Raw genomic sequence first — 112,270 nt, forward strand, 5'->3', positions numbered from 1 at the left:
ACGCCGGTCTTCACCGCTGCTGGCTGATCGGAGACCTTGCGCAGTTCCATGCCCGCCGGCAGGTTGTTGGCGATACGGGCGAACTCGGCTTCCAGAGCCTTGCCCAGAACCAGGATGTCACCGCCCGCCTTCATCGATACCGCGAGTCCGATGGCGTCCTCGCCCATGAAGCGCATGCGCGGTGCGGGTGGATCGTTGAACCCGCGATGGACATCGGCCACGTCGCCGATGCGGAACGTGCGCTCGCCGACCCGGATAGGGAACTGCTCGATCTGCTCGACGCTGTCGAAACGCCCGGTGACCCGCAGTTGCAGGCGCTCGGTCGGGGTCTCGAAGAAGCCCGCGGTGCTCACCGCGTTCTGTTCTTCCAGGGCCTTTTGCACCGCCTCCAGCGGCAGCCCGAGGGTGGACAGCTTGGTGTTGGACAGCTCGATCCAGATCTTCTCGTCCTGCAGGCCCAGCAACTCGACCTTGCCCACGTCCTTGACCCGCTGCAGCTGGATCTGCACGCGGTCGGCGTAGTCCTTGAGCGTGGCGTAGTCGAAGCCTTTGCCGGTCAGGGCGTAGATATTGCCGAAGGTGGTGCCGAACTCGTCGTTGAAGAACGGTCCCTGGATACCCGGTGGCAGGGTGTGACGGATGTCCGCGGTTTTCTTGCGGATCTGGTACCACAGCTCGGGGATGTCCGCCGAATGCATGGAGTCGCGGGCCATGAAAGTGACCTGAGACTCACCGGGCCGCGAGAACGAGACGATCTTCTCGTACTCGCCGGTCTCCATCAGCTTCTTCTCGATGCGCTCGGTAACCTGGCGCGAGACTTCCTCGGCGCTGGCGCCGGGCCACAGGGTGCGGATGACCATGGCCTTGAAGGTGAAGGGCGGGTCCTCACTCTGTCCGAGCTTGGTATAGGACAAGGCCCCGACGATGGCCAGCAGGAGCATCAGGAACAGTACGATCGACCGGTTGCGCAAGGCCCAGGCGGAAAGGTTGAAACCCATCGGGACTTACTCCTTGGCCGCCAGATTCACCGTGCGATTGGACTGGTCCACCGGCCGCACCTGTTGTCCTTCGTGCAGCACGTGGCCACCGGCGGCGACCACCCAGTCCGAGGCACTGAGGCCTTCGAGCACCGGCACGCTGTCCTGGCCATAGGCACCGACCCGCACCGGGACGCGCTGCAGCGTGTTGTTGCCGTCGACGCGCCAGACATAGGTCTTGCCGTTCTCCGCACTGAGTGCCGAGAGCGGCACCGCCAGGGGAATCTGCTCGGCGTGCTGGATGAACACCCGCGCGCTCTGACCCAGTTCGGCCGGGACCTTGCCGGTGTTGAAGGCGATACGCGCGGCGAAGGTACGCGAGCGCGGGTCGGCGGCGGGCGACAGCTCGCGGATGCGTCCGTCGAAGCGCTGGCCCGGTTGCGACCAGAGTTCCACGGCGACCGGCTGGCCCACGGTGAAGCGGCCGAAATTCTGCTCTGGCAGGCTGATCAGTACCTCACGCTCGCCGTCGGCGGCGAGGGTGAACACGGTCTGTCCGGCGGCCACTACCTGGCCGACTTCCACCTGGCGCTTGGACACCACGCCGTCCTGAGAGGCACGCAGTACCGAATAACCCGCCTGGTTGCCGGCCACATCGAACTCGGCGCGCATCTGCTTGAGCCGCGCCTGGCCGGCGCGGTAGAGATTTTCCGCGTTGTCGTACTGGGAGTGGCTGACCATCTGCCGGTCCAGCAGCTTCTTGTAGCGATCACGCTCGGCCTGCACCAGGCTCAGGTTGGCCTCGGCAGCGGCGACCTGGGCGCGGGTGGCCTCCAGTTGCAGGCGCACGTCTTGCGGGTCCAGTTCGGCCAGCGGCTGGTCAGCCTTGACCCGCTGCCCCTCTTCCACCAGGCGCTTGCTCACCTTGCCGCCGATGCGAAACGCCAGCTCCGGCTCGAAGCGCGCACGCACCTCGCCGGGGTAGCTGTCCACTGCCGCCGAGGCCGGCTGCGGCTGCACCACCATGGCGGGGCGGATGACGGTGGGCGGGACGCTTTCCTGTCCGCAAGCGGACAACAGCGCGGCCAGGACGGCGGGCAGAGCGATGGGCAAGGCATGGCGCAACATGGGAAATGACCTTTCGCGAGGGTGCTTCGAATTTTTAGACTGGCGGGTATATTAAATCAGTGTGTTGCGTTGCGAAAGGTGGCGATTGGCACTTCGCCACAGCCTCTCGAAGAGAGATCAGGCGATTCATAGATGTATTGTTTTACGCATTACATTGCATATACTGCACCCCATGCGTCACCCGCCCGTGGTGACAGCCCGAGCAAACAAATTGAGGCAAAAGCCATGAGTGCACTTCTTGACCGTGCCGAGCAGGCGGTGTCTGCTACCGCGATGGTTCGCGGCTTCAGTGCGAAATTGAAGGAAGTTACCAGTGGGAAGGTCTCCCATCTGGTGATTTTCAAGGACAACGAGCCAGCGGCCGTATTGATGGGCGTCGCAGCATTCCAGGCACTCCAGGATGAACTCGACGACCTGCGCGCCGAGCGCAAGGCCATCGACCGGCTTTCCACACTGGACGAAGAGAAAACGGTGAGCCTCGAGGACATGGAGGCTCGCTTCAAGTAGGCGCGATGACGAAGTCTACAAGGCTGCCACGTGGCGCATCTGACTGACACCCGGCTCCGGCAGGGTGTTTAGTTTGAAGAACTACCCCTGCAACGACTCGAACACCCGCTGCCGGAACCAGCTCCGCAAGCGGTCCCCGTGGGTCCGCGCATGCCAGATCTGCATCACTTCCACCTGCGGCAGCTCCAGTGGCAACGGGTGCAGACTCAGGTCAGGATCCCGTGCCACCGCTTCCTCGGCCAACGAGCGCAGGCAGGTCAGCAGCAGATCGGTACCCCGCACCAGCCGGGTGGGTGCGATGAAGCTGGAAAGCCCCGCCACCACCCGACGCTCCAGCCCCCTCGCCTTCAATGCCCGGTCCACCAGGCCATCGAGATCACCGGTCAGCGTGGTGATCAGGTGTTCGCAGTCGATGAACGCCTGCAGATCCAGCCCCTTGGCCAGGCGAGGATTGCCCCCGGAGGCAAGCACGACGAAATCCTCGCCGAGCAACCGCTGCTGGTGAAACGTCTCCGGCAGGTCGGTGTAGAAACCGGCGATGGCCAGGTCGCAGGTGCCCTTTTCCAGCTCTTCCCGGGGCAGCGCGCCGCGAGTGTTGTGGGTGATCAGCACCAGGTTCGGCGCCTCCCTGCGCAGCACCGGCAACAGTCGCGGCAGCAGGATCTGCTCCATGTAGTCGGTGCTGTAGAGGTGCAGGCGCTCGGCACGGGCGAGGAAGTCCTGGCCGTCGCACAAGTCGTAGAAGGCTTCCAGGTCTCCCACCAGTTGCTGCACCCGCGGCGCCAGTTCATGGGCCCGGGGCGTCGGCGTCAGCCCGCGGGGTGCGCGGACGAACAGCGGATCGCCAAACTGATGGCGCAGCTTGTTCAGCTTGTGGCTCAGCGCGGGCTGGCTGAGGGACATGCGCTCGGCGGCGACCGAGGCATTGCGCTCCTGGTACAGCACATGGAAGACCAGCAGCAGGTTGAGATCTTTCCTGGCGATATTCATTTTTTGGAAGACTGTGATAAAGGCTTTCGAATTCCCGAATCATAGTGACTGTCGGAAGATGACGTCCATCGACCCTCGGGAGCCCTCTCATGAGCATCAGCATCTTCGCCAGCATCTACCCCCAAGCCGAACACCGTGACCAGGTGGAGCAAGCCCTGCGGACGATGGTCCGGCAGTCCCGCGCCGAACCGGGCAACCTGCGCTACGACCTGTTTATCCGCCAAGGCGAGGCCCTGGCATTCGACCTGTTCGAACTCTATGTCGATGACGCCGCCGTGGACGCCCATCGCCAGAGTGCCCACTACCAGCACTACCGGAGCACCACCGCCGCCTGGCTGGCCGCGCCCACCGAGGTTCGCCTCGCCCGTGCGCTGGACATTGCCCCGCTCAACTGATTTCAGGACCTTTCTCATGACCAAGACCACCCGACTGGCGATGGCAGTCGCCGGCGCCCTGCTTTCCGCGTCCGCCACCGCCGCGCCCAAGGGCGAAGTGCTGGTACTGCTGTCCAGCGAAAACCGCCTGCCGCTGAACGATGGCAAGCAATACGCCACCGGTTACTACCTCAACGAATTCGGCGTACCCGCCGACCATCTGCTCAAGGCCGGCTACAAGCTGGTGCTGGTGACGCCGAAGGGCAATGCGCCGAGCGTCGACGAGCGCTCGGTGGACCCGCAGTACTTCGCGGGTGACGCCACGGAGATGAAGCGCATCCAGAAACTGGTGGCGAGCCTGCCGGGCATCGACGACACCCTGTCGCTCAAGGAAGTGCTCGCCGGCGACCTGGATCACTACGCTGGCTTGCTGATCCCCGGCGGTCACGCACCGCTGATCGACCTTGCCAACAACCCGGAGGTCGGCGCCCTGCTGCGACACTTCCACCAGGCCGGCAAGCCGACCGCGGCGATCTGCCACGGCCCGATTTCCCTGCTTTCGGCCCAGGCCGATCCGGCGGCCTACCAGGCAGCGCTGGCGCGGGGCGAAAAGCCGGCCGCCAAGGACTGGATCTACCAGGGCTATCGCATGACCATCTTCGCCGACGCCGAAGAGCAGGTGTTCGAAAGCTCATTGAATGGCGATCGCATCCTGTTCTACCCGGCCAGGGCGATGGAGGGCGCAGGTGGCAACATGAGCTATGCCCAGGCCTGGAGTCCGAACGTGGTGGTGGATAGGGAACTGATTACCGGGCAGAACCCGTTTTCCGACCATGAACTGGGCAAGGCGTTGGTCAGCAAGCTGAGTGAAGCCAAGTCCCACTGACTTGGCGGAAACCTGTGGGAGCGGGCTCAAGCGCTCTCCCAGGCGCCCCTCTTCTCCATCAGGAAGTCGATGAACGCCCGCAGCCGCAGCGGCACGTGCCGGCCATGCGGGTACAGCAGGCTGAACGGCCGCGAGCGCCCGCCGAAGTCCTTCAGCACCTCCACCAGCGTCCCGTCCGCCAGTTCGCGCTCGACGATGAAGCGATAGGTCTGGAACAACCCCGCGCCACTCTTGGCCAGGGTCACGCCGCCAAGCACATCGTCGGAGCAGACATAGCCACCCTCGCCGAGAATCTCCCGCGGCTCGCCGTCCTCATGGAACAGCCAACTGATACGCCGCCCGCTGCTGGGCAGTTCGAACTGGATGCATTCGTGCCGCTCCAGCTCCGCCAGCGACACCGGCTCGCCAACCCGGGCCAGGTATTCGGGCGTTGCGATCACCACCAGCGCGGCGTCTTCCAGCAGCCGCGCGATCAGCGTCGAGTCCGGCTGCGCACGCACGCGGATGGCCGCGTCATAGCCTTCGCCGACGAAATCGATATTGCGATTGCTCAAGTGGATATCGACGCTGACCTTCGGATAGCGCCCACGAAACTCCGCCAGCAGCGGCAGGATGCGGTGATGACCGTAGGTGGTGGGCAGGCTGATGCGCAGGGTGCCCGTCGGCTCCAGTTGCCGCCCCATCACGCCGCGCTCGGCCTCGACCAGTTGAGTCAAGGCCTGCCGGCATTGCTCGTAGTAGCTGCGCCCGCCTTCGGTCAGGCGGATGCTGCGGGTGGTGCGGACGAACAGGCGCACGCCAAGACGCTCTTCCAGGCGGGCCACCGAGCGGCTCACCGCCGCCGGCGTCACCCCCGCGGACAGCGCCGCCGCCGTGAAGCTGCCTTCCTCCGCTGCCAGGCAGAACAGCTCGATGCTGCCCAGCAGCACATCGTCGAATTGTCGTTTCGCCATTGATTACACCATGTATCAACTGAAGTGCTCGAAGGTCTGTTTATCCCTTTCCACCGCAAAAATATAGTGGCTGCCACAGCGCGCTGATCACCCTTTCGAAACCTTTGCGGAGAAACATCATGAGCAAGCAGACCGTCGTGATCACTGGCACTTCCAGCGGTATCGGCCTGGGCCTGGCCCGGGCTTTCCTGGCGCGCGGCTACAACGTCGTGGGCAATGCCCGCAGCGAGGAACGGATGTGGCAGAGCAAGCTGGCGCTGGGCAACCCGGCGAACTACATCGGTGTCGCCGGTGACATCGCCCGGCCGGAGACCGCGGAACAGCTGTTCAAGGCAGCGATCGAAACCTTCGGCGCGGTCGACGTGCTGGTCAACAACGCCGGCTTCTTCCTGCCCAAGCCTTTCACCGACTACACCCCGGTGGAGCTGGAGAGCCTGCTGGAAACCAACCTCAAGGGCGTGGTCTACGCTTCGCAGGTCGCAGCGCGGCACATGATCGAGCGTCAGCAGGGCCATATCGTCAACATCACCGCGGCCGTGGCCTTGCAAGCCAACCTGGCGGTGCCGGCGGCGCTGCCGGTGCTGATCAAGGGCGGTCTCAACCAGATGACCCGTGCCCTGGCCCTGGAGCTGTCGCCGCACAACATCCAGGTCAACGCGGTAGCGCCCGGCATCATCGAGACGCCGATGCACGATCCGGCGATCCACGGCTTCCTCGCCGGCCTGCAACCCAGCGGCCGGATCGGGCGCATCGAAGACATCGTTGACGCAGTGCTGTACCTGGCGGATGCCGACTTCACCACCGGCGCGGTCCTACCGGTGGATGGCGGCATGAGCGCAGGCAAGTGGTAAGCGGACAACCCATCACACAGGAGCGCACGACATGCCTTTCGTAAGCCTTCGCATCACCCGCGACGGAGTGACCCGGGAACAGAAAGCCCAGGTCATCCGGGAATTCACCGAGACCCTGGAACGGGTCCTAGGCAAGCGGCCGGACCTGACCCATATCGTGATCGAGGAGGTGGACACCGATAACTGGGGGTACGCGGGGATGACCACCACGGAATATCGCAGCAAGGAGGGATAGCGGTCGGGGACCATCGCGGGCAATGCCCGCGATGGCGTCCACCCGGTAACGTTGTACTATCTACCGCTTCAAAACCTGTAAAAGTGCCCCATGCCCCAAGATCCCACCGTATCCAGCGGCCCAGGACGGCCCAAGGACCTGGCCAAGCGCCACGCCATTCTCGAAGCCGCCAAGGAGCTGTTTCTCACCAATGGCTATGCCAACACCAGCATGGATGCGGTCGCGACAGCGGCAGGTGTATCGAAACTGACGGTCTACAGTCACTTCAACGACAAGGAAAACCTGTTCACCGAGGCCATCCTCGCCACCTGCCAGGCGCAGTTGCCAGGGCTGATCTTCGAACTGCCCGAAGGCATGCCGCTGGAGCAGGTGCTGATGAATATCGGCCGGGGTTTCCAGGTGCTGATCAACAGCGATCACTCGATCAAGCTGCACCGCCTGATCATCACCCAGGGGCCGCAGGATCCGCAGTTGGGTCAGATCTTCTACGAAGCGGGGCCGCAGCGGATCCTCGGCGAGACGGAAGCGCTGCTGCGCCTGGCCAATGATCGCGGCATGCTGCGGATTGCAAATCCGTCTACGGCGGCAGAGCATTTCTTCTGCCTGCTCAAGGGCGGGGCGAATTTCCGGCTGTTGCTGGGGTGCGGGGAACCGTTGACGACGGAGGCCGCCGAGGTGCATGTGCGGGAGGTGGTGGAGTTGTTCCTGCGGGCGTACCGCGCCTGATTGAACGACGCGGAACCCATTGACTCAGCGGGGCCCCGCTCCCACAGCTTTGGATCAAGGCTTCAGGGCCTTCTTCGGATAGATGTCATACCGGCTGGATTTCCCCTCCAGGCTATGACTCGGCTTCGCCCCCTCGATGATCGGCGCCTTGCGCGGGCGCTTGACCACCACCCGATGCGTCGCCAGGGCCAGCGCGGCCTCCAGCAGCGCCGGCGCATCCAGGTCATCCCCCACCAGCGGGCGGAACACGCGCATTTCCTTCTTCACCAGGGCACTCTTGTCCCGGTGCGGGAACATCGGATCGAGATAGACCACCTGCGGCGGCTCACCCTGCCAGTTGCGCATGGTCTCGATGGAATTGCCGTGCAGCAACCGCATCCGCGCGACGATCGGCCCCACTTCGTCATCCCCGGCCGCCCGCGCCAATCCATCCTCCAGCAACGCCGCCACCAGCGGCTGGCGCTCGATCAACTGCATGTCGCAGCCCAGCGTGGCCAGCACGAACGCATCCTTGCCCAACCCCGCCGTGGCATCCAGCACCCGCGGGCGCACGCCCTGGGCAATGCCCACCGCCTTGGCGATCATCTGCCCGGCACCGCCGCCATACAGACGGCGATGGGCGGCACCGCCTTCGAGGAAGTCGACCCGCACCGGCCCCGGCGCCTGCGGGCCGAGCTGCTGGATCTGCAAGCCATCGGGGCCGACCTGCACGGCAAAGGCAGCCGTCTCGTCGTGCAGCGGCAAGCCCAGCCGCGCCGCCCATTCCTCGGCCCGCGCCTGATAGTCGGCGGTCAGTGCCTCGACCCGGATACCGCCTTCGACCTGCTGCTCCACACTCACCTTCCTGCTGCAAAAAAAGTTAAAGATCGACGCCCATGGCCCGATACACAAAGTACGCGCCATTTTGCCAGAGCTCTTCGACTCCGATGTCAGAGATTCTTCAACTTCCCTCAGGCTACCTGTCACCCGTCGGTGACTACAGCCGCCACAACACCCAGGCCCTGGGCGGCGTCAGCCACCTGTGGCAGGACTTCTTCGCCCGCGCCCTGGCCGCGCAGCAGGAAGAAGGCGTGGTGCGCGAGCCGCTGCCGGTTGAGGAAGTGGATGTCGAGACCGGCGAGCCGATCACCGGCAGCCAGACCCTGGCGCAGATCCAGAGCCAGCGCCTGTGCAATGTCACGGACACCGAAGTCGCACCGCCGGAGCCGCTGTTCCTGCCGATCGCCGAGTTCGAACTGGACCTGCTGGACAAACCCGCTCCACCCTTCAGCGCCGCCGAACTGATCGAGCAGCAGCGCCAGCTGGATATCAGCAACAGCTGGGTTCGCCCGGTAGTCATGAGCCAGGGGCATCCGCATCCCGAGCCGGGCCCGGCGCCAGCGTCCTATCCGCTGCACCTGCCGATCGCCGAACTGGAACGCAAGCTGCTGGATCCGGCAGCGGAGCCGTTCGACGAAGCCACCCTGGCCAAGCAGCAGCATGACCTGGACTTCGATATCCAGTGGGCGCGTCCGGTTGTACTGAATAACGTGCGTATCGCTGCCTAACGACAAACCCTCCAGCGACCCATGTCCAGGTGGAAGTGGTTATGGTGCGCCGCGTTGTAGTCCGGCCCCAATACCGTATTGAAGCTCTCGCAGGCGCCATCGCGCACCTGGCGGAGAAAGCGTGCCTTCGCGCCGTCGCCACTCCAGTCCCTTTGCAGTTCGATCCTCTGGCCATCCTTCAGGCGAAAACCGGCGATATCCAGCGCATTGGCCGTGGCGTGCTGGCTCAGGCGCCCGTCGGCACGGTTGTAGACGTTGCGACAGGCATAGCTGCCTAGATGGTCGACCTGCACCACGGGCTGTCCGAAGACTTGTTGCGCTGCGGGCTGCAGCGCATGCCGTTCGAACAGGGCGAAGGCCACGGCAACCGGGCAGGTGGCGAGAAAGCTGCTGCTAAGGCGCACCGCCGCGCCCTGCACCCGCACCACGTTGGTCAAGGGGCACCTGGCATCGGCGGGAGTATCGGCCTGCGGGCTGTAGCGCAGATCGGAGGTGGCCAGGGCAGCGGCGCACAACTGTGGGTCGTCGCGCAGCCGGCCAAGCTTCCATGAGGTCAGCAGGTTGGGCGGCTGGCGCACATCCAGCGGCGCCCAGGGATTCCACTGGTCCGGCAGGCGCCAGCCCTGCCGCCAGCCGAACAGCGCCACGCCGGCCAGCACCGTCAACAGCACCAGTCCGCCGTAGCGCATGGAGGCTCAGCGCCGGAACAGGGTGTTGAGCTGGTCGAACGACAGCGCCTTGTCCCCATGGTCGAAGCGCCCTTCCCCGCGAATCCGCGTGGCCGCCTCGAAGAAAGCGCCATAGGCGACCCGGGCCAGGGACGACCCCACGCTGATGCGCTTCACTCCCAGCGCCTCCAGGTCAGCAAAGCCCAGGTTCACCCCGGCCAGCCCCATCAACACGTTGACCGGCTTCGGCGCCACCGCCTTGACCACCCGCTGGATATCCTCCGCCGTGCGCAGGCCCGGGGCGTAGAGCACATCGGCGCCAGCCTCGGCGAAGGCCTGCAGGCGGGCGATGGTGTCGTCCAGGTCATTGCGCCCATGCAGCAGGTTTTCCGCGCGGGCACAGAGCATGAAGGGAAAGTCCAGGCTGCGGGCGGCAGCCACGGCGGCCTCGACCCGCTCCACGGCACGATGGAAGTTGTAGATCGGCTCCTCGCTGCGCCCCGTGGCGTCCTCGATGGAGCCACCCACCAGACCGGCCCGCGCCGCCTGCAGGATGGTTTCGTGGCAGCCGGCCGGGTCATCGCTGAAGCCGTTCTCCAGGTCCGCAGCCACCGGCAAGGCCGTGGCATCGACGATGGCGGCGGCATTGGCCAGGGTCTCGTCGCGACTGATGGCACCTTCGGCATCCGGCCGGCCAAGGGAAAACGCCAGGCCGGCGCTGCTGGTGGCCAGGGCCTCGAAGCCGAGGCTGGCGAGCATCTTCGCCGAGCCGGCATCCCAGGGATTGGGAATCACGAAGGTACCGGGGCGCTCATGTAGCGCTTTGAAGGCTTCGGCACGCAGGGTTTGCACATCCATGGTGGAACTCCCAGGGCAGACGGCGGGAAATCACAGCAGGCCGAGTTGTTCGACCTCCGGCCCCCGCTCGGGTTCATGCAGGGTCGGCAGCCCCGGCAGGCGTTCCATCAGGCCACGATGGAAACGCTGGGCCAGGGCTGCGGCCAGGCGGTTGTCGGCGGTATGCAGAAAAACATAGGGGCTGCGCCCTTCCTCGATCCAGGCGGCGACCTTGTCCAGCCACGGCAGGAGGAAAGGTTCATTGGCCTCGAGTTCGGGGTGACCGATGAAGCGCACCTGCGGGTTCTGGCTGAACGCCGTCGGCCGCGGTGGCACCCGGGGCTTCTTGGATTGGGCGTGCAGCACGCTGGCCTCGCGGGAAGTACAACTGAACAGTGCCCGCGGGTCGAGGCAGATGCGTTCTATACCGCGCTCATGCAGCAGGCGGTTGAGCTGGCGCTCCTCCTCGCCCTTGGCAAAGAAGGCGTCGTTGCGCACCTCGACCGCCACCGGCACGCCGATCTCGTCGACAAAGTGCAGCAGTTCGCCCAGGCGCGCCGGGCCGAAGCTCGCCGGCAGTTGCAGCCAGTACGGCGCTACCCGGCCGCCAAGGGGCTTGAGCAGTTGCACGAAGCTGCGGGCGGCTTCCAGCTGCGCGTGGAGGTCACCGCTATGGCTGATGTCACCGGGAAACTTGGCGGTGAAACGGAAGTGCGCCGGCATGATCTGCGCCCAACGCTCGACCGTGGCCGGCGCGGGCCGCGCATAGAAGGTGGTATTGCCTTCGACAGCATTGAAGACCTGGCAGTAGAGGCCAAGGAAGTCGGTGCTTTTCGCGTCGGCGGGATACAGGTAGTCGCGCCAGGCGTTTTCGCTCCAGGAGGGACAACCGAGGAAATAAGGCAGGGATAGTGAGCTCATTGGCTCAAATGTACAGATCCAGCCCCAGTACTTCCATCTCCCAATCGACGAAGCCGGCCGTGGTCAGGTAGCTGGCCAGGGCACCGGCGGTGCGCCGGTCGCGTGCACGGGGGAAGATCATGTCCTGCGGCCGGGCCGGCAGGTTGGGCGTGCTGCGTTGGGCGTTGCTGGCCGGTTGTGCCTCGACCTCGGCGACGATGTCGTCATCCGACTCTTCCACGCGCACCGGCCCCTTGCGCTGGGGACGCTTGAGCGGGTAACTCGATGAGGAAAAGCCGTCGATACGCATGCAGATGTACTCAGGGCCGATGATGGCAATTTAGCGGCACCTGAGTTCCCTTGCAAATGCGCTACTGATAACTGGACCACATATACACAATTTGGTTTACGGCAAACGGCGATAACCGACCGGAGGTCATCAGCCCTTCTTGGGCGTGGCCACCTTGTCGCGCAGGTAAACAGGCTGGGCCTGTTCCGCCGGCACACTTTCACCGCGATCCCAGGCGAATTTCGCCAGGGTCAGCAGGTCCAGCGCATCAGGCAGCATACTGGCATCCTGGGCATCCACCTTGACCGCCAGACGCTCCGCGTAGCCCCAGCCGGTACCGGCGCCAAACCATGGACCGCCCGCACCGGCGGGAAGCGCGACCTGCTCGGGCGGCAATACCGCTTCGGCACCCTGCAAACGCATCTCCCCTTCTACTTCCTCATAGCAGCCCCAATAGACTTCGTCCATTCGCGCATCGATGGCAGCCGCCACACGGTGCACGCCATGCTCACGCAAGGCACGCTGGGCCAGCACCGCCAGGTTGGACACCGGCAGCACCGGACGCTCAAGAGCGAAGGCCAGGCCCTGGACCACGCCGATGGCGATGCGCACGCCGGTGAAGGCGCCCGGTCCGCGACCAAAGGCGATGGCATCGACATCCCTCAGGGCAACACCGGCCTCGGCGAGCAGGACCTGGATCATCGGCAGCAGTTTCTGGGCATGCAGGCGCGGGGCCACCTCGTAGTGGCTCGTGATCTTGCCATCGTGCAGCAAGGCAACGGAGCAGGCTTCAGTGGCGGTATCCAGGGCCAGCAAGGTGGTCATCGGGGGTTCCAGGCGAGAGAAAAAAGAGCGGCATTATAACCGCAGTTTCAAGCTCCAAGCGGCAAGCCATGAGAAGAAGCCAGCCTGCGTAGGCGCTGCTTTTTCTTGCAGCTTGAGACTTATGGCTTGCAGCTGGAAATGACAACGGCCCGCAAGCGGGCCGTTGGCGATACGAGGCGGGGATCAGCTCAGGGCTGCCAGCACCTTGGCGGTGATGGCTTCGACCGAACCGACGCCAGGAATGTGGCTGACCTTCGGTTTGCCGTTGGCGGCTTCCAGCTTCTGGTAGAAGTCCACCAGCGGCTTGGTCTGCTCGTGGTAGACCTTCAGGCGGCCACGTACGGTTTCTTCGTTGTCGTCAGGACGCTGGATCAGGTCCTCACCGGTGACGTCGTCCTTGCCTTCAACCTTCGGCGGGTTGTAGACCACGTGGTAGACGCGACCGGAGTCCAGGTGCACGCGGCGACCGGCGATACGCTGGACGATCTCTTCGTCGTCGACAGCGATCTCGACCACGGCATCCAGCGAGACGCCAGCGGCAACCATGGCTTCAGCTTGAGGAATGGTGCGCGGGAAACCGTCGAACAGGAAACCGTTGGCGCAGTCTGGCTGAGCGATACGGTCCTTGACCAGGTTGATGATCAGGTCGTCGGAGACCAGTTTGCCAGCATCCATCACGGCCTTGGCTTCCAGGCCCAGCGGAGTGCCGGCCTTGACCGCGGCACGCAACATGTCGCCGGTCGAGATCTGCGGAATACCGAACTTCTCGGTGATGAACTTTGCCTGAGTACCTTTACCGGCCCCGGGAGCTCCCAGCAGAATTACGCGCATCTTGTGCTCCTCATTTTTTATAAGCAAATCAATGGATTCGCAGGATTGGCGAATCGCAGGAAATCGGGCGATGACCATAAATCGGTCAAAAGGCTGCCCAAGATACACAGCGCACCGGGACCATACAAGCGGTCGAAAGTCGGAAAAACCTGCGACACGAAGCCACGGTGTATACAGGTTGCGCCCAGCGCAACCGACTATTCAGACAGGCATTTCCTACGAGTTTTGGGGAGCCATCTGACTCCCCAAAACTATCCATCTGACACTCAGCCTGTGTTGCGCAAGCCTGCCGCGATACCCGCCACGGTGACCAGCAGGGCCTGCTCCAACGGGCTGTCCAGAGCGGCTTCGCGCTCCCGCGAGCGGGCCAGCAGTTCGGCCTGGAGCAGGTGCAGCGGGTCCAGGTAGGTGTTGCGCAGGCGAATGAACTCCAGGGTCGCCGGGCTGTGTGCCAGTAGCACCGGCTGGCCGGTCAGGCCCAGCACCACCTGGCACGCCTGCGACAATAGGTCGCGCAGATGTTCACCCAAAGGTCGCAGTTCCGGTTGCACCAGACGTTCGTCGTAGAAGCGGGCGATGTCCGCGTCGGCCTTGGCCAGCACCATCTCCAGCATGTCGATGCGGGTGCGGAAGAACGGCCACTCCTCGCGCATCTGTGCCAGCAGTGGCCCCTGGCCGCGGGCCAGGGCGTTGTTCAGCGCCGCTTCCCAGCCGAGCCAGGCCGGCAGCATCAGGCGGGTCTGGGTCCAGCCGAAGATCCACGGGATCGCCCGCAGGCTCTCGATACCGCCGGCGCGGCGCTTGGCCGGGCGGCTGCCCAGCGGCAGGCGGCCAAGCTCCTGCTCAGGGGTGGACTGGCGGAAATACTCGACGAAGTCCGGGTTCTCCCGCACCACGCCGCGGTAGGTCTTCACCCCGTCGGCGGCCAGTTGGTCCATCAGCTCGCGCCAGGCCGGCTGCGGCGGTGGCGGCGGCAGCAAGGTGGCTTCGAGCACGGCGGCCAGGTAGAGGTTGAGGTTCTGCTCGGCGATATCCGGCAGGCCGAACTTGAAGCGGATCATCTCGCCCTGTTCGGTGGTACGGAAACGCCCGGCCACCGAGCCCGGCGGCTGTGACAGGATCGCCGCATGGGCCGGACCACCGCCACGCCCGACGGTGCCACCGCGACCATGGAACAGCAGCAGCTCGACCTCCTGCTCGCGGCAGATCTGCACCAGGGTTTCCTGGGCCCGGTACTGCGCCCAGGCTGCGGCGGTGGTGCCGGCGTCCTTGGCCGAGTCGGAATAGCCGATCATCACTTCCTGCGGGCCGTGCAGACCGGCGCGATAGCCCGGCAGGCCGAGCAGACGCTGCATCACCGGGCCGGCGTTATCCAGGTCGGCAAGCGTCTCGAACAGCGGCACCACGCGCATCGGCCGCAGCAGGCCGGCTTCCTTGAGCAGCAGTTGTACCGCCAGTACATCGGAGGCGGCGCCAGCCATGGAGATCACGTAAGAACCCAGTGAGGCCGCTGGCGCTGCGGCAATCTCACGACAGGTGGCCAGCACCTCGGCGGTGTCGGCCTGCGGCTTGAAGTGCGCCGGCAGCAACGGCCTGCGGCTTTGCAGCTCACGCTGGAGGAAATCGATGCGGGTGTCTTCGCCCCACTCCCCGTAGCGGCCCAGGCCCAGGTAATCGGTGATTTCGCTGAGGGCGGCGCTGTGCCGGGACGAGTCCTGGCGCACATCGAGGCGGACCAGGAACAGGCCGAAGGTCACGGCGCGGCGCAGGCAGTCCAGCAACGGGCCATCGGCGATCACGCCCATGCCGCATTCATGCAGGGATTCGAAGCACAGGTGCAAGGGTTCGAACAGCTCGCGGTTGTCCTGCAACACCTGCGGGCCGGGCACCTGAGGCGTGGTCAGGGCGGCCTGGGCCCAGGCGCGGGTCTCGCGCAGGCGTTCGCGCAGCGGCTTGAGCACCGCGCGGTAAGGCTCGGCGCAGTCGCCGACCTTGGCCCGCAATGCAGGACTGGCCTGCTGCATCGACAATTCGGCGGCCAGGGAATGCACGTCGCGCAGGAACAGGTCGGCGGCCATCCAGCGCGCCAGCAACAGCACCTCGCGGGTTACAGCGGCGGTGACATTGGGGTTGCCATCACGGTCGCCGCCCATCCACGAGGCGAAGCGGATCGGCGCTGCTTCCAGCGGCAGGCGCAGGCCGGTGGCGGCATGCAGGGCCTGGTCCGCCTTGCGCAGATGGCTGGGGATGGCGTGCCAGAGAGAATGCTCGATCACGGCGAAGCCCCATTTTGCCTCGTCCACCGGGGTCGGTCGTGTACGGCGGATTTCCTCGGTGTGCCAGGCCTCGGCGATCAGCCTTTGCAAGCGTTCACGGACCTGCTCGCGCTCAGCGGGGGTCAGGTCGCGATGGTCCTGGGCGGCCAGTTGCGCAGCGATGGCGTCGTATTTCTGGATCAGGGTGCGCCGCGCCACTTCGGTGGGGTGAGCGGTCAACACCAGTTCGATATTCAGCTTGCCCAACTGGCGGGCCAGCGCGTCGTCACTGTGGCCAGCGGCCTTGAGGCGGGCCAGCAGTTCCGGCAGTACCCGGGCCTCGAACGGTTCGGGCTGCTCGGCATCGCGGCGACGGATCAACTGGTACTGCTCGGCGATGTTGGCCAGGTTAAGAAACTGATTGAAGGCCCGGGCCACTGGCAGCAACTCGTCGTCGGCGAGGTCTGCGAGGGTCGAGCTCAGCTGTTCCTCGCCGCCACTGCGATCGGCCTTGGCGCTGTGGCGAATCGCCTCGATCTTCTGCAGGAAGGCTTCGCCGTGCTGCTCGCGCACGGTATCTCCCAATAGCTCGCCCAACAGATGGACATCTTCCCGCAAGCGCACATCGATATCGGTCATCACCTTCTCCATACCCTGGAAAAACCGCTTTTCTTGCAGAGTGCCCCACTACCGGTGGTGCTTTCAAGGCACGGGCGCGAGCGAACTGGCTACGCTTTAACCAGTCCCAATGGATTTACGGAGGGCATCATGAAAATTCGTGAACTTGTGCAGTCCTGGGAACAGAACGCCAAAGGCCGCCTGAGCCCCACCGGACACACCTTGTACCTGGATGTCGAAGCGACGGCGCGCCTGGCCGCGCTGGCCGAGATGTACCCAAAACGCAGCCCTGAAGAGCTACTCGGCGAACTGCTCGGCGCAGCGCTGGAAGAGCTGGAGGCCAGCTTCCCCTACGTCCAGGGACAGCAGGTGATCGCCACCGACGAGGAAGGCGATCCGTTGTATGAAGATGTCGGCCCGACCCCGCGTTTCCTGGCGCTGTCGCGGCAGCATCTGCATGCGCTGAGCAGCGGCAAGAACGCACCAACTCATTGACGCATTGTCCCTCCTGTGGGAGCGGGTTCACCCGCGATGATGGTGGTGGATTCACTATCGCAATCGCGGGTAACACCCGCTCCCACAGGTTTTTTGCTAGCCTGGAAATCCCCGAATACCCCTCCATCACCGTAAAAGTTCCCGCTCTTCTCCACTGACCGATCAGTCAGAAAAAGTCGTCATCAAGCGGCACTTTTTCTGAACTTTTGCGAAAACGCGCGACTCCGAGCCATTAGCCACTACGGCAAAATCACCTCCCGGGCCCTGATCCGGTGAGGCGTGTCGATGGACTGTTACGGACCTCGTCGTTCATCAGGAGTGATCCAATGGAGTTGACCACCATGAAGACCCGCATCGAGAAATCCCCGTTCCAACTGCGCGGGATCAAACTGGCCGCCCTGGCCCTGGGCAGCAGCCTGGTTCTGGCCGGTTGCGCTGGCAAGCCACCTACCGAGCAGTACGCCGTGACCCAGTCGGCGGTGAACTCGGCCGTCAGCGCCGGTGGCACCGAATATGCCGCCGTGGAAATGAAAGCCGCGCAGGACAAGTTCAAGCAGGCCGAAATAGCCATGCATGACAAGAAGTATGACGAAGCGAAGATCCTCGCCGAACAGGCCGAGTGGGATGCCCGCGTCGCCGAGCGCAAGGCCCAGGCCATGAAAGCCCAGAAGGCCCTGCAAGATGCCCGCCAGGGCGTAGAGGACGTGCGCGAGGAAGGCATGCGCGCTGCCGACCCGATGCAGCCGCAGCCGTAAGCGCCGCCGCCCCGAGCATTCGTAATCGATCAAAGGATGAACATTATGCGTAATCACGTGATGATCCCCGCCCTCCTGGCCATGAGCATCGGCCTGGTGGCCTGTGCCACGCAGCCGAACCCGAACCTGGAGTCGGCCCGCACCAACTTCTCCGCCCTGCAGAGCGACCCGCAGGCGAGCAAGGTCGCGGCCCTTGAGACCAAGGACGCCCAGGACTGGCTGAACAAGGCCGACAAGGCCTACATGGACAAGGAAGACGCGAAGAAGGTCGACCAACTGGCTTACCTGACCAACCAGCGCGTCGAGGTGGCCAAGCAGACCATCGCCCTGCGCACTGCCGAAGCCAACCTGAAAAACGCCGCCGCTCAGCGCGCCCAGGCCCGCCTGGATGCCCGCGACGCGCAGATCAAGAAGCTGCAGGAGAGCCTCAACGCCAAGCAGACCGACCGCGGCACCCTGGTGACCTTCGGTGACGTGCTGTTCGACTACAACAAGGCCGAACTGAAAAGCAACGCCTACCCGAACATCACCAAGCTGGCCCAGTTCCTCCAGGAAAACCCTGACCGCAAGGTAATCGTGGAGGGCTATACCGACAGCACCGGCAGCGCCAGCTACAACCAGACCCTGTCCGAGCGCCGCGCCAACTCGGTGCGCATGGCTCTGGTCCGGGCTGGCGTCGACCCGACCCGCATCGTTGCCCAGGGTTATGGCAAGGAGTATCCGGTAGCTGACAACTCCAGCAACTCGGGCCGTGCGCAGAACCGTCGGGTGGAAGTGACCATTTCCAACGACAACCAGCCGGTGGCGCCGCGTAGCGTGAGCAGATTGCAGTAACGAACGCCCGCCGACGAAAAATCCCGCCGATTGGCGGGATTTTTTTGCCCGAAAGACGAATAAAGACACCTTTAAAAGCACCTTTAAAGATAGCTCATAATGAGCTAAGGTGCGCACCATGCCCCAGTCGCCTCGATCCAGATGTGGAAATGCGGATCCGGACTACCGACTTCTGAGCTCTCCCCCGACAGCAGTACCAATCAGGAAGTGTTGCCATGGCAATGACATTCGCGGTGCTGGCTGATGTAGCCGCATCAGTCACCGACCTTAAAAAAGATCCAATGGGCACCCTGCGCGAAGGTAAAGGCGAAACCGTGGTCATTCTCAACAGAAACGCGCCAGCGTTCTACGCGGTTCCACCGGACCGCTACGAAGCGATGATGGATCTGATCGACGATGTCCAATTGGCGGAGCTGGTACGTCAGCGTCGTGGCGAGCCCACCGTCAGGGTAGATATCGATGAGCTCATCGCCGACGCAGAGGGAAACGACAACTGACTATTTGCTGGAATTCAATGTGCGGGCGGGGAGCCGTATCAGGGCTGACAGGTGCTTGCCTTGGCAGGTGCAGCGCCCTTGAGATCGAGCGCCGCCCGCGCGGCGCTCGATCTCAAGGGCGCTGAAAGGCTAAAGACAAGCCCCTCGGTCACTTGACCTCCTGCGGCGTCTCCTGCCCCATGCAGCGCACCGCCTGCTTCTTGTTGTCCACCAACACCCCGGTCAGGCCTTTCTGCTGCATATCGAACAGCACCAGCACGCCATCGATGCACTGGGCCATCTGCGGCGCGGGGTTGATCGAGAGCTTGTAGTCCTCCCCCGGCACGGTCTTGAGCATGGTGAATTCCGAGAGCAGCAGCGCATCCTCCGGTTTGGCGAAATGCAGGTAGCCGTAGTACCACAGGGCGCAGACCGTGCCGACGATGCTGCAGACTCCGGTGATGATCAGGGGGATGGCGTTGCGTTCTTCACTCATTGCGACTTCTCGTCAGGGTAATTGGGGACTTCGGCCAGGCGGCGCAGGCCGTTGAAATGCTCGGGATCATCGAGGAAACGCAGCATCACCTGGCGCCAGGTCGGATCGCCGAAGGTCTGCACATGCCCGCCGCGTACCAGTTGCAGCACCCGCGGCGGCGGCGCGGCCTGGTACAGGCGGATGCCGTTGTCCATCGGCACCAGGGCATCGTCGATGCTGTGGAAAATCAGTTTCGGCGTTGTTTTCAATTGCGCGATGGAGCGAATCGCGCTGTCACCGTCGGGCACCAGCCACGACAGCGGCACCTGCAATGGCCAGGTCAGCCATGAAGTACTCAGGGCGAAGCGCCCCACGTCGCGGTAACTGGCCGGCACCCCATCGAACACCAGCGCCTTGAAGCGCGCCTGCTGTTCAGGATGCTGTGCCAGGTAATGGATCGCCATCGCCCCGCCCAGGCTCTGACCCAGCAGCACCTGCGGCTTGCCCTGCACCTCCGGGGCCTTGTCCAGCCAGTCGAACGCAGCGCCGATGTCCTGGTAGACCTCCGGCAAGGTCGGCTTGCCCGCAGACAGGCCATACCCCCGGTAATCGATCATCAGCACCTGGTACCCCTGCTCCGGCAGCCAGTAGCTGGCGCCGAGGTGCCAGGCCAGGTTGCCGCCGTTGCCGTGCAGGTGCAGCACGGTGCCATTCACCTCCACGCCTTCCTTGGCCGGCAGCCACCAGCCATGCAGGCGGGTGCCGTCGGCGGCGGTGAGGGTCACGTCGCGCCAGGCGATCTTCGCCTTCTCCGGGGTGAACGGCTGTCCGGGCTCGGGATAGAACAACAGCGAACTGCACCCGGACAGGCCCAGCAGCACCAGGCACAGGACCAGGGCCCCGCACCAGCGCTCAGAGAATGTTCGAGTAGTCGGCTTCAATCCGGTCCAGGCTCAGGTGGTTGAGGAAGTTGGAGAAACACATCCATGCCGACAGGGCGTTGAGGTCGCGGAACTGCTCCGGCAGGTACTTGGGCGGCTCCACCAACCCTTCGTCCACCAGTTGGCGCAGGGTGCGCATGTCTTCCAGGGTGGTCTTGCCGCAGAACAGCAGCGGGATCTGCTCCAGCTTGCCCTTTCTCACGGCCAACTGAATGTAGTTGTAAACCATGATGAAGCCCTTGAGGTAGGACAAGTCTTTGGTAAACGGCATGCCATTCGGTACCGAGCCACGGAACACCCGGCTGGCGTTGGAATAGCTTTCCGCCATCTCGAAGCCCTGGGCGCGGAAGAATTCGTAGACCTGCAGGAAATCGGCACCCTCCTCCACCATATGGATGGCGCGGGTACGGTTGGTCAGCTTGCGCAGGCGGCTCGGGTAGGAGGCGAAGGCGATCACCTCCATAAGGATCGCCAGGCCTTCCTGGGTCACCGTCGACGAGGGCGGGCCCTTGGCGAGGAAGGTACAGATCGGCTGGTTGAGGCCGTTGAGGGTGGTGCCGACGTGGACCAGCCCCTCGTGGACCTCCAGGGCGCGCACGTCACGGCTGTTGAACATGGCGTCGGCGCGGATCTTGATGTAGTCGGCGCCCGCCGCGGCATCGGCGACGATACCGTCGGACTCGAACACGCGAATGGTGCCCTCCGCCTCGCCGAAGGTCTTGTTCAGGCGCTGCTGGAGGATTTCCACGGCCTGCTTGGCATTGAGGTTCTTCGGCTCGTCCTTGAGGTCGCCGCGGCCGTCGATGTTGTTCAGGTAGTCGGAAAGCATCAGGCCGAGGTCGGCCAGGGTCGGATCGCCGGCGTGGAAGGCGTCGGACGCCGCGCCGTAGAGCTCCTGGGAAATCAGGCCGAAGTCCTCGGTACCGCGCGCTTCGAGCATGCGCACCACCATGCGGTATTCCTTGCACATGCGCCGCATGATCTGCCCGACCGGGTTGAACTGGCCCAACTGGCGGGTGATGTCACGCTCGATATTCTGGAATTCCAGCTTCAACGCTGCGGAATCGAAGGATAACGGCCGATTCAGGTAGTAGGCGCGGTCCACCGCCGGCGGTTCCTTGCCCTTGGCCTTGAGAAAGCCCTGACGGATGCTGTCATCCCACTTCACCGCGTCGAGCACGCGAATCGGCGTCTGTGCCTGGACTATGCGGTCGGACAGGGTCCGGATCGTCTGCTGGTACTCGTCCACGCTCACTCCTTTGTTCCTCGTTATTTGCCGGCCCGCTGGAACCGCGCCACTTCGACGAACAGGTCGGAGTTGGCCGGATCATCCAGGTATGCCAGCACACGCTCGGCCGGGCTGTCGATCAACACCCCGTCGCCATTCTCGTCGGGCACTTCGACGGTGCGTCCGCTCAGTTCTTTCTTGTCCAGGGCCTGGCTCACCTGCTCGACGTCGAGGTTGTAGACCACCAGTTCCTTGTTATCGATCACTTCAAAGCCACCGATGAGGAAATTGCCACCGAGTTTCTTCGGCACGCCAGCGGACAGGTACCAGCGGTTGCCATGGCGTGACACGGTGAAGGCGTATTCCTCGCGGGGCTTGCCCTTGGCCGTGGCCACCGCCTTGTAGGCGTTGCCGCCGGAACGGCTGATCTGCAAGGTCAGCGGCTCGCCCCAGGCGTCCTTGCTCGACCAGGTGCCGAGCAGCGTCTTGGGCGCCGCCTGGTTGCTGGGAATCGGCTCGTTGAAGGTCACCAGGCAGCCGTTCAACAGCAGGAAAGACAGGGCCAGGAGCACACGCCAGGCGTTCATCGAAATCTCCTTGAGGGCGCTCGCGACTTATTCCGCCGCCAGCACCAGATGCAGGTAACGGACAAGAATAGCGAGCATCTGCCCTTCAGCCTGCGGTTTTGCGGCATCGAGCAGGCCCTGATACTCCATCTGCTCGATGATTGCCGTCAATACAATGGCGTCTTGTTGCGGCTGCCGCGAACCCACGACCTGCAGCAACTGGCAGGTACCGCGCAAGAGAATCTGCTCGTGAGCCTTCACCAGTTCGGCCAGACGCGGGCACAGCAGGGCTTCCTGGCGGAAGGCCTGTTCGGCCATGAGGAAGTCGCGGCGGTTGTGCAACTGGCGCTGGACGTACTCGGCAGTCATCTTCGCCACCTCGTCGGCCAGCCGCGCGCGGGAGGCCGGGCTGCCGTCGCCCTGGGCGAGCAACTGGCGCAGGACCACCTCGGTGTTCTCCCACAGCTTGGCCAGGTAGGCGGCGCTGCGCTCGACGTACTGGGCGAAGGTGTCGCTGAGCAGGTCCTGGATATCGTTGAAGTAGTAGGTGGTGGCCGACAGCGGCACGCCTGCCTCCGCCGCCACGGCGCGATGACGCACACCACGCACGCCGTCGCGCACGACGATGCGCATGGCCGCGTCGAGGATCTGCTGGCGGCGCTGCTCGCTGCCCTGGCGACTGGCCTTGCGGCCCTGATACTGGACGCTTTCGGCGACGGCGGTGGCAACGCCGGCGGCGCCTTGTTGAGCCATTGCGGGGGTCACTGGGGTTACCTCATCACGATTCGGTAGTTTTCTGCGGGCATGAAAAAGCCGCCAGGGGCGGCTGATTCAGGGTGTCCTGAAGGGCCTCATCGCCGGCAAGCCAGCCCCCACAGGGTCCGGCATACACCGATCCTTGTGGGAGCTGGCTTGCCAGCGATGGGGACCTCAAGCCTGGCGAATTCAGGCCTGCGGACGCATGTGCGGGAACAGGATCACATCGCGGATCGACGGCGAGTTGGTCAGCAGCATCACCAGGCGGTCGATACCGATGCCTTCACCGGCCGTCGGCGGCATGCCGTATTCCAGGGCGCGGACGAAGTCGGCGTCGAAGTGCATGGCTTCGTCGTCACCGGCGTCTTTCTCGGCCACCTGGGCGAGGAAGCGCTCGGCCTGGTCTTCGGCGTCGTTCAGCTCGGAGTAGGCGTTGGCGATCTCACGGCCACCGATGAACAGCTCGAAACGGTCGGTCACGGCCGGGTTCTGGTCGTTGCGACGGGCCAGCGGCGAGACTTCGAACGGGTACTCGGTGATGAAGTGCGGCTGCTCCAGCTTGCTCTCCACCAGTTCTTCGAAAATCATCACCTGCAGCTTGCCCAGGCCTTCGTGGCCCAGCACCTTGGCGCCAGCCTTCTTGGCGATCGCACGAGCCTTGTCGACGTCCAGCAGGTCGGCTTCAGTCAGCTCCGGGTTGTACTTGAGGATCGAGTCGAACACCGACATCCGCGCGAACGGTTCGCCGAAGTGGAAGACCTTGTCGCCGTACGGCACGTCGGTAGTACCCAGCACAAGCTGCGCCAGCTCGCGGAACAGTTCCTCGGTGAGGTCCATGTTGTCGCGGTAGTCGGCGTAGGCCTGGTAGAACTCGAGCATGGTGAATTCAGGGTTGTGCCGGGTCGAGACGCCTTCGTTGCGGAAGTTGCGGTTGATCTCGAAGACCTTCTCGAAGCCACCGACCACCAGGCGCTTGAGGTACAGCTCCGGCGCAATACGCAGGAACATCGGCATGTCCAGGGCGTTGTGGTGGGTTTCGAACGGCTTGGCCGCGGCGCCGCCAGGGATGGTCTGCAGCATCGGCGTCTCGACTTCGAGGAAGTCGCGCTTGGCCAGGAAGCTGCGGATGTGCGAGATGACCAGGGAACGCACGCGGAAGGTCTCGCGGGTTTCCTCGTTGACGATCAGGTCGACATAGCGCTGGCGATAGCGCTGCTCGGTGTCGGTCAGGCCGTGGTGCTTGTCCGGCAGCGGGCGCAGCGACTTGGTCAGCAGACGCACGCTGGTCATCTCGACGTACAGGTCGCCCTTGCCGGAACGGGCCAGGGTGCCTTCGGCGGCGATGATGTCACCGAGGTCCCAGGTCTTCACCGCAGCCAGGGTTTCTTCCGGCAGGGTCTTGCGGTTGACGTAGACCTGGATGCGACCGGTCATGTCCTGGATGACCATGAACGAACCACGGTTGAGCATGATGCGGCCGGCAACCTTGACCGGGATCGCCGCTGCTTCCAGCTCTTCCTTGGTCTTGTCGACATACTGCTTCTGCAGGTCGTTGCAGTAGCTGTCGCGGCGGAAGTCGTTGGGGAAGGCCTGGCCCTTGGCGCGCTCTGCAGCAAGTTTTTCCTTGCGCAGGGCGATCAGGGCGTTTTCTTCCTGTTGCAGGTCTTGCGATTCGGTCTTCAGGTCGCTCATATCGTCATTCTTTCCATCAGGTATTCGTTGCCCGTTCCGGGCAGGGCGCGATGTCCCGGCGCAAGGCCGGGTCCCGCGGCAGTGGTGTACCGCTTACAGCCCCTGCTTGAGGCTCGCTTCCAGGTACTGGTCGAGGTCGCCGTCCAGGACCTTCTGGCAGTCGCTACGCTCGACGCCGGTCCGCAGGTCCTTGATGCGCGAGTCATCCAGCACATAGGAACGGATCTGGTGACCCCAGCCGATGTCCGACTTGCTGTCTTCCAGCGCCTGGGAGGCGGCGTTGCGCTTCTGCATTTCCAGCTCGTACAACTTGGCCCGCAGCATTTTCATGGCGGTGTCCTTGTTGGCGTGCTGGGAGCGTTCGTTCTGGCAGGCCACCACGGTGTTGGTCGGCACGTGGGTGATACGCACCGCCGAGTCGGTGGTGTTGACGTGCTGACCACCGGCACCGGAGGAGCGGTAGGTGTCGATGCGCAGGTCGGACGGGTTGATCTCGATTTCGACCTTGTCGTCGATCTCCGGCGAAACGAACACCGCCGAGAACGAAGTATGACGACGGGCGCCGGAGTCGAACGGGCTCTTGCGCACCAGGCGGTGCACGCCGATCTCGGTGCGCAGCCAGCCGAAGGCGTACTCGCCTTTGATGTGCACGGTGGCGCCCTTGATGCCGGCGACTTCGCCTTCGGACAGTTCGATGATGGTGGCGTCGAACCCGCGCTTGTCAGCCCAGCGCAGGTACATGCGCAACAGGATGTTGGCCCAGTCCTGTGCCTCGGTACCGCCGGAGCCGGCCTGGATGTCCAGGTAGGCGTTGTTCATGTCCATCTCGCCGCTGAACATGCGACGGAATTCGAGCTTGGCCAGGTGATCTTCGAGCTGCTGCAGCTCGGACACCACGTCCTGGACGGCGCCCTCGTCGTTCTCCTCGACGGCCATGTCGAGCAGGTCCTGGCAGTCGGCCAGGCCACCGGAGAGCTTGTCCAGGGTCTCGACGACCTGCGCCAGCATGGCGCGTTCGCGGCCCAGGGCCTGGGCGTATTCCGGCTTGTTCCAGACGTTCGGGTCTTCGAGCTCGCGGTTGACTTCGATCAGGCGGTCATGCTTGTGATCGTAGTCAAAGATACCCCCGAATGGACTCGGAACGCTCGGTGAGGTCCTTGATGGTATTCAGAATCGGGTTGATTTCCATGGGCGGGCAGCTCTCGTGCGTAATTCGGTGAAAAGCCGGAGAGTATAGCGCAGGCGGGGGGAGCAGCTACAAGCCTCAAGCTACAAGCGGCAAGTAAGAGCCACACGGTGTGCCCGCCTTTCTCCTGGAACTTGCATCTTGAAGCTTGCGCCTGCTTTTCAGGCCACGCCGACCCGGTTGCGGCCATTGTTCTTGGCCTGGTACAGCGCGTCATCCGCCGCCGAGATCAACTGCCGGCAATGGCTGCCGATCGCCGGGGTATGGGTCGCCAGACCGATGCTCACCGTCAGCCAGGAGTCCTCGGTCGGCTTGGTATGGGCAATGCGCGCCGCCTCGACGGTCTGGCGCAGCTTTTCCGCCACCAGCCGCGCGCCGCCCGGCGAGGTGTTGGGCAGGACCAGGGAGAATTCCTCGCCGCCATAGCGCGCCGGCAGGTCGCTGGGCCGCGCGCAGCACGAGCGGATCGCCTCGGCCACCTGGCGCAACGCTTCGTCCCCGGCGAGGTGGCCGAAGGTGTCGTTGAACGCCTTGAAGTAGTCGACGTCGACCATCAGCAGCGACAACTGCGACTGCTCACGCATCGCCCGGCGCCATTCCAGCTCCAGGTACTCGTCGAAGTGCCGGCGGTTGGACAGTCCGGTCAGGCCGTCGGAGTTCATCAGCCGCTGCAGCACCAGGTTGGTGTCGAGCAGTTGCTGCTGGCTGACCCGCAGGGCGCGATAGGCTTCGTCGCGCTGCAGCAGGGTCAGGTAGGAACGCGAGTGATAGCGGATCCGCGCCACCAGCTCGATAGTGTCCGGCAGCTTGACCAGGTAGTCGTTGGCCCCGGCGGCGAAGGCCGCACTCTTCACCAGCGGGTCTTCCTTGGTCGACAGGACGATGATCGGAATGTCCTGGGTCGCCGGGTTGGCGCGGTACTCGCGGACCAGGGTCAGGCCGTCGAGGCCCGGCATGATCAGGTCCTGAAGGATCACCGTCGGTTTGATGCGCATGGCCTGGGCCACCGCCTCGTGCGGATCGGCGCAGAAGTGGAAGTCGATATTGTCTTCCTGGGCCAGGCCCCGGCGCACGGCTTCGCCGATCATCGCCTGGTCGTCGACCAGCAGAACCATCGCCGAATTCTCGTCAGCGGTTAAAAAGCCGTCGATCGGTAGATCATTCATCCGTTGTCACCTGGGCACTGCCGGCACGCCGGCGTGACTCAATACATATCGTCATTTCGGGAAAATTTCCATTAGTCGTGGGGCGATCCGCTCCAGCGCACGTACCTCCACGGCTGCGTCGATGGCGACGGCCGCCTTGGGCATGCCGTACACCGCACTGCTCTGCTGGTCCTGGGCGATGGTCAGGAAGCCCTGCTCGCGCATGAGCTTGAGCCCCTGCGCACCATCCCGGCCCATGCCGGTGAGCAGCACGCCCACCGCATCGCCGCGCCAGAACCGCGCCACGCTTTCGAAGAACACGTCGATCGAGGGGCGGTAGATCTCGTTCACCGGCTCCGCCGTATACGCCAGGGTACAGTCCTTGAGCAGGCGGATATGGTGGTTGGTGCCGGCCAGCAGGACCCGGCCGGGTTGTGGCGGCTCGCCCTCGCGAGCCAGGCGCACGTCCTGCCCCGAAGTACTGCTGAGCCATTCGGCCATGCCCGCGGCGAACACCTGGTCGACGTGCTGGACCAGCACGATGGACGCCGGGAACGCCTTGGGCAGGCCCTTGAGCAAGACTTCCAGGGCCGCCGGCCCGCCAGCGGACGAACCGATGGCGACCAGGCCCTGACGCTGCGCAGCCTGGCGCAGCGGCGTGGAAACCGGACGCACGCTGCTGGCGCGCTGCTGCCCGATCAACCAGGAAATATTGAGGATCTTGCGCAGCAACGGTGCCGCCGCCTCCTTAGGGTCGCCGCCGCCGAGCACCGGGGTGTCGACCACGTCCAGGGCGCCGTGGCCCATGGCCTCGAACACCCGGTGCACGTTCTGCCGGCGATCCACGGTGACGATGACGATGGCACAGGGCGATTCAGCCATGATCCGCTTCGTCGCCTCCACACCGTCCATCTGCGGCATGATCAGGTCCATCAGCAGCAGGTCGGGGGTGTTCTCGGCGCAGCGCTGCACCGCTTCGAGGCCGTTGCTGGCGACCCAGATCACCTCGTGCGCCGGCTCGAAGGCCAGCGCACGGCGCAGTGCTTCCACGGCAAGCGGCATGTCATTGACGATGGCGATCTTCACCCCTGCGCTCCTCCGATCAACTCGACCACGGCATCCAGCAAGGCATCGTCATGGAAGCTGGCCTTGGCCAGATAATAGTCGGCGCCCGCGTCCAACCCCCGCCGCCGGTCTTCCTCGCGATCCTTGTACGACACCACCATCACCGGCAGCGATTGCAGACGACTGTCGCGGCGCAGCAGGGTGACCAGTTCGATGCCGTCCATGCGCGGCATGTCGATATCGGTGATCAGCAGGTCGAAATCCTCGCTGCGCAGGGCGTTCCAGCCGTCCATGCCGTCCACCGCCACGGCCACCTCATAGCCGCGATTGCTCAAGAGCTTGCGTTGCAGTTCGCGTACGGTGAGCGAGTCGTCCACCACCAGCACACGCTTGCGCGGTGCCTCGCGGGCCGTGCCGCGGCGTTCGATGCGCTCCAGGCGACCGGTGCTGAGGAGTTTTTCCACCGAGCGCAGCAGGTCCTCGACATCGACGATCAGCACCACCGAGCCGTCGTCCAGCAGCGCGCCGGCGGAAATGTCCTGGATCTTGCCCAGGCGCGCGTCCAGCGGCATCACCACCAGCACCCGCTCGCCCACCAGGCGGTCCACCGCCACGCCATAGAGGGTGTCGCGCTCGCGGATCACCACCACCTTGATGCTCTGCTCACCGTTCTGGCTCACCGGGCGGTTGAGCAACTGGCTGGCCGAGACCAGGCCGATGTGCCGGCCGTCATGCCAGAACTGCTGGCGCCCCTCGATCTGCACGATCGCTTCGGGCGGCAACTCCAGGGTGCGCTCGATATGGGCCAGAGGGAAGGCGTAGGCCTCGCCGCTGACCTCCACCACCAGGCTGCGTACCACCGACAGGGTCAGCGGCACTTCCAGGTGGAAGCGACTGCCCTGGCCGCCGCCCTGGGTCATCTCGATCTGCCCGCGCAACTGGCGGACCATATGCTGCACCGCGTCCAGGCCGACACCGCGCCCGGATACCTCGGTAACCTTGTCGCGCAGGCTGAAACCGGGCAGGAAGAGGAAGGTCAGCAGCTCCGCTTCGCTCATCTGTGCCACCGTTTCGGCGGGCGACAGATTGCGCTCGACGATACTGCGGCGCAGGCGGTCCAGGTCGACCCCACCGCCGTCGTCGCTCAGTTCGAGAATCAGCAATCCGGCCTGGTGCGACGCGCGCAGACGGATGGTGCCTTCAGCAGGCTTGCCCGCCAGCAGGCGCTGCTCGGGCATCTCGATGCCGTGGTCGACGGCGTTGCGCAGCAGGTGGGTCAGCGGTGCTTCGAGCTTTTCCAGGACGTCACGGTCGACCTGGGTTTTCTCACCCTCGATCTCCAGGCGCACCTGCTTGCCCAGCGAGCGACCGAGGTCACGGACCATGCGGCTCTGCCCGGTGAGCACATCGGCGAACGGCCGCATGCGGCAAGCCAGCGCCGTGTCATAAAGCAACTGTGCGCGCTGCCCGGCCTGCCAACCCAACTCGTCGAAATCGACCACCTGCTGCAACAGCATCTGTTGCGCCTCGCCCAGCAGTTGCTGGGTCAGGGCCAAGGCCTGACTGACCTCCTCGCCCTGCTCGCCCGCCTCGATCTGCACCTTGAGCCCGTCGAGGGCGCGCAGGCTTTGCCCCTGCACGCGCTTGAGACGTTGCAGGGTGGCGAGGAACGGCTTGAAGCGCTGCGTCTCCACCAGCGCCTTGCTGGACAGATCAAGCAGGCTGTTGAGGCGCTCGGCGGTGACCCGCAAGACCCGGTCACCGCCTTCGGTACTCTTGCCCTTGCGGGCCTGGCGCGGTTCGGGTTCAGGTTCGGGCTCCGCTTCGAGTTCAGGCTCGGCGACGACCGGCTCAGGCTCAGCCAGCACCGGCGGCAGGCTGGGTGCAGCCACAGGGGCCGGCGCCGCACCGGGTTGCAGCAGATTGGCCATCTGCACCAGGAACCCCTGCACCGCCGCCTCGGTGGAGGCATCCCCCGGCGTGGCGATGCGCATCAGCAGGTCGGTGCCTTGCAGCAATGCATCAATATGTTCGGGACGCAGGCGCAGGCGCCCCTCCTGGGCTTCCACCAGGCAATCTTCCATGACATGGGCAACGCTGACCCCGGCATCGATGCCAACGATCCGCGCCGCACCCTTGAGCGAGTGCGCGGCACGCATGCAGGCTTCCAGCTGGTCGGCCTGGGTCGGATTGCGCTCCAGCGCCAGCAGCCCGGCGCTGAGCACCTGGGTCTGGGCTTCGGCCTCAAGGCTGAACAATTCCAGCAGCGAGGCATCGCGCATTTGCTCTGGGGTCATGAAAGGCTCCGGTCAACGGCGGACAACACCTGGTCTTCATCCAGGATTCGCACGCTTCGCCCGCGCCATTGCAACACCTGGCGGGTAAAGCGGTTTTCATGGCCGGTCTCGCCGTTCAGGCGCTGGTCGAGGGCGTGGATACCATCGACCTCGTCCACCGGCAGCACCACTGCGCCCCTCTTGGCAGCGAGGATCAACATACGCGGCATGACCCGCGCCGACGTGGCCGCGGCCGGCGTCAACTCCAGCCCGAGCAGGTCACCGAGCGACAGGCAAGGCACCAGCGCGCCACGCACGTTGGCCACGCCCTGCAGCACTCGCGAACGCTGATGGGGCAGCGAATGCACCGGCTGCTGCGGCGCTACCTCGGCCAGGCTGCGCGTGGCAAGGGCCAGCCATTCCTCGCCAAGGCGGAACAGCAGCAGCGAAGGCCCCTGCTTAACCTCTTCCTCGACGCTCTCCCGGACATGGACATCCTGGGCCAGGGCATAACGGTCGAGCAGGCGCGTGGCGGCAGCGGCATACACCGCGCAGTTGCGGCAATGCACATGCTCGGCGAGCAGCGGACAGCTCTTGTCGCCGTGCACGCCGATACGGTTCCAGCAATCATCGACATGTTCGACATCGCCGGTCAGTACGTTGATTTCATCGATCATCGATCAGCCTCCCGCTCGCGACGTGCGGCGCGTTCCTGCAGGCGCCGGGCGCCCACGGTGTCGCCCTGGGAGGCCAACAGCGCTGCCAGGTGGGCCAGCGCCTCGGGGTGTTGCGGTTCCAGGTACAGCGCCTTGCGGTACTGGCTGATGGCGTCGGCACTGTCGCCAGCGGTATCGCTGAGCAGGCCCAGCCAGTAGAACACCTGAGACGACGGTTCGAACTGCTTCAGGTAGCGTTGACAGGCCGCACGCGCCTCGCTGCTGTTGCCGCCGTTGGCCAGCACGGCGATCTGCGCCAGCAGCTCGCCAGCCTGTTCGCCGCGGCCCTGGGCCAGGGTACGAGAGGCGGGCGGAGCGATCGGTGCAGTCATCCGCCTCGGCGCCGGGGCGGGTGGCGTGATTGTCGGACGGGGCGCCGGCGTCACCGGGGCCGCAGTCATCGGTACGGCCGGCCGGACTTCCGGCACCTGCCGCACGTAGGCGAACGACTGGGCGATACCCAACGGGCGCATGCCCATCCGTGCCAACAGGCTGCCCTCGGCCGGGCCGATGAACAACACACCATCGGTGTGGGTCAGGTTCTTCAAGACCTCGAACACCCGTTGCTGGGTCGGCAGGTCGAAGTAGATCAGCAGGTTGCGGCAGAACACGAAGTCATAGCTGCCCTCGCGCACCAGCAGCGCCGGGTCGAGGACATTGCCCACGGTGAACTGCACCTGCTTGCGCACCCGCGCGTCGAGATGGTGACCGCCCTCATCCTCGCTGAAATGCCGCTCGCGGAAGGCATGGTCGGTGCCACGGAACGAGTTGCGTCCGTAGAGCGCACGCTCGGCACGGCTGATGGAATTGGGGCTGATGTCCATCGCGTCGACGCGAAAAGCGTGAGGCAGCAAGCCAGCGTCGAGCAAGGCCATGGCAATGGAATAGGGTTCCTCGCCGGTGGAACACGGCAAGCTGAGGATTCGCAGCGGACGCACGCCGCCTAACTCGAACTGACGTTTGCGCGCCAGCTCCACCAGTGCGGTAAAGGACTCCGGATAGCGGAAGAACCAGGTCTCCGGAACGATCACCGCTTCGATCAGCGCCTGCTGTTCGGCGTGCGATTGCTGCAGGCGCAGCCAGTAGTCGTCGAGGTCAGCGGCCTCCACCGCCACGCAACGCTGGCGCAAGGCACGCTCGACCATCGGCTCGCCGACCGAGGCGACATCGAGGCCGATGCGCTCCTGAAGAAAACGGAAAAGTCGTCGCTCGATGGTCATGCCAGCACCTCCAGCGCACTGCCGTCAGCGGGGAACAGCAGGCCGCGGACCTCGTCGTCGAGCAGGTCCTGCACACCGATCCATTGCAACAGCCCCTGGGCATCTTCGCGCACCGGGCCGAGGTACGGCGCCTCGCGGTTGTCGACACCATACGGACGGAATTCCGCAGGATCGCAGCGCAAGGTGTCGCTGGCCTGTTCGAGGATCAGCCCGAGCAGCAGGTCCGGGCGCAGCGGATCGGCGCGGTAATGCACCAGCACCAGACGCGTGCTGGTGCGGCGTAGCGCCGGCGTGCCGAAACCGAGAGCGCTGACATCCACCACGGGCACCAGCGCTCCGCGATGGGCGAGCACCCCGGCGACCCAGGCCGGGGTACGGGCGATCGGTTTGAGCGGCAGATACGGCAGCACTTCAACGACGTCGCGGGTATCCAGGGCAAAGCGTTCGCCACCCACGCGGAACATCAGGAACAAGCGTCCCTGGCGAGCCGCGTCCTGCTGGCGGCGAGGCGTGAATTCGTTCATCGCCACGTCAGACTTTGAACCGCGACACACCGCCGCGCAGACCGACCGCGACCTGGCTCAACTCGTCGATGGCGAAACTGGCCTGGCGCAGCGACTCCACGGTCTGGCTGCTGGCATCGCTGAGCTGGGTCAAGGCGTGATTGATCTGCTCGGCACCGGTGGCCTGGGCCTGCATGCCTTCGTTGACCATCAGCACCCGCGGCGCCAGGGCCTGGACCTGATGGATGATCTGGGTCAGTTGCTCGCCGACCTGTTGCACCTCGAACATGCCGCGGCGCACTTCCTCGGAGAACTTGTCCATGCCCATCACTCCGGCAGACACCGCCGACTGGATCTCGCGGACCATCTGCTCGATGTCGTAGGTAGCGACTGCGGTCTGGTCGGCGAGGCGACGCACCTCAGTGGCGACCACGGCGAAGCCGCGACCGTATTCGCCGGCCTTCTCCGCCTCGATGGCGGCGTTGAGCGAAAGCAGGTTGGTCTGGTCGGCGACCTTGACGATGGTGACCACCACCTGGTTGATGTTGCCGGCCTTCTCGTTGAGGATCGCCAGCTTGTTGTTGACCAGGTCGGCGGCGCCCATCACCTGGTGCATGGTTTCTTCCATACGCGCCAGGCCCTGCTGGCCGGAACCGGCGAGCACCGAGGCCTGGTCGGCGGCTGAGGTCACTTCGGTCATGGTGCGCACCAGGTCACGGGAGGTCGCAGCGATTTCCCGCGAGGTGGCGCCGATCTCCGTAGTGGTGGCGGCCGTTTCAGTGGCAGTGGCCTGTTGCTGCTTGGAGGTGGCAGCGATCTCGGTCACCGAGGTGGTCACCTGCACCGAGGAGCGCTGGGCCTGGGACACCAGCCCGGTAAGTTCGCTGACCATCTCGTTGAAGCCGTTTTCCACGGCGCCGAATTCATCGTTGCGGTCCAGACTCATGCGTACGCTGAGGTCGCCGCCGCGCAAGGTTTCCAGGGCGCGGACGATGCGCTGCATCGGTTCGGTAATGACCCGCATCAGCAGCAGGCCGCAGACGGCGGCGGCAATGATCGCCAGGACCAGGGAAATGCCCATGCTGATTTTTGCGGCGGTGACGGCGGCCACGATGTTGTCGGTGGCCTTGTCGGCGTAGCGGCGATTCCAGTCGATCAGGCTGTTGAGGTGCTTGCGGCCCTCGGCCCAGGCCGGGGTCATGTCCGAGAGCAGCAGGCGCTGGGCCTCCGGATAGTCTTTCTTGCGATAGGCATTGAGCACCGAGGCCATCGTCGCCTGGTAGGTCTGCACCATGCCCTTGAAGGCTTCGAAGTTGGCCTTGTCCTCCTCGTCATCCATCGTCTGGCGGTAGTTGTCCATCTGCTGGTGCAGGCGGTCATCGAAGCTCTTGTACAGGGCCAGGTCGGCATCGGTGAGGTCGCGGTTGTTGCTCAGGCCCACCAGTTGCTGGGTGTGCACATAGCTGTCGACCCAGGCGCTGCGGATCATGGAGCTGTAGTAGACGCCGGGAATGCTGTCGGTGCGGACCGCCTGCTCGCTCTCTTCAATGGCCAGCAGGCGCGAGTACGCGGCGATGACCATCAACGACATGATGGCGATGATCACGGCGAAACTTGCCAGGATCCGTTGGCGCAATGTCCAGTTCTTCACAATCAGCCCTCGAGCGTTCTACGCGGCAAGAAAAATGGGCTGATTATAGCCCACGGCCTACGTATCGATGGGGCTGATCCTACAGGTTTGATTGGGCAAAATGACTACGTTTGTGGCCATTTGCCCATTTTATTGACTCAGGTCGTGTGCACCTGCCGCTCCAGTTCCAGCTTGAGTGCCGGGTCGAGCCGCAACTGGCGGGCCAGCTCGTCGAGATAGGCACGCTCCATGAAGTGCTGCTCGTCCACCAGCAGGACGCTGGCCAGGTACATTTCCGCGGCCATTTCCGGAGTCGCTGCGGCGCGGGCGACGTCGGCCGGGTCCAGCGGCTTGTTCAGCTCGGCGTGCAGCCAGTGCTGGAGGTCGCGGTCGTTGCCGGAGAGCTTGACGAATTCGCCCTCGATCAACTCACGCTCGCGCTCGTCGACATGGCCGTCGGCCTTGGCGGCAGCGACCAGAGCCTTGAGGATCGCCTCGCTGTGCTGCTCGACCTGGGCCGGTGGCAGACGGTCGAGGGTCTGCGGCTCGCCCTTGGGCGCAGCGGCCTGCTGGGCCTGCCAGTTGCCGTAGGCCTTGTAGGCCAGCACGCCGAGGGCCGCCAGGCCGCCGTAGGTCAATGCCTTGCCGCCATACTTGCGGGCTTTCTTGCTGCCCAGCAGCAGGCCCAGGGCACCGGCCGCCGCGGCGCCGCCACCGACGCCGGAGAGCAGGCCGCCAAGGCCGCCGCCATTCTTCGGCGCGCTGCCAGACTGTTTCTGCAGCAGGTCCTGGCCGGACTTGAGCAATTGATCGAGTAATCCGCGGGTGTTCATTGCAGCCCTCCGCAAGTGGCGTTTTCGGAAAGGTACCGATGAATATTCGTCAGCGCCTTATAGGAAGCGGATCGTAGCCGGAGGTTTTGGCGCAGCTGGATGAAAATATATTTCAGCACATGACAGCCCTGGCACCGGAACTAGGCTGAGAGAATGAAGCCTTTCCCGAGGTGCGCCATGTCCATCGAACTCCTGAAAGCCCTGCTGCTGCATTGCCTGGTCATCAACTACCTGGTGCTGCTGGTCTGGTTCCTGGTGTTCCGCGGTGCCCATGGCTGGCTGTATCGCCTGCACGAGCGCTGGTTCCGGATTTCAGAGGAGCGTTTCGATGCGCTGCACTATGGCGGGATGGCGGTGTACAAGATCGGGGTACTGCTGCTGAACCTCAGTCCGTGGCTGGCATTGCAACTTACGGCCTGAACAGTGAGGGAGCGAGCGCCATCACACGCCAGGATCCCCACAAGCCACCTGCCGATACTGCTTCGGCGTGAACCCGGTAAGCGTCTTGAACTGCCGGGTAAACGCGCTGTGGTCGCTGTACCCGCACTGCAACGCCACCTCGGTGATCGGCAGGTCGGTGTGTAGCAAGCGGTGCGCATGCTCCAGCCGCACCTTGTGGATCATCTGCCGCGGCGTCAGGTGGAACACCCGCTTGCAGTAGCGCTCCAGTTGCGCCACCGACACCCCCGCAATCTTCGTCAACTCACCCAGGGTCACCGGCCGGTGGAAATGCGCCCGGATGTACGCGTCTACCTGGGCCAGGCGCTGGAACGCCGGATGAGTGTCGCTGGCCGACTGCAGGTCCACGGAAATCCCCGCCAGGCCAATGATCTGCCCGCGGCGGTCGTACAGCGGCCGCTTGTGGGTCAGGCACCAACCCGGCTCTTTGGTCCCGTACAGATGCAGTTCCAGTTGATCCTCCAGCACCCGCCCCTCCTCCAGCACTCGCCGGTCCTGCTCGGTGTAACCGGGCCCCAGGTGCGAGGGAAAGACTTCGGCGCTGGTCTTGCCGAGCATCTGCCGCAAGTGCTTCTTGCCGCAGCGCTGGACCAACGCCTGGTTGGCCAACAGGTAGCGCGCCTGCAGGTCCTTGATGAACACCGTGGCATTGGGAATCGCATCGAACAGCGGCAGCAGGAATGCCAGCCCGGACAACAGTTCCTCGATGCTCTGCGGACGACATCGCGGGTCACCCTCGCAGAGGATGGCGAATGCGCTTGGGGACATGTGCCTGACTCCCGTTCCTGACCGACTGGTAAAAACTGCCACTACCGTGGCAAACGGCGGCCAGCTTGCCGCAGCCCCAGCGCGCTGTCGAGCTTCGCTGGACGCCTTATTGGGCGTGGCCTGCAAGGCTTCAGAAAATTTCCGAAGAGTCATAGGGAAATTTCCTAACTATGCCGATTTCGTCATCTTCCTTGAAGAAAACCATCAAGCGCCCGGGCGCCGATGAGTCCACTGTATTGCCCATCGGCCGGGTCGTCGGAAATTTCGGCGAGCGACGGGCGAAAGTGCGTTAAGGGTCGTGGGAGGTGTGTCCCGCGATCGCAAGACAATGACTCTTGAAGACGGACCTTAATAAAAATGCGCGGCTGCCCACAGCCGCAAGCACGGTCCCGGGTGATCCCCACGCCGTGCCGCAACGACATCCATTCTGCCTATCCAATAACCCACAAGAAGGCGACGCCCATGTCAGGCAAAGGCAAGTTCAAGAAACAACTTTCACTGATAGACCTCACCTTTATCGGACTGGGAGCCATCTTCGGCTCGGGCTGGCTGTTTGCCGCCAGTCATGTGTCCGCCATCGCCGGTCCCGCCGGGATCTTCTCCTGGCTGCTCGGCGGTTTCGCCGTCCTGCTGCTGGGCATCGTCTACTGCGAACTGGGCGCGGCCTTGCCCCGTGCCGGCGGCGTGGTGCGTTACCCGGTGTACTCCCACGGCCCGCTGCTGGGCTACCTGATGGGCTTCATCACCCTGATCGCCTTTTCCAGCCTGGTCGCCATCGAAGTGGTCGCCGCACGCCAGTACGCTGCAGCCTGGTTCCCGGACCTGACCAAGACCGGTTCCAGTGACCCGACCCTGCTCGGCTGGCTGGTGCAGTTCGGCCTGCTGTGCCTGTTCTTCGCTCTGAACTACAGCAGCGTGAAGACCTTCGCCAAGTCCAACAACCTGGTGAGCATCTTCAAGTTCATCGTTCCGCTGCTGGTGATCGGCGTGCTGTTCACCTTCTTCAAGCCGCAGAACTTCACCTCCCATGGCTTCGCTCCGTTCGGCCTCTCCGGCGTGGAAATGGCGGTCTCCGCCGGCGGCATCATCTTCGCCTACCTGGGGCTGACCCCGATCATCTCGGTGGCCTCGGAAGTGAAGAACCCGCAGCGCACCATCCCCATCGCCCTGATCCTTTCGGTCCTGCTCTCCACCGCGATCTACGCCCTGCTGCAGATCGCCTTCCTCGGCGGCGTGCCCACCGAGATGCTGGCCAACGGCTGGGCCGGCGTGACCAAGGAACTGGCCCTGCCCTATCGCGATATCGCCATCGCTCTCGGCGTCGGCTGGCTGGCCTGGCTGGTGGTGGCCGATGCGGTGATCTCGCCCAGCGGCTGCGGCAACATCTACATGAACGCCACCCCGCGCGTGGTCTACGGCTGGGCTCGCACCGGCACCTTCTTCAGCGTCTTCACCCGCATCGACGAGAAGTCCGGTATCCCGCGCCCGGCGCTGTGGCTGACCTTCGGTCTGTCGGTGTTCTGGACCCTGCCGTTCCCGTCCTGGGAAGCGCTGATCAACGTCGTCTCCGCCGCCCTGATCCTCAGCTACGCCGTGGCCCCGGTGACCGTCGCCGCACTGCGCCGCAACGCCCCTGAACTGGTGCGTCCGTTCCGCGTCCGGCACATGGGCGTGCTCGGCCCGCTGTCGTTCATCATCGCCGCGCTGATCGTCTACTGGTCCGGCTGGAAGACCGTGTCCTGGCTGCTCAGCCTGCAGATCCTGATGTTCGTCATCTACCTGCTGTGCGGTCGCTTCGTACCGACCATGCACTTGAGCCTGGGCCAGCAGGTGCGCTCCTCGGCGTGGCTGATCGGCTTCTACGCCGTGACCATCCTCCTGTCCTGGCTGGGCAGCTTCGGCGGCATGGGTGTCATCACCCATCCGTTCGACACCGTCGTCGTGGCGCTGTCTGCCCTCGGCATCTACTACTGGGGCGCGGCTACCGGCGTACCGGCCCACCTGGTGCGCCTGGATGCGGAAGACGCGGAAAGCGAGATCGAACCAGGCCAGGCCCCCCTCCCCAGCGGCGCACGCGCCCAACTGTCCTGATCCGCGGAGACCGAGCGATGAGCGACCGTATCAACCTCAGCCTGCAGCAGGTCCACGACCTGGCCCTGCGCGCCCTGACCGACAACGGCATGGCCGCGGACCATGCCGCAGCGATCGCCCGGGTGATCACCCAAGGCCAGCGCGACGAGTGCCACTCCCATGGCCTGTACCGGGTGCTGGTGTGCGTACGTTCGCTGCGCTCGGGCAAGGTCGACCCGGCCGCCCGGCCGAGCCTGAGCACGCCTGCACCATCGATCGTCAAGGTCGATGCCCATCATGGCTACTCGGTGCTGGCCTTCGAACAAGGGCTGCCGTTGCTCGTGGAGCGGGCGCGACAACAGGGCGTGGCGGCCCTGGTGATCCGCAACTGCTTCCATTTCTCGGCGCTGTGGCCGGAAGTCGAGGCCATCGCCAGCCACGGCCTGGCCGCCCTGGCGATGACCCCGAGCCACGCCTGGGTGGCGCCGGAAGGTGGCAGCCAGGGTGTGTTCGGCACCAACCCACTGGCCTTCGCCTGGCCGAGAGCGGGACAGGAGCCATTTGTCTTCGACTTCGCCACCAGCGCCATCGCCCGTGGCGACATCGAGCTGCATGCCCGCCAGGGCAAGGCCATTCCGCTGGGCTGGGGCATGGACGCTGACGGCCAGCCGAGCACCGACGCCCGCGCCGTGCTCGACGGCGCCATGCAGACCTTCGGCGGGCACAAGGGCTCAGCCCTGGCGGCGATGATCGAACTGCTGGCGGGGGCGCTGATCGGCGACCTCACCAGCGCCGATTCCCTGGCCTTCGATGGCGGTGCCGGCGCCACGCCGTGCCACGGCGAACTGCTGCTGGCCTTCGACCCGCAGCGTTTCGCCGGCGACGACCTGATCGCCAGCCAGCAACGCGCCGAGCGCCTGTTCGACGCCATCACCGGCCAGGGCGCACGGCTGCCCTCGCAACGCCGCTTCGCCGCGCGCAAGCGTTCCGAGGCCGAGGGCGTGTGGGTCGAGCAAAGCCTGCTGAACGATATCCACGGCCTGTTGGCCTGATCCACAACAACGAATTCACGAAGGGGACAGCTTCATGAAACAGATCCATGTCATCGATTCACACACCGGCGGCGAACCCACGCGCCTGGTGCTCAAGGGCTTCCCCGAAGTGGCCGGCGCGAGCATGGCGGAAAAACGCGATGCCCTGCGCCAGCACCATGACCAATGGCGCCGTGCCTGCCTGCTTGAACCTCGCGGCAACGACGTCCTGGTCGGCGCGCTGTACTGCGAGCCGGTCTCGCCGGACGCCACCTGCGGCGTGATCTTCTTCAACAATGCCGGCTACCTGGGCATGTGCGGCCACGGCACCATCGGCCTGGTCAACTCGCTGCAGCACCTGGGCCTGATCGCCCCCGGCGTGCACAGGATCGATACCCCGGTGGGCCAGGTCAGCGCCACCCTGCACGACGACGGCACGGTCACCGTGGGCAACGTGCCCTCGTACCGCTACCGCCAGCAGGTCGCTGTGGAAGTGCCGGGCTACGGGCGCTTCCTCGGCGATATCGCCTGGGGCGGCAACTGGTTCTTCCTGGTCTCCGAGCATGGCCAGGACCTGCGCCTGGACAACGTCGAACGGCTCACCGACCTGACCTGGAAGATGCTCCGTGCCCTGGAAGAACAAGGCATCACCGGCGAGAACGGCGGGCTGATCGACCATATCGAGCTGTTCGCCGACGACGCCGAGGCCGACAGCCGCAACTTCGTCATGTGCCCGGGCAAAGCCTATGACCGCTCGCCCTGCGGTACCGGGACCAGCGCCAAGCTGGCCTGCCTGGCCGCTGACGGCAAGCTTGCCGCCGGGGACACCTGGGTCCAGGCGAGCATCACCGGCAGCCGTTTCGAAGGCCGCTTCGAATGGGACGGCGAGCGGATTCGCCCGTTCATTACCGGCAAGGCCTACATGACCGCCGACAGCACCTTGCTGATCGATGAAACCGATGCGTTTGCCTGGGGCATCTGAGTCGCCCCCAATCGCTGGCAAGCCAGCGATGAATCCACCACCTGATTGAAACCAGAAGGAACACTGCAATGACCACCAACATCTTCACCGGCACCATCCCCGCCCTGATGACCCCGTGCACCGCGGACCGCAAGCCCGACTTCGACGCGCTGGTGCGCAAGGGCAAGGAACTGATCGAGATCGGCATGAGCGCCGTGGTCTACTGCGGCTCCATGGGCGACTGGCCGCTGCTGACCGAGGCCGAGCGCCAGGAAGGTGTGGCACGCCTGGTCGCCGCCGGCGTGCCGACCATCGTCGGCACCGGCGCGGTCAACAGCCGCGAAGCGGTGTCCCATGCCGCCCACGCCGCCAAGGTCGGCGCCCACGGCCTGATGGTCATCCCCCGCGTGCTGTCTCGCGGTGCCTCGCCGGCGGCCCAGGAAGCCCACTTCGCGGCCATTCTCGAAGCAGCGCCGAACCTGCCGGCGGTGATCTACAACAGCCCGTACTACGGTTTCGCCACCCGCGCCGAGCTGTTCTTCAAGCTGCGCCGCAAGTACGCCAACCTGATCGGTTTCAAGGAGTTCGGCGGCGCCGCCGACATGCGCTACGCCGCCGAGCACATCACCTCGCAGGACGATGACGTGATCCTCATGGCTGGCGTCGACACCCAGGTGGTGCACGGCTTCGTCAACTGCGGCGCGACCGGCGCCATCACCGGCATCGGTAACGCCCTGCCGCGCGAAGTGTTGCTGCTGGTGGACCTGAGCAAAAAGGCCGCGAAAGGCGACGCCGTGGCCCGCAGTCGCGCGCTGGAGTTGTCCGAGGCCCTGCAGGTGCTGTCGTCCTTCGACGAAGGCTGCGACCTGGTGCTGTACTACAAGTACCTGATGGTGCTCAACGGCGACCTGGAATACACCCTGCACTTCAATGAAACCGACGTGCTCAGCGACGCCCAGCGCAACTACGCGCAAACCCAGTACGCCCTGTTCCGCAGCTGGTACGCCAGCTGGTCGGCCCAGCACAACCTGGTCTGATCCCTTGCGGCGCGTTGCGCGCCGCTGGTTTTTTTGCCGGTCGCGCAGCCTTGTCTTAGCGCGCCCGGCGCCCAATTCCATTGAGGAGGCGCCATGCCCCTGACAGGCACCATGCTGATCGGCCAGCAAGCCGTTGCCGGCAGCCGCGAAGCCATCCGGGCGATCGATCCGGCCACCAACCTGACGCTGGAGCCGGCGTATCCGGGCGGCACCTTTGAACAGGTCGAACAGGCCTGCGCCCTGGCCTGGGCGGCCTTCGACAGCTTCCGCGAAACCTCGCTGGACGCCCGCGCCAGCTTTCTCGAATGCATCGCCGGGCAGATAGAAGCCCTCGGTGACGAACTGATCGACCGTGCCGTGCTGGAAAGCGGCCTGCCCCGTGCCCGCATTCAGGGCGAGCGCGGCCGTACCTGCGGCCAGTTGCGCACCTTCGCCCGCACCGTGCGCGCCGGTGAATGGCTGGACGTGCGAGTCGACAACGCTCAACCCGAGCGCCAACCGCTGCCCCGCGCCGACCTGCGCCAGCGCCAGGTGCCCCTGGGCCCGGTGGCGGTATTCGGCGCCAGCAACTTCCCCCTGGCCTTCTCCGTCGCCGGTGGCGATACCGCCTCGGCCCTGGCCGCCGGCTGCCCGGTGGTGGTCAAGGCCCACAGCGCCCACCCCGGCACCAGCGAGTTGGTCGGCCAGGCCGTGGCCCGCGCGGTGAAGCAGTGCAACCTGCCGCAAGGCGTGTTCTCCCTGCTCTACGGCTCTGGACGCGAAGTAGGCATCGCCCTGGTCTGCGACGACCGCATCAAGGCGGTCGGCTTCACCGGCTCGCGCGCCGGCGGCATCGCCCTGTGCCAGGCGGCACAGGCCCGTCGCGAACCGATTCCGGTGTACGCCGAGATGAGCTCGATCAACCCGGTGTTCCTCTTCCCGGCCGCCCTGCAGGCCCGTGGCGAAGCACTGGCCCAGGGTTTCGTGACGTCGCTGAACCAGGGTGCCGGGCAGTTCTGCACCAACCCCGGCCTGGTCATCGCCCGCCAGGGCGCGGACCTCGACCGTTTCATCGCCAACGCGGCCCAGCACATCTGGCAGAGCCCGGCGCAGACCATGCTCACTCCGGGCATCTTCAGTGCTTACCGCAGCGGCATCGAGGCGCTGGGCGCCAATCCCAACGCCGATATCGCCGCTGCTGGCAAACCGGATGACGGTCCGAACCAGTGCCAGACCCACCTGTTCGTCACCCGCGCCCAGGATTTCCTCGACGACCCGAGTCTGCAGGCCGAAGTGTTCGGTTCAGCGTCGCTGGTGGTCGCCTGTGCCGATGACGGGGAAGTCCGCCAGGTGGCCGAGCATCTGGAAGGCCAACTGACCGCCACCCTGCACCTGGACGACGCCGATCTCGACGATGCTCGCGCTCTGCTGCCGGTGCTGGAGCGCAAGGCCGGGCGTCTGCTGGTCAACGGCTGGCCGACCGGTGTCGAGGTCTGCGACGCGATGGTCCACGGCGGCCCGTTCCCGGCCACCTCCGACCCGCGCGGCACCTCCGTGGGCACCGCGGCAATCCAGCGCTTCCTGCGCCCGGTGTGCTACCAGGACTTCCCCGACAGCCTGCTGCCGGTGGCCCTGCAGTACGGCAACCCGCTGCACCTGCGGCGGCTGCTCGATGGCCAGCGGGAAGCGTGAAGCATGAGCACGACTTGCATGGCCAGTGATCTGGACATCGCCGTGGTCGGCGCCGGCATCGTCGGCGTCGCCTGCGCCCTGCAGCTGGCGCGCCACGGCAAGCGGGTGGTGCTGGTGGACCGACAGGCCCCGGGCATGGGGGCCTCGTTCGGCAATGCCGGGCACCTGGCCACCGAGCAGGTATTCCCCATTGCCGACCTGTCGATCCTCAAGCGCCTGCCGGCGATGCTCATGGACCCCATGGGCCCGCTGCGCCTGGACTGGAAGTACCTGCCCAGGGCCTTGCCGTGGTTCGCCCGGCTGTTGCTGAACCTGCGCTCGAAGCCGTTTCGCCGCAGCGTGGCCGGCATTCGTGCCTTGAACGAGGCCAGCCTGGCGGCCTGGCAGCGCCTGTTGGGGTCGGTGGGGCAGAGCGAGTTGTTGCGCGAGGATGGTTCGCTTCTGGTCTTCGAAAAGCCGGAGTCACGCGCCGCCATCGATGCCCTGCAAGCGCGCCTGCGCGAGCAGAACGTGGCGGTGGAACTGTGGCAGGCGAGCGCAGTGAAAGCTGCTGCGCCGCAGCTCAGCGAACACCTGCTGGGTGGTCTGTTCTTCCCCGCCACCGGGCATTTCCTCGATCCGCACCAGGCGGTGGACGCGCTGTACGAAGCGGCTCGCGCCGTGGGTGTGCGCTTTATCCAGCGCGAGGTGCGCGGTGGCCGGGTGACCGCCGATGGCGTGGCCCTGCTGACTGAGCAGGGTGAGTTGAGTGCGAAACAGGTGCTGGTCGCCTGCGGCGCGCATTCGGCGCCGCTCACCGAGGCACTGACCGGGACACGGGTGCCACTGGATACCGAGCGTGGCTATCACCTGATGCTGCCCAACGAGCACGGGCGCTTGCCATTCGCCGTCACCTCGCTGGAACGCAAGTTCATCATGACGCCGATGGCAGGCGGCCTGCGCCTGGCCGGGACGGTGGAGTTCGCCGGGTTACAGCGTCCACCGAACATGGCCAGGGCCTGGCAGTTGCAACGCCTCAGCCAGGGCTTGTTCAAGCGCGAGCTGGATGCCGCCGGGGCTACGCCCTGGATGGGCTTCAGGCCGTCGTTGCCGGATTCGCTGCCGGTGATCGACCGGGTCTGTGACGGCAAGGTGCTGCTGGCGTTCGGGCACCAGCACCTGGGGCTGACCCAGGCGGCGGTGACGGCGGAGATGGTGGCGGGGTTGGAGGGGGCCGAGGTGGCTGGGCTGCCGGGGTATGAGTGTTATCGATTGGGGAGGTTCTGAGCAGGATATCTGCTCTGTTCATACCGACCTCATCGCTGGCAAGCTAGCGATGAGGTCGGCACAGGCCCAAGCAATCCCCTGATCAGTGCGCCGAGTCCAGCAACACCTCCTCCCCCAATGCCCCGTTCACCGGCAACGGCTGGTTGGTGGAATTGCTCGCCCGCATCACCCGGACCGGCCGGGCGCCAGCGTCCCTTGCAGAGGTGATGTCGTTGTCGGAATCGCCGTAGTACAGCTTCAGCCCCCGGTCATGGATGAACCGGGTCTTGTCCGGCCCCGAGGTGAACACCACCGGCTGCATAGCCTTGATGGCGAAGGTCTCCCGCAGGATTTGCGTGAGCTGCTCACCCTCGGTCTGCGGCCGCGCGGTAATGAAGAACAGCGTGTCCCCCCGCCGCTGGTGCTCGGCGATCAACGTCCGCGCCACATCCTTGGGAATCGAATAGCGATCGCAGCCACCATTGGTTTCCGTCCAGAACGCCATATCCTTCAGGTACGCGTTGCTACCCGGCGAATACTTGCGTTGACCCTCGTAGAAGCACGGGCTGGAGAACAACACGGTGTCGTCGATATCGAAGCCCACCGCCATCGGCGCGGCCCTGGCGAAGCTGGCAGAGAGCTGCTCGACACTGATCCAGCGCACCTCGGGTTGCGGCGCCGGACGCGAACAGCCCAGCAGCGAGACGGCCAGCACGGCCGCCAGGGTGTAATGGGAAATACCCACGTAAACCTCACGGATTGAAAGTCGGAAACCTTCATACCTGACAGTAATGTCAATTATGTTTCAGCCACTGCCCCTTCGCTCACACCGTTGCAAACTCCCCTATTTATCGGAACAAAACAGGTGAACGACAACAAAACTATTTGCTCATTCACCACTTAATCAAAATGTAACGTTCCATCTCTAGGTTGTTCCTGACATCAGTGACAGCTTTCGGAAATTCCGTGACCGGGCTCTCACAAACCAGGAAATCGTGGAGCCTCCGCAATGCGCAGTTGGGAAGAACCGAAAAAGAAACGCCTGCACATCGAGATCATTCCGATGATCGACGTGATGATGTTCCTGCTGGTGTTTTTCGTGCTGATCAGCCTGAACGTGATTCCGGCCCTGGGCATCAAGACCCAGTTGCCCGGCGCCGCCCATGCCCAGCAGTTGAAGCCACAGAACAAGGCGGTGATCACCCTGGGCCTGAACGACCGATTGCAACTGGATGGCCAGGACCTGCATGAAGACGAACTGGTGCGCCAGCTCAAGTCGCTGGAGAACACCAACGAGAAGCTGGTGATCATCCTCAACAGCGACCAGGACGTGGAAGTGGGTCGTCTCGTGGCAGTGATGGACCTGCTCAAGAGCAACGGCTTCGCCTCCGTCTCCATCGCCACGCGAAAGCTGTAAGTCATGTCGGCCCTGTTCAAATCGCGAAAAGTCCTCGCGTGCCTGCCGGCGATCTGCCTGTTGGCGATAGCCGTGCAGAGCGCCTTGAAGGCGGACCTGAAGATCACCCCGAAGTACGACGAAAGCGCCGTGGAAGTGGCACTGATCGACCCGGCCGACTTGCAGCCGGAACCACCGCCGCCTCCACCGCCGGAACCGGAGCCGGAACCCGAGCCACTGCCCGAGCCCGATCCGGAACCGATCGTGGAAATACCGGAGCCGCCGCCCAAGCCCAAGCCACCTGAGCCCAAGCCGCAGCCGCCGAAACCGAAACCGCAAGTCGTGGCAAAACCGGCGCCGACCCCAGCGCCCCCCCAGCCGGTCACCCCACCGGCACCGAGCACTCCAGCCGCGGCGCCGGTCGCCGCCAGGCCCGCACCGCCACCACCTCCGGCGGCCCCCGCAGTCAACGTGGCCGCACTGGAAAATGGCTACATCGCCGCACTGCACGCGGAGCTGGAGAAGTACAAGCAATACCCGCGCGGCCGCGAGGCCTCGCTGCAACGCCCGGAAGGCAACGTCGTGGTCTGGCTGTTGATCGACCGGGGAGGAAAAGTGCTCGACTCAGGGATCGAGAAGAAGGCAGCGAACATGCTGCTGAACAAGGCCGCGCAAACCAGTCTGCGCCGGATAGAGCAAGTAAGGCCCTTTCCCGATGCGGTTTTCGAGGGCAGGGATAAGTACCGCTTCATCGCGACACTTGTTTACAACATAGAAAACTAGGTTTCACGCAACACCGTTCGCCGACGCCCTTTCCGGGCGCCGCGTGGGCGCCTGCGCGCGCAAAACCTGTCTTCGACAAAAACCACATTCATATATGGGAGGGAAGCTCGGTGAAACTCGATCGGCTGTTCGTCATGATGTTGGCTGTAGGTTGCGGCAGTTGGACTGCCTCGGCCCTGGCAGAAGAATCAGTGGATATCGGTAACGTGAACGTGACCGGCCAGACCGTCGGCAATGGCCAGATGGTCCAGGAAGAAGCGGCCAAGGCCCGCTCCACCGTAACCAAGCAAGCCCTGGAAAAGATGTCGCCGACCGGCAACGGCATCGACAAGTTGAAATACACCCCCGGCATCAACGTCTCCAGTGACGACAGCAGCGGTCTGTCCGGTTTCAACTTCACCATGCGCGGCATGAACTCCGACCAGATCGGCATGACCATGGACGGCGTACCGATCAACGACTCGGGCAACTATGCCGTTTACCCGAACCTGCTCGGCGACCCGGAAAACCTGCAAGAAGTCTTCCTCACCCAGGGCTCTTCCGAACTGGACGCCCCGCATATCGGTTCCAGTGGTGGCAACATCGGCCTGGTGTCGATGAGCCCGACCAAGGACGCTGGCGTGTTCTTCAAGCAGACCGTCGGCAGCAACAACCTGACCAAGACCTTCGTGCGCCTGAACACCGGCGAATACAACGGCCTGAGCAACTATATTTCCGCGTCGAAGACCAACAGCGACAAGTGGAAAGGCAAGGGTGACCTGGATGCCGAGAAGTTCGAACTGAACAGCCTGTTCAAGTTCGGCGAAGGCAACTCGATCAACGGCATCATCAAGTACCACAAGCAAGAGAACTACAACTACGTCTCCCCGAGCCTGGCGCAGTACAAGTCGGACCACGACTACGACTTCCCCAACGAGCCGACCTACAACCCGACCACCGGCAAGCTGACCACCGCCAGCTGGCGCACCAGCGTCAACCCGTTCGAGACCGTGACCGCCTCGGTGACCAGCCGCTGGCAACTGCGCGACGACCTGCAACTGACCGTCGCCCCGTACTACTACTGGGCCAACGGTGGCAGCTACCGCGCCTTCGGCTCGCCGGCCACGCTCAACCGCACCACCAACAGCTCCGGCAACTACGACTTCAGCAACCTGAAGACCAGCGCCCAGTACAACGCCGACGGCGATCCGGTCAGCGGCCGCTACTACCGTCCGTCCTGGACCGAGACCTGGCGTCCGGGTGTCAACACCAAGCTGAGCTGGGCGTTCAACGACGAGCACAGCATCGACGTCGGCTACTGGTACGAACGCGCTCGCCAGCGCCAGACCCAGCCGTTCGTGACCCTCAAGCCAGATGGCAGCCCGACCGACATCTGGGCCGACTACGAAGGTTCCAATCAGGCCCGCGATGCCAAGGGCAACGTGGTGCAAGGCCGCAACTACTTCACCATCACCCCGGTGCACAAGCTGTTCCTCCAGGACACCTGGAGCGCCACGCCCGACCTGACCCTGACCGCCGGCGTCGCCTACGAGCACTCCAAGCGTGACGGCGACATGAAGGCCAGCCTCTACGACAAGCCCGAGAAGCGCGAGAAGACCTACCACCAGTTCCTCCCGAGCTTCAGCGCGCGCTACCAGGTCAACGAAGAGAACCAGGCGTTCTACAACGTCACCCGCAACATGCGCACGCCGCCGAACTACGTGCTTTACAACACCGGCGACTCGATCAGCCTCAAGCCCGAGCTGAGCTGGAACCAGGAACTCGGCTGGCGCTACGCGACCGACGAAATGGCGCTGTCGGCTACCCTGTTCTACCTCAAGTTCAAAGACCGCCAGGTCTCGAGCCGCGACGAAGTCACCGGCGACTACCTGATGCTCAACGTCGGTGAAGTGGAAAACCGTGGAGTGGAACTGGAGTTCAGCGGCCTGCTGCCGCACAACTTCAACTACTACGCCTCGTACACCTACACCGAGGCCGAGCAGCAGAACGACACCCTGTACTACGGCGTGTACGTTCCGACCAAGGGCAAGCAGATCGCCGGCGTACCGAAGAACATGTTCAACCTGAGCCTGGGCTACGACGACGGTCGCTTCTACGGCAACGTCATCGGCAAGTTCGTCGACAGCCAGTACGGCGACCTGACCAACAACCAAAGCATTCCGCACTACACCACGGTTGACATGAACGTCGGCTACCGTCTGCCGGTGAACAAGAAGTTCGTCAAGGACGCCACCGTGCGCCTGTCGCTGAACAACGTGTTCAACCGCGAATACCTGTCCGGCGTGCAAACCACCGTCTTCAACTCGGTCCGCTACAACGGCAGCGGCAGCTCCTACGCCGGGGCCCAGACGCCTTACTACACCATCGGTGAAGAGCAGACCGTCGCGCTCTCCGTCGAAGCCAACTTCTGACCCCCGTCCGGGACCGGCACTCGCCGGTCCCGGCCATGCCCGAGGTAACCCCGCATGAACATGGACCTGCTCCACGACATCACCTTCTACATCATGTACGGCGCCGCCGCCCTGGCCGCCTTCGTGGTGGTGGAACGCGGCATCTTCTTCGCGTACAACCTGCGCAAGGCCCGCGGCCTGGAAAGCGCACTGCACAAGAAAGTCCGACACTTCGACGAACTCCCCGCCGAGCTGCGCCAGCGCGACAGCCTGCCCCTGGAACTGCTGCGCCAGCTGTTCGAAGGCCGTAGCCAGGTGCACTCGCACAACGAACTGGAAGACCTCGGCCAGGCCATCTACATCTCCATGCGCGGCAAGCTGTCCCACGGCCTGTGGATCCTCGAAGCCGTGGTCGCCGGCGCACCGCTGCTCGGCCTGCTGGGTACCATCCTCGGCATCATCGACACCTTCAAAGCCCTGGCCGAGGCCGGCGTTTCCGATCCCGGCGAAGTCTCCCGCGGCATCGGTACCGCGCTGTACGCCACTGCCCTGGGTATCGCCATCGCCCTGGTCGGACTGGTGTTCAACAACCACCTGCAGGACCGACTGGAACTGATCAACGACCACCTGAAGATGCTGTTGCTGCGTGCCGGCATGGGAACCCCGTTCGCCAGCAAGCCGGTCACCGCCGCCACCGCCACCAACCTGCAAACCGCCTGACAGGCCGGGGTTCTTCATGTCGTCTTCCGCTCCACGTCGTTTGTCCCTGCTGCTGGCCGCCATGCTCCTGGCCAGCGGCTGCCAGAAAGCTGCCGAGCCAGTGCAGGTGAATATCGCCGCCCTCAACGACTTCCACGGCAACCTGCTGGCCAGCCCCTTCCAGTACACGGATGCCGGCGCCACGGTGAAGCTCAAGGCCGGTGGCCTGGGCCCGCTCAGCGGCGCCCTGGCCGAACTGCGCCAGCAGGACCCGCAACTGCTGCTGATCGGCGCGGGCGACATGGTCGGGGGCAGCCCGCCGATTTCCTCGATGTGGGCCGACGAGCCCAGCCTGAAAGCCCTTAGCCTGCTCGGGCTGAGATTCTCCGTGGTCGGCAACCATGAACTGGACCACGGCAAGGGCGAACTGCTGCGCCAGGTCAACGGCGGCTGCCAGTCCGACCGCGCCGACAAGGCCTGCCAGTTCGACAAGGACTTCAAGGGCGCCGGCTTCCCCTACATTTCCGCCAACCTGATGGACAAGCAGAGCGGAAAGCCGGTGTTCGCCGGCTATCGCATCGAACAGGCGCACGGCGCGAAGATCGCCTTCGTCGGCGCCACCCTGCGCACGGTCAGCGCCTATGTCAGCGCGAAGAACATGGACGACCTCTACACCGTCGACGAAGCCGAGGCGATCAACGCCCTGCTGCCGGAACTGCGCCAGCAGAAGGTCGACGCCATCGTCGCGGTGATCCACCAGGGCGGCGCCACCCCGGAGCGTTTCGACCAGCAGGAGTGCAGCCAGTTGAGCGGCGACGTGGTGGAAGTGGCCAAGCGCCTCGACCCGCAGATCAAGGTCGTCGTCACCGCCCACACCCATGAAGGCTACCTGTGCCGCCTGGGCGACAAGCTGGTGACCCAGGGCGCCTCGTTCGGCCGCCTGCTGACCCGCCTGACCCTGACCGTCGACACCGACAAGCACCAGTTGCTCGACGTGAAGGCGCAGAACCTGGTGGTGGACGCCCAGCGCTACAGCGCCACCGCGCAGGTCGCCCCGCTGCTGGCCGAAGTGGAAAGCCGCAGCCAGGCGCAACTGGGCAAGCCGGTCGCGCGCCTGGCCGCCCGTGAAGTGCGGCGCACCGTCAACGACGCCGGCGAGTCGCCCATGGGCGACCTGATCGCCGACTCGCAACTGGCCGCCACCCGCGCCCTCGGCGCCCAGGTCGCGTTGATGAACCAGGGCGGCATGCGCATGGACATCAGCCTCGACGAAGGCCAGGACCAGGTGAACTACGGCCAGGTGGCCACGGTGCAGCCGTTCAACAACAGCCTGACCCTGCTCACCCTCAGCGGCGCGCAACTGAAGGAACTGCTGGAACAGCAATGGCAGGACGGCGGCATGGGCTTCTACCTGCTGCAGCCTTCGGCCTCGCTGACCTACCGCTATGACGACAGTCGGCCCAAGGGCCAGCGCGTGCTCGCCGACAGCCTGCTGGTCGATGGCCAGCCGGTGCAGGCAGAACAGGACTACCGCATCGCCATGAACAGCTTCCTCGCCGAGGGCGGCGACCACTTCGGCGTGCTCAAGCAGGCGCGGGATCGCCTCGACACCGGGATCAACGACCTCGAATCGATGATCAGCTACCTGCAGGAACGCGACCGTGCCGGCCAGCCAGTCGGTTTCGCCCAAGCCCAGCAGCGCATCCAGAAGGCCAGCGCCGAGGTCGCCAGCAATGCGCCCTGAAGACTGGCAAGCCCTGCACCATCGCCTGCTGCCCCACGCCATCGCCGCCTCCGACAGCGCCTGGTGCCCGCACTCGGAGTTCCCCGTGGGCGCCGCGCTGCTGACCTTCGATGGCGAGATCATCCGCGGCTGCAATGTCGAGAACGTGTCCTACGGACTGACCAACTGCGCCGAACGCAGCGCGTTGTTCAGCGCCATCAGCCAGGGCCTCGCCCCCGGCAGCTTCAAGGCGTTGGTGGTGTACGCGCCCAAGGTGCCGGTGATCTCGCCCTGCGGCGCCTGCCGCCAGGTGATGGTCGAACTGCTCGACAACGAATGCCCGGTGATCTGCGTGGGCCATGACCCCGCCGCCACCCGCAACTGGACCGTCGGGCAACTGCTGCCCGGCGCCTTCAGCGAGTTCTGACAATAAAAAACAATCGGCAGCAAGGGACGGCGGCCACTACTTGAATCCTCTGGGGAAACATCGATGGGTCTCATCGGTATCGTGGTGTTGTTGCTATTGGCCGTGGCGCTGTCCAGCAACCGCAAGGCCATTCGTTTGCGTACCGTCGGCGCGGCCTTCGCCGTGCAGGCCGGGCTGGGCGCCTTCGCCCTCTACGTGCCTTGGGGGCAGAGCACCCTGGCCGGGATTTCCGACTCGGTGGGCTCGCTGCAGGGCTATGCCAACCAGGGCATCGACTTCATCTTCGGCGGCCTGAGCAGCGGCAAGATGCTCGAAGTGTTCGGCAACGGCGGCTTCGTCTTCGCCATCCGCGTGCTGCCGCTGATCGTGTTCTTCAGCAGCTTTATCGCCGTGCTGTATTACCTGGGCGTGATGACCCTGGTCATCCGCGTGATCGGCGGCGGCCTGCAGCGGGTGCTGGGCACCAGCCGTACCGAGGCGATGTCGGCGACCGCGAATATCTTCGTCGGCCAGACCGAAGCGCCGATGGTCATCCGTCCCTTCGTCCGCCGCCTGACCCGATCCGAGCTGTTCGCGGTGATGGCTGGCGGCATGGCCTCGGTGGCCGGCTCCGTGCTGATCGGCTACGCCAGCCTCGGGATCGAGCTGAAGTACCTGATCGCCGCCAGCTTCATGGCCGCCCCCGGCGGCCTGCTGATGGCCAAGCTGATGGAACCGGAAACCGAAAAGGCCCACGACGACCCCGACGACCTGCCGGAGGAGCCGGGCAGCAAGCCGGCCAACGTCATCGACGCCGCCGCCCTTGGTGCCTCCGCCGGCCTGAGCCTGGCGCTCAACGTCGGCGCCATGCTGCTGACCTTCATCGCCCTGATCGCCCTGCTCAACGGCCTGCTCGGCTGGACCGGCGACTGCTTCGGCTTCCCGCAACTGAACCTGCAATTGCTCCTCGGTTATCTGCTGGCTCCGCTAGCCTTCGTACTGGGCGTGCCCTGGCATGAGGCGATTACCGCCGGCGGGCTGATCGGCGAAAAGATCGTGCTCAACGAATTCGTCGCCTATGTCGACCTGGCCAGCCACCTTGACACGGCGCAGGCCGCCGCCAAGGGCGTGGCAGTACTGTCGGCGCAGACCCAGGCGATCGTCACCTTCGCCCTGTGCGGCTTCGCCAACCTCGCCTCCATCGGCATCCAGCTCGGCGGCCTGGGGGTGATGGCGCCGGAGCGGCGTGCCGATATCGCCCGCCTCGGCCTCAAGGCGGTGGTGGCGGGCACCTTGTCCAACCTGATGAGCGCGGCAATCGCCGGGGTCTTCCTGGCGCTGTGAACCTGAACCCAATGAATTCGCGTGAACCCGATATGACCGAACTCGATACGACACAAGCGCACAAAGTGATTGCGCTGCTGGACCTGACTTCCCTGAACGACGACGACACCGAAGGGCGCATCGTCGGCCTCTGCCAGCGTGCCCTGACCCCGGTGGGCCCGGTGGCGGCGGTGTGCGTCTACCCGCGCTTCGTCGCCCTCGCCCGGCGCACCCTCGACGACCTCGGCGGGCAGACCGTGGCCGTGGCTACCGTGACCAACTTCCCCGCCGGCAACGCGCCGCTGGACGAAGTACTGGAGCAGACCCGCCAGGCCCTGGCCGACGGCGCCGACGAGATCGACGTAGTCTATCCGTACCGCGCCCTGCAGGCGGGCGATGCCGACTCTGGTTTCGCCCTGGTCCGTGCGTGCAAGGCGCTGTGCGCCGACCGTGCGCTGCTCAAGGTGATCCTGGAAACCGGCGAGCTGGCCGACCCGGCCCTGATCCGCCAGGCCAGCCTCGATGCCATCGAGGCCGGCGCCGACTTCATCAAGACCAGCACCGGCAAGGTGGCGGTCAATGCCACTGCCGAGGCGGCGCGGGTGATGCTCGAATGCATCGCCTCCAGCGGCGTCAATGTCGGCCTGAAGCCGGCCGGTGGCATGAAGACCCTGGCCGATGCGCGGGTCTATCTGGAACTGGCCGAAGCCATCAACGGCGCCCAGTGGATCTCGCCACGGCACCTGCGCTTCGGCGCCTCCAGCCTGCTCGGCGACCTGCTCAACCGGCTCGGGGTCCCCGCTGCGCAGGACGGAGGGCGCTACTGATGGTCTGGCTGCCACAGGAAGTGATCCGTCGCAAACGCGATGGCAAGACACTCGACGACGCCGATATCCGCCGCTTCGTCAGCGGCATCACCGACTTCAGCATCAGCGAGGGCCAGGTCGCCGCCTTCGCCATGGCCGTGCTGCTCAAGGGCCTGACGATCGACGAACGCATCGCCCTGGCCTCGGCCATGCGCGACTCCGGCCGGGTGCTCAGTTGGAACCTGCCAGGCCCGGTGGTGGACAAGCACTCCACCGGCGGCATCGGCGACCTGGTCAGCCTGCCCCTGGCGCCGCTGCTGGCCGCCTGCGGCTGCTACGTGCCGATGATTTCCGGGCGCGGCCTGGGCCATACTGGCGGCACCCTCGACAAGCTCGACAGCATCCCCGGCTACGACAGCCAGCCGGACATGGCGCGCCTGCGCGACGTGGTGGCCAACGTCGGCTGCGCCATCATCGGCCAGACCAGCGACCTGGCCCCGGCGGACAAGCGCCTGTACGCCATCCGCGATGTCACCGGCACGGTGGAATCCATCGACCTGATCATCGCCTCGATCCTCAGCAAGAAACTGGCGGCGGGTCTCGATGTGCTGCTGATCGACGTCAAGGTCGGCAACGGTGCCTTCATGGACCAGGCCAGCGATGCCGCGGCCCTGGCCGAAAGCATCGTCGCCGTAGCCAATGGCGCCGGGGTGCGTACCCGTGCCCTGATCACCGACATGAGCCAGCCGCTGGCGCGCTCGGCGGGCAATGCCCTGGAAGTCGAGGAAGCCATCGCCCTGCTGCGCGGCGAAGTGCGCAGCCAGCGCCTGTGGGAGGTGACCCTTGCCCTTGCAGAGCAAACGCTGCTCTGTGCCGGCCTCGCCAGCACGGTCGAGCTGGCCCGGGAACAAGTGCTCAATGCCTGGAAAAGTGGCGCGGCCCTGCAGCGTTTCGCGCGCATGGTCGAAGCCCTGGGCGGGCCGGCGGACTTGGTCGAGCGCCAGGAAAACCATCTGCCGGCGGCGCCGGTGGTGATCCCGGTGGTGGCGCCGCAGGCTGGCATCGTGCAAAGCATCGACACCCGGGAAATCGGCCTGGCGGTGGTCGGCCTCGGCGGCGGTCGGCGCCTTCCGCAAGACCCGATCGACCCGGCGGTGGGCCTCAGCCAGTTGTGCTTCCCCGGTGAAGCAGTAGGGCCCAACCGGCCACTGGCGCTGGTGCATGCCCGCGATCTGGAGCAAGCCGAACGTGCGGCAGCCGCGGTACAGGCGGCCTACACCATCGCCACCGTGCCCTACGAAGCGCCGGTGCTAATTTCCGGCCTGTGCCTGGAGCCCGCATGAAACGCGCCCTGCTGCTGGTCCTCGACTCCTTCGGCATCGGCGCCAGCGCCGATGCCGAGCGCTTCGGCGATGCCGGGGCGAATACCCTGCTGCATATCGCCGAGGCCCGTGCCCGTGACGGGCGGCCATTGCAGTTGCCCAACCTCGCCCGCCTCGGCCTGGGGCATGCGGCAGCACTGAGTGGCGGCAGCTTACCGCCGGGCTTCGATGCCAATATCGCCGTCGAGGGTGCCTGGGGCTACGCGCGGGAGCTGTCCAGCGGCAAGGACACGCCGTCCGGGCACTGGGAAATGGCCGGGGTGCCGGTGCGGTTCGACTGGGGCTATTTCCCGGCACTGGAGAACAGCTTTCCCCCTGCCCTGCTCGAGGCCCTGATCGAACGCGGCAGCCTGCCCGGCATCCTCGGCAACTGCCATGCCTCGGGCACCACCATCATCGAACAGTTGGGCGAGGAACACCTGCGCAGCGGCAAGCCTATCGTCTACACCTCGGCGGACAGCGTGCTGCAGATCGCCGGCCACGAGGAACACTTCGGCCTTGACCGCCTGTACGCCCTGTGCGAACTGGCCCGCGAGCTGTGCGACCCGTACAACATCGGCCGGGTCATTGCCCGGCCATTCAAGGGCGAGGATGCCGCCAGTTTCAAGCGCACCGGCAACCGCCACGACTACTCGGTGCCGCCACCGGCGCCGACCTTGCTCGACCACCTCTGCGCGGCAGGCGGCCAGGTGTTCGCGGTGGGCAAGATCGGCGACATCTTTGCCCACCAGGGCATCAGCCGCCTGTACAAGGCCGACGGCAACGACGCCCTGTTCGACAGCACCCTGCAGGCCCTGGCCGAGGCGCCGGACCACACCCTGGTGTTCAGCAACTTCGTCGACTTCGACATGCTCTACGGCCATCGCCGCGACAGCGAAGGCTACGCCGCCGCCCTCGAAGCCTTCGACCAGCGCCTGCCGCAGTTGCTGGCGGCCATGGGCGCCAACGACCTGCTGATCCTCGCCGCCGACCACGGCTGCGACCCCTGCGCGCCGGGCAGCGACCACACCCGCGAACATATTCCCGTGCTGGCCTGGGGCAAGGGCGTGAGCGCCGGCAGCCTCGGTGCCCGCGACAGCTTCGCCGATATCGGCCAGACCCTGGCGGCGTTCTTCACCCTGCCCGCCCTGGACCATGGCCGTTCGTTCCTCGAAGGAGACGCCTGACATGCCAACCCCGCATATCGCTGCCCGGCCCGGCGAATTCGCCGACACCGTGCTGATGCCCGGCGACCCGCTGCGCGCCAAGATGATCGCCGACCACTACCTGAGCGAGGTCCGCCAGGTCAACGGCATCCGCAACATGCTCGGCTACACCGGCCTGTACAACGGCCAGCCGATCTCGGTGATGGGCTCCGGCATGGGCATTCCCTCGGTGTCGATCTATGCCCATGAGCTGTTCAGCCAGTACGGCGTCGAACGCATCGTCCGGGTCGGCAGCTGCGGCGCCGTGCAACCCGGCATCAAGGTTCGTGACCTGGTGATCGCCCAGGGCGCCAGCACCGACTCGGTGGTCAACCGCAAGCGCCTGAACGGCTTCGACTTCGCCGCCATCGCCAGCTACCGCCTGCTGGAACAGGTGGTGCGCGCTGCCGACGCCGCGGGCCAGCCCGTACACGTGGGCAACGTGTTTTCTGCCGACCTGTTCTACGAGCCCGACCCGTCGCTGTTCGAGCGCATGACCCGCATGGGCATTCTCGCCGTGGAAATGGAAGCCGCCGGGCTCTACGGCGTGGCCGCCGAACTGGGCAAGCAGGCGCTGACCGTGCTCACCGTCAGCGACCACATCCTGACTGGCGAAGCCCTTGACGCCCAGCAACGGCAACTGGACTTCCACGCCATGATGAAACTGGCCCTCGATGCCCTCCAAGGAGAACCTGCAAGTGATCGTTAGCAAATCCCTACGCAATGGCCTGGCGCTGCTCGCCGGCCTGTGGGCTGGCCAGGTGTTCGCCTGGGGCCAGCAAGGCACCGCGCTGGTCGGTGAACTGGCGCAGCGCCAACTGACCCCGGAGGCCAAGGCCGAGGCCATGCGACTACTGGGCCTGATCAAGCAGGACGACTTCGCGGTGGTGGCCAACTGGGCTGGCAACCTCGACAAGAACCCGCAGACCCAGGACCTGTGGGAGCAGACCAAGAACCAGCGCCTGGTGATCTACAAGGCCGACGACTGCACCTTCCAACGACCTCGCGACTGCCCCGGCGGCGCCTGCAGCGTTGCGGCCATCGAGCAGAACCGCAAGGCCCTGGCCGATCCCAAGGCACCGAACCAGACACGGCTGATGGCCCTGCTGTTCTTAATCCACCACAGCAGCGACGCCAGCTCGCCGCTGAACAACAGCTTCAAGGACGACAAGGGCGGCTACGACTTCCCGGTCAAGGCCGGCGGCAAGACCTATAACCTGCGCCAGGTCTGGGACGACTTCCTGCTCGGCTCGGCCAGGCTCGACGTCAAGGCCTACGCCGACAAGCTTCAGTCCAGTCTGCCCACCGCCGATTCCGCCGATCCGGCGCAGTGGTCGCAACAGGCCTGCCGTATCGTCCGCGACGACAGCATCTACCCGCAGAAGGCCGAGAAGAAACGCAAGCTGCCGACCCATCGCGCCCAAGGCGACGACGATGACAGCGGCAGCGTCGACTACGCCGCCAAGGCCATCGAGTACAACCGCACCGGCAAGGACTACAGCCGCGGCGACAAGCTGATGAACGAGAAGGCCAAGGGCGGCAGCGACGGCATCGACGCGCAGTACATGAGCACCTTCGTGCCAGTGGCCGAGAAGCAGGTGCAGCTGGCTTCGGTGCGCCTCGCGCAACTACTCAACGCGGCGCTGGTCGCCGGTCGTCCAGCCTCCTGAGAACCGTGAATTCCATGATCCCTTTGCCCTTGCGCCACCTGCCCCTGCTGCTCGCCCTCGGCCTCGCCGGCTGTGCCGCCACACCGACTCCGCAGCCCGGCGAACAACGGGTTTCACTGATGACCTACAACGTCGAAAACCTCTTCGATACCGTCCACGACGAGGGCAAGGAAGACTACGCCTACCTGCCCCTGAGCCTGAAACAGGCGCACCCGGAGTGGCTGGCCACCTGCGCGAAGATCACCGTTCAGGCTTGGCGCGACGAGTGCGAGAAGAACGACTGGACCGACGCCCAGCTCAAGGAAAAGCTCACCCGCCTGGCGTCGGTGATCGAGCAGATCGACGCCGGTCGCGGACCGGACATCCTGATGCTGGATGAAGTGGAAAACCGCAATGTGGTGGAACAGCTCAACGCCCGCCTCGGCAAGTCCGGCTACCAGACCCGGGTGCTGCTGGAAGGCTGGGACGAGCGCGGCATCGACACCGCCGTGCTCAGCCGCCTGCCGCAGTGGGGCGAGCCGGTCCTGCATCGCGTGCCGTACCGCAACGAGAACGGCGACACCTCGGACAAGACCGGTAAGACCCGCGGCATCCTCGAAGTGCGTCTGCTCCTGCCGGACGGGCAGAAGGCCTCGGTGTTCGCCGTGCACCTGCCCTCCGGTGGCGGGCCGGGCTATCTGCGACGTCAGGCGGTCGAGTACCTCGCCGAACTCAAGCGCCAGTTGCCGGCGGACGTGCTGCCGATCGTCGGTGGCGACTTCAACATCAACGCCAAGGAGGAAAGCCAGCACCACTACATCGCCAACGGTCTGGCCGGCACCTGGAGCGTGTCGCACCTGATCGGCTGCGGCGACTGCAAGGGCAGCTACTACTACCACAGCGCGCGGCAGTGGTCGTTCTTCGATATCCTGCTGTTCCCCAAGGAAATGACCGGCAACGGCTTCAATGGCTGGAAGGTGGACAGCACGAGCATCCACACCCCGAAGGACAGTCCGTACCAGGTCAACAAATGGGGCTCGCCGGCACGTTTCGAGGGTGGCAAATATCCGGAGGGCGTCTCCGACCACTGGCCGATGTACGCGCAAATCTATCGACGTGCACAGTGAGGCATGACAACGCTCAACGCCTGCCTTGCCCAATGGCGACATGATGGCAATTTTGCGCCAAAGGGATGTGGCGCCTGCCCACTGATCGCGCGTCTGAAACTGAACTACTTAGCCCTGGTCGGGAATGGAATGAGTAACCACAAGATCAACATTCGTCGCAAGAACGTCGAGAAAATCCTTCTGGCTGCCGAGCAGGTATTCGCCGAGCAGGGCCATGCCGGTACTTCCATGTCCGATATCGCCAGGCTCGCCGACCTGCCCCGTTCCAACCTGCACTACTATTTCACCACCAAGGACGAGCTGTACCGCGAGGTGCTGGTCAACCTGCTCAGCGCCTGGGAAAAGGAAGGCGCCTGCTTCGTCCACTTCGACGACCCGCGGGTGGTGCTGACCAGCTACGTGCGCGAGAAGATGACCCACTCGCGCACCCGGCCCCACGGCTCCAAGCTGTGGGCCAACGAGATCATGCATGGAGCGCCGTTGTTCCGGGACATTCTCGATGAGCACCTGTTTGCCGGGGCCAAGTACAAAGAGAACAAGATCCGCCAATGGGTAGAGGAAAAGCGCATCAAGCCGATCGAGCCGTTCGCCTTGCTGTACATGATCTGGGCCTCGACCCAGCACTATGCCGACTTCGACTATCAGGTGCGCGCGCTGAACGGGCACCAGCCGTTGAGTGACGAACAGTTCGAGCAGGCGGTGCAGACGATCACGGCGGTGGTGTTGCGGGGGATCGGGTTGGAGCCTTGAAGGGTTTGCAAATGGAAAATCCCCTGTCCGGATGGCCGGGGATTTTTCGTTTCTGATAGGAACGCTGGTAGCCCTGATGCAATCTCCCGCCAAGCCATTCGAAAAAAAAGATATAAACTCCCCAGCACCAACAAAACTCATAAAGCCCCTCCCCTCATGATGACCCTCCGCCAGATCCGCCACTTCATCGCCGTAGCGGAAACCGGTTCCATCTCCGCCGCCGCCCAGGCGGTGTTCATTTCCCAATCCACCCTCACCCTGGCCATCCAGCAACTGGAGCAGGAAATCGGCGTGAGCCTGTTCAACCGCCACGCCAAGGGCATGACCCTCACCCACCAGGGCCATCAGTTCCTGCGCCAGGCGCACCTGATCCTGGCCACCGTGGACAACGCCAAGCGCAGCCTGCAACAAAGCACCGACCAGGTGGCCGGCCAGCTCACCATCGGCGTGACCAGCCTGGTCGCCGGCTACTATCTCGCCGACCTGCTGACCCGCTTCCAGCGCGCCTATCCCAACGTGGAAATCCGCGTGACCGAGGACGAGCGCCCCTATATCGAGCACCTGCTGGTGTCCGGCGAAATCGACGTTGGCGTGCTGATCCTGTCCAACCTGGAAGACCGCCTGGCCCTGCAGACCGAGGTCCTCACCCACTCGCCGCACCGCCTCTGGCTGCCCGCCCAGCACCCGTTGCTGGAACGGGACAGCATCAGCCTCGCCGACGTGGCCGACGAACCCTTGATCCAGCTGAACGTCGACGAGATGGAACAGAACGCCCGGCGCATGTGGGCCGGCGCGGGCCTGCAGGCGCAGATCAGCCTGCGCACGGCGTCCACCGAGGCGGTGCGCAGCCTGGTGGCGGCGGGCCTGGGGGTGTCGATCCAGCCGGACATGACCTACCGCCCCTGGTCGCTGGAAGGCGACATCATCGAGGCCCGGCCCCTGGCCGACCTGAGCCAGACCCTCGATATCGGCCTGGCCTGGCGCCGAGGCACGGCGCGCCCGGCCCTGGTCGATCCGTTCCTGACGGTGGCCCGCGAACCGGGCACGGGACGCAAGCTTTCGATTTAATCGAACGCCCCCTTCAGTATTTAGAATTTGTCGACCTGCGCGCTCCGCTCTAGGCTCTGTAAGAAATATCGCCCACTCCGGTAGGGCGATGCATAAAAAACAGAACAACGAGAATTCCAATGTCCGGCGCGCACCCGACCCTGTCCACCGCATTGCTGATCGACGGCGAACTGGTCGCCGGCGCAGGCGTCGCCGAACCGATCTTCAATCCGGCCACGGGCGAAGTGCTCACCCGGATCGCCGAGGCCAGCACCGAGCAGGTCGAGGCCGCCATCCAGGCCGCCCACCGCGCCTTCGCCAGTTGGTCGCGCACCACGCCGCAACAGCGCTCCAACCTCCTCCTCGCCATCGCCGACGTCATTCAGAAGCAGGCCGACCACCTCGCCCGGCTGGAAGCCCTGAACTGCGGCAAGCCCCTGCACCTGGCCCGCCAGGACGACCTGGTGGCGGCCATCGATGTGTTCCGTTTCTTCGCCGGCGCGGTGCGCTGCCAGACCGGCCAGCTGGCCGGCGAGTACCTGCCCGGCTACACCAGCATGGTGCGCCGCGATCCGCTGGGCGTGGTCGCCTCCATCGCGCCGTGGAACTACCCGATCATGATGGCGGCGTGGAAGATCGCCCCGGCCCTGGCCGCCGGCAATACCTTGGTGTTCAAGCCGTCCGAGCACACCCCGCTGTCGATCCTGGCCCTGGCGCCGGCGCTGGCGGAGCTGCTGCCGGCGGGCGTGCTGAACATCGTCTGCGGCGGCGGCGAAGGGGTCGGCAGCCATCTGGTCAGCCACGCCCGGGTGCGCATGGTGTCGCTGACCGGCGATATCGTCACCGGGCAGAAGATCCTCCAGGCCGCCTCCAAGACCCTCAAGCGCACCCACCTGGAACTGGGCGGCAAGGCGCCGGTGATCGTGTGCAACGACGCCGACCTCGAAGCCGTGGTCCAGGGCGTGCGCACCTACGGCTACTACAACGCCGGCCAGGACTGCACCGCGGCCTGCCGCATCTACGCCCAGGCCGGCATCCACGACAAGCTGGTGGCCGAACTCGGCTGGGCGGTGAGCAGCCTGCGCTTCGCCAGCAAGCGCGACGCCGACAACGAGATCGGCCCGCTGATCAGCACCCGCCAGCGCGACCGCGTGGCCAGCTTCGTCGAGCGCGCGCTGAGCCAGCCGCATATCGAGCGGGTCACCGGCGCCGCCGTGCATTCGGGGGCCGGCTACTATTACCAGCCAACCTTGCTGGCGGGCTGCCAGCAGCGCGACGAGATCGTCCAGCGCGAGGTGTTCGGCCCGGTGGTCACCGTGACCCGCTTCGACGAGCTGTCCCAGGCGGTGGAATGGGCCAACGACTCCGAGTACGGCCTGGCCTCTTCGGTGTGGACCCGCGACCTGGACAAGGCCATGCAGATCGCCGCGCGCCTGCAGTACGGCTGCACCTGGATCAACAGCCATTTCATGCTGGTCAGCGAGATGCCCCATGGCGGGCTCAAGCGCTCCGGCTACGGCAAGGACCTGTCCAGCGATTCGCTGCAGGACTACAGCGTGGTCCGCCACATCATGGCGCGCCACGGCGAGACCCTGGCCTGAATACGTTCGCACTACAACAAGCTGTACCGCTGCACCGTTTGCCAACCTGCCCCCGACAATGATTTGAACAAGAGGGAACACCATGTTCGTGCACAAGACCGCAATGCTCAGTGCCCTGAGCACCGCCCTGCTGGCCAGCGCCAGCCTGCAGGCCGCCGAACCACTGAAGGCCGTGGGTGCCGGCGAAGGCCAGCTGGATATCGTCGCCTGGCCGGGCTATATCGAGCGCGGTGACAGCGACAAGGCCTACGACTGGGTCACCGGTTTCGAGAAGGAAACCGGCTGCAAGGTCAGCGTGAAGACCGCCGCCACCTCCGACGAGATGGTCAGCCTGATGGCCAAGGGCGGCTACGACCTGGTCACCGCCTCGGGCGACGCCTCGCTGCGCCTGATCGTCGGCAAGCGCGTGCAGCCGATCAACACCGCGCTGATCCCCAACTGGAAGAACATCGACCCGCGCCTGCAGGACGGGCCGTGGTACGTGGTCAACAAGCAGGTCTATGGCACCCCGTACCAGTGGGGCCCGAACGTGCTGATGTACAACACCAAGGTGTTCCCGCAGGCGCCGACCAGCTGGGGCGTGGTGTTCGAGCCGCAGAACTTCCCCGATGGCAAGCCGAACAAGGGCCGCGTGCAGGCCTACGACGGTCCGATCTACATCGCCGACGCGGCGCTGTACCTGAAGTCGGCCAAGCCGGAGCTGGGCATCCAGAACCCCTACGAGCTGAACGAGACCCAGTACAAGGCCGTGCTCGACCTGCTGCGCCAGCAACAGCCGCTGATCCACCGCTACTGGCATGACGCGACGGTGCAGATGAGCGATGTGAAGAACGAAGGCGTGGCGGCTTCCAGTTCCTGGGGCTACATGGTCAATGGCCTGAAGGCCGACAACCAGCCGGTGGCCTCCACCATTCCGAAGGAAGGCGCCACGGGCTGGGCGGATACCACCATGCTGCACGTCGAGGCCAAGCACCCGAACTGCGCGTACAAGTGGATGGACTGGTCGCTGCAGCCGAAGGTGCAGGGTGACGTGGCGGCCTGGTTCGGCTCCCTGCCGGCGGTACCGGCGGCCTGCACCGGCAGCGAGCTGCTGGGTGCCGAAGGCTGCAAGACCAATGGCTTCGACCAGTTCGACAAGATCGCCTTCTGGAAAACCCCGCAGGCTGAAGGCGGCAAGTTCGTGCCGTACAGCCGCTGGACCCAGGACTACATCGCGATCATGGGTGGGCGCTGAGCCTTAGTTTCTGGCTCACCGCGGACCTGTGGGAGCGGGTTCACCCGCGATTGCAATAGTGGATTCTCCGACGCAATCGCGGGTAAACCCGCTCCCACAGGGTCCGCGATCAGCCCCGACACCCCCTGCAAAAACAAGCACCACCGTCGTCAGTCGTCCAGGCCTGGGCCGCTGCACACACCCACGCCTATCCGGAGCACCGCACCATGACCCTTGCAGTCCAGTTCACCCAGGTTTCCCGTCTGTTCGGCGAGGTCAAGGCCGTCGACCGGGTATCCATCGATATCCAGGACGGCGAGTTCTTTTCCATGCTCGGCCCTTCCGGCTCGGGCAAGACCACCTGCCTGCGCCTGATCGCCGGCTTCGAACAACCCAGCGACGGCTCGATCCGCATCCACGGCGCCGAAGCCGCCGGCCTGCCGCCCTACCAGCGCGACGTCAACACGGTGTTCCAGGACTACGCCCTGTTCCCGCACATGAGCGTGCTGGACAACGTCGCCTACGGCCTCAAGGTCAAGGGCATCGGCAAGCAGGAACGCCACGCCCGCGCCGAAGAAGCCCTGGGCATGGTCGCCCTCGGCGGCTACGGCTCGCGCAAACCCGTGCAACTGTCCGGCGGCCAGCGCCAACGCGTGGCCCTGGCCCGCGCCCTGGTCAACCGCCCCCGCGTGCTGCTGCTCGACGAGCCCCTGGGCGCCCTCGACCTGAAGCTGCGCGAACAGATGCAGACCGAGCTGAAGAAGCTCCAGCGACAACTGGGCATCACCTTCATCTTCGTCACCCACGACCAGACCGAAGCGCTGTCCATGTCCGATCGCGTCGCCGTGTTCAACCGCGGCCGCATCGAGCAGGTGGACACCCCGCGCAACCTGTACATGAAGCCGGCCACCACCTTCGTCGCCGAATTCGTCGGCACCTCCAACGTGCTGCGTGGCGACCTTGCCAGCCAGCTCGCCGGCAATGCCCAGCCGTTCTCCATCCGCCCCGAGCACATCCGCCTGGGCGAGTCCGCCAGCAGTGGCCAGGTGCAGGTCAGCGGCGTGCTCCACGACATCCAGTACCAGGGCAGCGCCACCCGCTACGAGCTGAAGCTGGACAACGGCCAGTTGCTCAACGTCAGCCAGGCCAACAACCAGTGGCAGGCCGACGCCGCCCAGTTGCAACCAGGCCAGCGCCTGGCCGCGCACTGGGCCCGCGAGGCGATGACGCCGCTGCAGGAAACCGTGCTGGGCGAGGGTCGCTGAGATGAGCCTGGCCCTGGAAAAACCGGCCCTGGCGCCGGCCTCGATGTCGCTCATGCGGCGCTTCTCCAACCTGCTGTACCGCAAGCCCAACCTGTACCTGGCGCTGCTGCTGATCCCGCCGCTGATCTGGTTCGGCGCGATCTATCTCGGCTCGCTGCTGGGCCTGCTGTGGCAAGGGTTCTACACCTTCGACGACTTCACCATGGCAGTGACGCCGGACCTGACCCTGGCCAACTTCGCCGCGCTGTTCAACCCGGCGAACTTCGACATCATCCTGCGCACCCTGACCATGGCCATCGCCGTGTCCATCGCCAGCGCCGCCCTGGCCTTCCCCATCGCCTACTACATGGCGCGCTACACCACGGGCAAGACCAAGGCGTTCTTCTACATCGCGGTGATGATGCCGATGTGGGCCAGCTACATCGTCAAGGCCTACGCCTGGACCTTGCTGCTGGCCAAGGGCGGCGTGGCCCAGTGGTTCGTCTCGCTGCTGCACCTGGAGCCGGTGCTGCAATTCCTGCTGGGCATCCCGGGCGTGGGCGGCAGTACCCTGTCGACCTCGCACCTGGGGCGCTTCATGGTCTTCGTCTACATCTGGCTGCCCTTCATGATCCTGCCGATCCAGGCTTCCCTGGAGCGCCTGCCGCCGTCGCTGCTGCACGCCTCGGCCGACCTGGGCGCGACCCCGCGGCAGACCTTCATGCAGGTGATCCTGCCGCTGTCGGTGCCGGGCATCGCCGCCGGTTCGATCTTCACCTTCTCCCTGACCCTGGGCGACTTCATCGTCCCGCAACTGGTGGGCCCGCCCGGCTACTTCATCGGCGGCATGGTCTACGCCCAACAGGGCGCGATCGGCAACATGCCGATGGCCGCGGCCTTCACCCTGGTACCGATCGTGCTGATCGCCATCTACCTGTCCATCGTCAAACGCCTGGGGGCCTTCGATGCACTCTGAAAAAGCTTCGCTGGGCCTGCGTATCGCGGCCTGGGGCGGGCTGGTGTTCCTGCACTTCCCGATCCTGATCATCTTCCTCTACGCCTTCAACACCGAAGACGCGGCCTTCAGCTTCCCGCCCCAGGGCTTCACCCTGAAGTGGTTCAGCGTGGCCTTCTCGCGGCCTGACGTGCTGGAGTCGATCAAGCTGTCGCTGCAGGTGGCCTGCCTGGCCACGCTGATCGCCCTGGTGCTCGGCACCCTGGCCTCGGCGGCGCTGTACCGGCGCAGCTTCTTCGGCAAGGAAGGCATCTCGCTGATGCTGATCCTGCCGATCGCCCTGCCCGGCATCATCACCGGTATCGCCCTGCTCTCGGCGTTCAAGAGCCTGGGCATCGAGCCGGGGATCTTCACCATCGTGGTCGGTCACGCGACCTTCTGTGTGGTGATCGTCTACAACAACGTCATCGCCCGCCTGCGCCGCACTTCGCAGAGCCTGATCGAGGCCTCCATGGACCTCGGCGCCGACGGCTGGCAGACCTTCCGCTACATCATCCTGCCGAACCTCGGCTCGGCGCTGCTGGCCGGCGGCATGCTGGCCTTCGCCCTGTCGTTCGACGAGATCATCGTCACCACCTTCACCGCCGGGCACGAACGCACCCTGCCGATCTGGCTGCTCAACCAGCTCAGCCGGCCACGCGACGTACCGGTGACCAACGTGGTCGCCATGCTGGTGATGATGGTGACCATGCTGCCGATCCTTGGCGCCTACTACCTGACCCGCGGCGGCGAGAGCGTCGCTGGCAGCGGCAAATAACCTGACGAGGACTGAATCATGCAAACCAAACTGCTGATCAACGGCCAACTGGTGGCCGGCGAAGGACCTGCCTACGACGTGCTCAACCCGTCCCTGGGCGCCACCCTGGTGAGCATCAACGAAGCCACCGCCGCCCAGGTCGATGCCGCCGTACGCGCCGCCGACCACGCCTTCGACGCCTGGTCGCAGACCCCGCCCAAGGAGCGCGCCGGCCTGCTGCTGAAGCTCGCCGATGCCATCGAGGCCCATGGCGAGGAACTGGCGAAACTGGAATCGGACAACTGCGGCAAGCCCTACGCCGCCGCGCTGAACGACGAGATCCCGGCCATCGCCGATGTGTTCCGCTTCTTCGCCGGCGCCAGCCGTTGCCTCAATGGTTCGGCGGCCGGCGAGTACCTGCCGGGCCACACCTCGATGATCCGCCGCGACCCGGTGGGCGTGATCGCCTCCATCGCGCCGTGGAACTACCCGCTGATGATGGTGGCGTGGAAGATCGCCCCGGCCCTGGCCGCCGGCAACACCGTGGTGCTCAAGCCGTCCGAGCAGACCCCGCTGACCGCCCTGCGCCTGGCGCAGATCGCCGCCGAGATCTTCCCGGCCGGCGTGCTCAACATCGTCTTCGGCAAGGGCCCGAGCGTGGGGGCGCCGCTGGTGACCCATCCGAAGGTGCGCATGGTCTCGCTGACCGGCTCCATCGCCACCGGCTCGAACATCATCTCCAGCACCGCCGACAGCGTGAAGCGCATGCACATGGAGCTGGGCGGCAAGGCGCCGGTGATCATCTTCGACGACGCCGATATCGACGCCGCCGTTGAAGGCATCCGTACCTTCGGCTTCTACAACGCAGGGCAGGACTGCACCGCGGCATGCCGCATCTACGCGCAGAGCGGCATCTACGAGAAATTCGTGGAGAAACTGGGCGCCGCCGTTTCGAGCATCAAGTACGGCCTGCAGGACGACCCGGAAACCGAGCTCGGCCCGCTGATCACCGCGCAGCACCGCGACCGCGTCGCCGGCTTCGTCGAGCGTGCCATCGCCCAGCCGCATATCCGCCTGGTCACCGGCGGCAAGGCGGTGCCGGGCGACGGCTTCTTCTTCGAGCCGACGGTACTTGCCGATGCCCAGCAGGACGACGAGATCGTCCGTCGCGAAGTGTTCGGCCCGGTGGTCTCGGTGACCCGTTTCGACGATGAAGCGCAGGTGCTGGACTGGGCCAACGACTCCGACTACGGCCTGGCCTCGTCGCTGTGGACCGCCGATGTCGGCCTCGCCCACCGCGTCTCGGCGCGCCTGCAGTACGGTTGCACCTGGGTCAACACCCACTTCATGCTGGTCAGCGAGATGCCCCATGGCGGGCAGAAGCTGTCCGGCTATGGCAAGGACATGTCCATGTACGGACTGGAAGACTACACCTGCATCCGTCATGTGATGTTCAAGCACTAAGGACTGTTCATGCAGATCACACGACGCGATTTTCTCAACGGCGTCGCCATCGGTATCGCAGCGGGCCTGACCCCGCTGCAGATCCTCCAGGCCGCACCGGACGGGCGTTACTACCCGCCGTCCCTGACCGGCCTGCGTGGCAGTCACCCGGGCGCCTTTGAAGTGGCACACCAGATGGGCTGGGAGAAGAAGACCTTCGACACCGATGCCCTGCCGATCGCCGAGCAGTACGACCTGATCGTGGTCGGCGGTGGCATCAGCGGGCTGTCGGCGGCCTGGTTCTATCGCCAGAAGCACCCGCAGGCGCGGGTCCTGGTGATCGAGAACCACGACGACTTCGGCGGCCACGCCAAGCGCAACGAGTTCAGCGCCGACGGGCGGACCCTCATCGGCTATGGCGGCAGCGAAGCGTTCCAGTCGCCGAACCACCTGTACAGCAAGGAAGTGAACGGCCTGCTCAAGGCGCTGGGGGTGGAGATCAAGCGCTTCGAAACCGCCTTCGACCGCAACTTCTACCCGGACCTGAAGTTGTCCCGCGCCGTGTTCTTCGACAAGGAGACCTTCGGCGAAGACAAGCTCGTGACCGGCGACCCGACGCCCATGGTGGCCGACGACATCGCCCCGGAGCGCCTGAATGCCCGCTCGATCCGCGACTTCATCAACGACTTCCCGCTGCCGGAAGCCGACCGCAAGGCGCTGATCGACCTGCATGAAACGCCGCGCGATTACCTGGCGGGCAAGAGCCTGAAGGAGAAGAACGAGCACCTGGAGCGCACCAGCTATCGTGATTTCCTGCTCAAGGATGTCGGCCTGTCGCCGACGGCGGTGGCGTACTTCCAGGGTCGCACCAACGACTTCATGGCCCTGAGCATCGATGCGGTGGCCGCGTCCGATGCCTACAACGTCGGTTTCCCCGGCTTCGCCGCGATGCAGCTGGAGCCGATCAGCGAGGAAGCCCGGGCAGAGATGGAAGAGCCGTACATCTACCACTTCCCTGACGGCAACGCTTCGCTGGCGCGCCTGCTGGTGCGCGATCTGATTCCCCAGGTGGCGCCGGGCAAGGGCATGGAAGATATCGTCCTGGCGCAGTTCGACTACAGCCAGCTGGACCAGGCCGCGCATGCGGTGCGCATTCGCCTGAACAGCACGGCGGTGAGTGTGCGCAACGTCGACGGCGGGGTGAACGTCGGCTACAGCCGTGGCGGGCAACTGGCGCAGGTGCGCGGCAAGCACTGCGTGATGGCCTGCTACAACATGATGATCCCGTACCTGCTGCGTGACCTGCCGGCCGAGCAAGCCAATGCCCTGAGCCAGAACGTCAAGTTCCCGCTGGTGTACACCAAGGTGGTGGTGCGCAACTGGCAGGCGTTCCACACGCTGGGCGTGCACGAGATCTATGCCGCGACCCAGCCGTACAGCCGGATCAAGCTGGATTATCCGGTGAGCATGGGCGGTTACGAGCATCCGCGGGATCCGTCGAAGGCCATCGGCCTGCACATGGTGTATGTGCCGACCACGCCAAACGCCGGGATGAATGCCCGCGACCAGGCGCGCACCGGGCGGGCGAAACTTTATGCGCAAAGTTTCGATCAGTTGGAGGCGCAATTGAGGGATCAGTTGCAGCGGATGCTGGGGCCGGGTGGGTTCGATCACCAGAGGGACATTCTGGCGATCACGGTCAACCGTTGGTCCCATGGGTATGCGTGCTTTACCAATACGCTGTTCGATGATCCCGAGCAGACGGAGAAATGGCAGGAAACGGCGCGCAAGCCGCTGGGCAACGTGACCATCGCCAACTCGGATGCGGCGTGGAGTGCGTATGCGCATGCGGCGATCGATGAGGCGTGGCGGGCAGTGGGCGAGCTGGCCTGACGCAGAGCAGGGACCGCTGACGCGGTCCTTGCTCTGCCATTTTTCATACAACAAGACAGTTCCTACCCGACCCACCCCCCTTTCCTACATCCAAAGGATTGAGTCGGCTCCATCGTGGTCGAAGGCAGGGGGTCACGGGTCCGTTTCGAACTGCGGGGAGAAATTGCGACTTTCCATCGCCCTCACCCGGATAAACATGCCAAGCATTATCAGATCCGCGATGCACGCCGGTTTCTTGAGCTGGCAGGAGTGACGCCATGAATGTAATGACCTACAAGGGCTACGCCGCCCGAATTGAATACAGTGATGAAGATCAGTTGCTGATCGGCCACGTGGCGGGCATTCGCGATGTGATCGGCTTTCACGGCGAGTCGGTCGCCCAACTGCGCAGCGCTTTCGAGGAGGCTGTGGACGATTATCTGGAAACCTGCATCCGCTTGGGTCGAGAACCGCAGAAAACTTATTCAGGAAAATTGAGCCTGCGGCTGGAACCAACATTGCACGCCAGCGTTGCAGCCAAGGCAGAACTGGAAAACAAGAGCATCAATCAGTGGGTCAGCGACGTGCTGAACCAGGCAGCACACGCCTGACGATGGGGCAGATCGAAAGACCTGCCCCTTTCAGCTTTCAATCCCTCAGATCAGACTCATGAATCGGCTGCTCCCGGCTCGTCGCCCGCTGATACTGCGCCGGCCACGTCGCCTTGTTGCCGCCAAGATCATCATCGGCATGCAGCGGCCAATACGGATCACGCAGCAGTTCCCGCGCCAGGAAGATCAGGTCCGCCTGCCCGGTGCGCAGGATATGCTCGGCCTGCGCCGGCTCGGTGATCAGGCCGACCGTGCCGGTGGAAATGCCCGACTCCTTGCGCACCCGCTCCGCAAAACGGGTCTGGTAGCCAGGGCCAGTGGGAATCTCGGCATGCACCGATGTCCCGCCGGATGACACATCGATCAGGTCCGCCCCCAACGCTTTCAGGCGCCGGGCCAGCTCCACGGTCTCGTCCGGGTTCCAGCCATCCTCCACCCAATCCGTCGCCGACACCCGCACGAACAGCGGCAAGGACTCCGGCCACACCTCACGCACCGCCTCGGTGACCTGCAAGGTCAGGCGAATGCGATTGTCGAAACAACTGCCATAGCTGTCCCGCCGCTGGTTGCTCAACGGCGACAGGAACTGGTGCAGCAGATAGCCATGGGCCGCATGGATCTCCACCACCTTGAACCCCGCCACCAGCGCGCGCTTGGCCGCAGCGACGAAGGCGTCGATAACGTCACGGATCTGCCCTTCGCTGAGTTCGCTGGGCGGCGTATGTTCCGGGTCGAACGCTATCTTCGACGGCCCCACCGGGATCCAGCCGCCGTCATCCGGCCGGATGCTGCCGTGCTTGCCCAGCCACGGCCGATGGGTGCTGGCCTTGCGCCCGGCATGGGCCAGCTGGATGCCCGGGACAGCGCCCTGGGCAGTCACGAAACGGGTAATGCGTTGCAGCGGCGGGATCTGCGCGTCGTCCCACAAGCCCAGGTCCTGGGCGGTGATGCGGCCTTCGGCGGTGACCGCCACGGCTTCGGTGAAGATCAGCCCGGCACCGCCGACGGCGCGGCTGCCGAGGTGGACCAGGTGCCAGTCGTTGGCCAGGCCATCGACGCTGGAATACTGGCACATGGGGGACACGGCGATGCGGTTGGGCAGGGTCAGCTGACGCAGGGTGTAGGGCTCAAGCAGAAGGCTCATGACAGCACCTCTCTGGACTCCGAATGGTAGGCCGAACCGAGCGCTCATTTTTCCCTTTGGCTCAGTGCCGGTCCTACACAGACTAGACCACAATCCTACGCCCGATCAGCGCGGCTCCATATGCGCGATCATCAGTTGCACACTTTCCTGGCCGCGGAACTCGTTGACGTCAAGCTTGTAAGCCAGTTCCACCCAACGCACCGTGGGGTTCGGCCAGACCTCGCGGTCGACGCTGAAGGCGATACCATCCAGCTTCACCGAACCGCATTCACTCTTGAGCACCACCTTGAGGTGCCGCTCGCCGACCACGCGCTGTTCCACCAGTTGGAACACGCCGTGGAACAGCGGCTCGGGGAAGTGCTGGCCCCAAGGACCGGCATGGCGCAGGGCGCGAGCCAGTTCCAGGTGAAATTCCTCCACCGCCAGGGTACCGTCGGAGAGAAGGCGGCCAGTCAGGTCCTCTTCCCGCAGTTGCCGGCGCACTTCTTCGTCGAAGGCTTCGGCGAAGGCCGGGAAGTTGCCCGCCGGCAACGACAGACCGGCGGCCATGGCGTGACCACCGAACTTGCTGATCAGTTGCGGATGACGCGCCGCCACTGCATCCAGCGCATCGCGGATATGGAAACCCGGCACCGAGCGCGCCGAGCCCTTGAGCATGCCTTCGCCGGCATCGGCGAAAGCGATGGTCGGCCGGTGGTAACGCTCCTTCAGGCGCGAGGCGAGGATGCCGATCACGCCCTGGTGCCAGTCGGCCTCGAACAGGCACAGCCCGAACGGCATGGATTCGACAGGCAGGTCCTTGAGCTGGGCCAGCGCCTCGCGCTGCATACCCTGCTCGATGGACTTGCGGTCCTGGTTCAGTTCGTCCAGTTGCACCGCCATGTCCCGCGCCAGAGTCTCGTCTTCGCTGAGCAGGCATTCGATGCCCAGGCTCATGTCGTCCAGGCGGCCAGCGGCGTTGAGCCGTGGGCCAAGGATGAAACCGAGATCGGTGGAGGTGATGCGGCGGTGGTCGCGGCGGGCCACTTCGAGGATCGCCTTGAGCCCGGCACGGGCGCGACCGGCGCGGATGCGCTCCAGGCCCTGGTGCACCAGGATGCGGTTGTTGGCGTCCAGCGGCACCACGTCAGCAACGCTGCCCAGAGCCACCAGGTCGAGCAGTTCGCCAAGGTTCGGCTGTGGCTTGTTCTCGTAATGACCGAGGCTGCGCAGGCGGGTACGCAGGGCCATCAACACATAGAAGATCACCCCGACACCTGCCAGCGACTTGCTCGGAAACTCGCAGCCCGGCTGGTTGGGGTTGACGATGGCGTCGGCCTGCGGCAGTTCGTGACCGGGCAGGTGGTGGTCGGTAACCAGCACCTTCAGCCCTGCCGCTTTGGCCGCCGCCACGCCATCGACGCTGGAGATGCCGTTGTCCACGGTGATCAGCAGGTCCGGCGTGCGCTGCAACGCCACCGCGACGATCTCCGGGGTCAGGCCGTAGCCGTATTCGAAGCGGTTGGGCACCAGGTAATCGACGTGGGCCGCGCCCAGCAGGCGCAGGCCAAGCACGCCGACGCTGCTGGCGGTGGCACCGTCGGCGTCGAAATCACCGACGATGAGAATGCGCTGGCGCCTGGCCAGTGCCTCGACCAGCAGGTCCACCGCCGCGTCGATGCCCTTGAGCAGGGTGAACGGCAGCAACCGCGCCAGGCTCTTGTCCAGCTCTTCGGCGCTCTGCACGCCGCGGGCGGCGTACAGGCGGGTCAGCAGGGGCGGCAGGTCGCCGAGGAATGGCAGGGTCGGCGGCAGGGATCGCGGTTCGATACGCATAGGCTGTCAGCTCAACCGCGCTCGCCCAACAGCCACTCCAGCTGCACTTCGTGCTGGCCACGGTCGTCGGTGACGAACACCGTGCCCTCGCTGATCATCACATCCCACTTGATCGAACGCGGCATGTCGGTGGCCAGGGTTTCCAGGACCTCCTGCGGTACTGCGGCGATATTCAGGTTCTTCAGGCCCTTCACCGCGTCCACCACCTTGTTCTGCCAGACCCGCAGGCTGCCGTAGGCCAGCAGGCTGGTGCGCTCGGTGCGGCGCGAGCACCAGGTCAGGCGATCGGCGTCCGGCTGGCCGACTTCGATCCAGTGCAGGATGCGGTCATCCAGGCTCTTTTCCCACAGCGCGGCTTCGTCGACGTCCGACAGACCACGGCCGAACGACAGGTTCTCGTTGTACCAGAGGGCGTAGGCCAACAGACGCACGGCCATGCGTTCCTCGGTCTCCGACGGATGGCGGGCGATGGTCTGCTTGACGCTTTCGTAGACGCCGCGATCGAGGTCGGTGAGGTTCAGTTCGAATTTGTAGGTGGTGGACGGCTGGGCCATGGGGGCGGGCTTCTGGTATCGGAAAAGTCACACAGTCTACCCGATGCGCCGCCGATCGACGACGCGCTGCCACAATCCTGCGCTACAACAGTATCTGAGGCTGTCGCCCTGTGATAAAAACGAGCGCTCCCCCCTTCGCCACGGATGCCCTGATGTCGCTGCCCAGCAAACCTCTCGCCGGTCTGAAAGTCGTCGAACTCGGAACCCTGATCGCCGGTCCCTTCGCCTCGCGCATCTGCGCAGAATTCGGCGCCCAGGTGGTCAAGGTCGAGTCGCCGGACGGCGGCGACCCGCTGCGCAAGTGGCGCAAGCTGTACGAGGGCACATCGCTGTGGTGGTTCGTCCAGGCGCGCAACAAGCAATCGCTGACCCTCAACCTCAAGCATCCGGAAGGCATGGCGATCCTCAAGCGCCTGCTGGCCGACGCCGACATCCTGATCGAGAACTTCCGCCCCGGCGTGCTGGAAAAGCTCGGCCTGGGCTGGGACGTGCTCAAGGCGCTGAACCCGAAGCTGGTCATGGTGCGCCTGTCCGGCTTCGGTCAGACCGGGCCGATGAAGGACCAGCCGGGCTTTGGTGCGGTGGGCGAGTCCATGGGTGGGCTGCGCTACATCACCGGCTTCGAGGACCGGCCGCCGGTGCGCACCGGGATTTCCATCGGTGACTCGATTGCCGCCCTGTGGGGAGTGATCGGTGCGCTGATGGCGCTGCGTCATCGCGAGGTCAACGGCGGCGAAGGCCAGGTGGTCGACGTGGCACTGTACGAGGCGATCTTCGCCATGATGGAAAGCATGGTCCCGGAATTCGACGTGTTCGGTTTTATCCGCGAGCGCACCGGCAACATCATGCCGGGCATCACGCCCTCCTCCATCCATACCAGCGCCGATGGCAAGCACGTGCAGATCGGCGCCAACGGCGATGCCATCTTCAAGCGCTTCATGCTCGCCATCGGCCGTACCGACCTGGCCGAAGACCCGAGCCTGGCCAGCAATGACGGCCGCGACCTGCGCCGCGACGAGCTGTACGGGGTGATCGATCGCTGGGCCAACAGCGTGCCGCTGGACACCCTGATGAAGACTTTGAATGAGGCAGAGGTGCCAGCCAGCCGCATCTACTCCGCCGAAGACATGTTCGCCGACCCGCAATTCCTCGCCCGCGAGATGTTCCTCCAGGCGAAGCTGCCGGACGGCAAGCCGTTCAAGATGCCCGGCATCGTGCCCAAGCTGTCCGATACTCCGGGCTCCAGCGAGTGGGTCGGACCGAAGCTGGGCGAGCACACCGACCAGTTGCTGGGTGAACTGGGCTACAGCCCGGCGGCCATCAGCGACCTGCGCGAGCAGGGTGCCATCTGAAGCGGCTCTGGCGCGGCACCGGCCTGGGCCTGCTGCTCGGCATGTTGCTGAGCACTTCCGGCATGGTGACGGCCAAGGAGAGGCTGACCTGGCTGCTGCGTGACCTGCCGCCGCTGACCATCTTCGAGGGGACACGCAAGGGTCAGGGTGCCGTGGACCAGATGCTCGTCCGACTGATCGAGCAGATGCCCGAATACGACCACAGTATCCTGCGCGTCAATCGCGCCCGGGCCATGCAGATGCTCCAGGAGCCCAGTTTCACTTGCGACGCAACCCTGCTGTGGACTCCGGAACGGGCGCGTTTCATTAATTTCTCGGTACCGAGCATGGGCACCCTGAGCAATGGCCTGATCGTGCGCAAGCAGGACGCCGCGCTGGTCGAGCCTTTCCTGGTGGACGGCAAGGTCGATCTCAAGGCCCTGCTGGCGAGCCAGACCGCGCGCCTGGGGATGGTCGCCGAGCGCAGCTACAGCACGCCGGTCGATATCCTGCTAAAGGCCACCCCTCCGGACAACCTCACCCCGCACTACGGCAATGATGCAGTGCGCAGCCTGTTGCAGATGCAGAACCTGGGACGGCTGAAATGGCTGCTGGGTTACTGGCCGGAAGTCCGCTACCTGAGCCAGGAACTGGGCCAGCCGCTGGACGCCCTGACCTTCTACCCGATCCAGGGCATGGCCGAGTACCAGTTCATTCATGTCGGCTGTTCCGACACGCCACAGGGCCGCGAGGCCGTGGTCCATGTCAATCAGTTGCTGCTGCAGATGCGCGAGGACATCCTGCCTGCGCTCTATGCCGAATGGCTCGATGCCCATACCCGCGAGATCTATCTGGAAGACGCACGGCATTTCTTCAGCGACGACCATCCCTGACTGCGGGCAAAAAGAAACCCCGAACGGTGGGGAGCCCGATCGGGGTTAAACGAAGGCCAATTGGGGGGCCTTTCGTGGAGACAGCCAGTCAGCATCGGAGCAAAATGAGGACTGGCTGCCTGTAGGGTGTCTGATTGCCGTCTCCGGCAAAGGTTCCTCTCACAAGGTAGCCGATAAACCACGAGCCTGCCGCGCATGCTGCCAGGCTGCGATCACGCAGGGCTGCAGGCGGCCTTCAGCAATGCGCAGGTCGCGCTGCAGGCCATCCACCAGATCCACCAGCAAGCGCTGGTCCTGCAACTGGCTGGCACGCGCAGTGCGTTGCAATATGTCGAAACCATTCTCGTCACGTAGCGACACCTTGAAGTCGCCAGCGCCCTGGGGTTCCAGAGTGACCTGATAAGGTGCCAATGCTTCATTGAGCAACACGCTGATGGATTCCATCTTCACCTCGATAGGACCAAGTGGTTTTCGACTGACCCCGCAGTTGCTGGAAAAGTTCGGCAAAACGGGGTTTTCACCAGGGGTTCAAGCGAGCATGCCCGGTAAACATGACAGATTGAAAGCGCCCTGACAAAGTGATATCAAAAAGCCACTTTCGCATCAAGCCACCCCTTTCTCACCCCGTGTCTTCGGCTCGCGGACGTGCATCCAGTGGAGCAGTTCGCCACTCGACATCGGTCCGGCGACGAAGCGCCCTTGTACCCACGGCTGCCCTACCCCCTGCACTGCCTGCCAATCGGCAAGGGTGTCCACCTCCGTTACTACCACGTCGAGCGCCGAACGTCTTGCCAGGATCAACGCCGCCGCGACGACTGCGGCCTTGGTGCCCTCTTCGGCCATACCGCAGAGGAATTCAGCGGGGAGTTTCAATTCGCTCAGCGGAAGATCGAACAGTTGACGGAGGTTGGCCGCACCACGACCGAACTCGTCGAGGCACAGCCGCACACCCATCTGGCGCAGGTCTACCAGGCGCTGCAATTGGGAAGGATCGAGCCGGCAGCAATGACGCTCGCCGATTTCCAGGATCAGGCTGCTGGCGCACACGCGATGCAGCGCCAGCAGTTGTTCCAGGCATCCGACCAGATCGTTGTCGAACAACAACGCAGGCGGCAGGTTCACCGCCACCGGCAACTGTCGGCCATCCACCGCACTGAGCGCCAAGGCGTTTTCCAGTAGGTGCCAAGTCAGCATCGCTAGGAGTGCGGCGCCTTCGGGCACGGTGAAGAACTGTCCTGGCACCAGTGAACCAAGGGTTGGATGCTGCCAGCGTACGGAGGCCTCGACACTGACCAGATTGCCGTCGGCGTCAATTCTGGGCTGATAGTTCACCTGCCACTGCTGGCGCAACTGGGCCAGTTGCTCTGCTGAAAGCCGGCGCAAAGCCTTTATCGGCGGCGCGCTGTCCGACATTGGCGGATCACCGCTGCGGTCGTGGTATTCGCTCAGCAGGCGGTGGAGAACGGCTCCACTGGCCGGTTTCTGCAGGCAGCCGAGCAGGTGCAGGCCAAGTTGCGGGGCGAGTTCTGCGATGTTGCCGAGCAGGGCCGGTTCAGCATCGCTCAGCACGATCAACGCGCCGGCCAGTCGCTTGTCGGCCAGATGGCGGATCATCGCCAACCCGTCCGGACCATCCATGTACAGGTCGCAGATGGCGACATCCACCGGCCCCCGGCGCTCGAGCATCTGCCGGGCGCAGTTCACCGACTCCGCGGCGAGCACATCGAACACGCCTGCAGCATTGAGCATCTGGTGCAATGCCATGAGTTGGAAGGGGTGGTCTTCGAGGATCAGGACCTTGAGGGAGTGCATGAAGCTGGTCTCCGTGATGGCACGAAGCTGCGACTCTAGGGAAATAGTGCAGAGGGACCTATAGGACAAATCCGAAAGGATGACGTCCGTTTCCGACAGAGCATCTAACCCCCCCCCCGGCAAGCTGATGCGCCATCCCTGTGAGAGCAGGTTCACCCGCGATTGCGGTAGTGGATTCACCATAGCCATCGCGGATGAACCCGCTCCCACACGGTCCGCATCTTACTTTTGATCTTTGCTTCTGATCGAAATGAAAAAGCCCGTCACTGAGGACGGGCTTTCTTGCATCAGACGAACCGCTTACAGCGGCTTGCCGCGATTGCCATGCTGGCTGACAAACGCCTGAACCTTGCCCAGGTCGTTGGCCAGAACGGTGCAGCGTTCTTCCCGCGAGAACAGGTCGGACAGGTGCGCCGGCAGTTCCAGGGCCTTCTCGACACCCGCCTTCTCCACGGCATCCGGGAACTTGACCGGGTGCGCGGTGCCCAGCACCACCATCGGGGTGTCCAGGCTGCGGCGGCATTCGCGGGCCGCCTTGACGCCGATCGCGGTGTGCGGGTCGAGTATTTCGCCGGTCTGGGCGAAGACTTCGGCGATGGTTTCGCAGGTCTGCGCGTCATCCACGGCCAGCGAGTCGAACAGCTTGCGCGCTTCGGTCCAGCGGTCCTGCTCGACGCTGAAACCGCCGCCCTGCTTGAAATTGGCCATCAGCTCGGCGATTGCCGCGCCGTTGCGACCGTGCAGGTCGAACAGCAGGCGCTCGAAGTTCGAAGAAACCATGATGTCCATCGACGGCGACAGGGTCGCGTGCAGGGTTTCCTTGACGTACTGGTTGCCGCTCATGAAGCGGTGCAGGATGTCGTTGCGGTTGGTCGCGACGATCAGCTGGCTGATCGGCAGGCCCATGTTGCGCGCCAGGTAGCCGGCGAAGATGTCGCCGAAGTTGCCGGTCGGCACCGAGAACGCGATGGAACGGGCCGGGCCGCCCAGTTGCAGGGCCGCGTGGAAGTAGTAGACGATCTGGGCCATGATCCGCGCCCAGTTGATCGAGTTGACCGCCACCAGGCGAGTGCCCTTGAGGAAGCCTTGGTCGGCGAAGCTGTTCTTGACCATCTCCTGGCAGTCGTCGAAGTTGCCTTCGATGGCGATGTTGTGGATGTTCTCGCCGAGAATGGTGGTCATCTGCCGGCGCTGCACTTCCGACACGCGCTGGTGCGGGTGCAGGATGAAGATGTCGACGTTGTCGCAACGGCGGCAGCCTTCGATTGCCGCAGAACCGGTGTCACCACTGGTGGCGCCCATGATCACCACGCGCTCGCCGCGCTTGGCCAGGACGTGGTCGAGCAGACGACCGAGCAGTTGCAGGGCAAAGTCCTTGAACGCCAGGGTCGGGCCGTGGAACAGCTCCAGCACCCACTCGTTGCTGTTCAGCTGACGCAGCGGGGCGACTGCGGCGTGGGCGAACTCGCCGTAGGTTTCTTCGAGGATCTTCTTGAAGTCAGCGTCGGCGATGCTGCCGGTGACGAACGGGCGCATCACCCGGAACGCCAGTTCGTGGTATGGCAGGCCGGCCCAGGAAGCGATCTCTTCCTGAGTGAAACGCGGCAGGTTCTCCGGTACGTAGAGACCGCCGTCGCTGGCCAGGCCAGCCAGCAGCACGTCTTCGAAATTCAGGGCCGGCGCCTGGCCACGGGTACTGATATAGCGCATGGGACAAACCTTCTTTGAGCTTCAGGCTGCAAGTTTCAAGTGGCAAGAAAAAGCAGCTGCGCTCGTTCTTGCCGCTTGTGGCTTGCAGCTTGCCGCTGGACTTAATTGAGTTGTTCGACGCGGATCCGCACGACCTTGCCGATCACATCCTGCAGCGCTTCCAGAGCGACGATCGCGTCGTTCATGCGCTGCTCCTGCACCTCGTGGGTCAGCAGGATCATCGGGACCAGGCCGTCCTGTTCCTCGACTTCCTTCTGCATGATCGACTCGATGTTGATCCCGCGTTCGGACAGGATGCTCGCCACCTGGGCCAGTACGCCCGGATGGTCCTTGGCCTGGATGCGCAGGTAGTACGCGGTTTCGCAGGCTTCGATCGGCAGAATGGGGTGGGCGGACAGCGAATCCGGCTGGAAAGCCAGGTGCGGTACGCGGTTTTCCGGGTCAGCGGTCATGGCGCGAACCACGTCCACCAGGTCGGCGACCACCGAAGAAGCGGTCGGCTCCATGCCGGCGCCGGCGCCGTAGAACAGGGTCGAGCCTGCGGCGTCGCCGTTGACCATGACCGCGTTCATCACGCCATTGACGTTGGCGATCAGGCGGTCGGCCGGAATCAGGGTCGGGTGTACGCGCAACTCGATGCCGGCGGCAGTGCTGCGGGCCACGCCCAGGTGCTTGATGCGGTAGCCCAGTGCCTCGGCGTAGTTGACGTCGGCAGTGGTCAGCTGGGTGATGCCCTCGGTGTAGGCCTTGTCGAACTGCAGCGGGATGCCGAAGGCGATGGACGCGAGGATGGTCAGCTTGTGCGCGGCGTCGATGCCCTCGACGTCGAAGGTCGGATCGGCTTCGGCATAGCCCAGCGCCTGGGCTTCGGCCAGCACGTCAGGGAAGGTGCGGCCCTTCTCGCGCATTTCGGTGAGGATGAAGTTGCCGGTGCCGTTGATGATGCCGGCGACCCAGTTGATGCGGTTGGCCGAGAGGCCTTCACGGATCGCCTTGATTACCGGAATGCCGCCGGCCACCGCCGCCTCGAAGGCGACGATGACGCCCTTCTCGCGGGCGCGGGCGAAGATCTCGTTGCCGTGCACGGCAATCAGCGCCTTGTTCGCGGTGACCACGTGCTTGCCGTTGTCGATGGCCTTGAGCACCAGGTCGCGGGCCACGGTGTAGCCGCCGATCAGTTCAATGACAATATCGATCTCGGGGTTGGTCGCGACCTCGAACACGTCAGCGGTAATGGGGGTACCGGTAATCTGGCAGTTCGGGTTGGGCGAACGCATGGCAATCTGTGCCACTTCGATGCCACGCCCGGCGCGGCGGGCGATTTCCTCGGCGTTTCGCTTAAGAACATTGAAGGTTCCGCCACCGACGGTCCCCAACCCACAGATGCCTACTTTGACCGGTTTCACTGTGAACTCCCCATTGAACGACCGACACGCGGCCGGTCATGAAAAAGGCCGTCTCCCCATGAAGACGGCCCGCTGATTGAATTACTTGGTGCTGGCCAGGGCCAGCTTGGCCACCTGCTTTGCCGGCTGGTAGCCCGGGATCACCTGGCCGTCCTCAAGGACGATGGCCGGGGTGCCGTTGACACCGATCGACTGGCCCATGGCGAACTGCTTGCTCACCGGGTTCTCGCACTTGGCGGCCTTGATTTCCTTGCCGCCGATCATGTTGTCCAGGGCCGTGTTGCGGTCCTTGGAGCACCAGACTGCCTGCAGTTGCTCGTCACCCGGCGAGCCAAGGCCCTGACGCGGAAACGCGACGTAGCGCACTTCGACACCGAGCTTGTTCAGTTCGGCGACTTCCTCGTGCAGCTTGTGGCAATACGGGCAAGTGGTGTCGGTGAAGACGGTGATGTGCGACTTGGCCTGGCCCTTGGCCGGATAGATCACCATTTCCGCAGTCGGGATGGTGTTGATGGTCTTGGCGATGCCGGCACGCTCGGCCTTCTCGGTGAGGTTGACCGGCTTGCCGTTTTCCACCTGGAACAGGTTGCCCTGCATCACGTACTGGCCGTCGGCGCTGGCATAAAGAACACGACCGCCCTGCAGCTTGACTTCATACAGGCTGGAGAACGGGCTCTTGGCGATACTCTCGACCGGGATTTCGGAATCCAGCGATTTCAGCGTTTCGCGGATCGCCTTTTCGGCATCGTCAGCCACGGCGAACGAAGTGACCAGCGCCAGGGCGGCGGCCGCGAGGGTCTGGATCAAGCGCATGAGGGGAAACTCCTTGCATAGGACCGGAATAGGGACGCCCGTGCTGAAAACGCGGGGATTTCGCCGGCCCAGGACGTAAACATTGAAAGACTAACACATTCACCGCCCAGTACACGGGCCGTCGAGAAGCCAAATAGCGGCTAACCCCGCGGATGATGACGAGCATGCAGCTCCTGCAGGCGGGCCTTGGCCACATGGGTGTAGATCTGCGTGGTGGACAGATCGCTGTGCCCCAGCAGCATCTGTACCACGCGCAGATCGGCACCGTGGTTGAGCAGGTGGGTGGCGAAGGCATGGCGCAGGGTGTGGGGCGACAGCGCCTTGCCGATCCCGGCCACGGTGGCATGGTGCTTGATGCGGTGCCAGAAGGTTTGCCGGGTCATCTGCTCGCCGCGCAGGCTAGGGAACAGCACGTCGCTGGGACGGCCATTGAGCAGCTCGGCGCGCCCGTCGCGCAGGTAGCGCTCGATCCACACCACCGCCTCCTCGCCCATGGGCACCAGGCGCTCCTTGCTGCCCTTGCCCATCACCCGCAGCACGCCTTGGCGCAGGTTGATCTGGTCGAGGGTCAGGCTGACCAGTTCGGTCACCCGCAGGCCGCAGGCGTAGAGCACCTCCAGCATGGCGCGGTCGCGCTGGCCGATGGCTTCGCCAAGGTCCGGGGCGCGCAACAGCGCTTCGACATCGGCTTCGGAGAGGGACTTGGGCAACGGCCGGCCCAGTTGCGGCATATCCACCTGCAGGGTCGGATCGATGGCGATCAGCTTTTCCCGCAGCAGGTAGCGATAGAAGCCGCGCACGCCCGAGAGAAAACGCGCCGTGGAGCGTGGTTTGTAGGCATTGTCCAGGCGCCAGCCGAGGTGATCGAGGATCAGCTCGCGGCCGGCGTCGGGCAGCTGGACACCCTTGTCCTGCAACCAGCCGTTGAACAAGGCCAGGTCGCTGCGGTAGGACGCACGGGTGTTGTCGGACAGGCCTTTCTCCAGCCACAGGGCATCGAGAAACTGGTCGATCAGGGGATGGTCTATTGCGGGCATGACGGCTCTGTGAACAGGCGATGAAAACGCCGAAAGATGGCTAGTCTTCCATAACCTGCCCGGGATAGGGAATCCGCATGAACGAACAACAGATCCTCCTGGCTTTCGGTGGCATCGGCGCGGCGGCACTGGCCTGCCAGTGGCTGGCCTGGCGCCTGAAACTGCCAGCCATTCTCTTCCTGCTGCTCAGCGGCATCCTCGCAGGACCGGTGCTGGGCTGGCTCGATCCCCAGGAGATGTTCGGCCCCCTGCTGATGCCGCTGGTATCGCTGGCGGTGGCGCTGATCCTGTTCGAAGGCAGCCTGACCCTGCACCTTTCGCAATGGCGCGAGATCGGCAGCGTGGTGCAACGCATGGTCACCGTGGGCGCCTTGGTGACCTGGGTGGTGATCGCCGTCGCCACCCACTGGCTGCTGGGCTTCGACTGGCCGCTGGCGGTGCTGTTCGGCACCCTGACCCTGGTCACCGGGCCCACCGTGATCGTGCCGATGCTGCGGGTGATGCGGCCCAAGTCGGCGATCGCCAACATCCTGCGCTGGGAAGGTATCGTCATCGACCCGATCGGTGCCCTGCTCGCCGTGGTGGTGTACAGCTTCATCATCGCCAGCGCCGCAGATGAAGGCCTCACCCAGAGCCTGAAGACCTTTGCCGGGGTGATCCTGTGCGGCAGTGCCTTCGGTGCCGCCGGTGGCTGGATCCTCAGCCAGGTGATGCGCGAGCAATGGCTGCCGGAATACCTGCACAACCTGGCCTCTCTGGCGGCGGTACTGGGGATCTTCATCGCTGCCAACCAGGTCATGCACGAATCCGGGCTGCTGGCGGTGACGGTGATGGGGATGTGGCTGGCGAACATGAAGGGCGTGGATGTCCGGCAGATCCTGCATTTCAAGGAGAACCTCAGCGTCCTGCTGATTTCCGGGCTGTTCATCCTGCTGGCAGCGCGCCTCGACCTCAGCGCCCTGCTCGGCCTCGGTCCGGCGGTGCTGGCGCTGCTGTTGGTGATCCAGTTGATCGCCCGACCCTTGAACGTCGCCCTGTCCACTTGGGGCTCGCCGCTGAATTGGCGGGAACGAGCCCTGCTGGCCTGGATTGCCCCGCGGGGCATTGTCGCGGCGGCGGTCTCGGCGATCTTCGCCATCCGCCTCGACGAGGCCGGGCATGACAGCGCCCTGCTGCTGGTGCCACTGACCTTCGCGGTGATCATAGGCACCGTGGTGCTGCAAAGTGCCACCGCACGACCGCTGGCACGCCTGTTGAAAGTGGCGGAGCCGGCGCCCAGCGGCTTTCTCATCGTCGGCGCCAACCCGCCGGCGCGGGCCATTGGCAAAGCCTTGCAGCAGATGGGTAGCCGCGTGTTGTTGACCGATTCGAGCTGGGAAAACATCCGCGCGGCGCGCATGGACGGGCTGGCGACCTATTTCGGCAACCCGGCGTCACAGCACGCCGATGCGCATCTGGACCTCGTCGGGCTGGGCCATCTGCTTGGCCTGTCGCCGGCGGGTGAGCTGAACGCCCTGGCCTGCATGCGTTTTCGCCATGATTTCGGTGTGCAGCGCCTGTTTTCCCTGGCCAGCGGCCTGGAACTCAGCCGCAGCGACAAGCATCGGGCCAGCGACGAACACCGTGGCCAGGCGCTAGGCAGCCAGCCGCTGACTTACGTGCAACTGGCCAACCAATTGCACCAGGGCGCCGAGCTGTACAGCACGCACCTGACCGACGCCTTCGACTGGGAGGCCTACCGAGCCCTTCACGGCGACAGGGCCACCTTGCTGTTCGCCCGCGATGCCAGCGGCTGGGTACATGTGGTCGGCCCGGACCACCCGCTCAAGCCCGCGTCAGGATGGACACTGCTGTCGTTGATCCAGCCGGAAAAGGACTGAAGGGCTCAGAAGCCCGGCAGCACCGGCACCGGGCGCTTGTCCTCGTCGATGGCGACGAAGCTGAACAGGCCATGAATGGCTTTCTCGCGGCTATCGCAGCTCATGCTTTCGACGAATACCTCGACTTCCACCTTGAGGCTGGTGTTGCCAACCTTCACCACGGTGCCGACCAGCTCGACGATGGAGCCGGCGGCGATCGGGTGCTTGAAGTCGATACGGTCGGTGGACACAGTCACCAGTGGCAGGCGGCAGAAACGTGTGGCGGCGATGAACGAGACTTCATCCATCCAGGCCAGGGCGGTGCCGCCGAACAGGGTGTTGTGGTGGTTGGTGGTGGAGGGGAACACCGCCTTGGTCACGCGTGTGACCGACAGCGCGGTGCGGCGTTCGATTTCCTGATCTCGGGTAGTCATGGGGGACACTCAACAAAAACGATGACGCGACGCGGACCCTGTGGCGGCCTTGAAAATGCAAAAAGGGCAGCCCGTAGGCTGCCCTTTCTTTCGCAAAGGTCGGACTGGACTCAGGCCAGTTTTTCCTTGATGCGAGCTGCTTTACCGGACAGGTCACGCAGGTAGTACAGCTTGGCTTTACGCACGTCACCACGACGTTTCACGGCCAGGCTGTCGATTTGCGGGCTGTAGGTCTGGAAAGTACGCTCAACGCCAACACCGTTGGAGATCTTGCGAACGGTGAATGCGCTGTTCAGACCGCGGTTGCGCTTGGCGATTACAACGCCTTCGAACGCCTGCAGACGGGAACGATCGCCTTCCTTCACTTTCACCTGAACGACAACGGTGTCGCCCGGGGCAAAGGTAGGGATCTCTTTGCTCATCTGTTCAGCTTCGATCTGCTGAATGATTTTGTTGGTCATCTCTGTGCTCCTAAGGCAAATCGTCAGATTTACCATCGATACGTTAACTATCGTCCCGCTCGCGGATGTATTCCTCGAGCAGCTTCTTCTCTTCTCCAGAAAGTGAGCGACTTTCCAGAAGATCAGCGCGTCGTTCCCAGGTCCGCCCAAGGGACTGCTGCAAACGCCAGCGCCGGATGTGTGCATGGTTGCCACTTAGCAACACGTCGGGAACACGCTGATCCGCATACACCTCAGGCCGGGTGTAGTGCGGGCAATCCAGCAGACCGTCGGTGAAAGAGTCTTCCTCCGCCGAGTCCACATGCCCTAAAGCTCCGGGCAGCAGCCGTGTAACCGCATCGATCAGGACCATCGCCGGCAGCTCGCCGCCAGACAATACATAGTCGCCAATCGACCACTCTTCATCGACATGAGCTTCAATGAAACGCTCGTCGATGCCTTCGTAACGACCGGCTATCAGAATCAACGATTCATGCTTCGCCAGGTCCTTGACCGCCGACTGATTCAGCTTGCGGCCTTGCGGCGAGAGGTAAATCACCTTCGCCTTACCTCCGGTTGCCTGCCTGGCATCGACCAGGGCATCTTCCAGGGGCTTTATCTTCATCACCATGCCCGGACCACCGCCAAAAGGCCGATCATCCACCGTGTGGTGACGATCCGTGGTGTAGTCCCGCGGGTTCCAGCAGGTCAGTTGCAACAACCCCTGTTTCACCGCCCGGCTGGTAATGCCGTACTCACTGATGGCCGAGAACATCTCGGGGAACAACGTGATGACTTCTACGCGCAGGCTCGCCATTGCTTAGAAATCCGCATCCCATTCGACCCTCATCTCACTCGCGGCCAGATCGATCGCCAACACGCATTGCCGGGTATACGGCAACAGTCGTTCACGATCATCGAGGCTGCCAGCACAGGGCTTGACCACCATTACATCGTTCGCGCCGGTCTCCAACAGGTGATCAACCTTGCCGAACAGGTGTCCGTCCTGGTTGATGACACTCAGACCCACGAGCTGGTACCAGTAGTACTCGTCGTTGGCCAGGTTGGGCAAAAGGCTTCGCGAGATACAGATCTCATAACCGCTCAGAAGACGAGCTTCGTCGCGATCATCGAGCCCCTTGAGCTTGGCGACCAGATCCTTTTGACCGGATCGGCCCTTGACCAGCTCTACCTGCTTGACCACGCCTTCGCGCCGAAGCGTCCAGTGGCGGTACTGCAACAGGTTGTCGATCGGATCGGTAAAGGAAAAAACCTTCACCTCGCCGCGAACGCCGTGTACCGAAAAAATCTTGCCGACGACGATGAGGTCATCTGCAGTTTCTGGCGTCGCGTTCATAGTGCTCAGGCAGCAGCCTTGGCAGCTTCCTTCAGCAGCTGAGCAACGCGCTCAGACGGCTGTGCACCTTGAGCCAGCCAGTAGGTGGCGCGCTCTTGGTTTACGGACAGTTTGACTTCTGCGCCCGAAGCAATCGGGTTGAAGAAGCCGATACGCTCAACGAAACGACCATCGCGCGCATTGCGGCTGTTGGTCACGGTGAGGTGGTAGAATGGGCGCTTTTTGGAGCCGCCACGGGCAAGACGGATGGTTACCATGTGAACATCGTTCCTGTAGTCGGTGCTGCAAATCTATAGGCCAAACGGGCACGGGTGCCCGAAAGGCCGCATATTCTCGGGGAATACACGGACTTTTGCAAATGCCTTTTTTCTGGCAACTGCCTGTCTGTCATACAGATCTGCAATGAGGCTGCCCTTTTATAAGGCAGCGATTTTCCCGCCGAAGCGGGTTTCGAAGGTGGTGCCGCAGGCGCCACCACCCCGGAATAGGGTTTACAGCTTGGGCATGCCGCCGCCAGGCATCATGCCGCCAAGGCCGCGCATCATCTTGGCCATGCCGCCCTTGGCAGAAAACTTCTTCATCATCTTCTGCATCTGCTTGTGCTGCTTGATCAGGCGGCCGATGTCCTGTACCTGGGTGCCGGAACCCAGGGCGATGCGGCGCTTGCGCGAACCGCTGATCAGCTCGGGATCGCGGCGTTCGGCCGGGGTCATCGAGTTGATGATCGCTTCCATCTGCTTGAACTGCTTCTCGGCCGCGCCCTGAGCGTTGCCCATCTGCGACAGGTTGACCCCGCCGATGCTCGGCAGCTTGTCCATCAGCCCGCCGAGGCCGCCCATGTTCTTCATCTGTTGCAGTTGGTCGCGGAAGTCTTCGAGGTCGAAGCCCTTGCCCTTCTTCAGCTTCTTGGCCAGCTTGTCGGCCTTGGCCTTGTCGATATTCTGCTCGGCCTGCTCGATCAGGCTGAGCACGTCGCCCATGCCGAGGATCCGCGAAGCGATACGGTCCGGATGGAACGGCTCCAGGGCCTCGGTCTTCTCGCCCATGCCGATGAACTTGATCGGCTTGCCAGTGATGGCGCGCACCGACAGCGCGGCACCGCCACGAGCGTCACCATCGACCTTGGTCAGCACCACGCCGGTCAGCGGCAGCGCGTCGCCGAAGGCCTTGGCGGTGTTGGCAGCGTCCTGGCCGGTCATGGCGTCGACCACGAACAACGTCTCGATCGGCTTGACCGCGGCGTGCAGGTCCTTGATCTCGGTCATCATGTCGGCGTCGATGTGCAGACGACCGGCGGTGTCGACGATGACCACGTCGATGAATTTCAGCTTGGCTTCGCGGATCGCCGCTTCGGCAATGGCCACCGGCTTCTGGCTGATGTCGGACGGGAAGAAGGTCACGCCGATGTCGTTGGCAAGGGTTTCCAGCTGCTTGATCGCCGCCGGGCGGTAGACGTCGGCGGAGACGACCATGACGGTCTTCTTCTTGCGCTCCTTCAGGAAGCGAGCCAGCTTGCCGGCGGTGGTGGTTTTACCCGCCCCCTGCAGACCGGCCATCAGCACCACGGCAGGCGGCGCGGCGTTCAGGCTCAGGTCCTCGTTGGCCGCGCCCATCAGCTCTTCGAGCTCGGCCTGGACGATCTTCACGAACGCCTGGCCCGGGGTCAGGCTGCGGGAAACCTCGGTACCCACCGCACGTTCCTTGACCTTGTTGACGAAGTCCTTGACCACCGGCAGGGCGACGTCGGCTTCGAGCAACGCCATGCGCACTTCGCGCAGGGTGTCTTTGATGTTGTCTTCATTCAGCTTGGCCTTGCCGGTGACATGGCGCAGCGTCTGTGACAGACGATCGGTCAGGTTTTCAAACATGGGGATCCTTTCAGGCTCGTTGGAACCGGGGTTTAGCCAGCCCAGGGGCGCGGGCAGGGGCGCGATTATAACGAAGACTGAGGCCAGCGCACACCATGCCGTCGGCGCGCAGTCTTCCTAGGGGCCCGCGTTCTATGCCAAACTCGGCGACTTTCGGGCTTGCCTAACAGGACTTATGCTCCCCTTGTCACCCAGCTTGCTACCCAACCTGATCGCCGCCTGCCTGTATGCCGCCGCGTTCGCCCTCCAAGCCATCGGGCTTTCCCGCGGCGTCAAGGCCGACAAGCGCCTGCTCGGCCTGCTTGGCGCAGTGGCGGTCGTCGCCCAGGGCACCGCGCTGTTCTGGCAGTTGCTCACGCCCCTGGGCCTGAGCCTGGACTTTTTCAGCGCCGCGAGCCTGATCGCCACGGCGGTGATCGCCATCACCCTGCTCGCCTGCCTGCGCAGCCCGGTGGAGAACCTGCTCCTGCTGCTGTTCCCGCTCGGCCTGCTGACGGCGCTGATCGCCCAGTTCGCGCCGTCCGGCACGGTGCCGCTGATCAACGAGGAGCCGGGCATCCTCGCCCATATCCTGCTGTCGATCCTGGCCTACGGCCTGTTCACCATCGCGGTGTTCCAGGCGCTGTTGCTGCTGGTGCAGGACCACCAGCTCAAGCACAAGCACCCGTCGGGGCTGATCCGCAACTTCCCGCCGCTGCAGACCATGGAAAGCCTGCTGTTCGGCTTCCTCTGGGCCGGCTGGGGCCTGCTCACGCTGTCCTTGATTTCCGGCTGGCTGTTCCTCGAAAACCTGTTCGCCCAGCACCTGGTGCACAAGACCCTGCTGGCCTGCGTCGCCTGGATCGTCTTCAGCGTGCTGCTGTGGGGCCGTACCCGCCTCGGCTGGCGCGGACACAAGGCGATCCGCTGGACCCTGGCCGGGTTCTGCCTGCTGATGCTGGCGTACTTCGGCAGCAAGCTGGTACGCGAATTCATCCTGCATATCTGACGGGCGATCGATGAACACTCTGCCGCTGGCTCCGCTGCTCGGGCTCCTGGCCCTGGCCTTGTTGTGGTCGGCGCTGTTCACTGCCGTCGACGCCGCGCGCCAACGACTGGCCAGCGCCCGGCGCAGCGACAGTCACCCCACCCTCGACGGTATCCCGGCCCAGGCCCTGGTCCTGGCCGCGAGCCTCGGCAAGCTGCTGGTGTTTACCCTCGCAGCCCTCACCGGCCTGCGCTGCCAGGGCGAATACGGTTTCTGGCTGGGCTGCCTAGGCGCAGCACTGCTGATACTGGTCTGTGCCGAGTACCTGCCGCGGCAACTGGCCCGACGCAATCCCGAGGCGTTCATTGGCCTGGGCATCATCCTCAAGCTCCCCCTGCGCCTGCTGCAGCCGCTGGCCTGCCTGCTGGACGGCATCGCCCGCCTGATCGTACGCCCCTTCGCGGTGCAGCCAGCGATGGTCAACCATCACGAGAACGACACCGAAGAAACCGATGACCGCCAGGAAGACCAGGACAAACCCGGTCCGCATACCCTGCCCAACAGCCTCCTGGCCCTGGAAAAGATCACCGTCAACCATATCCTGGTGCCGCGCAGCGAGGTCGACGGGGTCAACCTGGATGACCCGATCGAGGCCATCATCAAACAGTTGACCGCCTGCAAGCACACCCGCCTCCCGGTGTTCCACAGCGATATCAACCAGGTCCAGGCGGTGCTCAACCTCCGCCACATCGCCCACCTGCTGCCCAAGGCCGAGCTGACCCACGAAAGCTTGCTGGCCGCCTGCTACGAGCCCTACTTCGTCCCGGAAAGCACCCCGCTGCAGATGCAGTTGCTGAATTTCCACAAGCAGCAGCGGCGCATGGGCATCGTCGTCGATGAATACGGTGAAGTGCAGGGCATCGTCACCCTCGAAGACATACTCGAAGAAATCGTCGGCGAGTTCGAAGAACAGGACAGCCAGGACAACCCGCATATCCATCCGCAGGCCGACGGGCGCTACGTCATCGAAGGCGCCATCGCCATCCGCGAACTGAACCGCTGCCTCGGCTGGCACCTGCCCAGCGACGGCCCCAAGACCCTCAACGGCCTGGTCACCGAAGCCCTGGAGAGCATCCCGGACAGCGCGGTGTGTCTGAAGATCGGCCGCTACCGCCTGGAAATCCTCGAAACCGAGGACAACCGCGCCAGCCGCATCCTGGTCTGGACCGTGGCACGCCTGCCCGCCGCCTGATTCGCTACTCGCCAAGCCACGGGACAGACACATTCAGTATCGAATGTGGCTATACTCGGTCCACGCTTACCCAGCCCTGCCGTCGCGCCCGCTACCCGCATCCGGTGCTTTGCGGCCAGCGCATTCCGCCGCATCGCGCGCTCCAGCGGCACTGCTTCACACCCCGAACAGTGCCCGCGCCCGCCCTTATCCCCACAGGGCGTATGCTCGGCGACGCGAGTCATTCCAATAAATAACGCTCCGGCGCCCCTCGCTGCCATCCGTGCGTGGTCGCCAGAAGAGCACTCGACTGTCAGGGGTACACCGCATGACAACCAGCAGCACCTACAACGAGGCGGACGCCGCGCCGTCCGGCAATTCGCCAGCGCGAGTCGCCACCGCCAGCTTCATCGGCACCGCCATCGAGTTCTACGACTTCTACGTCTATGCAACCGCCGCCGCACTGGTGATCGGCCCGGTGTTCTTCCCGCAGACCTCCGGCACCGCGCAGATGCTCTCGGCCTTCCTCACCTTCGGCATCGCCTTCCTCGCCCGGCCGCTGGGCTCGGCGCTGTTCGGCCACTTCGGCGACCGCATCGGGCGCAAGTCAACGCTGGTTGCCTCGCTGCTGCTGATGGGGGTCTGTACCACGCTGATCGGCGTGCTGCCGGGGCATGACAGCATCGGTGTCTGGGCGCCGATCCTGCTCTGCGTGCTGCGCTTCGGCCAGGGCCTGGGGCTGGGCGGCGAATGGGGTGGCGCGGCGCTGCTGGCCACGGAGAATGCGCCGAAGGGCAAGCGCGCCTGGTTCGGCATGTTCCCGCAACTGGGTCCGTCCATCGGTTTCCTCGCCGCCAACGGCCTGTTCCTGGCCTTGGCCATGCTTCTCAGCGATGAAGACTTCCGGGCCTGGGGCTGGCGCATTCCTTTCCTGCTCAGTGCCGTGCTGGTCATCGTCGGCCTGTACGTGCGGCTGAAGCTGGAGGAAACACCGGTCTTCGCCAAGGCCATCGCCCGGCACGAGCGGGTGAAGCTGCCGGTGGTAGAACTGTTCGCCCAATACTGGCTGCCAGTAGTGCTTGGTGCCGCCGCAATGGTGGTGTGCTACGCGCTGTTCTACATCTCCACGGTGTTTTCCCTGAGCTATGGCGTGTCGACGCTGGGTTACACACGGGAAACCTTCCTCGGCCTGCTGTGCTTCGCTGTGGTCTTCATGGCCCTCGCAACGCCGCTGTCGGCCTGGCTCAGCGACCGCTACGGACGCAAGCCGGTACTGATCGTCGGCGCCGTGCTGGCAATCGCCTCGGGCTTTGCCATGGAGCCATTGCTGACATCCGGCTCCACCGCCGGGGTGGCGCTGTTCCTGGCCATCGAGCTGTTCCTGATGGGCGTGACCTTCGCCCCGATGGGCGCGCTGCTGCCGGAACTGTTCCCTACCCATGTCCGTTACACCGGTGCGTCGGCGGCGTACAACCTGGGCGGTATCGTCGGTGCCTCGGCGGCACCCTTCTTCGCGCAGAAGCTGGTGGTGATGGGGGGATTGAGCTGGGTGGGCGGGTATGTGTCGGTGGCGGCTCTACTGAGCCTGATCGCAGTGCTGTGCCTGAAGGAAACCCGGCACGCGGAGTTGTAACTAAAAAGGGGCCGCGTTGCGGCCCCAGTTGGTCCTGATCCTTACAGCTCGACCTTGACCGCTTGCGAAGCGCGGGTCGCCTTGGTCCGGGCAGCTTCGATCGACTCGTCACGCGCCAGGCACACGCCCATGCGGCGCTGACCGTTGACTTCTGGCTTGCCGAACAGGCGCAGCGCGGTGTCAGGCTCGGCCAGCGCGGCACCGAGGTTGTCGAAGGCGGTCTGCTGCGAGGTGCCTTCCACCAGGATCACCGCCGAAGCCGACGGGCCGAACTGGCGGATCGCCGGGATTGGCAGGCCGAGGATGGCACGGGCGTGCAGGGCGAACTGCGACAGGTCCTGGGAAATCAGGGTGACCAGACCGGTGTCGTGCGGACGCGGCGACACTTCGCTGAACCAGACCTGATCGCCCTTCACGAACAGCTCCACGCCGAACAGACCGCGACCGCCCAGGGCTTCGGTGACCGCCTTGGCCACGCGCTCGGACTCGGCCAGCGCCACCGGGCTCATGGCTTGTGGCTGCCAGGACTCCTGATAGTCGCCTTTTTCCTGGCGGTGACCGACTGGCGCACAGAAGGTGGTGCCGCCGACATGACGAACGGTCAGCAGGGTGATTTCGTACTCGAAATCGATGAAGCCCTCGATGATCACCCGACCCTTGCCAGCGCGGCCACCCTCCTGGGCGTAGTCCCAGGCCTTCTGCAGGTCGTCAGCGCTCTTCAGCAGGCTCTGGCCTTTGCCCGACGAGCTCATCACCGGCTTGACCACGCAAGGGAAGCCCAGGTCCAGAGCAGCGGCCTTGTAGTCTTCGAAGGTGTCGGCGAAGTGGTACGGCGAGGTCGGCAGGTCCAGCTCTTCGGCGGCCAGGCGGCGGATGCCTTCGCGGTTCATGGTCAGTTGTGCGGCGCGAGCCGTCGGCACCACGGTGAAGCCTTCGGCTTCCAGCTCGACCAGGGTGGCGGTGGCGATGGCTTCGATTTCCGGCACGATGTAGTGCGGTTTCTCGGCCTCGATCACTGCGCGCAGAGCGGCACCGTCAAGCATGTTGATCACATGGCTGCGGTGCGCCACCTGCATGGCCGGGGCATTGGCGTAACGGTCCACGGCGATCACTTCAACGCCCAGGCGTTGCAGCTCGATCACCACTTCCTTGCCCAACTCGCCGCAGCCACACAGCAGTACGCGGGTCGCGGTGGGCGACAATGGAGTTCCGATACGAGTCATTTCAGGTCCTCAGCGGGATAGATCCAGGACCGCCCCAGCACGGTGCGGGCCAGCGAAAGGCGCATATTTTACATGAGCAATGATCGGGAGTGCGACACAGGTCCCACAGGGTTCGGTGCAAGCAGTCAGTTGGCGATGGCGCTCTTGCGCACCCGCCAGGCCATGGCCAGCCACACCGCAGTGACCCCGGCGAACTTCGAGGCCAGCGCCGTACCCACCACCGCCGGCGTCAGGGCGCCGATCATGCCGAAGAAGATGAAGGTGTCGATGGGGATGCTAAGCGCCGAACTGATCCACAAGCGGTCATGCAACGGCCGCTTGGTAATGCTGAACACCAGCCAGTCGATCAGCTCCGAAACCGCGAACGCGGTGGCACTGGCCAGGGCGATGGCCGGGTCCGAGGTGACATAGGACAGCACCAGCGCCACCAGCATGGCGACCAGCGCACCATGGCCGAAGCGGGTCTGCACCATGTCGCGCAGGACGAACACCAGCCCGCCCCAGGCAGACCAGATGACATCCAGGTGCGGCGCACTGGAGAAGGCGTAGTTGATCAGCACCACGCTGCTGATATAGGCGATGAGAAAGAACATGGGGAGAGAACCGATGGACAAGCCGCACAGGGTAATGCAGAGCCCCTGCGCGGCCAAGTCCCTTGAGTCAGCTGACCTTGGCGGCCTGGCCGAATATCAGGCCTGCGGCGAGGGCCCGCTCGTGGCATAGCACCAACACCTGACGGCGCTCGGCATTGTCCATGCGGCCCCAGCGGGTAATTTCCATGGCGGTGCGCTGGCAGCCGGTACAGATATCGTGATCATCCAGCGCGCAAATGCTGACGCAGGGCGAGGCGACCGGTTTTTCCGTGTTGCTCATCACGCGTCCTCGGCGACCAGATCGCGGGCATAGCGTTGGGCGTTGTGCACATAGTGGGCCGCGCTCGCTTCGAGCATTTTCTTTTGCGCGTCGGTCAGTTCACGCACCACCTTGCCCGGCGAGCCCATAACCAGCGAACCCTCGGGAATTTCCTTGCCTTCCGGGATCAGCGCATTGGCGCCGATGATGCAGTGTTTGCCGATCTTCGCGCCGTTGAGGATCACCGCGTTGATGCCGATCAGGCTGTAGTCGTCCACCGTGCAGCCGTGAAGCATTGCGTTGTGGCCGATGGTCACGCCCTTGCCGATGGTCAGTGGCGAGCCCATGTCAGCGTGCATCACCGTCCCGTCCTGGACGTTGCTGTTCTCGCCGATGTCGATCAGTTCGTTGTCGCCGCGCAAGACCGCGTTGAACCAGACACTGGCCCCCGCCTGCAGGCGCACCTTGCCGATCAGCGTGGCATTGGGCGCCACCCAGCTTTGCGGATGGGTCTCGACCCGCAGGTCGCCCAGACGGTATTTCATGCGTGGATCCTCACGGTGGATGCGCGGCGGGTGGTCCCGCTCGTCAGATGGGGGTGAAGCGTTCCGGGGGCTGGTGCAGGCTGATTTTGGCGTCGTAGAGCAGGTTGACCAGCTCTACGATCATGATCGCCGACAACCCCCAGATCTTGTATTCGCCGAAGCGGTAGCTGGGCACGTACCAACTGCGGCCCTGGTAGTCGATGCGGTGGGTATGGTCGCGCGGGTCCTGGCGGAAAAACTCCAGGGGCACGGTGAACACTGCAGCGATTTCCGCATCGTTGGGCTGGTACTCGACGTAGTCGGGAATCAGCCCGACATAGGGCGTGACTTTCAGGCCATGCAGCGACACCAGCGGCGTCAGCGGGCCGATCACCTCGACCAGGCCCGGCGGCAGGCCGATTTCTTCCTCGGCCTCGCGCAGCGCGGTGAACACCAGGTCCGGGTCCTCCGGATCTCGACGGCCACCGGGAAAGGCCACCTCGCCACCGTGGGTGGACAGGCCCTTGGCGCGCAGGGTGAGAACCAGCTCCGGCTCTTCGCTGCGGGTGATGGGCAACAACACCGCGGCCTCGGGAAAACGTTTGTCAGTTTCCAAAGTACCCGGGGTGTGACTGCTCACACGGCGAAGAAGCTCGTCCAGCATGGTTTCTCTCGTCCAATTGCGTCCTGCATCATGCACCAAAGCCGCGCCGCGCCCAACCCCCGCTGACGATCGCACTTGCGGCGGCCGCGAACGGAGCGCGAAGATAGCGGCAACTCTCAGGAAGATAAGCATGAAATACTGCAGCGCGTGCGGCAAGGCAGTCACCCAGCGCATTCCCGACGGCGATTCCCGTCTGCGCTATGTCTGCGATCACTGCCAGACCATCCATTACCAGAATCCCAATATCGTCGCCGGCGTGCTGCCCAGCCATGGCAGCCAGGTACTGCTCTGTCGCCGCGCCATCGAGCCGCGTCGCGGCTACTGGACCCTGCCGGCCGGGTTCATGGAGAACGGCGAGACCATGGAACAGGCCGCGCGTCGGGAAACCGTGGAGGAAGCCTGCGCGCGCCTGCAAGATCTGGCGCTTTATCACCTCTACGACCTGCCGCATATCAACCAGGTGCACGTGTTCTTCCGCGGCGAACTGGCCGACCTGGACTTCGACGTCGGCGTCGAGAGCCTGGAAGTGCGCTTGTTCGAGGAACATGAGATCCCGTGGGACGAGCTGGCTTTCCGCACCGTGCGCGTCACACTAGAATGCTACTATCGGGACCGCGAAAAGCAGCACTACCCGGTACGCAACGATTGCCTGCCGCCCTCTTTCGCCCCGCCACCTACTATCGATTCGTGAAACCGCTTTTCGGGGATACCGTACACATGCGTTGGTTGCTTGCCCTTTTCTGCCTCGGTGTGGCTTCGGTGTCCCAGGCCGCCTTTACCGAAACCATCATCCGCAAGCCCGTGCCCCAGGCTCCGGCCGCCTCCCCGGTCGACAGCAAACCGTCGCTGGAACGCATCGACAAGGTCCTGGTGATCAAATCGCAACGCCGCCTGCAACTGATCAGCGCCGGCGAGCCGCTGAAGACCTATCGCATTTCCCTGGGCAAGAAACCGGTTGGAGCCAAGGAACGCGAAGGTGACAAGCGCACCCCGGAAGGCTTCTACTGGCTGGACTGGCGCAAGGCCTCGGACCGCTACAACCTGGCCATCCACGTGTCCTACCCGAATGTCAGCGACGCCGCCAAGGCCCGCCGCGAAGGCGTTCAGCCAGGCGGGATGATCATGATCCACGGCACGCCGGACAGCGTCGAATACCCCGAGCAGGTATTCCACACCCTCGACTGGACCGAAGGCTGCATCGCCATGCGCAATGTGGACATGCGGGAAGTGTGGGGGTTGGTGAAGGACGGGACGATGATCGAGATTCGGCCCTGAGACTGGAACCAGCCCTTCCAGGCAGCTCCCACAGGGTTTTGCGTTCAGTCGCTAGATATCGGCAAGCTTCCAGGCCTCGTAGGCCGGGGTTTCATAGGGATGGCTCTGCTTCAGCGCCGCAACGACCTGATGAATCAGCTCGTCCGCCACCACCAGCTCCACCCGCCACTCTTCCACCGACTCCACGACCCCAGCCTGCCCGATGAACGGCGTTGCACCGTCCAGCGGGCGGAACTGGCCCTGGCCCAGCACCTGCCAGGCACAGCTGTCATAGTCGCCGATCCGCCCGCCACCCGCGGCGAACACGGCCTGCTTGACCGTGTCGACGTGGCTTGGCGGGACGAAGAACGCGAGTTTGTACAAACTCAGTTCACCCAGGCCCGCGCGTTGCGGAACATGCGCATCCAGCCGGCATCTTCGTTCCAGTCATCAGGACGCCAGGAGTTCTGCACGGCACGGAACACACGCTCAGGGTGCGGCATCATGATGGTGACGCGACCGTCGCGGCTGGTCAGGCCGGTGATCCCGCGCGGCGAACCGTTCGGGTTGGCCGGGTAACGCTCGGTGACCTTGCCGTGGTTGTCGACGAAGCGCAGCGCCACGCAGCCGGACAGGTCGGCTTCGAGCAGGGCTTCCTCGCTGGAGAACTCGGCATGGCCTTCGCCGTGGGCGATGGCGATCGGCATGCGCGAACCAGCCATGCCCTGCAGGAAGATCGAGTTGGACTCCTGAACCTGGACCATGGCCACACGCGCTTCGAACTGCTCTGAGCGGTTGCGCACAAAGTGCGGCCAGTACTCGGTGCCCGGGATCAGTTCGTGCAGGTTGGACATCATCTGGCAACCGTTGCACACGCCGAGGGCGAAGCTGTCCTTGCGGTCGAAGAAGCCCTGGAAAGCGTCACGGGCACGGGCGTTGAACAGCGCCGACTTGGCCCAGCCTTCACCGGCGCCGAGGACGTCACCGTAGGAGAAGCCACCGCAGGCCACAAGGCCCTTGAACTCGTTCAGGTCGACGCGACCGGCGAGGATATCGCTCATGTGCACGTCGATGGCGTTGAAGCCGGCGCGGTCGAAGGCCGCGGCCATCTCCACCTGGCCGTTGACGCCCTGCTCGCGCAGTACTGCTACCTGCGGACGCACGCCCTTCTTGATGTACGGCGCGGCGATGTCCTGGTTGACGTCGAAGCCCAGCTTGACGCTCAGGCCCGGGTTTTCTTCTTCCAGCAGCAGGTCGAATTCCTGGTCGGCGCACTCGGCGTTGTCGCGCAGGCGCTGGATCTGGTAGCTGGTCTCGGCCCAGGTGCGCTGCAACAGGCGGCGCTGGCCGTCGAACAGCACTTCGCCGTTGAGGCTGATGGACACTTCGTTGCTGTTGACCGGCTTGCCGATCACCGCAACGCAGTCTTCACCCAGGCCGGCAGCGCTGAACTGGGCCAGCACGTCCGGGGTGGCGTCCTGGCGAACCTGGATCACGGCACCCAGCTCTTCGTTGAACAGGATGGCGGCGATTTTTTCGCGCTTGCTGGTCAGGGTGTCCAGCTCAAGGCTCAGGCCACAGTGACCGGCGAAAGCCATTTCCAGCGCGCTGACCAGCAAACCGCCGTCGGAACGGTCGTGGTAGGCCAGCAGGTGACCGTCGGCGTTCAGGCCCTGGATCACCGCGAAGAAGGCTTTCAGGTCTTCGGCGTCGTCGACGTCCGGTGCCTGGGCGCCCAGCTTGCCGTGGGTCTGCGCCAGGATCGAGGCGCCCATGCGGTTCTGCCCGCGGCCCAGGTCGATCAGGATCAGGTCGGTCTCGCCCTTGTCCATGCGCAGCTCTGGGGTCAGGGTCTTGCGGATGTCGGTGACCGGGGCGAAGCCGGTGACGATCAGCGACAGCGGCGAAGTGACGGTTTTCTCGGCGCCTTCGTCGCTCCAGCGGGTCTTCATCGACATGGAGTCCTTGCCCACCGGAATGGTCAGACCCAGCTCAGGGCAGAGTTCCATGCCCACGGCCTTGACGGTGTCGTACAGACGAGCATCTTCGCCCGGGTGACCGGCGGCCGACATCCAGTTGGCCGACAGCTTGATGTCGGACAGCTTCTCGATGCGCGAAGCAGCCATGTTGGTCAGGGTTTCGCCGATCGCCATGCGCCCGGAGGCCGGAGCGTCCAGCAGGGCCAGCGGGGTGCGCTCGCCCATGGCCATGGACTCACCGGTGTAGACGTCGAAGCTGGTAGCGGTGACAGCGCAGTCGGCCACCGGAACCTGCCACGGGCCGACCATCTGGTCGCGGGCGACCAGGCCGGTGATGGTGCGGTCGCCGATGGTGATCAGGAAGCTCTTGCTGGCCACGGCAGGGTGACGCAGGACGCGGTCGATGGAGTCGGCCAGTTCCAGCTTCGACGGGTCGAAGTCATCGCCCTGCTCGGCTTCGCGGGTCACCGAACGGTGCATGCGCGGCGGCTTGCCCAGCAGCACTTCCAGCGGCATGTCCACCGGAGTGTTGCCGAAGTGGCTGTCGGTGACGGTCAGTTGCGGCTCTTCGGTGGCTTCACCGACTACCGCGAACGGGCAGCGCTCGCGCTCACAAATGGCCTGGAAGCGCTCGAAGTCGACCGCGCTGACGGCCAGCACGTAGCGCTCCTGAGATTCGTTGCTCCAGATTTCGTGCGGGGCCATGCCCGGCTCGTCGTTCGGCACGTTGCGCAGCTCGAAGCGACCGCCACGGCCGCCGTCGTTGACCAGCTCGGGGAAGGCGTTGGAGATGCCGCCGGCACCGACGTCATGGATGAAGGCGATCGGGTTCTTGTCGCCCAGTTGCCAGCAACGGTCGATGACCTCCTGGCAACGACGCTCCATTTCCGGGTTTTCCCGCTGTACGGACGCGAAGTCCAGGTCGGCGGAGCTGGCGCCGGTGGCCATGGACGAGGCTGCACCGCCGCCCAGGCCGATCAGCATGGCCGGGCCGCCGAGGACGATCAGCTTGGCGCCAACGGTGATTTCACCTTTCTTGACGTGCTCTTCGCGGATGTTGCCCATGCCGCCGGCGAGCATGATCGGCTTGTGGTAGCCGCGCACTTCGTCGCCGTGAGGGGTGCTGATGGATTGCTCGAAGGTACGGAAGTAGCCGGTCAGGGCCGGACGGCCGAATTCGTTGTTGAACGCGGCGCCGCCCAGCGGGCCTTCGATCATGATGTCGAGGGCGTCGACGATGCGCTCGGGCTTGCCGTATGGCTGCTCCCACGGCTGTTCGAAGCCCGGGATACGCAGGTTGGATACGGTGAAGCCGGTCAGGCCGGCTTTCGGCTTGGCACCGCGACCGGTGGCGCCTTCATCGCGGATCTCGCCACCGGAGCCGGTGGAGGCACCCGGAAACGGAGCGATGGCGGTCGGGTGGTTGTGGGTCTCGACCTTCATCAGGATGTGCACCGGCTCCTGCACCGCGCCGTACTGGCGGGTCTCAGGGTTCGGGAAGAAGCGGCCGGCCACGGAACCGACGATCACCGAGGCGTTGTCCTTGTACGCGGACAGGACGCCTTCGCTGTGCATCTGGTAGGTGTTCTTGATCATGCCGAACAGGCTTTTTTCCTGGCTCTGGCCGTCGATGTCCCAACTGGCGTTGAAGATCTTGTGGCGGCAGTGCTCGGAGTTGGCCTGGGCAAACATCATCAGTTCGATGTCATGCGGGTTGCGCTTGAGGCCCTGGAAGGCGTTGACCAGGTAGTCGATCTCGTCTTCGGCCAGGGCCAGGCCCAGCTCGACGTTGGCCTTTTCCAGCGCGGCGCGGCCGCCCCCGAGGATATCCACGGCGGTCAGCGGCTTGGGCTCGGCATGGCTGAACAGGCCGGCGGCCTCTTCCAGCTTGCCCAGCACGATCTGGGTCATGCGGTCGTGCAGCAGCTCGGCGACGCTGGCGGCGTCGGCGTCGCTCAGCTCACCGGCGACGTAGTAGGCGATGCCGCGCTCCAGGCGACGAACGACTTCCAGGCCGCAGTTGTGGGCGATGTCGCTGGCCTTGCTCGACCAGGGCGAGATGGTGCCGAAACGCGGCATGACCAGGAACAGGCGACCGACAGGCTCCTGCACCGGGACGCTCGGGCCGTACTTGAGCAGGCGCGCGAGCACTTGCTGTTGGTCGGCGGTCAGATCGCCGTCAACCTCGGCGAAATGAGCGAATTCAGCGTACAAACCACTAACAGCGGGGACTTTCTGGCTCAGTTGCTCAAGGAGTTTACCGTGGCGAAAGGCAGAAAGGGCAGGAGCGCCGCGCAGGATCAACATCGTCGGGACAGCCTCAGAAGGGGGTGTGCTTGGAGGCCGTGCATTCTAGCCTAAAGCGAGGCGTCAGGCACCCGAAACGCAGCATTGCCGGCCATCCGAATGTCGGCAAGGCCATTCCAGGCGTGTCGGAGCTTTCCCGCAAGGGTCAAACTGCGGTGAAAAGCCGCAATCACGAAGCGCGATAGCAGACAAGCTATTAGTTGTCGAGATATGGCGCAGCAGGCCCTTTGCGTATACTGCACCCTATGTCTGCCCACATAGCTCTGCGCCAGCGGTGCGCCCAATGGCTCATCGCACTCGGACTCTTCCTGATGCTCGGTGCCTGCGTTGAAAAACCCAGCACCCTGGAACGCATCAAGGAGGATGGCGTATTGCGGGTGATAACGCGCAACAGCCCGGCCACCTACTTCCAGGACCGCAACGGCGAAACCGGCTTCGAATACGAGCTGGTCAAGCGTTTTGCCGACGATCTCGGCGTCAAGCTGCAGATCGAGACTGCCGACAACCTCGACGACCTGTTCAGCCAGCTCGGCCAGCCCAACGGCCCGGTCCTCGCAGCGGCCGGGCTGGTCAGCAGCGAGCAGCGCAAGAACCAGGCGCGTTTCTCCCATGCTTACCTCGACGTCACCCCGCAGGTCATCTACCGCAACGGCAAGACCCGCCCGACCAATCCCGCCGGGCTGGTGGGCAAGCGCATCCTGGTGCTCAAGGGCAGCAGCCACGCCGAACAACTGGCGGAACTGAAGAAGCAGTACCCGGGCCTGGAATATGAAGAATCCGACCAGGTGGAGGTGGTCGACCTGCTGCGCATGGTCGACGAAGGGCAGATCGACCTGACCCTGGTGGATTCCAACGAACTGGCGATGAACCAGGTCTACTTCCCCAACGTGCGCGTCGCCTTCGACCTCGGCGATGCCCGCGACCAGCGCTGGGCGGTGGCCGCCGGCGAAGACAACAGCCTGCTCAACGAGATCAACGCCTTCCTCGACAAGGTTCAGAAGAACGGCACCCTGCAACGCCTGAAAGACCGCTACTACGGGCATGTCGACGTACTCGGCTATGTCGGCGCCTACACCTTCGCCCAACACCTGCAGGAACGCCTGCCGCGCTTCGAGAAGCATTTCCGCAATTCGGCCAAGCAGGAACAGGTGGACTGGCGCTTGCTGGCGGCCATCGGCTACCAGGAATCCATGTGGCAGGCGGAAGTCACCTCCAAGACCGGCGTGCGCGGCCTGATGATGCTGACCCAGCGCACCGCCCAGGCCATGGGCGTGTCCAACCGGCTCGACCCGGTGCAGAGCATCCGCGGCGGCGCCAAGTACTTCATGCACGTGAAGGAAGAGCTGGACGACTCGATCAAGGAGCCGGACCGCACCTGGTTCGCCCTCGCCGCCTACAACGTCGGCACCGGCCATCTGGACGATGCGCGCAAGATGGCCGAGCGTGAGGGCCTGAACCCGAACAAGTGGCTGGACGTGAAGAAGATGCTGCCGCGCCTGTCGCAGAAGAAGTACTACAGCAAGACCAAGTACGGCTATGCCCGCGGCGGCGAGCCGGTGCACTTCGTCGCCAACATTCGTCGTTACTACGACATCCTTACCTGGGTGACCCAGCCGCAGCTGGAGGGTAGCCAGGTTGCCGAGGGCAACCTGCACGTGCCCGGCGTCAACAAGGACAAACCCGCGGAGCAGAGCCCTCAGCTCTGACCGACGCGGAGTCCGGGCCGACCTTGATATTCAGGTACGACGCGGACCTTGTGGGAGCTGGCTTGCCATCAAGACCAACCAATCTCAGGCTTTGGCCCGGCGGGCCTTGAAGAATTCGCTCAGGATCGCCCCGCACTCCTCCGCCAGCACCCCGCCTTCATAGATCACCCGATGGTTGAGAAAGCCCTGGGTGAAGAACTGTCCCTGACTCTGCACGATCCCCGCCTTCGGCTCCAGTGCGCCGTAAACCACGCGGTTGACCCGCGAATGAACGATCAGCCCGGCGCACATGCTGCAGGGTTCGAGGGTGACGTACAGGGTACTGCCCGGCAGGCGGTAGTTGCTGGCCGCCTGCGCGGCGGCGCGGATGGCGACCATTTCCGCATGAGCGCTGGGATCGCTGTCGGTGATCGGCCGGTTGAAGCCCTGGCCAAGCACCTGGCCGTGCTGCACCAGTACCGCACCCACCGGCACTTCACCGAGGGCCGCGCCTTGCGCCGCCAGTTCCAGGGCCAGGCGCATGAATTCCTGGTCGCGGCTGCGATCGATGATCTGCGGACGCATCAGACCACCGCGATCGCGGCCATCAGGCCGGTTTCCATATGGTCGATGACGTGACAGTGGAACATCCAGGTACCCGGGTTATCCGCTACCAGCGCCACCTGGGCGCGTTCGTTCTTGCCCAGCAGGTAGGTGTCGGTGAACCACGGCTCGACGATCTGCCGACGGTTCGAGGCGATCACCTTGAAGCTCATGCCGTGCAGGTGCACTGGGTGCTGGTATTGAGTCATGTTTTTCAGCTCGAAGATGTAACTCTTGCCCTTCTGCAGCGTAGCGATCGGCCGGTCGGCACAGGTCTTGTCGGTGATGTCCCAGGCCTGCCCGTTGATCTGCCACAGGCTTGGCGGACGGCCGTTGTCGGTGTTCACCGAAACGTTGCCGGCCCATTCGAAATTGAAGTTGAGCTTCTCGGCATTCTCCAGGTCCGGCTCGGCGATCGGGTTGGCCGGGAGTGCCGGCGGCCAGTCGCCCGGCTTGTCGCTGTTGGCCACTGAACGCAGGGTGCCAAGACGGACGAAGCCGTCGCGCAGGGAGATTTCCTCGCCGGCTTCGGGAATGCGGATGGCCAGGCAAATGCGCATGCCCGGGCCGAGCCAGTAATCCTCTTCCAGCGGGCGCGGGGTGATCGGGTTGCCGTCGAGGGCGTAGATCATGGCCTCGCAGTTGCCTTTGAGGTTGAGGCGGTAGGTCCAGGTGTTGTCGAGGTTGAGCAGACGCACCCGCACCACCTGGCCAGCCGGCAGTTCGGTGACCTGATTGGCCTGGCCGTTGATGGTGATCAGGCGCCCGGCAGTGCCGTTGCGCGCAGCCTCGCGAGGGATGCTGAAGGGCAGAAAAGCGCCCTGCTCGTCCACGTGCCAGGTCTTCAGGCTGAGGGTGCGTTCGTGCAGGAAGCCGGTGGGCTCGCGCTCCTCGACGATCAGCGGGCCGACCAGGCCGCGGCCCAGTTCTTCGCTGCTGCTGACGTGGGGGTGGTACCAATAGCTGCCGGCGTCCGGGACGCGGAACTTGTAGTCGAAGAACTCGCCGGGCTTGACCGGCAGTTGCGAGACGTAGGGCACGCCATCCATTTCCAGCGGCAGGCGGATGCCGTGCCAGTGGATGGTGGTTTCCACCGGCAGGTGGTTGATGAAGCGTACCCGCAGCCAGGTGCCCTGGCGCACCCGCAGTTCGGTGCCCGGCGCCGACGGGCCGAAGGCCCAGGCCTCGGTCTTGAAGCCGGGGACCAGTTCCACTTCCAGCGGCGCGGCGATCAGTTCGTAGTCGTGCCCGGCATTCTCGTCCTCGACCTTGCCCAGCCAGTAACGGGCCGCACCACCGGCACCAAGACCAACCACCACCAGGCCGGAGAGGCCCATGAGCATTTGTCGACGGGTAAAGGACATTGGAGCAGGCACCTCGTATCGCGGGGGACTGGCCATTGCTGGGCCAGTATGAAGGGCGAATACGATACACCCGCATTTGCGAAAACTTAAGTGAAGTCTTGTCGCAGGCAGGTGAACCCGCACACATTGTCCTCGGTTGTCAGCGAGACATGCACTCGATCACCAAGTGCAGCGACGCCGGCAACATCGGCCCATGGTTCAGGCCTTCGAACCGCCGATATTCGGCCTGCAATCCCCGCACCTTCTGCAAGTCCGCCACCAGCGCCCGGACCGGCGCCTCGGTGTCGCCGGTGCTCGGCATCCGTGGGTGAGCCGGCTCCGCACTACCGCGCATCAGCAACAGCCGCGGACGGCTTTCGCCCAGCCGCCCCGCCAACCCTGCGGCCTCGCGGACGATGGCGCCATCGTTCCACCACAGCGAAGGACTCGCCGCAGCATAGTCGCTGAACTCTCCCGGCCGGCTGAACAACGCATGCAGCACCGCAAGCCCGCCATAGGAATGCCCCCACAGCGTCTGCCTCGAAGGATCCACCGGCGCCACGCCCGCCACCATCGGCCGCATGCGCTGACTCAGCAGATCGAGAAAGACATCCACCCCGCCACTGGCCTGCCCGGTCAACGGATCGAGCTGTTGCGCCGCACCCGGCACCTGCGGGGTGTAGTCATAAGTCCGGGCATTGCGCTCGATGCGCTGCTCGGTCTGGTAACCGACCGCCACCAGCAACGGCGCCTGTCCGGCGGCGAGCTTCTTCAACTCCGCCGGTTCCAGCGCACTCAACGCCGCATTGCCGTCGAGCATCCACAACACCGGATAACCGGCAGACGGCGCCGGGCGATCCGGCTTGCCGACCCACAGCTGGTAATGCCGCTGGCCATCAACGGAGTCGAGCGTGAGGGTGGTGAAGTGGTAAGCACTGTCCTGTTGCAACACGGCGGCTTCCATCTTTTGCTCCGGCTCCGGTTGCGCCAACGCGCTACCCGCGACCAGTGCCAGGCCAAGGAACAAAGGGGTGAGTTTCATCAGGCAATTCTCGTTATGACTTCGGCAAGAACGCCATCGCCTCCACAAGGGAGGCGATGGCTGCATTCCAGAATCAGAAGGACGCGGTAATGCTGGTGTACAGCGTGCGACCCGGCTCGTTGTAGGTCGCGGCGCCCGCACCATCGATATTGGTCACGCCCTGGGCGTTGCCCTCGCGGAACAGGCGCTTGTCGAACAGGTTGTCGACGCCAGCGGTCAGGCTCAGGTTCTTGGTGAACGCATATGTACCGCTCAGGCCCACCAGCGCATACGGCGACAGCTGGTTGTTGGAGTTACCGGTAACCCGGACACCGTGGTAGTCGTACTTCTTCGGCGTCTGCTTGCCATACCAGGCCACGCTGGCCTGCAGCGACAGGTCATCGGTGGCCTGCCAGTCGAGCATCGAGTTCAGGGTGTACTTCGGCGTCACCGAGAGGGCCTCGCCGGTCTGCTTGTTCTTCGATTGCAGCATGTAGGTGAAGTTGTTGTTCCACTTCAATTGCTCGGTCAGCGGGATGGTCAGGGTGCCTTCCAGGCCCTCGACCAGCGCCTTCGGCACGTTTTCCCACTGGTACACCGCGGCGTTGGCATAGCTGCCGGTACCGCCAGTGGCGCGACCGATCGGGCTCAGGCCGGACTCGATCTTGTTCTTGTAGTCGTTGCGGAAGTACGTCAGCCCCGCGACCCAGCCATCCTGCTGGAACTCGATGCCCAGTTCCTTGTTGACGCTAGTCTCGGCCTTGAGGTCGTCGTTGCCCTGCAGGTAGCAACTGGTGGTCTGGCCGTAGCAGCCCTGGCCACGGCTATACAGCAAGTAGTCGCTGCTCAGTTGATACAGGTTCGGCGCCTTGTACGCCCGGGCGATACCGGCCTTCAGGGTGACGCTGTCGGTCAGCGCGTGGGACAGGTTGAGCGACGGGCTCCAGTTGTCGCCGACCACACTGTGGTGGTCGAAGCGCAGCGCCGGGGTGAGCATGGTGCCCGGCAGCAGTTCGATGTTGTCTTCGGCGAACAGCGAGAAGATCTGCGCCTGCGAGCTGCCGTCGCGACCGGTGCTGGTCAGGCCGCTGACCGCGCCGCCCTCGCTGGTGGTCTGGGTGTTGGCGCTCGGGTCGTCGAGTTTCTGCTGGCTCCACTCGCTGCCCAGGGTCAGGGTCTGGTCGCGCCAGGCGTGCAGCGGCAGGTTGACCTCGCCATGAGCGGTGAGGTTGCGCAGGGTCGAGGTGTAGAAATCGGTGTTGCTGAAGATGCCTTCGGTACCGCCGGCCAGGCCTTCGTTGATCCGCTGGTTGCGGGTCTTCTCGTATTGCAGGTAGGCCATGGTGCTGCCGAAGTCCCAGTCGCCACGGTGGGTCAGCGCATAGTTCTCACGGTAAAGGATGTTGGTCTCTTTACCGAGCATGCTCTTCACGTTGGCATTGGAGTTAGTGTTCTGGGTGTCGCCGGAATAGACGTTGCCCTGGCGGCTGAAACCGGCTTCCAGTTCGAGGGTCTGTTCCGGGGTCAGGTGCCAGCTCAGTTGGCCGTTGACGTCCTTGTTGCGCACACCTTCACGGCCGGCCGGCAGGGTGCCGACCTGATTGCCGGTGCGGGCGGACTCATGACCCGAGTTGATATCCCAGTCGTCGGCGTCGGTCTTGGCCACGTTGCCGTAGACGCGGTAGCTCAGGGTGTCGGTCAGCGGGCCGTTGAGGCCGAAGGTCATGCGCTTGCTGGCGCCTTCGTCGCTGTGGGTCGGGAAGTTCTGGTAGACGGTGACGTTGCCGTGGGTTTCCTTGCCCGGCTGCTTGGTGATGATGTTCACCACCCCGCCCATGGCGCCGGAACCGTAGCGCGCGGCCGCCGGACCACGGATGACCTCGATGCGCTCGACCTGGTCGGCCGGCACCCAGTTGGTGTCGCCACGGGAGTCACGCTCGCCGCGCCAGCCATAGCGCACCGAGCTGCGGCTGGCCACCGGCTTGCCGTCGACGAGGATCAGGGTGTTTTCCGGGCCCATGCCGCGAATATCGATCTGCCGGTTGTTGCCGCGCTGGCCGCTGGTGGAGTTACCGGTGAGGTTGACCCCCGGCATGGTGCGGATGATCTGTGACAGGTCGGTGGCCGGTGGGCGCTTCTTGATGTCCTCGGCGGTGATCACCGACACGCCCGGCGCCTGCTTGGTTTCTTCCAGTGCGGTGGCGACCACGTTCTGCGGCGCCAGCTCGACAGCTTCGGACTCGCTGGCCGCGTGCACGGCGGTCGACAGCAGGCAACTGGAGAGCAGCAGGAAGGGAATGCGAGGGACAGGACGGGGCAACATCATCGATCTCCGGGACGGGCGCTGAATGCGAGAGATCACGAATGATAATGAATGCTAATTGAGAGTAAAGCTCATTAACTTTCTAAACATTCCGCCGTCGGCAGGACGAGATGAAGGACCAGCCCAGGATTGCCATTGCTTGCCCACAGGCGCCCGCCCTGCAGCTCAATGCCTCGGCGGGCGATGGCCAGCCCCAGGCCGAAGCCGGCGCCGCTGTCGGCAAGGCGCTGGTAGGGCTCGAAGATGCGCTGCAGGTCCGCAACTGGCACGCCCGGGCCCTGGTCACGCAACTGGAAGTGCCAGTGCTCGCCCACGCGCTGCCCGTCGAGCCGCACCACGCCGCCCTCGGGCGAATGACGGATGGCATTGCGCAGCAGGTTCTCCACCGCTTGGGCGATGCTGTCCAGATGTCCGGACACCCAGCAGTCGGTACCCAGGTCGCTGAGGAACCGAGCGCGCGCCCAACCGCTTTCGAAACAGCAGTCCTCGCAGAGCGCCTCCCAGATCGACAGCATCTGCACCGGTGCGCTGGGCAACTGCGGTTTCTCCGTGTCCATCCAGGCCAGGTCGAGTGTGTCTTCCAGCAGCCGCTGCATGTCGTCCACTTCCCGATCCAGGCGCCGGCGCAGTTGCTCCGGCGGCAGCTCGCTGTCATGGGCGATGCGCAAGCGCGCCAAGGGCGTGCGCAGTTCGTGGGACAGGGTGCGCAGCAACAGGCGTTGCTGCTCCAGGCTGCGGCGCAGGCGCCCGGCCATGTGTTCGAAGGCCTGGGCCAGTTCGCCGAGTTCGTCGCGGCGCTTCTGCAACGGCAGCCCGGGGCTGTCCAGGTCGTCCGCGCGCAAGGCGTCGGCGCGGTCGCGCAGGCGATTGAGCGGTACTACCAGATGGCGATAGAGGAGCAGGCCCAGGAGCAAGGCGAGGATCGCCGGGGCCACGCCGTGGGTGACCACGTGGGTCCAGGGCGTCAGGCCGGTGGGCAGCAGGCGCTCCGGCAACTGGATCACCAGGCGGCCGTCCTCGGGGTGCTGGGGAAACTCGATGCTGACATAGGGCAGTTCGTCTTGCAGGCGCTTGCTCATGGGCCAGTCGAGCTTGCGCATGAAGGTCAGGTGGCTGGCCTCTTCGGCGCTCAATGGCGTGGTGCCGAGGCTTTGCAGCAGAGGACCGACCAGCGCCACCCAAGTGTCTTCCTCCTGTGCCAACTGGCGCCGGTAGGCTTCGGCGCCCTCGGCCCCGCCGTCGCGCCAGGCCTGCTCGGCCTGTTCGGCATAACGGGCCAGGTAGGCCTGGTCCGCCGCGCTGAGGAAATAGGTGCTGCGCTCCACCGACAGGCCCCAGGTCCAGATCAGCCAGGTCAGCAGCAGGCAGAAGCTGACCAGCCACAGGGCCAGCTTCCATAGCAAGGGATGGCGGCGCATCAGGACGGCTCCGTCTCCACCAGAATGTAGCCCTGGCTGCGCACCGACTGGATCTGCAGATGCGTCGCGCCGATGGCCGCCAGCTTGCGCCGCAGGTTGCACACATGCACGTCGAGGCCGCGGTCGAGCCGGGTATAGGCGCGGTGCAACACGCTCTGATAGAGGAACGCCTTGCTCAGCGCCTCACCTGGATGAGCGCGCAAGGTGGCCAGCAGGCGGTATTCGGAGCCGGTAAGGCCAGCGTTGCGGCCTTGGTGCACGACGTCCTGGAGTTCCTGGTCCAGCGTCACCGTACCCGGATCCCGACGCCGATCCAGCGCCACCCGACGCAGCAGCGCATCGACCCGGGCATCCAGCTCGGCCAGGCTGAAGGGCTTGGGCAGGTAGTCGTCGGCTCCACGGGTAAAGCCGCTGATGCGGTCCTGTTCGGCGCCGAGGGCGGACATCAGCATCACCGGTACCGCCTGGTCGCGGCGCAGGCGGTCGAGCAGGCTCAGGCCGTCGATGCCGGGCAGCATGATGTCCAGCAGGATCAGGTCGAAGTCGCCCTGCTCCAGTACCTGTCCGGCCTCGCTGCCGGTTTCGCAGGCATGCACGTAAAAACCACGGCGCTGGAAATGCTGCCGGAGGTCCTGGCGCAGGTTGAGGTCGTCTTCGGCAAGGAGAAGTCGGGGGGACACGGGCGGGCTCGGCCTTGGAGTGATTGCAATTGCGAATCATCCCATTTCGCAGCATGCCCGGGCAATGACGTTGGTCAGCCGGCCCGACGGATTATTCCACCTGAAGCAATAAAGAACTGCCAAGAAAGCGTATTCCGCCGAAATCCATCCAGTTCCACACTGTGTCCACGGATCGGGAAGTACCCCGCCCCGCCAAACCCACCAGGAGCCGGACCATGAAAATCCATCACCACCCGCTGTCGGGCCACGCCCACCGTGTCGTTCTGTTCGCATCGCTGCTGGGCGTACCCCACGAGCTGGTCGAGGTCGACCTGGCCTCTGGGGCACACAAGTCCCCGGCCTTCCTCGCCCTCAACCCGTTCGGGCAGATCCCGGTGCTGGAAGATGGCGACATCGTGATTGCCGACTCCAACGCCATTCTCGTCTACCTGGCGAAGAAGGCCGGCCGCACTGACTGGCTGCCAGAAGACGCCGCAGGTGCCGCACGGGTACAGCGCTGGCTGTCGGTGGCAGCGGGCGAGCTGGCCTACGGCGCTTGTGCCGCCCGCCTGATCACCGTGTTCAACGCCAGCTTCAACGCCGATGAAGTGATCGCCCGTGCCCACGTCTTGCTGGGCCGCCTGGAACAACACCTGGTCGACCGCGAGTGGCTGGCCGCCAACCATCCGACCATCGCCGACGTGGCGATCTACAGCTACATCGTCCAGGCGCCGGAGGGCAATGTCGACATCTCCGGCTACCCGGCGGTGAATGCCCTGCTGCGCCGCGTCGAAGCACTGCCGGGCTTCGTGCCCTTCACCCAGAGCCGCGCCGGCCTGCGGGCCTGATATCCCCTGCTGCATCCCACGGGAGCGATGACCATGGCCGCACACCTGAAATCCCTGTCCACCTGGCATGAAGGCGAGACCTTCATCCAGGCCAGAGTCGGCGTCGCCGAGCGCATGGAAGGTGTCGGCCAGCGGGTGATCCGGGACTTCATGCCCGACCAGCATCGCGAGTTCTACGCCCAGTTGCCGTTCATGGTGCTGGGCAGCGTAGACGGCGATGGCGATGCCTGGGCGACCTTCATCGAAGGCCGGCCAGGGTTCATGACCTCGCCCTCCCCCGTGACCCTCGATATCGCGGCCCGCCCGGACCCAAAGGATCCTGCGGCGGCCGGTATGTTCGACGGCGCGCCGGTCGGACTGCTCGGCATCGAGCTGCATACTCGCCGGCGCAACCGCATGAACGGCGTGCTGTCCCTCACCGCCCCGGGCTTT

At 64.6% G+C, this 112,270-nt stretch carries 110 protein-coding genes (2 of these 110 only partly in view); 53 read left to right on the plus strand and 57 right to left on the minus strand.

Going from position 1 to position 112,270, the window contains the following annotated elements; genetic code table 11:
- Together AC5QPF_RS25500 and AC5QPF_RS25505 are read right to left on the minus strand one after the other, a co-directional pair.
- On the minus strand, window positions 1-998 hold the start of the coding sequence (locus AC5QPF_RS25500) for an efflux RND transporter permease subunit (protein ID WP_494960435.1). It extends 2,074 nt beyond the left edge of the window; 998 of the gene's 3,072 nt are visible here — the first part of the coding sequence; it begins with the start codon at window positions 996-998; its stop codon lies off the left edge, out of view.
- A 6-nt stretch (window positions 999-1,004) separates the two neighbouring features.
- On the minus strand, window positions 1,005-2,105 hold the full coding sequence (locus AC5QPF_RS25505; protein ID WP_494960436.1) for an efflux RND transporter periplasmic adaptor subunit: 1,101 nt from the start codon (window positions 2,103-2,105) through the stop codon (window positions 1,005-1,007).
- Window positions 2,106-2,378: 273 nt separating this feature from the next.
- Between AC5QPF_RS25505 and AC5QPF_RS25510 the strand changes: the two genes are divergently transcribed.
- Window positions 2,379-2,612, plus strand: coding sequence for a type II toxin-antitoxin system Phd/YefM family antitoxin (locus tag AC5QPF_RS25510; RefSeq protein WP_458980382.1), 234 nt, complete (start codon window positions 2,379-2,381; stop codon window positions 2,610-2,612).
- Between the two features lie 81 nt (window positions 2,613-2,693).
- On the opposite strand, the gene AC5QPF_RS25515 is transcribed toward AC5QPF_RS25510, so the two are convergent.
- A complete protein-coding gene (locus AC5QPF_RS25515) occupies window positions 2,694-3,602 on the minus strand; it encodes a LysR substrate-binding domain-containing protein (RefSeq protein ID WP_494960437.1) in 909 nt (302 codons plus the stop codon).
- A gap of 89 nt (window positions 3,603-3,691) precedes the next feature.
- Between AC5QPF_RS25515 and AC5QPF_RS25520 the strand changes: the two genes are divergently transcribed.
- The gene (locus AC5QPF_RS25520; RefSeq protein ID WP_494960438.1) at window positions 3,692-3,997 is read left to right on the plus strand and encodes an antibiotic biosynthesis monooxygenase; all 306 of its coding nucleotides are present in this window, start codon (window positions 3,692-3,694) and stop codon (window positions 3,995-3,997) included.
- 16 nt (window positions 3,998-4,013) lie between these two features.
- Complete coding sequence (locus AC5QPF_RS25525) at window positions 4,014-4,862, plus strand: DJ-1/PfpI family protein (protein WP_494960439.1); 849 nt, start codon at window positions 4,014-4,016, stop codon at window positions 4,860-4,862.
- A 26-nt stretch (window positions 4,863-4,888) separates the two neighbouring features.
- Here the strand turns inward: AC5QPF_RS25525 and AC5QPF_RS25530 are convergent, their stop codons facing one another.
- On the minus strand, window positions 4,889-5,815 hold the full coding sequence (locus tag AC5QPF_RS25530) for a LysR substrate-binding domain-containing protein (protein ID WP_494960440.1): 927 nt from the start codon (window positions 5,813-5,815) through the stop codon (window positions 4,889-4,891).
- Window positions 5,816-5,934: 119 nt separating this feature from the next.
- On the opposite strand from AC5QPF_RS25530, the gene AC5QPF_RS25535 reads away from it, so the two are divergent.
- From AC5QPF_RS25535 to AC5QPF_RS25545, 3 genes are all read left to right on the plus strand, one after another.
- The gene (locus AC5QPF_RS25535) at window positions 5,935-6,666 is read left to right on the plus strand and encodes an SDR family oxidoreductase (RefSeq protein ID WP_494960441.1); all 732 of its coding nucleotides are present in this window, start codon (window positions 5,935-5,937) and stop codon (window positions 6,664-6,666) included.
- 31 nt (window positions 6,667-6,697) lie between these two features.
- On the plus strand, window positions 6,698-6,901 hold the full coding sequence (locus AC5QPF_RS25540; protein ID WP_494960442.1) for a 2-hydroxymuconate tautomerase family protein: 204 nt from the start codon (window positions 6,698-6,700) through the stop codon (window positions 6,899-6,901).
- A 90-nt stretch (window positions 6,902-6,991) separates the two neighbouring features.
- A complete protein-coding gene (locus AC5QPF_RS25545) occupies window positions 6,992-7,627 on the plus strand; it encodes a TetR/AcrR family transcriptional regulator C-terminal domain-containing protein (protein WP_494960443.1) in 636 nt (211 codons plus the stop codon).
- A 54-nt stretch (window positions 7,628-7,681) separates the two neighbouring features.
- Here AC5QPF_RS25545 and AC5QPF_RS25550 read toward each other — a convergent pair whose 3' ends face one another.
- Window positions 7,682-8,461 carry a class I SAM-dependent methyltransferase gene (locus AC5QPF_RS25550; protein ID WP_494960444.1) on the minus strand — a complete coding sequence of 260 codons (780 nt, stop codon included), beginning with the start codon at window positions 8,459-8,461 and terminating at the stop codon, window positions 7,682-7,684.
- Between the two features lie 92 nt (window positions 8,462-8,553).
- On the opposite strand from AC5QPF_RS25550, the gene AC5QPF_RS25555 reads away from it, so the two are divergent.
- The gene (locus AC5QPF_RS25555) at window positions 8,554-9,174 is read left to right on the plus strand and encodes an energy transducer TonB (RefSeq protein WP_494960445.1); all 621 of its coding nucleotides are present in this window, start codon (window positions 8,554-8,556) and stop codon (window positions 9,172-9,174) included.
- Here AC5QPF_RS25555 and AC5QPF_RS25560 read toward each other — a convergent pair.
- The 7 genes from AC5QPF_RS25560 to ppc all read right to left on the minus strand — a co-directional run bounded on the left by AC5QPF_RS25560 (window position 9,171) and on the right by ppc (window position 16,418).
- Window positions 9,171-9,863, minus strand: coding sequence for an extensin family protein (locus AC5QPF_RS25560; RefSeq protein WP_494960446.1), 693 nt, complete (start codon window positions 9,861-9,863; stop codon window positions 9,171-9,173). The genes AC5QPF_RS25555 and AC5QPF_RS25560 overlap by 4 nt on opposite strands.
- Before the next feature lie 6 nt (window positions 9,864-9,869).
- Window positions 9,870-10,700, minus strand: a complete 831-nt coding sequence (locus tag AC5QPF_RS25565) for an isocitrate lyase/phosphoenolpyruvate mutase family protein (RefSeq protein WP_494960447.1) — start codon at window positions 10,698-10,700, stop codon at window positions 9,870-9,872.
- Between the two features lie 30 nt (window positions 10,701-10,730).
- Entirely contained in the window at window positions 10,731-11,600 is an 870-nt protein-coding gene (locus AC5QPF_RS25570; protein ID WP_494960448.1) for a DUF72 domain-containing protein, read from the minus strand.
- A gap of 4 nt (window positions 11,601-11,604) precedes the next feature.
- Window positions 11,605-11,889 carry a hypothetical protein gene (locus tag AC5QPF_RS25575; protein ID WP_494960449.1) on the minus strand — a complete coding sequence of 95 codons (285 nt, stop codon included), beginning with the start codon at window positions 11,887-11,889 and terminating at the stop codon, window positions 11,605-11,607.
- Window positions 11,890-12,018: 129 nt separating this feature from the next.
- Window positions 12,019-12,693 (minus strand): tRNA (adenosine(37)-N6)-threonylcarbamoyltransferase complex dimerization subunit type 1 TsaB, encoded by a 675-nt coding sequence (gene tsaB, locus AC5QPF_RS25580; protein ID WP_494960450.1) that lies wholly within the window; start codon window positions 12,691-12,693, stop codon window positions 12,019-12,021.
- Window positions 12,694-12,876: 183 nt separating this feature from the next.
- Window positions 12,877-13,524: an adenylate kinase gene (adk, locus tag AC5QPF_RS25585; RefSeq protein ID WP_009403268.1), complete on the minus strand. Its 648-nt coding sequence runs from the start codon at window positions 13,522-13,524 to the stop codon at window positions 12,877-12,879.
- A gap of 266 nt (window positions 13,525-13,790) precedes the next feature.
- Window positions 13,791-16,418 carry a phosphoenolpyruvate carboxylase gene (ppc, locus tag AC5QPF_RS25590; protein ID WP_494960451.1) on the minus strand — a complete coding sequence of 876 codons (2,628 nt, stop codon included), beginning with the start codon at window positions 16,416-16,418 and terminating at the stop codon, window positions 13,791-13,793.
- 129 nt (window positions 16,419-16,547) lie between these two features.
- Here ppc and AC5QPF_RS25595 point away from each other — a divergent pair, with 129 nt between their 5' ends.
- The 4 genes from AC5QPF_RS25595 to AC5QPF_RS25610 all read left to right on the plus strand — a co-directional run bounded on the left by AC5QPF_RS25595 (window position 16,548) and on the right by AC5QPF_RS25610 (window position 18,978).
- Window positions 16,548-16,892, plus strand: coding sequence for a pilin assembly protein (locus tag AC5QPF_RS25595; protein WP_494960452.1), 345 nt, complete (start codon window positions 16,548-16,550; stop codon window positions 16,890-16,892).
- A 326-nt stretch (window positions 16,893-17,218) separates the two neighbouring features.
- Window positions 17,219-17,647: a DUF4398 domain-containing protein gene (locus AC5QPF_RS25600; protein ID WP_494960453.1), complete on the plus strand. Its 429-nt coding sequence runs from the start codon at window positions 17,219-17,221 to the stop codon at window positions 17,645-17,647.
- 45 nt (window positions 17,648-17,692) lie between these two features.
- On the plus strand, window positions 17,693-18,481 hold the full coding sequence (lptF, locus tag AC5QPF_RS25605) for a lipotoxin F family OmpA-related lipoprotein LptF (protein WP_494960454.1): 789 nt from the start codon (window positions 17,693-17,695) through the stop codon (window positions 18,479-18,481).
- A gap of 221 nt (window positions 18,482-18,702) precedes the next feature.
- Window positions 18,703-18,978, plus strand: a complete 276-nt coding sequence (locus AC5QPF_RS25610; RefSeq protein WP_494964248.1) for a type II toxin-antitoxin system Phd/YefM family antitoxin — start codon at window positions 18,703-18,705, stop codon at window positions 18,976-18,978.
- A 148-nt stretch (window positions 18,979-19,126) separates the two neighbouring features.
- On the opposite strand, the gene AC5QPF_RS25615 is transcribed toward AC5QPF_RS25610, so the two are convergent.
- From AC5QPF_RS25615 to AC5QPF_RS25685, 15 genes are all read right to left on the minus strand, one after another.
- Complete coding sequence (locus AC5QPF_RS25615; protein ID WP_330076964.1) at window positions 19,127-19,453, minus strand: PA3694 family proteiin; 327 nt, start codon at window positions 19,451-19,453, stop codon at window positions 19,127-19,129.
- Complete coding sequence (locus tag AC5QPF_RS25620; protein WP_494960455.1) at window positions 19,450-20,373, minus strand: alpha/beta fold hydrolase; 924 nt, start codon at window positions 20,371-20,373, stop codon at window positions 19,450-19,452. Before AC5QPF_RS25620 ends, AC5QPF_RS25615 begins: the two co-directional genes overlap by 4 nt.
- On the minus strand, window positions 20,345-21,622 hold the full coding sequence (locus AC5QPF_RS25625; RefSeq protein WP_494960456.1) for a flavohemoglobin expression-modulating QEGLA motif protein: 1,278 nt from the start codon (window positions 21,620-21,622) through the stop codon (window positions 20,345-20,347). Before AC5QPF_RS25625 ends, AC5QPF_RS25620 begins: the two co-directional genes overlap by 29 nt.
- Before the next feature lie 20 nt (window positions 21,623-21,642).
- Window positions 21,643-22,188 (minus strand): hypothetical protein, encoded by a 546-nt coding sequence (locus AC5QPF_RS25630; RefSeq protein WP_494960457.1) that lies wholly within the window; start codon window positions 22,186-22,188, stop codon window positions 21,643-21,645.
- A gap of 27 nt (window positions 22,189-22,215) precedes the next feature.
- A complete protein-coding gene (locus tag AC5QPF_RS25635) occupies window positions 22,216-22,920 on the minus strand; it encodes a TetR/AcrR family transcriptional regulator (RefSeq protein WP_494960458.1) in 705 nt (234 codons plus the stop codon).
- Window positions 22,921-23,112: 192 nt separating this feature from the next.
- Complete coding sequence (lysS, locus tag AC5QPF_RS25640) at window positions 23,113-24,615, minus strand: lysine--tRNA ligase (protein ID WP_494960459.1); 1,503 nt, start codon at window positions 24,613-24,615, stop codon at window positions 23,113-23,115.
- A 93-nt stretch (window positions 24,616-24,708) separates the two neighbouring features.
- A protein-coding gene (gene prfB, locus AC5QPF_RS25645; RefSeq protein WP_494960460.1) for a peptide chain release factor 2 occupies window positions 24,709-25,804 on the minus strand; the annotation gives its coding sequence in 2 pieces (ribosomal slippage) (window positions 24,709-25,731 and window positions 25,733-25,804; 1,095 coding nt in all).
- Between the two features lie 158 nt (window positions 25,805-25,962).
- Window positions 25,963-26,967 carry a diguanylate cyclase domain-containing protein gene (locus AC5QPF_RS25650; protein WP_494960461.1) on the minus strand — a complete coding sequence of 335 codons (1,005 nt, stop codon included), beginning with the start codon at window positions 26,965-26,967 and terminating at the stop codon, window positions 25,963-25,965.
- A gap of 51 nt (window positions 26,968-27,018) precedes the next feature.
- Window positions 27,019-28,032, minus strand: coding sequence for a chemotaxis-specific protein-glutamate methyltransferase CheB (locus AC5QPF_RS25655; RefSeq protein WP_494960462.1), 1,014 nt, complete (start codon window positions 28,030-28,032; stop codon window positions 27,019-27,021).
- Entirely contained in the window at window positions 28,029-30,308 is a 2,280-nt protein-coding gene (locus AC5QPF_RS25660) for a response regulator (protein WP_494960463.1), read from the minus strand. Before AC5QPF_RS25660 ends, AC5QPF_RS25655 begins: the two co-directional genes overlap by 4 nt.
- Window positions 30,305-30,964 (minus strand): chemotaxis protein CheW, encoded by a 660-nt coding sequence (locus AC5QPF_RS25665; protein ID WP_494960464.1) that lies wholly within the window; start codon window positions 30,962-30,964, stop codon window positions 30,305-30,307. Before AC5QPF_RS25665 ends, AC5QPF_RS25660 begins: the two co-directional genes overlap by 4 nt.
- Complete coding sequence (locus AC5QPF_RS25670; RefSeq protein ID WP_494960465.1) at window positions 30,961-32,223, minus strand: CheR family methyltransferase; 1,263 nt, start codon at window positions 32,221-32,223, stop codon at window positions 30,961-30,963. Before AC5QPF_RS25670 ends, AC5QPF_RS25665 begins: the two co-directional genes overlap by 4 nt.
- On the minus strand, window positions 32,220-32,747 hold the full coding sequence (locus AC5QPF_RS25675; protein ID WP_494960466.1) for a chemotaxis protein CheW: 528 nt from the start codon (window positions 32,745-32,747) through the stop codon (window positions 32,220-32,222). Before AC5QPF_RS25675 ends, AC5QPF_RS25670 begins: the two co-directional genes overlap by 4 nt.
- 7 nt (window positions 32,748-32,754) lie before the next feature.
- The gene (locus AC5QPF_RS25680; protein ID WP_494964249.1) at window positions 32,755-34,317 is read right to left on the minus strand and encodes a methyl-accepting chemotaxis protein; all 1,563 of its coding nucleotides are present in this window, start codon (window positions 34,315-34,317) and stop codon (window positions 32,755-32,757) included.
- 197 nt (window positions 34,318-34,514) lie between these two features.
- Window positions 34,515-35,189 carry a DUF533 domain-containing protein gene (locus AC5QPF_RS25685; protein WP_494960467.1) on the minus strand — a complete coding sequence of 225 codons (675 nt, stop codon included), beginning with the start codon at window positions 35,187-35,189 and terminating at the stop codon, window positions 34,515-34,517.
- A 177-nt stretch (window positions 35,190-35,366) separates the two neighbouring features.
- Here AC5QPF_RS25685 and AC5QPF_RS25690 point away from each other — a divergent pair, with 177 nt between their 5' ends.
- Window positions 35,367-35,609 carry a DUF6868 family protein gene (locus AC5QPF_RS25690; protein WP_494960468.1) on the plus strand — a complete coding sequence of 81 codons (243 nt, stop codon included), beginning with the start codon at window positions 35,367-35,369 and terminating at the stop codon, window positions 35,607-35,609.
- A gap of 21 nt (window positions 35,610-35,630) precedes the next feature.
- Here AC5QPF_RS25690 and AC5QPF_RS25695 read toward each other — a convergent pair whose 3' ends face one another.
- Window positions 35,631-36,416 carry a helix-turn-helix domain-containing protein gene (locus AC5QPF_RS25695; protein ID WP_494960469.1) on the minus strand — a complete coding sequence of 262 codons (786 nt, stop codon included), beginning with the start codon at window positions 36,414-36,416 and terminating at the stop codon, window positions 35,631-35,633.
- Between the two features lie 462 nt (window positions 36,417-36,878).
- On the opposite strand from AC5QPF_RS25695, the gene AC5QPF_RS25700 reads away from it, so the two are divergent.
- From AC5QPF_RS25700 to AC5QPF_RS25725, 6 genes are all read left to right on the plus strand, one after another.
- Window positions 36,879-38,507 carry an amino acid permease gene (locus tag AC5QPF_RS25700; protein ID WP_494960470.1) on the plus strand — a complete coding sequence of 543 codons (1,629 nt, stop codon included), beginning with the start codon at window positions 36,879-36,881 and terminating at the stop codon, window positions 38,505-38,507.
- A 17-nt stretch (window positions 38,508-38,524) separates the two neighbouring features.
- Window positions 38,525-39,538, plus strand: coding sequence for an Ldh family oxidoreductase (locus tag AC5QPF_RS25705; RefSeq protein ID WP_494960471.1), 1,014 nt, complete (start codon window positions 38,525-38,527; stop codon window positions 39,536-39,538).
- A 34-nt stretch (window positions 39,539-39,572) separates the two neighbouring features.
- Window positions 39,573-40,499, plus strand: a complete 927-nt coding sequence (locus tag AC5QPF_RS25710; RefSeq protein ID WP_494960472.1) for a 4-hydroxyproline epimerase — start codon at window positions 39,573-39,575, stop codon at window positions 40,497-40,499.
- Between the two features lie 68 nt (window positions 40,500-40,567).
- Complete coding sequence (locus AC5QPF_RS25715; protein WP_494960473.1) at window positions 40,568-41,515, plus strand: dihydrodipicolinate synthase family protein; 948 nt, start codon at window positions 40,568-40,570, stop codon at window positions 41,513-41,515.
- 93 nt (window positions 41,516-41,608) lie between these two features.
- Window positions 41,609-43,186 (plus strand): aldehyde dehydrogenase family protein, encoded by a 1,578-nt coding sequence (locus AC5QPF_RS25720; protein ID WP_494960474.1) that lies wholly within the window; start codon window positions 41,609-41,611, stop codon window positions 43,184-43,186.
- Window positions 43,187-43,189: 3 nt separating this feature from the next.
- Entirely contained in the window at window positions 43,190-44,452 is a 1,263-nt protein-coding gene (locus AC5QPF_RS25725; RefSeq protein WP_494960475.1) for an FAD-dependent oxidoreductase, read from the plus strand.
- An 82-nt stretch (window positions 44,453-44,534) separates the two neighbouring features.
- Here AC5QPF_RS25725 and aphA read toward each other — a convergent pair whose 3' ends face one another.
- On the minus strand, window positions 44,535-45,176 hold the full coding sequence (gene aphA / locus AC5QPF_RS25730; protein WP_494960476.1) for an acid phosphatase AphA: 642 nt from the start codon (window positions 45,174-45,176) through the stop codon (window positions 44,535-44,537).
- Between the two features lie 264 nt (window positions 45,177-45,440).
- Between aphA and AC5QPF_RS25735 the strand changes: the two genes are divergently transcribed.
- The 24 genes from AC5QPF_RS25735 to AC5QPF_RS25850 all read left to right on the plus strand — a co-directional run bounded on the left by AC5QPF_RS25735 (window position 45,441) and on the right by AC5QPF_RS25850 (window position 70,831).
- Window positions 45,441-45,848, plus strand: coding sequence for a biopolymer transporter ExbD (locus AC5QPF_RS25735; protein WP_494960477.1), 408 nt, complete (start codon window positions 45,441-45,443; stop codon window positions 45,846-45,848).
- A 3-nt stretch (window positions 45,849-45,851) separates the two neighbouring features.
- A complete protein-coding gene (locus AC5QPF_RS25740) occupies window positions 45,852-46,610 on the plus strand; it encodes an energy transducer TonB family protein (protein ID WP_494960478.1) in 759 nt (252 codons plus the stop codon).
- A gap of 110 nt (window positions 46,611-46,720) precedes the next feature.
- The gene (locus AC5QPF_RS25745; protein ID WP_494960479.1) at window positions 46,721-49,021 is read left to right on the plus strand and encodes a TonB-dependent receptor domain-containing protein; all 2,301 of its coding nucleotides are present in this window, start codon (window positions 46,721-46,723) and stop codon (window positions 49,019-49,021) included.
- A 54-nt stretch (window positions 49,022-49,075) separates the two neighbouring features.
- Entirely contained in the window at window positions 49,076-49,720 is a 645-nt protein-coding gene (locus AC5QPF_RS25750) for a MotA/TolQ/ExbB proton channel family protein (protein ID WP_494960480.1), read from the plus strand.
- 16 nt (window positions 49,721-49,736) lie between these two features.
- Entirely contained in the window at window positions 49,737-51,443 is a 1,707-nt protein-coding gene (locus AC5QPF_RS25755) for a 5'-nucleotidase C-terminal domain-containing protein (RefSeq protein ID WP_494960481.1), read from the plus strand.
- Window positions 51,433-51,849 (plus strand): cytidine deaminase, encoded by a 417-nt coding sequence (locus AC5QPF_RS25760; protein ID WP_494960482.1) that lies wholly within the window; start codon window positions 51,433-51,435, stop codon window positions 51,847-51,849. The genes AC5QPF_RS25755 and AC5QPF_RS25760 overlap by 11 nt, the downstream gene beginning before the upstream one ends.
- Window positions 51,850-51,912: 63 nt before the next feature.
- Window positions 51,913-53,172: a NupC/NupG family nucleoside CNT transporter gene (locus AC5QPF_RS25765; protein WP_494960483.1), complete on the plus strand. Its 1,260-nt coding sequence runs from the start codon at window positions 51,913-51,915 to the stop codon at window positions 53,170-53,172.
- A 32-nt stretch (window positions 53,173-53,204) separates the two neighbouring features.
- Window positions 53,205-53,978 (plus strand): deoxyribose-phosphate aldolase, encoded by a 774-nt coding sequence (deoC, locus tag AC5QPF_RS25770; RefSeq protein WP_494960484.1) that lies wholly within the window; start codon window positions 53,205-53,207, stop codon window positions 53,976-53,978.
- Window positions 53,978-55,300: a thymidine phosphorylase gene (gene deoA / locus AC5QPF_RS25775; protein ID WP_494960485.1), complete on the plus strand. Its 1,323-nt coding sequence runs from the start codon at window positions 53,978-53,980 to the stop codon at window positions 55,298-55,300. Before deoC ends, deoA begins: the two co-directional genes overlap by 1 nt.
- Window positions 55,297-56,505 carry a phosphopentomutase gene (locus AC5QPF_RS25780; RefSeq protein ID WP_494960486.1) on the plus strand — a complete coding sequence of 403 codons (1,209 nt, stop codon included), beginning with the start codon at window positions 55,297-55,299 and terminating at the stop codon, window positions 56,503-56,505. The genes deoA and AC5QPF_RS25780 overlap by 4 nt, the downstream gene beginning before the upstream one ends.
- A gap of 1 nt (window position 56,506) precedes the next feature.
- The gene (gene deoD, locus AC5QPF_RS25785; RefSeq protein WP_494960487.1) at window positions 56,507-57,232 is read left to right on the plus strand and encodes a purine-nucleoside phosphorylase; all 726 of its coding nucleotides are present in this window, start codon (window positions 56,507-56,509) and stop codon (window positions 57,230-57,232) included.
- Window positions 57,222-58,193, plus strand: a complete 972-nt coding sequence (locus AC5QPF_RS25790; protein ID WP_494960488.1) for a S1/P1 nuclease — start codon at window positions 57,222-57,224, stop codon at window positions 58,191-58,193. The genes deoD and AC5QPF_RS25790 overlap by 11 nt, the downstream gene beginning before the upstream one ends.
- Window positions 58,194-58,207: 14 nt before the next feature.
- Complete coding sequence (locus AC5QPF_RS25795) at window positions 58,208-59,299, plus strand: endonuclease/exonuclease/phosphatase family protein (protein WP_494960489.1); 1,092 nt, start codon at window positions 58,208-58,210, stop codon at window positions 59,297-59,299.
- A gap of 129 nt (window positions 59,300-59,428) precedes the next feature.
- Window positions 59,429-60,049, plus strand: a complete 621-nt coding sequence (locus AC5QPF_RS25800; RefSeq protein ID WP_494960490.1) for a TetR family transcriptional regulator C-terminal domain-containing protein — start codon at window positions 59,429-59,431, stop codon at window positions 60,047-60,049.
- 156 nt (window positions 60,050-60,205) lie between these two features.
- Window positions 60,206-61,117: a LysR family transcriptional regulator gene (locus AC5QPF_RS25805; protein WP_458978775.1), complete on the plus strand. Its 912-nt coding sequence runs from the start codon at window positions 60,206-60,208 to the stop codon at window positions 61,115-61,117.
- A gap of 119 nt (window positions 61,118-61,236) precedes the next feature.
- Complete coding sequence (locus tag AC5QPF_RS25810; RefSeq protein WP_494960491.1) at window positions 61,237-62,697, plus strand: aminobutyraldehyde dehydrogenase; 1,461 nt, start codon at window positions 61,237-61,239, stop codon at window positions 62,695-62,697.
- Window positions 62,698-62,779: 82 nt separating this feature from the next.
- A complete protein-coding gene (ydcS, locus tag AC5QPF_RS25815) occupies window positions 62,780-63,931 on the plus strand; it encodes a putative ABC transporter substrate-binding protein YdcS (protein WP_494960492.1) in 1,152 nt (383 codons plus the stop codon).
- Window positions 63,932-64,137: 206 nt separating this feature from the next.
- The gene (locus AC5QPF_RS25820; RefSeq protein ID WP_494960493.1) at window positions 64,138-65,175 is read left to right on the plus strand and encodes an ATP-binding cassette domain-containing protein; all 1,038 of its coding nucleotides are present in this window, start codon (window positions 64,138-64,140) and stop codon (window positions 65,173-65,175) included.
- A 1-nt stretch (window position 65,176) separates the two neighbouring features.
- Window positions 65,177-66,130 carry an ABC transporter permease subunit gene (locus AC5QPF_RS25825; protein ID WP_494960494.1) on the plus strand — a complete coding sequence of 318 codons (954 nt, stop codon included), beginning with the start codon at window positions 65,177-65,179 and terminating at the stop codon, window positions 66,128-66,130.
- Window positions 66,120-66,926 (plus strand): ABC transporter permease, encoded by an 807-nt coding sequence (locus AC5QPF_RS25830; protein ID WP_009403624.1) that lies wholly within the window; start codon window positions 66,120-66,122, stop codon window positions 66,924-66,926. The genes AC5QPF_RS25825 and AC5QPF_RS25830 overlap by 11 nt, the downstream gene beginning before the upstream one ends.
- 18 nt (window positions 66,927-66,944) lie before the next feature.
- On the plus strand, window positions 66,945-68,369 hold the full coding sequence (locus AC5QPF_RS25835; protein WP_494960495.1) for an aminobutyraldehyde dehydrogenase: 1,425 nt from the start codon (window positions 66,945-66,947) through the stop codon (window positions 68,367-68,369).
- A 9-nt stretch (window positions 68,370-68,378) separates the two neighbouring features.
- Window positions 68,379-70,241 carry an FAD-dependent oxidoreductase gene (locus AC5QPF_RS25840; protein WP_494960496.1) on the plus strand — a complete coding sequence of 621 codons (1,863 nt, stop codon included), beginning with the start codon at window positions 68,379-68,381 and terminating at the stop codon, window positions 70,239-70,241.
- Window positions 70,242-70,352: 111 nt separating this feature from the next.
- Entirely contained in the window at window positions 70,353-70,502 is a 150-nt protein-coding gene (locus tag AC5QPF_RS25845) for a type II toxin-antitoxin system HicA family toxin (protein ID WP_494964250.1), read from the plus strand.
- Window positions 70,499-70,831 carry a toxin-antitoxin system HicB family antitoxin gene (locus AC5QPF_RS25850; RefSeq protein ID WP_494960497.1) on the plus strand — a complete coding sequence of 111 codons (333 nt, stop codon included), beginning with the start codon at window positions 70,499-70,501 and terminating at the stop codon, window positions 70,829-70,831. Before AC5QPF_RS25845 ends, AC5QPF_RS25850 begins: the two co-directional genes overlap by 4 nt.
- A 37-nt stretch (window positions 70,832-70,868) precedes the next feature.
- Here AC5QPF_RS25850 and AC5QPF_RS25855 read toward each other — a convergent pair whose 3' ends face one another.
- From AC5QPF_RS25855 to AC5QPF_RS25865, 3 genes are all read right to left on the minus strand, one after another.
- The gene (locus AC5QPF_RS25855; RefSeq protein WP_494960498.1) at window positions 70,869-71,975 is read right to left on the minus strand and encodes an oxidoreductase; all 1,107 of its coding nucleotides are present in this window, start codon (window positions 71,973-71,975) and stop codon (window positions 70,869-70,871) included.
- A 105-nt stretch (window positions 71,976-72,080) separates the two neighbouring features.
- Complete coding sequence (gene recJ / locus AC5QPF_RS25860) at window positions 72,081-73,790, minus strand: single-stranded-DNA-specific exonuclease RecJ (protein ID WP_494960499.1); 1,710 nt, start codon at window positions 73,788-73,790, stop codon at window positions 72,081-72,083.
- Window positions 73,791-73,801: 11 nt separating this feature from the next.
- Window positions 73,802-74,344 (minus strand): YaeQ family protein, encoded by a 543-nt coding sequence (locus AC5QPF_RS25865; RefSeq protein ID WP_494960500.1) that lies wholly within the window; start codon window positions 74,342-74,344, stop codon window positions 73,802-73,804.
- Between the two features lie 152 nt (window positions 74,345-74,496).
- Between AC5QPF_RS25865 and AC5QPF_RS25870 the strand changes: the two genes are divergently transcribed.
- Both AC5QPF_RS25870 and AC5QPF_RS25875 read left to right on the plus strand, forming a co-directional pair.
- Entirely contained in the window at window positions 74,497-75,696 is a 1,200-nt protein-coding gene (locus AC5QPF_RS25870; RefSeq protein WP_494960501.1) for a CoA transferase, read from the plus strand.
- A gap of 41 nt (window positions 75,697-75,737) precedes the next feature.
- Complete coding sequence (locus AC5QPF_RS25875; protein WP_494960502.1) at window positions 75,738-76,568, plus strand: TIGR02285 family protein; 831 nt, start codon at window positions 75,738-75,740, stop codon at window positions 76,566-76,568.
- A 159-nt stretch (window positions 76,569-76,727) separates the two neighbouring features.
- On the opposite strand, the gene AC5QPF_RS25880 is transcribed toward AC5QPF_RS25875, so the two are convergent.
- From AC5QPF_RS25880 to xerD, 6 genes are all read right to left on the minus strand, one after another.
- Window positions 76,728-77,012: a DUF3509 domain-containing protein gene (locus AC5QPF_RS25880; RefSeq protein ID WP_494960503.1), complete on the minus strand. Its 285-nt coding sequence runs from the start codon at window positions 77,010-77,012 to the stop codon at window positions 76,728-76,730.
- A gap of 159 nt (window positions 77,013-77,171) precedes the next feature.
- Window positions 77,172-78,380 (minus strand): EAL domain-containing protein, encoded by a 1,209-nt coding sequence (locus AC5QPF_RS25885; RefSeq protein ID WP_494960504.1) that lies wholly within the window; start codon window positions 78,378-78,380, stop codon window positions 77,172-77,174.
- 300 nt (window positions 78,381-78,680) lie between these two features.
- Complete coding sequence (gene thrC / locus AC5QPF_RS25890) at window positions 78,681-80,090, minus strand: threonine synthase (protein WP_494960505.1); 1,410 nt, start codon at window positions 80,088-80,090, stop codon at window positions 78,681-78,683.
- Window positions 80,091-80,191: 101 nt separating this feature from the next.
- Window positions 80,192-81,496: a homoserine dehydrogenase gene (locus AC5QPF_RS25895; RefSeq protein WP_494960506.1), complete on the minus strand. Its 1,305-nt coding sequence runs from the start codon at window positions 81,494-81,496 to the stop codon at window positions 80,192-80,194.
- 81 nt (window positions 81,497-81,577) lie between these two features.
- Window positions 81,578-82,309, minus strand: coding sequence for a bifunctional protein-disulfide isomerase/oxidoreductase DsbC (gene dsbC / locus AC5QPF_RS25900; RefSeq protein WP_494960507.1), 732 nt, complete (start codon window positions 82,307-82,309; stop codon window positions 81,578-81,580).
- 140 nt (window positions 82,310-82,449) lie between these two features.
- Window positions 82,450-83,346 (minus strand): site-specific tyrosine recombinase XerD, encoded by an 897-nt coding sequence (xerD, locus tag AC5QPF_RS25905; protein ID WP_494960508.1) that lies wholly within the window; start codon window positions 83,344-83,346, stop codon window positions 82,450-82,452.
- 77 nt (window positions 83,347-83,423) lie between these two features.
- Between xerD and AC5QPF_RS25910 the strand changes: the two genes are divergently transcribed.
- A complete protein-coding gene (locus AC5QPF_RS25910; RefSeq protein WP_494960509.1) occupies window positions 83,424-85,226 on the plus strand; it encodes a cation:proton antiporter domain-containing protein in 1,803 nt (600 codons plus the stop codon).
- Window positions 85,227-85,231: 5 nt separating this feature from the next.
- On the opposite strand, the gene AC5QPF_RS25915 is transcribed toward AC5QPF_RS25910, so the two are convergent.
- The 6 genes from AC5QPF_RS25915 to ffh all read right to left on the minus strand — a co-directional run bounded on the left by AC5QPF_RS25915 (window position 85,232) and on the right by ffh (window position 89,304).
- On the minus strand, window positions 85,232-85,639 hold the full coding sequence (locus AC5QPF_RS25915) for a hotdog domain-containing protein (protein WP_494960510.1): 408 nt from the start codon (window positions 85,637-85,639) through the stop codon (window positions 85,232-85,234).
- A 110-nt stretch (window positions 85,640-85,749) separates the two neighbouring features.
- Window positions 85,750-86,100 carry a 50S ribosomal protein L19 gene (gene rplS, locus AC5QPF_RS25920; protein WP_042122082.1) on the minus strand — a complete coding sequence of 117 codons (351 nt, stop codon included), beginning with the start codon at window positions 86,098-86,100 and terminating at the stop codon, window positions 85,750-85,752.
- A 43-nt stretch (window positions 86,101-86,143) separates the two neighbouring features.
- The gene (gene trmD, locus AC5QPF_RS25925; protein WP_494960511.1) at window positions 86,144-86,896 is read right to left on the minus strand and encodes a tRNA (guanosine(37)-N1)-methyltransferase TrmD; all 753 of its coding nucleotides are present in this window, start codon (window positions 86,894-86,896) and stop codon (window positions 86,144-86,146) included.
- Between the two features lie 3 nt (window positions 86,897-86,899).
- Complete coding sequence (gene rimM / locus AC5QPF_RS25930) at window positions 86,900-87,436, minus strand: ribosome maturation factor RimM (protein WP_494960512.1); 537 nt, start codon at window positions 87,434-87,436, stop codon at window positions 86,900-86,902.
- A 5-nt stretch (window positions 87,437-87,441) separates the two neighbouring features.
- Complete coding sequence (gene rpsP, locus AC5QPF_RS25935; protein WP_042122088.1) at window positions 87,442-87,693, minus strand: 30S ribosomal protein S16; 252 nt, start codon at window positions 87,691-87,693, stop codon at window positions 87,442-87,444.
- Between the two features lie 234 nt (window positions 87,694-87,927).
- The gene (gene ffh / locus AC5QPF_RS25940; RefSeq protein ID WP_330075059.1) at window positions 87,928-89,304 is read right to left on the minus strand and encodes a signal recognition particle protein; all 1,377 of its coding nucleotides are present in this window, start codon (window positions 89,302-89,304) and stop codon (window positions 87,928-87,930) included.
- A 175-nt stretch (window positions 89,305-89,479) separates the two neighbouring features.
- Between ffh and AC5QPF_RS25945 the strand changes: the two genes are divergently transcribed.
- The 3 genes from AC5QPF_RS25945 (at window position 89,480) to AC5QPF_RS25955 (ending at window position 93,135) form a co-directional block, all read left to right on the plus strand.
- A complete protein-coding gene (locus AC5QPF_RS25945; protein WP_494960513.1) occupies window positions 89,480-90,292 on the plus strand; it encodes a cytochrome c biogenesis protein CcsA in 813 nt (270 codons plus the stop codon).
- Window positions 90,293-90,302: 10 nt separating this feature from the next.
- Window positions 90,303-91,523: a transporter associated domain-containing protein gene (locus tag AC5QPF_RS25950; RefSeq protein WP_494960514.1), complete on the plus strand. Its 1,221-nt coding sequence runs from the start codon at window positions 90,303-90,305 to the stop codon at window positions 91,521-91,523.
- A 307-nt stretch (window positions 91,524-91,830) separates the two neighbouring features.
- Window positions 91,831-93,135, plus strand: a complete 1,305-nt coding sequence (locus tag AC5QPF_RS25955; RefSeq protein WP_494960515.1) for an MFS transporter — start codon at window positions 91,831-91,833, stop codon at window positions 93,133-93,135.
- A 41-nt stretch (window positions 93,136-93,176) separates the two neighbouring features.
- On the opposite strand, the gene purT is transcribed toward AC5QPF_RS25955, so the two are convergent.
- The 5 genes from purT to AC5QPF_RS25980 all read right to left on the minus strand — a co-directional run bounded on the left by purT (window position 93,177) and on the right by AC5QPF_RS25980 (window position 96,398).
- Window positions 93,177-94,358 (minus strand): formate-dependent phosphoribosylglycinamide formyltransferase, encoded by a 1,182-nt coding sequence (purT, locus tag AC5QPF_RS25960; protein ID WP_494960516.1) that lies wholly within the window; start codon window positions 94,356-94,358, stop codon window positions 93,177-93,179.
- A 125-nt stretch (window positions 94,359-94,483) separates the two neighbouring features.
- Window positions 94,484-94,951, minus strand: coding sequence for a preQ0 transporter (locus AC5QPF_RS25965; RefSeq protein ID WP_494960517.1), 468 nt, complete (start codon window positions 94,949-94,951; stop codon window positions 94,484-94,486).
- 67 nt (window positions 94,952-95,018) lie between these two features.
- Complete coding sequence (locus AC5QPF_RS25970; RefSeq protein ID WP_494960518.1) at window positions 95,019-95,231, minus strand: DUF1289 domain-containing protein; 213 nt, start codon at window positions 95,229-95,231, stop codon at window positions 95,019-95,021.
- Window positions 95,231-95,755 carry a gamma carbonic anhydrase family protein gene (locus tag AC5QPF_RS25975; protein WP_494960519.1) on the minus strand — a complete coding sequence of 175 codons (525 nt, stop codon included), beginning with the start codon at window positions 95,753-95,755 and terminating at the stop codon, window positions 95,231-95,233. Before AC5QPF_RS25975 ends, AC5QPF_RS25970 begins: the two co-directional genes overlap by 1 nt.
- Before the next feature lie 43 nt (window positions 95,756-95,798).
- Window positions 95,799-96,398 (minus strand): CoA pyrophosphatase, encoded by a 600-nt coding sequence (locus tag AC5QPF_RS25980; protein WP_494960520.1) that lies wholly within the window; start codon window positions 96,396-96,398, stop codon window positions 95,799-95,801.
- 130 nt (window positions 96,399-96,528) lie between these two features.
- Between AC5QPF_RS25980 and AC5QPF_RS25985 the strand changes: the two genes are divergently transcribed.
- Complete coding sequence (locus tag AC5QPF_RS25985; protein WP_494960521.1) at window positions 96,529-97,089, plus strand: zinc ribbon domain-containing protein; 561 nt, start codon at window positions 96,529-96,531, stop codon at window positions 97,087-97,089.
- A 26-nt stretch (window positions 97,090-97,115) separates the two neighbouring features.
- Complete coding sequence (locus AC5QPF_RS25990; RefSeq protein WP_494960522.1) at window positions 97,116-97,673, plus strand: L,D-transpeptidase family protein; 558 nt, start codon at window positions 97,116-97,118, stop codon at window positions 97,671-97,673.
- A gap of 51 nt (window positions 97,674-97,724) precedes the next feature.
- On the opposite strand, the gene AC5QPF_RS25995 is transcribed toward AC5QPF_RS25990, so the two are convergent.
- Together AC5QPF_RS25995 and purL are read right to left on the minus strand one after the other, a co-directional pair.
- On the minus strand, window positions 97,725-98,036 hold the full coding sequence (locus tag AC5QPF_RS25995; RefSeq protein ID WP_494960523.1) for an NGG1p interacting factor NIF3: 312 nt from the start codon (window positions 98,034-98,036) through the stop codon (window positions 97,725-97,727).
- A 2-nt stretch (window positions 98,037-98,038) separates the two neighbouring features.
- Complete coding sequence (gene purL, locus AC5QPF_RS26000; protein WP_494960524.1) at window positions 98,039-101,938, minus strand: phosphoribosylformylglycinamidine synthase; 3,900 nt, start codon at window positions 101,936-101,938, stop codon at window positions 98,039-98,041.
- 245 nt (window positions 101,939-102,183) lie between these two features.
- On the opposite strand from purL, the gene mltF reads away from it, so the two are divergent.
- Window positions 102,184-103,644 (plus strand): membrane-bound lytic murein transglycosylase MltF, encoded by a 1,461-nt coding sequence (mltF, locus tag AC5QPF_RS26005; protein ID WP_494960525.1) that lies wholly within the window; start codon window positions 102,184-102,186, stop codon window positions 103,642-103,644.
- An 84-nt stretch (window positions 103,645-103,728) separates the two neighbouring features.
- Here mltF and tadA read toward each other — a convergent pair whose 3' ends face one another.
- From tadA to AC5QPF_RS26035, 6 genes are all read right to left on the minus strand, one after another.
- Window positions 103,729-104,208: a tRNA adenosine(34) deaminase TadA gene (gene tadA / locus AC5QPF_RS26010; protein ID WP_458978811.1), complete on the minus strand. Its 480-nt coding sequence runs from the start codon at window positions 104,206-104,208 to the stop codon at window positions 103,729-103,731.
- Window positions 104,208-105,590: a multicopper oxidase domain-containing protein gene (locus AC5QPF_RS26015; protein WP_494960526.1), complete on the minus strand. Its 1,383-nt coding sequence runs from the start codon at window positions 105,588-105,590 to the stop codon at window positions 104,208-104,210. Before AC5QPF_RS26015 ends, tadA begins: the two co-directional genes overlap by 1 nt.
- Before the next feature lie 139 nt (window positions 105,591-105,729).
- The gene (locus tag AC5QPF_RS26020; protein ID WP_494960527.1) at window positions 105,730-106,611 is read right to left on the minus strand and encodes an alpha/beta hydrolase-fold protein; all 882 of its coding nucleotides are present in this window, start codon (window positions 106,609-106,611) and stop codon (window positions 105,730-105,732) included.
- Window positions 106,612-106,684: 73 nt separating this feature from the next.
- Complete coding sequence (locus AC5QPF_RS26025) at window positions 106,685-108,913, minus strand: FepA family TonB-dependent siderophore receptor (protein ID WP_494960528.1); 2,229 nt, start codon at window positions 108,911-108,913, stop codon at window positions 106,685-106,687.
- Window positions 108,914-108,987: 74 nt separating this feature from the next.
- The gene (locus AC5QPF_RS26030; RefSeq protein ID WP_494960529.1) at window positions 108,988-110,331 is read right to left on the minus strand and encodes a histidine kinase sensor domain-containing protein; all 1,344 of its coding nucleotides are present in this window, start codon (window positions 110,329-110,331) and stop codon (window positions 108,988-108,990) included.
- Window positions 110,331-111,011, minus strand: a complete 681-nt coding sequence (locus tag AC5QPF_RS26035) for a response regulator (protein WP_494960530.1) — start codon at window positions 111,009-111,011, stop codon at window positions 110,331-110,333. Before AC5QPF_RS26035 ends, AC5QPF_RS26030 begins: the two co-directional genes overlap by 1 nt.
- Window positions 111,012-111,226: 215 nt before the next feature.
- Here AC5QPF_RS26035 and AC5QPF_RS26040 point away from each other — a divergent pair, with 215 nt between their 5' ends.
- Together AC5QPF_RS26040 and AC5QPF_RS26045 are read left to right on the plus strand one after the other, a co-directional pair.
- Window positions 111,227-111,838, plus strand: a complete 612-nt coding sequence (locus tag AC5QPF_RS26040) for a glutathione S-transferase N-terminal domain-containing protein (protein WP_494960531.1) — start codon at window positions 111,227-111,229, stop codon at window positions 111,836-111,838.
- A gap of 33 nt (window positions 111,839-111,871) precedes the next feature.
- Window positions 111,872-112,270 carry the 5' portion of a 2Fe-2S iron-sulfur cluster-binding protein gene (locus AC5QPF_RS26045; protein ID WP_494960532.1) on the plus strand. The gene runs 1,635 nt beyond the window's last position, so the window shows 399 of its 2,034 coding nt (coding positions 1-399); its start codon is at window positions 111,872-111,874; the stop codon falls past the right edge of the window.

Source organism: Pseudomonas sp. Con_6, from assembly GCF_059379395.1.

Coding starts and splice junctions, on each gene's coding strand:
- AC5QPF_RS25560 (WP_494960446.1), bottom strand. CDS start 9,863: ATGCGCTACGGCGGACTGGTGCTGTTGACGGTGCTGGCCGGCGTGGCG.
- AC5QPF_RS25875 (WP_494960502.1), top strand. CDS start 75,738: ATGTTGCTGAGCACTTCCGGCATGGTGACGGCCAAGGAGAGGCTGACC.
- AC5QPF_RS25700 (WP_494960470.1), top strand. CDS start 36,879: ATGTCAGGCAAAGGCAAGTTCAAGAAACAACTTTCACTGATAGACCTC.
- AC5QPF_RS25750 (WP_494960480.1), top strand. CDS start 49,076: ATGAACATGGACCTGCTCCACGACATCACCTTCTACATCATGTACGGC.
- AC5QPF_RS25710 (WP_494960472.1), top strand. CDS start 39,573: ATGAAACAGATCCATGTCATCGATTCACACACCGGCGGCGAACCCACG.
- thrC (WP_494960505.1), bottom strand. CDS start 80,090: ATGCGCTATATCAGTACCCGTGGCCAGGCGCCGGCCCTGAATTTCGAA.
- tadA (WP_458978811.1), bottom strand. CDS start 104,208: ATGCGTCCGCAGATCATCGATCGCAGCCGCGACCAGGAATTCATGCGC.
- AC5QPF_RS25630 (WP_494960457.1), bottom strand. CDS start 22,188: ATGAACGCCTGGCGTGTGCTCCTGGCCCTGTCTTTCCTGCTGTTGAAC.
- AC5QPF_RS25965 (WP_494960517.1), bottom strand. CDS start 94,951: ATGTTCTTTCTCATCGCCTATATCAGCAGCGTGGTGCTGATCAACTAC.
- dsbC (WP_494960507.1), bottom strand. CDS start 82,309: ATGCGCTTGATCCAGACCCTCGCGGCCGCCGCCCTGGCGCTGGTCACT.
- AC5QPF_RS25865 (WP_494960500.1), bottom strand. CDS start 74,344: ATGGCCCAGCCGTCCACCACCTACAAATTCGAACTGAACCTCACCGAC.
- AC5QPF_RS25510 (WP_458980382.1), top strand. CDS start 2,379: ATGGTTCGCGGCTTCAGTGCGAAATTGAAGGAAGTTACCAGTGGGAAG.
- AC5QPF_RS25850 (WP_494960497.1), top strand. CDS start 70,499: ATGAATGTAATGACCTACAAGGGCTACGCCGCCCGAATTGAATACAGT.
- AC5QPF_RS25800 (WP_494960490.1), top strand. CDS start 59,429: ATGAGTAACCACAAGATCAACATTCGTCGCAAGAACGTCGAGAAAATC.
- AC5QPF_RS25910 (WP_494960509.1), top strand. CDS start 83,424: ATGAACGAACAACAGATCCTCCTGGCTTTCGGTGGCATCGGCGCGGCG.
- AC5QPF_RS25610 (WP_494964248.1), top strand. CDS start 18,703: ATGACATTCGCGGTGCTGGCTGATGTAGCCGCATCAGTCACCGACCTT.
- rpsP (WP_042122088.1), bottom strand. CDS start 87,693: ATGGTAACCATCCGTCTTGCCCGTGGCGGCTCCAAAAAGCGCCCATTC.
- purL (WP_494960524.1), bottom strand. CDS start 101,938: ATGTTGATCCTGCGCGGCGCTCCTGCCCTTTCTGCCTTTCGCCACGGT.
- AC5QPF_RS26040 (WP_494960531.1), top strand. CDS start 111,227: ATGAAAATCCATCACCACCCGCTGTCGGGCCACGCCCACCGTGTCGTT.
- ffh (WP_330075059.1), bottom strand. CDS start 89,304: ATGTTTGAAAACCTGACCGATCGTCTGTCACAGACGCTGCGCCATGTC.
- AC5QPF_RS25830 (WP_009403624.1), top strand. CDS start 66,120: ATGCACTCTGAAAAAGCTTCGCTGGGCCTGCGTATCGCGGCCTGGGGC.
- AC5QPF_RS25665 (WP_494960464.1), bottom strand. CDS start 30,964: ATGATCGATGAAATCAACGTACTGACCGGCGATGTCGAACATGTCGAT.
- AC5QPF_RS25695 (WP_494960469.1), bottom strand. CDS start 36,416: ATGTCCCCAAGCGCATTCGCCATCCTCTGCGAGGGTGACCCGCGATGT.
- AC5QPF_RS25885 (WP_494960504.1), bottom strand. CDS start 78,380: ATGCACTCCCTCAAGGTCCTGATCCTCGAAGACCACCCCTTCCAACTC.
- AC5QPF_RS25515 (WP_494960437.1), bottom strand. CDS start 3,602: ATGAATATCGCCAGGAAAGATCTCAACCTGCTGCTGGTCTTCCATGTG.
- AC5QPF_RS26020 (WP_494960527.1), bottom strand. CDS start 106,611: ATGAAACTCACCCCTTTGTTCCTTGGCCTGGCACTGGTCGCGGGTAGC.
- recJ (WP_494960499.1), bottom strand. CDS start 73,790: ATGCGTATCGAACCGCGATCCCTGCCGCCGACCCTGCCATTCCTCGGC.
- AC5QPF_RS25980 (WP_494960520.1), bottom strand. CDS start 96,398: ATGCTGGACGAGCTTCTTCGCCGTGTGAGCAGTCACACCCCGGGTACT.
- AC5QPF_RS25945 (WP_494960513.1), top strand. CDS start 89,480: ATGCTCCCCTTGTCACCCAGCTTGCTACCCAACCTGATCGCCGCCTGC.
- AC5QPF_RS25985 (WP_494960521.1), top strand. CDS start 96,529: ATGAAATACTGCAGCGCGTGCGGCAAGGCAGTCACCCAGCGCATTCCC.
- AC5QPF_RS25855 (WP_494960498.1), bottom strand. CDS start 71,975: ATGAGCCTTCTGCTTGAGCCCTACACCCTGCGTCAGCTGACCCTGCCC.
- AC5QPF_RS25755 (WP_494960481.1), top strand. CDS start 49,737: ATGTCGTCTTCCGCTCCACGTCGTTTGTCCCTGCTGCTGGCCGCCATG.
- purT (WP_494960516.1), bottom strand. CDS start 94,358: ATGACTCGTATCGGAACTCCATTGTCGCCCACCGCGACCCGCGTACTG.
- AC5QPF_RS25555 (WP_494960445.1), top strand. CDS start 8,554: ATGTCAGAGATTCTTCAACTTCCCTCAGGCTACCTGTCACCCGTCGGT.
- rplS (WP_042122082.1), bottom strand. CDS start 86,100: ATGACCAACAAAATCATTCAGCAGATCGAAGCTGAACAGATGAGCAAA.
- AC5QPF_RS25540 (WP_494960442.1), top strand. CDS start 6,698: ATGCCTTTCGTAAGCCTTCGCATCACCCGCGACGGAGTGACCCGGGAA.
- AC5QPF_RS25690 (WP_494960468.1), top strand. CDS start 35,367: ATGTCCATCGAACTCCTGAAAGCCCTGCTGCTGCATTGCCTGGTCATC.
- lysS (WP_494960459.1), bottom strand. CDS start 24,615: ATGAGCGACCTGAAGACCGAATCGCAAGACCTGCAACAGGAAGAAAAC.
- AC5QPF_RS26025 (WP_494960528.1), bottom strand. CDS start 108,913: ATGTTGCCCCGTCCTGTCCCTCGCATTCCCTTCCTGCTGCTCTCCAGT.
- AC5QPF_RS25600 (WP_494960453.1), top strand. CDS start 17,219: ATGGAGTTGACCACCATGAAGACCCGCATCGAGAAATCCCCGTTCCAA.
- AC5QPF_RS25570 (WP_494960448.1), bottom strand. CDS start 11,600: ATGAGCTCACTATCCCTGCCTTATTTCCTCGGTTGTCCCTCCTGGAGC.
- AC5QPF_RS25780 (WP_494960486.1), top strand. CDS start 55,297: ATGAAACGCGCCCTGCTGCTGGTCCTCGACTCCTTCGGCATCGGCGCC.
- AC5QPF_RS25575 (WP_494960449.1), bottom strand. CDS start 11,889: ATGCGTATCGACGGCTTTTCCTCATCGAGTTACCCGCTCAAGCGTCCC.
- AC5QPF_RS25715 (WP_494960473.1), top strand. CDS start 40,568: ATGACCACCAACATCTTCACCGGCACCATCCCCGCCCTGATGACCCCG.
- AC5QPF_RS25680 (WP_494964249.1), bottom strand. CDS start 34,317: ATGTCGTTGATGGTCATCGCCGCGTACTCGCGCCTGCTGGCCATTGAA.
- AC5QPF_RS25535 (WP_494960441.1), top strand. CDS start 5,935: ATGAGCAAGCAGACCGTCGTGATCACTGGCACTTCCAGCGGTATCGGC.
- AC5QPF_RS25805 (WP_458978775.1), top strand. CDS start 60,206: ATGATGACCCTCCGCCAGATCCGCCACTTCATCGCCGTAGCGGAAACC.
- ydcS (WP_494960492.1), top strand. CDS start 62,780: ATGTTCGTGCACAAGACCGCAATGCTCAGTGCCCTGAGCACCGCCCTG.
- AC5QPF_RS25725 (WP_494960475.1), top strand. CDS start 43,190: ATGAGCACGACTTGCATGGCCAGTGATCTGGACATCGCCGTGGTCGGC.
- AC5QPF_RS25825 (WP_494960494.1), top strand. CDS start 65,177: ATGAGCCTGGCCCTGGAAAAACCGGCCCTGGCGCCGGCCTCGATGTCG.
- AC5QPF_RS25950 (WP_494960514.1), top strand. CDS start 90,303: ATGAACACTCTGCCGCTGGCTCCGCTGCTCGGGCTCCTGGCCCTGGCC.
- mltF (WP_494960525.1), top strand. CDS start 102,184: ATGTCTGCCCACATAGCTCTGCGCCAGCGGTGCGCCCAATGGCTCATC.
- AC5QPF_RS25685 (WP_494960467.1), bottom strand. CDS start 35,189: ATGAACACCCGCGGATTACTCGATCAATTGCTCAAGTCCGGCCAGGAC.
- ppc (WP_494960451.1), bottom strand. CDS start 16,418: ATGACCGATATCGATGTGCGCTTGCGGGAAGATGTCCATCTGTTGGGC.
- AC5QPF_RS25915 (WP_494960510.1), bottom strand. CDS start 85,639: ATGACTACCCGAGATCAGGAAATCGAACGCCGCACCGCGCTGTCGGTC.
- AC5QPF_RS25760 (WP_494960482.1), top strand. CDS start 51,433: ATGCGCCCTGAAGACTGGCAAGCCCTGCACCATCGCCTGCTGCCCCAC.
- deoA (WP_494960485.1), top strand. CDS start 53,978: ATGGTCTGGCTGCCACAGGAAGTGATCCGTCGCAAACGCGATGGCAAG.
- AC5QPF_RS25720 (WP_494960474.1), top strand. CDS start 41,609: ATGCCCCTGACAGGCACCATGCTGATCGGCCAGCAAGCCGTTGCCGGC.
- AC5QPF_RS25650 (WP_494960461.1), bottom strand. CDS start 26,967: ATGAATGATCTACCGATCGACGGCTTTTTAACCGCTGACGAGAATTCG.
- AC5QPF_RS25740 (WP_494960478.1), top strand. CDS start 45,852: ATGTCGGCCCTGTTCAAATCGCGAAAAGTCCTCGCGTGCCTGCCGGCG.
- AC5QPF_RS25525 (WP_494960439.1), top strand. CDS start 4,014: ATGACCAAGACCACCCGACTGGCGATGGCAGTCGCCGGCGCCCTGCTT.
- AC5QPF_RS25820 (WP_494960493.1), top strand. CDS start 64,138: ATGACCCTTGCAGTCCAGTTCACCCAGGTTTCCCGTCTGTTCGGCGAG.
- deoD (WP_494960487.1), top strand. CDS start 56,507: ATGCCAACCCCGCATATCGCTGCCCGGCCCGGCGAATTCGCCGACACC.
- AC5QPF_RS26030 (WP_494960529.1), bottom strand. CDS start 110,331: ATGCGCCGCCATCCCTTGCTATGGAAGCTGGCCCTGTGGCTGGTCAGC.
- AC5QPF_RS25955 (WP_494960515.1), top strand. CDS start 91,831: ATGACAACCAGCAGCACCTACAACGAGGCGGACGCCGCGCCGTCCGGC.
- AC5QPF_RS25735 (WP_494960477.1), top strand. CDS start 45,441: ATGCGCAGTTGGGAAGAACCGAAAAAGAAACGCCTGCACATCGAGATC.
- AC5QPF_RS25970 (WP_494960518.1), bottom strand. CDS start 95,231: ATGAGCAACACGGAAAAACCGGTCGCCTCGCCCTGCGTCAGCATTTGC.
- AC5QPF_RS25660 (WP_494960463.1), bottom strand. CDS start 30,308: ATGACCCCAGAGCAAATGCGCGATGCCTCGCTGCTGGAATTGTTCAGC.
- deoC (WP_494960484.1), top strand. CDS start 53,205: ATGACCGAACTCGATACGACACAAGCGCACAAAGTGATTGCGCTGCTG.
- AC5QPF_RS25520 (WP_494960438.1), top strand. CDS start 3,692: ATGAGCATCAGCATCTTCGCCAGCATCTACCCCCAAGCCGAACACCGT.
- AC5QPF_RS25505 (WP_494960436.1), bottom strand. CDS start 2,105: ATGTTGCGCCATGCCTTGCCCATCGCTCTGCCCGCCGTCCTGGCCGCG.
- AC5QPF_RS26015 (WP_494960526.1), bottom strand. CDS start 105,590: ATGTCCTTTACCCGTCGACAAATGCTCATGGGCCTCTCCGGCCTGGTG.
- lptF (WP_494960454.1), top strand. CDS start 17,693: ATGCGTAATCACGTGATGATCCCCGCCCTCCTGGCCATGAGCATCGGC.
- rimM (WP_494960512.1), bottom strand. CDS start 87,436: ATGAACGCGACGCCAGAAACTGCAGATGACCTCATCGTCGTCGGCAAG.
- AC5QPF_RS25635 (WP_494960458.1), bottom strand. CDS start 22,920: ATGGCTCAACAAGGCGCCGCCGGCGTTGCCACCGCCGTCGCCGAAAGC.
- AC5QPF_RS25840 (WP_494960496.1), top strand. CDS start 68,379: ATGCAGATCACACGACGCGATTTTCTCAACGGCGTCGCCATCGGTATC.
- AC5QPF_RS25615 (WP_330076964.1), bottom strand. CDS start 19,453: ATGAGTGAAGAACGCAACGCCATCCCCCTGATCATCACCGGAGTCTGC.
- AC5QPF_RS25595 (WP_494960452.1), top strand. CDS start 16,548: ATGAAAATTCGTGAACTTGTGCAGTCCTGGGAACAGAACGCCAAAGGC.
- xerD (WP_494960508.1), bottom strand. CDS start 83,346: ATGCCCGCAATAGACCATCCCCTGATCGACCAGTTTCTCGATGCCCTG.
- AC5QPF_RS25545 (WP_494960443.1), top strand. CDS start 6,992: ATGCCCCAAGATCCCACCGTATCCAGCGGCCCAGGACGGCCCAAGGAC.
- AC5QPF_RS25835 (WP_494960495.1), top strand. CDS start 66,945: ATGCAAACCAAACTGCTGATCAACGGCCAACTGGTGGCCGGCGAAGGA.
- AC5QPF_RS25675 (WP_494960466.1), bottom strand. CDS start 32,747: ATGAACGAATTCACGCCTCGCCGCCAGCAGGACGCGGCTCGCCAGGGA.
- AC5QPF_RS25670 (WP_494960465.1), bottom strand. CDS start 32,223: ATGACCATCGAGCGACGACTTTTCCGTTTTCTTCAGGAGCGCATCGGC.
- AC5QPF_RS25810 (WP_494960491.1), top strand. CDS start 61,237: ATGTCCGGCGCGCACCCGACCCTGTCCACCGCATTGCTGATCGACGGC.
- AC5QPF_RS25530 (WP_494960440.1), bottom strand. CDS start 5,815: ATGGCGAAACGACAATTCGACGATGTGCTGCTGGGCAGCATCGAGCTG.
- tsaB (WP_494960450.1), bottom strand. CDS start 12,693: ATGACCACCTTGCTGGCCCTGGATACCGCCACTGAAGCCTGCTCCGTT.
- AC5QPF_RS25990 (WP_494960522.1), top strand. CDS start 97,116: ATGCGTTGGTTGCTTGCCCTTTTCTGCCTCGGTGTGGCTTCGGTGTCC.
- AC5QPF_RS25795 (WP_494960489.1), top strand. CDS start 58,208: ATGATCCCTTTGCCCTTGCGCCACCTGCCCCTGCTGCTCGCCCTCGGC.
- trmD (WP_494960511.1), bottom strand. CDS start 86,896: ATGGCGAGCCTGCGCGTAGAAGTCATCACGTTGTTCCCCGAGATGTTC.
- AC5QPF_RS25765 (WP_494960483.1), top strand. CDS start 51,913: ATGGGTCTCATCGGTATCGTGGTGTTGTTGCTATTGGCCGTGGCGCTG.
- AC5QPF_RS25565 (WP_494960447.1), bottom strand. CDS start 10,700: ATGGATGTGCAAACCCTGCGTGCCGAAGCCTTCAAAGCGCTACATGAG.
- adk (WP_009403268.1), bottom strand. CDS start 13,524: ATGCGCGTAATTCTGCTGGGAGCTCCCGGGGCCGGTAAAGGTACTCAG.
- AC5QPF_RS25880 (WP_494960503.1), bottom strand. CDS start 77,012: ATGGAATCCATCAGCGTGTTGCTCAATGAAGCATTGGCACCTTATCAG.
- AC5QPF_RS25705 (WP_494960471.1), top strand. CDS start 38,525: ATGAGCGACCGTATCAACCTCAGCCTGCAGCAGGTCCACGACCTGGCC.
- AC5QPF_RS25975 (WP_494960519.1), bottom strand. CDS start 95,755: ATGAAATACCGTCTGGGCGACCTGCGGGTCGAGACCCATCCGCAAAGC.
- AC5QPF_RS25870 (WP_494960501.1), top strand. CDS start 74,497: ATGTCGCTGCCCAGCAAACCTCTCGCCGGTCTGAAAGTCGTCGAACTC.